This window comes from Leuconostoc fallax (genome assembly GCF_004354645.1).
Taxonomy (GTDB): Bacteria; Bacillota; Bacilli; order Lactobacillales; family Lactobacillaceae; genus Leuconostoc_B; species Leuconostoc_B fallax.
Genome location: NZ_PUFI01000007.1, coordinates 2,662 through 104,822 on the forward strand (window position 1 = coordinate 2,662; position 102,161 = coordinate 104,822).

General features: G+C 38.1%; 99 protein-coding genes, 11 tRNA genes, 1 rRNA gene, 1 other RNA gene and 1 other annotated feature. Of the genes, 20 read left to right on the top strand and 92 right to left on the bottom strand.

What is annotated here, in order from left to right:
• Positions 1-862, bottom strand: an 862-nt coding sequence (locus C5L23_RS02210) for a KxYKxGKxW signal peptide domain-containing protein (RefSeq protein ID WP_170168006.1), incomplete at its 3' end; no start/stop codon positions are given.
• A 279-nt stretch (positions 863-1,141) separates the two neighbouring features.
• On the opposite strand from C5L23_RS02210, the gene C5L23_RS02215 reads away from it, so the two are divergent.
• Positions 1,142-2,251, top strand: coding sequence for a helix-turn-helix domain-containing protein (locus tag C5L23_RS02215; protein WP_133264229.1), 1,110 nt, complete (start codon positions 1,142-1,144; stop codon positions 2,249-2,251).
• Between the two features lie 99 nt (positions 2,252-2,350).
• On the opposite strand, the gene gndA is transcribed toward C5L23_RS02215, so the two are convergent.
• A complete protein-coding gene (gene gndA, locus C5L23_RS02220; protein ID WP_010007319.1) occupies positions 2,351-3,784 on the bottom strand; it encodes an NADP-dependent phosphogluconate dehydrogenase in 1,434 nt (477 codons plus the stop codon).
• Positions 3,785-3,958: 174 nt separating this feature from the next.
• Here gndA and ahpC point away from each other — a divergent pair, with 174 nt between their 5' ends.
• The gene (ahpC, locus tag C5L23_RS02225) at positions 3,959-4,528 is read left to right on the top strand and encodes an alkyl hydroperoxide reductase subunit C (RefSeq protein WP_010007320.1); all 570 of its coding nucleotides are present in this window, start codon (positions 3,959-3,961) and stop codon (positions 4,526-4,528) included.
• Positions 4,529-4,542: 14 nt separating this feature from the next.
• Positions 4,543-6,240 carry an FAD-dependent oxidoreductase gene (locus C5L23_RS02230; protein WP_010007321.1) on the top strand — a complete coding sequence of 566 codons (1,698 nt, stop codon included), beginning with the start codon at positions 4,543-4,545 and terminating at the stop codon, positions 6,238-6,240.
• A gap of 56 nt (positions 6,241-6,296) precedes the next feature.
• On the opposite strand, the gene C5L23_RS02235 is transcribed toward C5L23_RS02230, so the two are convergent.
• The 8 genes from C5L23_RS02235 to ccpA form a co-directional block, all read right to left on the bottom strand.
• Positions 6,297-6,509, bottom strand: coding sequence for a P8 family protein (locus tag C5L23_RS02235; protein ID WP_010007325.1), 213 nt, complete (start codon positions 6,507-6,509; stop codon positions 6,297-6,299).
• A gap of 89 nt (positions 6,510-6,598) precedes the next feature.
• Complete coding sequence (locus tag C5L23_RS02240; protein WP_010007326.1) at positions 6,599-7,255, bottom strand: histidine phosphatase family protein; 657 nt, start codon at positions 7,253-7,255, stop codon at positions 6,599-6,601.
• A 60-nt stretch (positions 7,256-7,315) separates the two neighbouring features.
• Positions 7,316-8,668: a glucose-6-phosphate isomerase gene (locus tag C5L23_RS02245; protein WP_010007327.1), complete on the bottom strand. Its 1,353-nt coding sequence runs from the start codon at positions 8,666-8,668 to the stop codon at positions 7,316-7,318.
• A gap of 115 nt (positions 8,669-8,783) precedes the next feature.
• Entirely contained in the window at positions 8,784-9,740 is a 957-nt protein-coding gene (locus C5L23_RS02250) for a GRP family sugar transporter (RefSeq protein WP_010007328.1), read from the bottom strand.
• 188 nt (positions 9,741-9,928) lie between these two features.
• Positions 9,929-11,968, bottom strand: a complete 2,040-nt coding sequence (mutL, locus tag C5L23_RS02255) for a DNA mismatch repair endonuclease MutL (RefSeq protein ID WP_133264230.1) — start codon at positions 11,966-11,968, stop codon at positions 9,929-9,931.
• A 23-nt stretch (positions 11,969-11,991) separates the two neighbouring features.
• Entirely contained in the window at positions 11,992-14,586 is a 2,595-nt protein-coding gene (mutS, locus tag C5L23_RS02260) for a DNA mismatch repair protein MutS (protein WP_133264231.1), read from the bottom strand.
• A gap of 103 nt (positions 14,587-14,689) precedes the next feature.
• Complete coding sequence (locus C5L23_RS02265) at positions 14,690-16,576, bottom strand: acyltransferase family protein (protein ID WP_133264232.1); 1,887 nt, start codon at positions 16,574-16,576, stop codon at positions 14,690-14,692.
• 89 nt (positions 16,577-16,665) lie between these two features.
• Entirely contained in the window at positions 16,666-17,691 is a 1,026-nt protein-coding gene (gene ccpA, locus C5L23_RS02270; protein WP_010007333.1) for a catabolite control protein A, read from the bottom strand.
• A 206-nt stretch (positions 17,692-17,897) separates the two neighbouring features.
• Here ccpA and C5L23_RS02275 point away from each other — a divergent pair, with 206 nt between their 5' ends.
• Positions 17,898-18,998: a M24 family metallopeptidase gene (locus C5L23_RS02275; RefSeq protein ID WP_133264233.1), complete on the top strand. Its 1,101-nt coding sequence runs from the start codon at positions 17,898-17,900 to the stop codon at positions 18,996-18,998.
• Between the two features lie 30 nt (positions 18,999-19,028).
• Here C5L23_RS02275 and C5L23_RS02280 read toward each other — a convergent pair whose 3' ends face one another.
• On the bottom strand, positions 19,029-19,637 hold the full coding sequence (locus C5L23_RS02280; RefSeq protein WP_010007334.1) for an ECF transporter S component: 609 nt from the start codon (positions 19,635-19,637) through the stop codon (positions 19,029-19,031).
• A gap of 101 nt (positions 19,638-19,738) precedes the next feature.
• Between C5L23_RS02280 and C5L23_RS02285 the strand changes: the two genes are divergently transcribed.
• A tRNA-Arg gene (locus C5L23_RS02285) sits at positions 19,739-19,811 on the top strand.
• A 182-nt stretch (positions 19,812-19,993) separates the two neighbouring features.
• Complete coding sequence (locus C5L23_RS02290) at positions 19,994-20,533, top strand: YagU family protein (RefSeq protein ID WP_010007335.1); 540 nt, start codon at positions 19,994-19,996, stop codon at positions 20,531-20,533.
• A gap of 43 nt (positions 20,534-20,576) precedes the next feature.
• Here C5L23_RS02290 and C5L23_RS02295 read toward each other — a convergent pair whose 3' ends face one another.
• The 8 genes from C5L23_RS02295 to C5L23_RS02330 form a co-directional block, all read right to left on the bottom strand.
• On the bottom strand, positions 20,577-21,053 hold the full coding sequence (locus C5L23_RS02295; RefSeq protein WP_010007483.1) for a DedA family protein: 477 nt from the start codon (positions 21,051-21,053) through the stop codon (positions 20,577-20,579).
• Positions 21,035-21,775, bottom strand: coding sequence for an archaetidylserine decarboxylase (gene asd, locus C5L23_RS02300; protein ID WP_133264234.1), 741 nt, complete (start codon positions 21,773-21,775; stop codon positions 21,035-21,037). Before asd ends, C5L23_RS02295 begins: the two co-directional genes overlap by 19 nt.
• Before the next feature lie 37 nt (positions 21,776-21,812).
• Entirely contained in the window at positions 21,813-22,325 is a 513-nt protein-coding gene (locus C5L23_RS02305) for a CDP-alcohol phosphatidyltransferase family protein (protein ID WP_010007486.1), read from the bottom strand.
• 232 nt (positions 22,326-22,557) lie between these two features.
• On the bottom strand, positions 22,558-23,703 hold the full coding sequence (locus tag C5L23_RS02310; RefSeq protein WP_010007487.1) for a DUF3114 domain-containing protein: 1,146 nt from the start codon (positions 23,701-23,703) through the stop codon (positions 22,558-22,560).
• Positions 23,704-23,815: 112 nt separating this feature from the next.
• A tRNA-Leu gene (locus C5L23_RS02315) sits at positions 23,816-23,900 on the bottom strand.
• Between the two features lie 54 nt (positions 23,901-23,954).
• Complete coding sequence (locus tag C5L23_RS02320) at positions 23,955-24,389, bottom strand: SprT family protein (RefSeq protein ID WP_010007488.1); 435 nt, start codon at positions 24,387-24,389, stop codon at positions 23,955-23,957.
• Positions 24,390-24,432: 43 nt separating this feature from the next.
• Positions 24,433-24,876 carry a hypothetical protein gene (locus C5L23_RS02325; RefSeq protein ID WP_010007491.1) on the bottom strand — a complete coding sequence of 148 codons (444 nt, stop codon included), beginning with the start codon at positions 24,874-24,876 and terminating at the stop codon, positions 24,433-24,435.
• Between the two features lie 8 nt (positions 24,877-24,884).
• Positions 24,885-27,545, bottom strand: coding sequence for a cation-translocating P-type ATPase (locus C5L23_RS02330; protein WP_133264235.1), 2,661 nt, complete (start codon positions 27,543-27,545; stop codon positions 24,885-24,887).
• Positions 27,546-27,909: 364 nt separating this feature from the next.
• Between C5L23_RS02330 and C5L23_RS02335 the strand changes: the two genes are divergently transcribed.
• From C5L23_RS02335 to C5L23_RS02360, 6 genes are all read left to right on the top strand, one after another.
• On the top strand, positions 27,910-28,587 hold the full coding sequence (locus C5L23_RS02335) for a YoaK family protein (protein WP_010007496.1): 678 nt from the start codon (positions 27,910-27,912) through the stop codon (positions 28,585-28,587).
• Positions 28,588-29,008: 421 nt separating this feature from the next.
• Entirely contained in the window at positions 29,009-29,854 is an 846-nt protein-coding gene (locus C5L23_RS02340) for a MetQ/NlpA family ABC transporter substrate-binding protein (protein WP_010007497.1), read from the top strand.
• Positions 29,855-29,879: 25 nt separating this feature from the next.
• Positions 29,880-30,722, top strand: coding sequence for a MetQ/NlpA family ABC transporter substrate-binding protein (locus tag C5L23_RS02345; RefSeq protein ID WP_133264237.1), 843 nt, complete (start codon positions 29,880-29,882; stop codon positions 30,720-30,722).
• A gap of 57 nt (positions 30,723-30,779) precedes the next feature.
• On the top strand, positions 30,780-32,126 hold the full coding sequence (locus tag C5L23_RS02350; RefSeq protein WP_133264238.1) for a M20/M25/M40 family metallo-hydrolase: 1,347 nt from the start codon (positions 30,780-30,782) through the stop codon (positions 32,124-32,126).
• A 51-nt stretch (positions 32,127-32,177) separates the two neighbouring features.
• Positions 32,178-33,263, top strand: a complete 1,086-nt coding sequence (locus tag C5L23_RS02355) for a methionine ABC transporter ATP-binding protein (RefSeq protein WP_010007501.1) — start codon at positions 32,178-32,180, stop codon at positions 33,261-33,263.
• Positions 33,260-33,955, top strand: a complete 696-nt coding sequence (locus C5L23_RS02360; RefSeq protein WP_010007504.1) for a methionine ABC transporter permease — start codon at positions 33,260-33,262, stop codon at positions 33,953-33,955. Before C5L23_RS02355 ends, C5L23_RS02360 begins: the two co-directional genes overlap by 4 nt.
• Positions 33,956-33,997: 42 nt before the next feature.
• Here the strand turns inward: C5L23_RS02360 and C5L23_RS02365 are convergent, their stop codons facing one another.
• Positions 33,998-34,696, bottom strand: a complete 699-nt coding sequence (locus C5L23_RS02365) for a GntR family transcriptional regulator (RefSeq protein WP_010007505.1) — start codon at positions 34,694-34,696, stop codon at positions 33,998-34,000.
• Positions 34,696-35,835, bottom strand: coding sequence for an N-acetylglucosamine-6-phosphate deacetylase (gene nagA / locus C5L23_RS02370; protein ID WP_010007506.1), 1,140 nt, complete (start codon positions 35,833-35,835; stop codon positions 34,696-34,698). The genes C5L23_RS02365 and nagA overlap by 1 nt, the downstream gene beginning before the upstream one ends.
• Positions 35,836-36,013: 178 nt before the next feature.
• Here nagA and C5L23_RS02375 point away from each other — a divergent pair.
• Positions 36,014-36,085, top strand: a tRNA-Gln gene (locus C5L23_RS02375).
• Positions 36,086-36,118: 33 nt separating this feature from the next.
• On the opposite strand, the gene ruvA is transcribed toward C5L23_RS02375, so the two are convergent.
• On the bottom strand, positions 36,119-36,709 hold the full coding sequence (ruvA, locus tag C5L23_RS02380) for a Holliday junction branch migration protein RuvA (RefSeq protein WP_010007507.1): 591 nt from the start codon (positions 36,707-36,709) through the stop codon (positions 36,119-36,121).
• A 132-nt stretch (positions 36,710-36,841) separates the two neighbouring features.
• Here ruvA and C5L23_RS02385 point away from each other — a divergent pair, with 132 nt between their 5' ends.
• Positions 36,842-37,531, top strand: coding sequence for a triose-phosphate isomerase (locus C5L23_RS02385; protein WP_010007508.1), 690 nt, complete (start codon positions 36,842-36,844; stop codon positions 37,529-37,531).
• Positions 37,532-37,565: 34 nt separating this feature from the next.
• On the opposite strand, the gene C5L23_RS02390 is transcribed toward C5L23_RS02385, so the two are convergent.
• The 11 genes from C5L23_RS02390 to pth form a co-directional block, all read right to left on the bottom strand.
• Positions 37,566-37,638, bottom strand: a tRNA-Thr gene (locus tag C5L23_RS02390).
• A 45-nt stretch (positions 37,639-37,683) separates the two neighbouring features.
• A tRNA-Asn gene (locus C5L23_RS02395) sits at positions 37,684-37,756 on the bottom strand.
• Positions 37,757-37,835: 79 nt separating this feature from the next.
• Complete coding sequence (gene lysS, locus C5L23_RS02400; RefSeq protein ID WP_010007509.1) at positions 37,836-39,320, bottom strand: lysine--tRNA ligase; 1,485 nt, start codon at positions 39,318-39,320, stop codon at positions 37,836-37,838.
• A gap of 107 nt (positions 39,321-39,427) precedes the next feature.
• Positions 39,428-40,315, bottom strand: a complete 888-nt coding sequence (gene hslO / locus C5L23_RS02405) for an Hsp33 family molecular chaperone HslO (RefSeq protein WP_133264239.1) — start codon at positions 40,313-40,315, stop codon at positions 39,428-39,430.
• 84 nt (positions 40,316-40,399) lie between these two features.
• Positions 40,400-42,514 carry an ATP-dependent zinc metalloprotease FtsH gene (gene ftsH / locus C5L23_RS02410; protein ID WP_010007510.1) on the bottom strand — a complete coding sequence of 705 codons (2,115 nt, stop codon included), beginning with the start codon at positions 42,512-42,514 and terminating at the stop codon, positions 40,400-40,402.
• Between the two features lie 50 nt (positions 42,515-42,564).
• Positions 42,565-43,104 carry a hypoxanthine phosphoribosyltransferase gene (gene hpt / locus C5L23_RS02415; protein ID WP_010007512.1) on the bottom strand — a complete coding sequence of 180 codons (540 nt, stop codon included), beginning with the start codon at positions 43,102-43,104 and terminating at the stop codon, positions 42,565-42,567.
• 4 nt (positions 43,105-43,108) lie between these two features.
• Positions 43,109-44,437 carry a tRNA lysidine(34) synthetase TilS gene (gene tilS, locus C5L23_RS02420; protein WP_010007513.1) on the bottom strand — a complete coding sequence of 443 codons (1,329 nt, stop codon included), beginning with the start codon at positions 44,435-44,437 and terminating at the stop codon, positions 43,109-43,111.
• A gap of 47 nt (positions 44,438-44,484) precedes the next feature.
• Entirely contained in the window at positions 44,485-44,880 is a 396-nt protein-coding gene (locus tag C5L23_RS02425) for an FtsB family cell division protein (protein WP_133264240.1), read from the bottom strand.
• Between the two features lie 77 nt (positions 44,881-44,957).
• Positions 44,958-45,242 (bottom strand): RNA-binding S4 domain-containing protein, encoded by a 285-nt coding sequence (locus C5L23_RS02430; protein ID WP_010007518.1) that lies wholly within the window; start codon positions 45,240-45,242, stop codon positions 44,958-44,960.
• The gene (gene mfd / locus C5L23_RS02435; protein ID WP_133264241.1) at positions 45,229-48,768 is read right to left on the bottom strand and encodes a transcription-repair coupling factor; all 3,540 of its coding nucleotides are present in this window, start codon (positions 48,766-48,768) and stop codon (positions 45,229-45,231) included. The genes C5L23_RS02430 and mfd overlap by 14 nt, the downstream gene beginning before the upstream one ends.
• Positions 48,768-49,334, bottom strand: a complete 567-nt coding sequence (gene pth / locus C5L23_RS02440) for an aminoacyl-tRNA hydrolase (protein WP_010007519.1) — start codon at positions 49,332-49,334, stop codon at positions 48,768-48,770. The genes mfd and pth overlap by 1 nt, the downstream gene beginning before the upstream one ends.
• Positions 49,335-49,474: 140 nt before the next feature.
• Between pth and cbpA the strand changes: the two genes are divergently transcribed.
• Positions 49,475-50,122 carry a cyclic di-AMP binding protein CbpA gene (cbpA, locus tag C5L23_RS02445; RefSeq protein WP_010007520.1) on the top strand — a complete coding sequence of 216 codons (648 nt, stop codon included), beginning with the start codon at positions 49,475-49,477 and terminating at the stop codon, positions 50,120-50,122.
• A 28-nt stretch (positions 50,123-50,150) separates the two neighbouring features.
• Here the strand turns inward: cbpA and C5L23_RS02450 are convergent, their stop codons facing one another.
• The 8 genes from C5L23_RS02450 to C5L23_RS02485 all read right to left on the bottom strand — a co-directional run bounded on the left by C5L23_RS02450 (position 50,151) and on the right by C5L23_RS02485 (position 56,677).
• Positions 50,151-50,513: a type II toxin-antitoxin system PemK/MazF family toxin gene (locus tag C5L23_RS02450; RefSeq protein ID WP_133264242.1), complete on the bottom strand. Its 363-nt coding sequence runs from the start codon at positions 50,511-50,513 to the stop codon at positions 50,151-50,153.
• Positions 50,514-50,558: 45 nt separating this feature from the next.
• Positions 50,559-51,686, bottom strand: a complete 1,128-nt coding sequence (alr, locus tag C5L23_RS02455) for an alanine racemase (RefSeq protein WP_010007522.1) — start codon at positions 51,684-51,686, stop codon at positions 50,559-50,561.
• Positions 51,683-52,087: a holo-ACP synthase gene (gene acpS / locus C5L23_RS02460; RefSeq protein ID WP_133264243.1), complete on the bottom strand. Its 405-nt coding sequence runs from the start codon at positions 52,085-52,087 to the stop codon at positions 51,683-51,685. Before acpS ends, alr begins: the two co-directional genes overlap by 4 nt.
• 73 nt (positions 52,088-52,160) lie before the next feature.
• Positions 52,161-53,450: a D-alanyl-lipoteichoic acid biosynthesis protein DltD gene (gene dltD, locus C5L23_RS02465; RefSeq protein ID WP_133264244.1), complete on the bottom strand. Its 1,290-nt coding sequence runs from the start codon at positions 53,448-53,450 to the stop codon at positions 52,161-52,163.
• Positions 53,451-53,454: 4 nt separating this feature from the next.
• Complete coding sequence (gene dltC / locus C5L23_RS02470) at positions 53,455-53,691, bottom strand: D-alanine--poly(phosphoribitol) ligase subunit DltC (RefSeq protein ID WP_010007526.1); 237 nt, start codon at positions 53,689-53,691, stop codon at positions 53,455-53,457.
• A 100-nt stretch (positions 53,692-53,791) separates the two neighbouring features.
• Positions 53,792-54,997 carry a D-alanyl-lipoteichoic acid biosynthesis protein DltB gene (dltB, locus tag C5L23_RS02475; RefSeq protein ID WP_133264245.1) on the bottom strand — a complete coding sequence of 402 codons (1,206 nt, stop codon included), beginning with the start codon at positions 54,995-54,997 and terminating at the stop codon, positions 53,792-53,794.
• Positions 54,990-56,522 carry a D-alanine--poly(phosphoribitol) ligase subunit DltA gene (gene dltA, locus C5L23_RS02480; RefSeq protein WP_010007528.1) on the bottom strand — a complete coding sequence of 511 codons (1,533 nt, stop codon included), beginning with the start codon at positions 56,520-56,522 and terminating at the stop codon, positions 54,990-54,992. Before dltA ends, dltB begins: the two co-directional genes overlap by 8 nt.
• A gap of 14 nt (positions 56,523-56,536) precedes the next feature.
• Positions 56,537-56,677, bottom strand: coding sequence for a teichoic acid D-Ala incorporation-associated protein DltX (locus tag C5L23_RS02485; protein WP_133264246.1), 141 nt, complete (start codon positions 56,675-56,677; stop codon positions 56,537-56,539).
• Positions 56,678-56,823: 146 nt separating this feature from the next.
• Here C5L23_RS02485 and C5L23_RS02490 point away from each other — a divergent pair, with 146 nt between their 5' ends.
• Positions 56,824-58,029, top strand: a complete 1,206-nt coding sequence (locus tag C5L23_RS02490; RefSeq protein ID WP_010007531.1) for a PTS sugar transporter subunit IIC — start codon at positions 56,824-56,826, stop codon at positions 58,027-58,029.
• Between the two features lies 1 nt (position 58,030).
• On the top strand, positions 58,031-58,882 hold the full coding sequence (locus C5L23_RS02495; protein WP_033192912.1) for an alpha/beta hydrolase: 852 nt from the start codon (positions 58,031-58,033) through the stop codon (positions 58,880-58,882).
• A gap of 70 nt (positions 58,883-58,952) precedes the next feature.
• Here C5L23_RS02495 and galE read toward each other — a convergent pair whose 3' ends face one another.
• From galE to C5L23_RS02620, 25 genes are all read right to left on the bottom strand, one after another.
• A complete protein-coding gene (galE, locus tag C5L23_RS02500) occupies positions 58,953-59,942 on the bottom strand; it encodes a UDP-glucose 4-epimerase GalE (RefSeq protein ID WP_010007533.1) in 990 nt (329 codons plus the stop codon).
• Between the two features lie 54 nt (positions 59,943-59,996).
• Positions 59,997-60,731: an acyl-[acyl-carrier-protein] thioesterase gene (locus C5L23_RS02505; protein WP_010007534.1), complete on the bottom strand. Its 735-nt coding sequence runs from the start codon at positions 60,729-60,731 to the stop codon at positions 59,997-59,999.
• 1 nt (position 60,732) lies between these two features.
• Positions 60,733-61,623, bottom strand: a complete 891-nt coding sequence (gene rsmI / locus C5L23_RS02510; RefSeq protein WP_010007535.1) for a 16S rRNA (cytidine(1402)-2'-O)-methyltransferase — start codon at positions 61,621-61,623, stop codon at positions 60,733-60,735.
• Between the two features lies 1 nt (position 61,624).
• Positions 61,625-62,524, bottom strand: a complete 900-nt coding sequence (locus C5L23_RS02515; protein ID WP_010007537.1) for a DNA polymerase III subunit delta — start codon at positions 62,522-62,524, stop codon at positions 61,625-61,627.
• Positions 62,524-62,850: a cyclic-di-AMP receptor gene (locus tag C5L23_RS02520; RefSeq protein ID WP_010007539.1), complete on the bottom strand. Its 327-nt coding sequence runs from the start codon at positions 62,848-62,850 to the stop codon at positions 62,524-62,526. The genes C5L23_RS02515 and C5L23_RS02520 overlap by 1 nt, the downstream gene beginning before the upstream one ends.
• On the bottom strand, positions 62,847-63,500 hold the full coding sequence (tmk, locus tag C5L23_RS02525) for a dTMP kinase (RefSeq protein WP_010007541.1): 654 nt from the start codon (positions 63,498-63,500) through the stop codon (positions 62,847-62,849). The genes C5L23_RS02520 and tmk overlap by 4 nt, the downstream gene beginning before the upstream one ends.
• 9 nt (positions 63,501-63,509) lie before the next feature.
• Positions 63,510-63,767, bottom strand: a complete 258-nt coding sequence (locus C5L23_RS02530; protein WP_133264247.1) for a YaaL family protein — start codon at positions 63,765-63,767, stop codon at positions 63,510-63,512.
• Positions 63,764-64,369, bottom strand: coding sequence for a recombination mediator RecR (gene recR / locus C5L23_RS02535; protein WP_010007543.1), 606 nt, complete (start codon positions 64,367-64,369; stop codon positions 63,764-63,766). The genes C5L23_RS02530 and recR overlap by 4 nt, the downstream gene beginning before the upstream one ends.
• A 36-nt stretch (positions 64,370-64,405) precedes the next feature.
• Entirely contained in the window at positions 64,406-66,160 is a 1,755-nt protein-coding gene (gene dnaX, locus C5L23_RS02540) for a DNA polymerase III subunit gamma/tau (protein ID WP_133264248.1), read from the bottom strand.
• Positions 66,161-66,205: 45 nt separating this feature from the next.
• An RNA gene (gene ffs, locus C5L23_RS02545) (signal recognition particle sRNA small type) lies at positions 66,206-66,292 on the bottom strand.
• Between the two features lie 49 nt (positions 66,293-66,341).
• Complete coding sequence (locus tag C5L23_RS02550; RefSeq protein ID WP_010008119.1) at positions 66,342-66,869, bottom strand: HD domain-containing protein; 528 nt, start codon at positions 66,867-66,869, stop codon at positions 66,342-66,344.
• Positions 66,870-66,930: 61 nt separating this feature from the next.
• A complete protein-coding gene (gene tadA, locus C5L23_RS02555) occupies positions 66,931-67,440 on the bottom strand; it encodes a tRNA adenosine(34) deaminase TadA (protein ID WP_010008121.1) in 510 nt (169 codons plus the stop codon).
• Position 67,441: 1 nt separating this feature from the next.
• Entirely contained in the window at positions 67,442-68,062 is a 621-nt protein-coding gene (locus tag C5L23_RS02560) for a class I SAM-dependent methyltransferase (RefSeq protein WP_010008123.1), read from the bottom strand.
• A 183-nt stretch (positions 68,063-68,245) separates the two neighbouring features.
• Positions 68,246-68,611, bottom strand: coding sequence for a 50S ribosomal protein L7/L12 (gene rplL, locus C5L23_RS02565; RefSeq protein ID WP_010008114.1), 366 nt, complete (start codon positions 68,609-68,611; stop codon positions 68,246-68,248).
• A gap of 46 nt (positions 68,612-68,657) precedes the next feature.
• Positions 68,658-69,194 (bottom strand): 50S ribosomal protein L10, encoded by a 537-nt coding sequence (gene rplJ, locus C5L23_RS02570; RefSeq protein WP_010008112.1) that lies wholly within the window; start codon positions 69,192-69,194, stop codon positions 68,658-68,660.
• 25 nt (positions 69,195-69,219) lie between these two features.
• Positions 69,220-69,331: a sequence feature (ribosomal protein L10 leader region), on the bottom strand.
• A gap of 35 nt (positions 69,332-69,366) precedes the next feature.
• Positions 69,367-70,059: a 50S ribosomal protein L1 gene (gene rplA, locus C5L23_RS02575; protein ID WP_010008110.1), complete on the bottom strand. Its 693-nt coding sequence runs from the start codon at positions 70,057-70,059 to the stop codon at positions 69,367-69,369.
• A 104-nt stretch (positions 70,060-70,163) separates the two neighbouring features.
• Positions 70,164-70,628, bottom strand: coding sequence for a 50S ribosomal protein L11 (gene rplK / locus C5L23_RS02580; RefSeq protein ID WP_010008109.1), 465 nt, complete (start codon positions 70,626-70,628; stop codon positions 70,164-70,166).
• 117 nt (positions 70,629-70,745) lie between these two features.
• Positions 70,746-71,312 (bottom strand): transcription termination/antitermination protein NusG, encoded by a 567-nt coding sequence (gene nusG / locus C5L23_RS02585; protein WP_010008107.1) that lies wholly within the window; start codon positions 71,310-71,312, stop codon positions 70,746-70,748.
• Positions 71,313-71,391: 79 nt separating this feature from the next.
• Positions 71,392-71,568: a preprotein translocase subunit SecE gene (secE, locus tag C5L23_RS02590; RefSeq protein WP_010008105.1), complete on the bottom strand. Its 177-nt coding sequence runs from the start codon at positions 71,566-71,568 to the stop codon at positions 71,392-71,394.
• A gap of 8 nt (positions 71,569-71,576) precedes the next feature.
• The gene (rpmG, locus tag C5L23_RS02595; RefSeq protein WP_081458730.1) at positions 71,577-71,726 is read right to left on the bottom strand and encodes a 50S ribosomal protein L33; all 150 of its coding nucleotides are present in this window, start codon (positions 71,724-71,726) and stop codon (positions 71,577-71,579) included.
• A gap of 62 nt (positions 71,727-71,788) precedes the next feature.
• Positions 71,789-72,367: a sigma-70 RNA polymerase sigma factor region 4 domain-containing protein gene (locus C5L23_RS02600; protein ID WP_010008101.1), complete on the bottom strand. Its 579-nt coding sequence runs from the start codon at positions 72,365-72,367 to the stop codon at positions 71,789-71,791.
• A gap of 18 nt (positions 72,368-72,385) precedes the next feature.
• The gene (gene rlmB / locus C5L23_RS02605; protein ID WP_133264249.1) at positions 72,386-73,147 is read right to left on the bottom strand and encodes a 23S rRNA (guanosine(2251)-2'-O)-methyltransferase RlmB; all 762 of its coding nucleotides are present in this window, start codon (positions 73,145-73,147) and stop codon (positions 72,386-72,388) included.
• Positions 73,144-73,554, bottom strand: a complete 411-nt coding sequence (locus tag C5L23_RS02610) for a Mini-ribonuclease 3 (RefSeq protein WP_010008096.1) — start codon at positions 73,552-73,554, stop codon at positions 73,144-73,146. Before C5L23_RS02610 ends, rlmB begins: the two co-directional genes overlap by 4 nt.
• 156 nt (positions 73,555-73,710) lie before the next feature.
• Complete coding sequence (locus C5L23_RS02615) at positions 73,711-74,679, bottom strand: LacI family DNA-binding transcriptional regulator (protein WP_010008094.1); 969 nt, start codon at positions 74,677-74,679, stop codon at positions 73,711-73,713.
• Positions 74,680-74,695: 16 nt separating this feature from the next.
• The gene (locus tag C5L23_RS02620) at positions 74,696-75,583 is read right to left on the bottom strand and encodes a prenyltransferase (RefSeq protein ID WP_133264250.1); all 888 of its coding nucleotides are present in this window, start codon (positions 75,581-75,583) and stop codon (positions 74,696-74,698) included.
• 144 nt (positions 75,584-75,727) lie between these two features.
• Between C5L23_RS02620 and C5L23_RS02625 the strand changes: the two genes are divergently transcribed.
• Positions 75,728-77,065, top strand: coding sequence for a C1 family peptidase (locus C5L23_RS02625; protein ID WP_010008093.1), 1,338 nt, complete (start codon positions 75,728-75,730; stop codon positions 77,063-77,065).
• Positions 77,066-77,096: 31 nt separating this feature from the next.
• Here C5L23_RS02625 and C5L23_RS02630 read toward each other — a convergent pair whose 3' ends face one another.
• The gene (locus C5L23_RS02630; RefSeq protein ID WP_133264258.1) at positions 77,097-78,026 is read right to left on the bottom strand and encodes an alpha/beta hydrolase; all 930 of its coding nucleotides are present in this window, start codon (positions 78,024-78,026) and stop codon (positions 77,097-77,099) included.
• A gap of 142 nt (positions 78,027-78,168) precedes the next feature.
• On the opposite strand from C5L23_RS02630, the gene C5L23_RS02635 reads away from it, so the two are divergent.
• A complete protein-coding gene (locus tag C5L23_RS02635) occupies positions 78,169-80,013 on the top strand; it encodes a M3 family oligoendopeptidase (protein WP_010008091.1) in 1,845 nt (614 codons plus the stop codon).
• A gap of 39 nt (positions 80,014-80,052) precedes the next feature.
• Here C5L23_RS02635 and C5L23_RS02640 read toward each other — a convergent pair whose 3' ends face one another.
• The 8 genes from C5L23_RS02640 to C5L23_RS02675 all read right to left on the bottom strand — a co-directional run bounded on the left by C5L23_RS02640 (position 80,053) and on the right by C5L23_RS02675 (position 91,371).
• The gene (locus C5L23_RS02640) at positions 80,053-80,517 is read right to left on the bottom strand and encodes an 8-oxo-dGTP diphosphatase (protein WP_010008090.1); all 465 of its coding nucleotides are present in this window, start codon (positions 80,515-80,517) and stop codon (positions 80,053-80,055) included.
• Between the two features lie 41 nt (positions 80,518-80,558).
• Entirely contained in the window at positions 80,559-83,246 is a 2,688-nt protein-coding gene (locus C5L23_RS02645; protein ID WP_133264251.1) for a valine--tRNA ligase, read from the bottom strand.
• Positions 83,247-83,513: 267 nt separating this feature from the next.
• Positions 83,514-85,358: an APC family permease gene (locus C5L23_RS02650; protein WP_133264252.1), complete on the bottom strand. Its 1,845-nt coding sequence runs from the start codon at positions 85,356-85,358 to the stop codon at positions 83,514-83,516.
• 126 nt (positions 85,359-85,484) lie between these two features.
• Complete coding sequence (locus C5L23_RS02655) at positions 85,485-86,207, bottom strand: gamma-glutamyl-gamma-aminobutyrate hydrolase family protein (protein ID WP_133264253.1); 723 nt, start codon at positions 86,205-86,207, stop codon at positions 85,485-85,487.
• 31 nt (positions 86,208-86,238) lie between these two features.
• Complete coding sequence (locus C5L23_RS02660; protein WP_133264254.1) at positions 86,239-87,846, bottom strand: peptide ABC transporter substrate-binding protein; 1,608 nt, start codon at positions 87,844-87,846, stop codon at positions 86,239-86,241.
• Between the two features lie 45 nt (positions 87,847-87,891).
• Positions 87,892-88,818: a homocysteine S-methyltransferase gene (gene mmuM, locus C5L23_RS02665; RefSeq protein ID WP_010008084.1), complete on the bottom strand. Its 927-nt coding sequence runs from the start codon at positions 88,816-88,818 to the stop codon at positions 87,892-87,894.
• Positions 88,819-88,822: 4 nt separating this feature from the next.
• Positions 88,823-90,211 (bottom strand): amino acid permease, encoded by a 1,389-nt coding sequence (locus C5L23_RS02670; protein WP_133264255.1) that lies wholly within the window; start codon positions 90,209-90,211, stop codon positions 88,823-88,825.
• A gap of 20 nt (positions 90,212-90,231) precedes the next feature.
• Positions 90,232-91,371, bottom strand: a complete 1,140-nt coding sequence (locus C5L23_RS02675) for a vitamin B12 independent methionine synthase (RefSeq protein ID WP_133264256.1) — start codon at positions 91,369-91,371, stop codon at positions 90,232-90,234.
• A gap of 606 nt (positions 91,372-91,977) precedes the next feature.
• On the opposite strand from C5L23_RS02675, the gene C5L23_RS02680 reads away from it, so the two are divergent.
• A complete protein-coding gene (locus C5L23_RS02680) occupies positions 91,978-92,307 on the top strand; it encodes a thioredoxin family protein (RefSeq protein ID WP_010008080.1) in 330 nt (109 codons plus the stop codon).
• A 55-nt stretch (positions 92,308-92,362) separates the two neighbouring features.
• Here the strand turns inward: C5L23_RS02680 and C5L23_RS02685 are convergent, their stop codons facing one another.
• The 17 genes from C5L23_RS02685 to rrf form a co-directional block, all read right to left on the bottom strand.
• Positions 92,363-93,541, bottom strand: a complete 1,179-nt coding sequence (locus C5L23_RS02685; protein ID WP_010008078.1) for a 3-phosphoglycerate dehydrogenase family protein — start codon at positions 93,539-93,541, stop codon at positions 92,363-92,365.
• Positions 93,534-94,625 (bottom strand): 3-phosphoserine/phosphohydroxythreonine transaminase, encoded by a 1,092-nt coding sequence (gene serC, locus C5L23_RS02690; RefSeq protein ID WP_133264259.1) that lies wholly within the window; start codon positions 94,623-94,625, stop codon positions 93,534-93,536. The genes C5L23_RS02685 and serC overlap by 8 nt, the downstream gene beginning before the upstream one ends.
• Positions 94,626-94,776: 151 nt before the next feature.
• Positions 94,777-96,405: a chaperonin GroEL gene (gene groL, locus C5L23_RS02695; protein WP_029508683.1), complete on the bottom strand. Its 1,629-nt coding sequence runs from the start codon at positions 96,403-96,405 to the stop codon at positions 94,777-94,779.
• Positions 96,406-96,469: 64 nt separating this feature from the next.
• Positions 96,470-96,745: a co-chaperone GroES gene (locus C5L23_RS02700; RefSeq protein WP_010008074.1), complete on the bottom strand. Its 276-nt coding sequence runs from the start codon at positions 96,743-96,745 to the stop codon at positions 96,470-96,472.
• 127 nt (positions 96,746-96,872) lie between these two features.
• The gene (locus C5L23_RS02705; protein WP_029508682.1) at positions 96,873-97,910 is read right to left on the bottom strand and encodes a lipid II:glycine glycyltransferase FemX; all 1,038 of its coding nucleotides are present in this window, start codon (positions 97,908-97,910) and stop codon (positions 96,873-96,875) included.
• A gap of 1 nt (position 97,911) precedes the next feature.
• On the bottom strand, positions 97,912-98,559 hold the full coding sequence (locus tag C5L23_RS02710) for a redox-sensing transcriptional repressor Rex (RefSeq protein ID WP_010008072.1): 648 nt from the start codon (positions 98,557-98,559) through the stop codon (positions 97,912-97,914).
• Between the two features lie 125 nt (positions 98,560-98,684).
• Positions 98,685-99,701, bottom strand: a complete 1,017-nt coding sequence (gene tsaD / locus C5L23_RS02715; protein ID WP_010008071.1) for a tRNA (adenosine(37)-N6)-threonylcarbamoyltransferase complex transferase subunit TsaD — start codon at positions 99,699-99,701, stop codon at positions 98,685-98,687.
• Entirely contained in the window at positions 99,698-100,126 is a 429-nt protein-coding gene (gene rimI / locus C5L23_RS02720) for a ribosomal protein S18-alanine N-acetyltransferase (protein WP_010008070.1), read from the bottom strand. The genes tsaD and rimI (C5L23_RS02720) overlap by 4 nt, the downstream gene beginning before the upstream one ends.
• Positions 100,101-100,661 carry a ribosomal protein S18-alanine N-acetyltransferase gene (rimI, locus tag C5L23_RS02725; protein ID WP_133264257.1) on the bottom strand — a complete coding sequence of 187 codons (561 nt, stop codon included), beginning with the start codon at positions 100,659-100,661 and terminating at the stop codon, positions 100,101-100,103. Before rimI (C5L23_RS02725) ends, rimI (C5L23_RS02720) begins: the two co-directional genes overlap by 26 nt.
• Positions 100,642-101,358: a tRNA (adenosine(37)-N6)-threonylcarbamoyltransferase complex dimerization subunit type 1 TsaB gene (gene tsaB, locus C5L23_RS02730; RefSeq protein WP_029508680.1), complete on the bottom strand. Its 717-nt coding sequence runs from the start codon at positions 101,356-101,358 to the stop codon at positions 100,642-100,644. Before tsaB ends, rimI (C5L23_RS02725) begins: the two co-directional genes overlap by 20 nt.
• Before the next feature lie 92 nt (positions 101,359-101,450).
• Positions 101,451-101,534, bottom strand: a tRNA-Leu gene (locus tag C5L23_RS02735).
• 31 nt (positions 101,535-101,565) lie between these two features.
• A tRNA-His gene (locus tag C5L23_RS02740) sits at positions 101,566-101,638 on the bottom strand.
• A gap of 2 nt (positions 101,639-101,640) precedes the next feature.
• A tRNA-Trp gene (locus C5L23_RS02745) sits at positions 101,641-101,714 on the bottom strand.
• A 90-nt stretch (positions 101,715-101,804) separates the two neighbouring features.
• Positions 101,805-101,878, bottom strand: a tRNA-Asp gene (locus tag C5L23_RS02750).
• A 2-nt stretch (positions 101,879-101,880) separates the two neighbouring features.
• Positions 101,881-101,953: transfer RNA gene (locus C5L23_RS02755), tRNA-Val, on the bottom strand.
• Positions 101,954-101,960: 7 nt separating this feature from the next.
• Positions 101,961-102,051 (bottom strand) — tRNA-Ser (locus C5L23_RS02760).
• Positions 102,052-102,078: 27 nt separating this feature from the next.
• Positions 102,079-102,161 (bottom strand): 5S ribosomal RNA (gene rrf, locus C5L23_RS08680); the annotation flags it as partial.

Below are 102,161 nucleotides of genomic sequence, written 5' to 3' on the forward strand. Positions count from 1 at the left end.
CAGAATTTTTACTAGTATCGATTTCACTACTGCTCAATGACTCTGATACAGAAGTTGATGTAGACTCACTACCAACAGAACCCGATTCAGAATTTTTACTAGTATCGATTTCACTACTGCTCAATGACTCTGATACAGAAGTTGATGTAGACTCACTACCAACAGAACCCGATTCAGAATTTCTACTAGTATCGATTTCACTACTGCTCAGTGATTCTGATACAGAAGGTGATGTAGACTCACTACCAACAGAATTTGATTCAGAATTTTTACTAGTATCTTTTTCACTACTGCTCAATGATTCTGATACAGAAGGTGATGTAGACTCACTACCAACAGAATTTGATTCAGAATTTTTACTAGTATCTTTTTCACTACTGCTCAATGATTCTGATATAGAAGTTGATGTAGATCCACTATCAACAGAATTTGATTCAGAATTTTTACTAGTATCTCTTTCATTATCGTTCAAAGAATTTGTAGATACATCATTATCTTGGTCCGTTACATTGTGAACAGTAATCTTTGGTATAGTTACCTGATTTTTTTCAACAATAGTATCTTGTTCATCATTGCTTTTTTCTTTTGCAACATTCCCATCATCAGCAAAAATATCATTAGCAGCAATTATGGTTCCACCAAACAATGTACTGATTGCCACTATCCCTTTAGGAATATTGGTAATCAATCCATCAACTTTATTCGATCCTGACGATAAATCACTTTTTCGGTTGTTGAACGATGATAACCATAGCATCGTTTTGCATATTCCAGATGTAACCCACATCTTACCATTTTTATACATTTTAAAATGAGTCACTTGGTCTAATTCTACAAAATTATTACTCTTTTTTTTTCTCACTTTTAACCTCTAACCCGTTTATTACAGTAAGCATTTCCCACAATAAAAACTTGTTGTTAGAATAATTCTCGTTTAAAGAGGTTACTATTTCATGATAAAAAAAGAGAATTCATAATAAATAAAAAGACTTTGTACCTTTTACATCACTTGTTATTAAAATATTTTTATATCATTAGTGTTAACATGATTATTTTTATATAAAAAAAGAGAAAACATAGTAAAATAAAAGAATTTTATTAAAAACATTCAAGTTAATAATGATGTACTGGGGAATATGATATGAAAGATATTACAAAGTTAGCCACCATTTTAAATGCTGATGCCATTTTAATTGATTACAGAACAAAAAAAACAACCTATTTGAGTGAAATGACAGATACAGATAAATTAATTACTAATTTATTAATACAAAATATGGAATTATTATTAACTCATACTTATCAATCTCTAAGTTATCGATCTGGGCATATCTTAACTTGTCGTGTTGACACTCAAACTGTTATTTGCTTTTTATTTGACTATAGCGATATGTTCTCTAGTAATAATGAATTAATGATGATTAATTCATTATCTAATTTACAATCAATTTCTCAAGTAATTTATACTCTTTATACATACAAAAATGCGCCCGAAGAAGATGTAGTGATTCGCCATCTGGGAGAAAACTTTTCTGATGTGCAAAATACTCAACAAACTAAAAACCCACAGAAATTTTTTGACGCCGAAACAAATATTATTAAGGGAATAGTCCATTCCGATAAAGAAGCGCTTATTATTGCTTTAGATGATTTATCCCATGTCAAAATAATTGGTGAATATTTTGCATCAAATAACTTAATTCGTGGTGAAAAGGATACCTTAATATCGTACTTAGCCGTTATGAATCGTGCTATTATTCAGTGGGGATATCCCGTCCAACTCGCTTTTAAATTACATAACGAGCTTGTCCAAGAAATTGAACTATCCCACCGTTTCCCTGATTTCTTTCAGGTTATTCGAGAAATCACTTGGCAATACTTTAAAACTGTTCAGGAATATCGTATTCACAATTTTTTGCCATTACATCAACGTATCCATCGTTATATTGACGAACATATTGGTGAAAATATTACCCTTGACGATTTAGCAAGTGCTCTCAATACATCCAAAAAGAATCTCAATCCAGCTTTTAAAAAAGAATATAATGTTACGATTACACAATTTATCCGGCACGCTAAAATTGATGCAGCGAAAGAATTACTCATTGCTTCCGATTTGAATTTAGATGAAATTACTCATTTACTATCTTTCTCAACAAAAAGTTACTTTGTCAAAACATTTAAAGAAATTACCGGTGTAACGCCGGCGTATTTTCGCCAACATTTTTTTGATCAACACCTTCATTTATAAGAATGAAGGTGTTGATCAAATTTAGGATACAAAAAAGGATACGCTCAGACTAAGCGTATCCTTTTTTGTACAACTATTATAATGAATTAAAATATTAACTTATTGTTCTTCATACCAGCTATAGTGGAAATTACCTGAACGATCAACACGTTCATAGGTATGTGCACCGAAATAGTCACGTTGTGCTTGTAACAAGTTGGCAGGTAATACTGCTGCACGGTAAGAATCATAATAGGTTACTGCAGCACTCATTGAAGGTACTGGCACGCCTGATTGAACAGCCAAAGCCACAACATCACGTGCGGATTGTTGATACTTTGCAGCAATATCCTTAAAGTAATCATCTAACAAGAGATTGTTCAAATCTGGTTGCTTATTATAGGCTTCAGTAATATTTTGTAAGAACTGTGCACGAATAATGCATCCTGCACGCCATATTTGAGCTAACTCGCCAAACTTCAAATCCCAATCATACGTTTCAGATGCAATACGCAATTGTTCGAATCCCTGTGCATAACTCATGATTTTTGAGAAATATAATGCTTCGCGAACCTTTTCAACTAGATCTTCTTTGGCAGGAACCTTAACAGCACCATTGGGACCAGACAAAACCTTAGAAGCTGCAACACGTTCGTCCTTCATCATTGAAATGTAACGGGCATAAACAGCTTCTGTAATAACAGATTGTGGTACTTGAATATTCAATGCATCTTCTGAACTCCATTTACCAGTTCCCTTATTATTACCACGATCTAGAATCATATCAACGATTGGCTTTGACTTATCATCACCCAAATCATCTTCACGTGACAAAATATCAGCAGTAATCTCAATCAAATAGCTATCCAACTCACCCTTATTCCATTCTGAGAATATCTTAGACTGCTCATCAACTGAAATACCACCAACATAGCGCATGATGCTATAGCTTTCATCAATTAATTGTTCATCACCATATTCGATACCATTATGCACCATCTTAACGTAATGCCCAGCGCCATTTGGACCAATATAACTCACACAAGGCTTATCATCTTGCGGTGCACGAGCAGCAATTTGCTTCAAAATTGGTTCCACTAAATCGTATGCTGCTTTTTGACCACCTGGCATTAATGAAGGGCCTTGTAAGGCACCTAATTCACCACCAGAAACACCCATACCAATAAAGTTAATACCAGACTTATCTAACTTAGCATTTCTTGCCATTGTATCGTGGAAGTTCGTATTACCACCATCAATCAACACATCCCCCTTATCTAATAAAGGCAATAGTTCATCAATGACGGCATCCGTTGGCTTTCCAGCCTTCACCATCAATAAAATACGGCGAGGCTTTTCCAACGAAGCGACAAAGTCAGCAATTGTGTAACTTGGTACCAACTTCTTTTCGCTGTGGTCCTTCATCACCTGTTCAGTTTTTTCTGAACTCCGGTTATAAATACCAACAGTGAAGCCACGACTCTCAATGTTGAGTGCCAAATTTTTACCCATAACTGCCATACCAACAACGCCAATATTTGCTTGACTTACCATGCTAAAACTTCCTCCTTGTGTATCTAATCACATCATCATTGTAGCACTACCCCATCTTAAATGAAAGCGCTTAACTCATCTATTTTAAAAAAATTATTGCGATTACCCTTGATTTTTTATTTAGAGTAGTTCTATACTAGTAAGTAGTTTAGAACAATTCTAAAGGAGAATATGATGACACAGAATTTTATTAACCAAGAAGTTGCTGACTTTAATGTCAATGCTTACCAGAACGGTGACTTAAAACAAGTTACTAAGCAAGATATCTTAGGTAAGTGGTCTGTCTTCTTCTTTTACCCAGCTGATTTTACTTTTGTATGCCCTACAGAGTTAGGCGACCTAGCTGATCATTACGCTGAATTCCAAAATGCCAATACTGAAATCTATTCAGTTTCTGAAGATAGCGAATTTGTTCACAAGGCCTGGGCTGAAGCAACAGATACTATCGCTAAAATTCAATACCCTATGCTGGCTGATCCAGCCGGCAAGCTAGCACGTTTCTTTGACGTACTAGATGAAGAAGCTGGTCAAGCTTACCGTGCCGTATTCATTGTCGATCCTGAAGGTAAGATTCAATCATATACCATTAATAATATGGGTATTGGTCGTAACGCTGAAGAAATTTTACGTACTCTTGAAGCCGCACAGTTTGTTGCGGAACACGGTGACCAAGTATGTCCCGCCAATTGGCATCCAGGTGAAGAAACCATTACCCCTAGTCTTGACTTAGTCGGCAAATTATAATTCGAGGTTCTTTCATGACACAACCCCATATTTACGACACAATTATCATTGGTGGTGGACCAGCTGGCCTATCTGCCGGCATTTATTCAGGTCGCTCAACACTGGATACACTCATCATTGAAGGTGATCAAATTGGTGGGCAAGTCACAACAACATCTACTGTGGCAAACTATCCAGCAGTGGAAACGATTGACGGTACTGCACTTGTTAACAAAATGCAACAGCAAGCCAAAGATTTTGGCGTTCATTTTATCCATGATGAAATAAGTACCTATGATTTCAATGACACAATCAAAATGGTTCAGGGTAAACAATCCCGCTATTATGGTCGTAGTATTATTATTGCTACGGGTGCAAAACCTCGCCAAGTTGGTTTTGATGGTGAACAAGCATTTCGTGGTCGCGGTGTCGCATATTGTTCAACTTGTGATGGTGAATTATTCAGTGGCCTAGAAGTCTTCGTGATTGGTGGCGGCTATGCTGCCGCTGAGGAAGCGGATTACCTCACACGTTTTGCACGTCACGTCACAATCGTCATGCGTTCAAATGAATTTACCTGTGCCCCTCTCACCGCGGCTCGTGCTCTAGATAATCCTAATATTAGTATTTGGCGAAACACCGAAATCCAAAGCGTTAGTGGTGATAATTATTTGACATCAGCAACTTTTATCAATAACCAAACGCAAGAAACAACAACCTACCATGTACAAGATGGTGACAATACTTTTGGTATTTTTGTTTATGTCGGTACAGATCCACAGACGCAAATTTTTGATCATGATATCGCGCTTAATGATAATGGTTATATTATCGCTGATTGTCATCAGCAGACCAATATTCCTGGTGTTTATGCTGCTGGCGATGTCGTTGAGAAGCCATTACGTCAAATTGTAACTGCTGCTGCAGACGGTGCCAATGCTGCAACAAGTGCTGAACTTTATGTGACAGAGCAAAAGCGAAAACTTAATATGACTGTTAAACGTCAAGTACCTAAAAAATCAACGCAGCACTCTGAAGCAGCACCCAAAACAGCACTAAATCAGCAGCAACAAGTTGTTCCCAAGCATAGTGGCACTTGGTTTTCCGATGAAATTATACAACAATTACAGCCAATATTAGACCGACTCACCAAAAATGTTACATTATATCAATTTAAAAATACGTCAGACAAAAGCCATGAATTAAGCCAATTCCTCCAAGAATTTAGCCAATTAAATGAACATCTACACTATGATGACGTGACTTTAACTCAGCAAATTGCTGAAGAACATAAAATCGAACGTACACCTCATTTTGTAATATTAGATGAGCATGGTGAAGATACTGGTATTAAGTTTAGTGGTATTCCTACCGGACATGAATTGAATTCACTTATTTTGGCAGTCTACAATGTAGCCGGACCAGGTCAAACAATTGACAGTCAGCTTGCTGAACGTATTAAGCAGCTGCCAGTAACAAAACTAGCAATTGGTGTATCACTCACTTGTCATTTTTGCCCCGATGTTGTGGCCGCTTGTCAACACATTGCAGCACTAAATGACAATATTTCAGCGGAAATGATTGATTTACAGTTATTCCCAGAAATTCGTGAACAACGCCACATCATGAGTGTTCCGGCACTCATGATTGATCAAAATTCAGATATTGTATTTGGTAGTCAGACATTAGAGGATATCGTAACAGCAATTGAAACAGCTACTGTTCATGCTTAAATATAAAAAACAACTCGAATAATATTATTCGAGTTGTTTTTTAGTGTATTGATTGTTTAAACATGCAAAACCTTTTCAGCTTCGCTTTTGGCTTGACTATTATCCATCTTTTCAAATTGCTTCAAGTGATCTAATGTTGATAAGGTATTCTTATTACTTTCATCCATATAATGATTCCATAATGCATCTCGTAGTGGGGTATTGTCCTCGCTCCAATCAAATACCGTTGCCATTGGCTTATCTAGTAACTCAAACTTTTTATCTGCCATTTCCATGACCCCCTTATAATTACTTTTGCTTACAACTTAGTTATAGTTCTTTTGCACACAAAATGCAACCAAATACAAAATCGAAGTGATTAGAAAGTTGTTGTCAAATCATTAAAATGTTCAACACGTAATTCACCGTTATCATTAAGATCAAAAACAGCAACTGACCCATTTTGGGGGCGTTTTGCTTCTTTAAAATGACCAAAATATTGTGCTAAATTCCATATTAACTGTCCATGGCTCACTAATAGAATAGTTGCATCAGTTGTATTGTGATCTTGTAAGTGCCGTAATGACGCGCGCATCCGTTGCCAAAATATTTCAGCATTCTCGCCCATCCGTTGTGGATCAACTTGCTGACGAACATCCATAATTTCAGTCATATTGTGTGCTAAAGCAATATCATCTGACTTCACAGTATCCATATCAAAATAGCGCGCAACACTTCCCCACATCACAGCATTATCACCACCTTCAAAGCTGCCAAAATAGTATTCTCGCCAATCTGGTGTAAAATCCAAACGTGGTTGACGATATTGGTTTTCTTGTAAGATAAATTCAGCTGTGTGGATAGCTCTAGAAGTATCGGAAGCATAAGCAGCATCAAATTTAACATGCGCCAGCCTTTGGCCAGCTGATTGACCATCAGCAATGCCTTTTTCAGTTAATGGCGTATCTGCCCATCCTTGAACCTTATCTAATACATTAAATATTGTTTGACCATGACGAACCGCATAAATTTTCATTATTTTACCTCACTAGCTAAAAAACGAATCCTAAGGATTCGTTTTTCATCAAATTAATGACTACTTGTTCAAACGCGCACGCAATGTCTTTGTTTGTTCTTCATAGCCTGGTTTACCTAACAAAGCAAACATGTTTGTCTTATAAGCTTCAACACCTGGTTGGTTAAACGGATTAATACCAAATGTGTAACCTGAAGCACCAACAGCAATTTCAAAGAAGTAAATCAAATAACCCAATGAATAGGCATCTTGTTGCGGAATATGCACTGCTAAGTTAGGTACACCACCATCAACGTGAGCTAATGTAACACCTTGGAAGGCATTCGTATTAACTTCATCGACAGTCTTCCCTTCAAGATACTGCAAACCGTCCTTGTTACCCTCTTCTTCAGGTAAAGCAATGTTTGACACAGGATTGTCTAACTTGACAACTGTTTCAAATAAGTCTCGACGACCTTCTTGTATATATTGACCCAATGAGTGCAAATCAGTACTGAAGTTAGCTGAAGATGGATAAATACCCTTTTGGTTCTTACCTTCTGATTCACCCATCAACTGTTTCCACCATTCTGATAGATACTGCATGGTTGGTTCCCAGTTAATCAATAGCTCAGTTGTATAGCCTTTGTCATAAAGAATACGACGCAAAGCAGCATACCTATAAGCTTCGTTTTTACGCAAGTCACTATCAGAATATTCATCTTGTGCGTCTTTAGCGCCATCCATCAATTGTTGGATATCAACACCAGAAGCAGCAATTGGTAGTAAACCAACTGGTGTCAAAACAGAGAAACGACCGCCAACACCATCAGGAATCACAAAAGTTTCATAGCCTTCTGCGGCTGCTTCATCATGCAAAGCACCCTTGTTAGCATCTGTTGTTGCGTAAATACGCTTTTTGGCACCTGCTTCACCATATTTCTTTTCAAGCAACTTCTTAAAGACACGGAATGCAATTGATGGTTCAGTTGTTGTACCTGATTTAGAAATCACATTAACAGAGAAATCTTTATCACCTAATACACGAACTAAATCATTAATGTACGCAGATGAAGTTGAGTTACCAGCAAAATAAATCTTAGGTGCTTGACGCTCTTCATCACTTAATTCATTGTAGAAGCTTGGGTGCAAGAAATCGATTGCAGCCTTCGCACCAAGATATGAACCACCAATACCAATGACAACCAAAGCTTGTGAATCTGACTTTATTTGTTCGGCTGCTTTTTGAATACGGGCAAATTCTGCCTTATCGTAGTCAGTTGGCAATGTAATCCAATCAGAATATTCCGCACCAGCACCAGTACGATTGCGCAACTGTGAATCGGCCATCGTAATTAATGGTTGCATTTCATCTAATTCATGTTTTGCTACAAAATTCTCAACATTTGTTGTATCAAAAGAAATATGTGACATAATATCCTCGCTCCTTAAATAGTAACCGTTTACAATGTATATTGTATCACTATATCACTCAGTGGTATAGACCAAAACAAAAAAACAATTTCAAATTTGAAATTGTTTTTTATTTTTATGCAAACTTAGCAATATTACCTATCAAAATACCGCCGACAACGACTAATATTGTACCGACAACAATTAACTTCATCTGGTAAGATGTCTTCTTTTCACCCAAAAGGTAAATACCACCAAATGTACCAACAATAATACCCATCTGTGATAATGTCGTAGCAACCGCTTGTCCGACATTAGGATTGGCTGCTGAGATGAACATGAAAATATTTCCTGTTGCCCATACCAAACCTGTTACAATATTGCGCCATGTTGGTGCCTTGAACATTTTATCACCTTCGCGCAATACAAAGATGACAATCAAAAATGCACCAATCACTTGTCCAATAGACTGTGGACCTACGATAGCTGTCATATAATCAATACCATTATGACGTGTCTTAACAGCATCTGAAATATAACCTAGCTTATTCAATAAATTAGGCAAAACAAAGTACATCATAAAGCCTAATGTTGAAACAATAAGGTAGATCATCCCCTTCTTATTATCTGAAGGATTTTGCATACCTTGGCTACTACGTGACTTATCACGTGCTGAAATCAAAGTAGCACCAATAACAACAGTTACAATTGATAAAACACCAATTGCCCACATTTTGCCGTTCTTCCATTCACCCAAAACAGCAGCGGCCATCAATGCATTCATAACAATCTGTCCAGCTGTTGAGAGTGGAATCGCCAAGGACACGCCCATATCTTTAATAGCTAGGAACTGCCCTGCTGTTCCAATCGCCCATACTAAACCAGAAATAATCCCAACAACCCAAATACGACTATCAACGGTAATGCCATTTGGCATAACGAACAGAAACATTGTTGCCATACCAAATAGTAATGCACCAAATGTCATTCCCAATGTTTGTTGCGCAGCTGTACCACCCATTTTGGTGTTAACAAGTCCAACTGACCCCCATGCTAGGCCGGGAATTAAGGCCACTAAAATTGCAATATTCATAATATTTTAAAATGCTCTAGGTAGAGCACTTTCCTCCTTAGTTTTTCAACATTACATATTTTACATGATTGAAAACGTTTACACAAGCGCTTTACAAAATTTTCTGAAACCGTTTACAGTATCAATGGCCTTTTCCCATTTATATTAAAAAATCGTTAGTTTATTAGACCAACGACTTTAACATATTCTTAATACGGATGATTGTCATATGATGCCCACTTTTCATGGGAATCTTGAATACGTTTGAACATTTTTTCCATTTCATTGAGTGAAAAAGTCACTAGAACCGGCCGACCATGTGGACAATTATATGGATTTTCTGCCTGAGATAAATCATTAATAAGGGCTCTCGCTTGAGCATCATCAATATATAAATTAGCACGAATTGATCGCTTACAACTCATCATAATGGCTGTTTTTTCACGGAATTCAGCAACGGTTAAATGTCCATCTCTTAAAATCCAATCCACCATTTCTTTAATTGTTGCTTCTTCTTGACCCTTCATAAACCAAATGGGATGTTCTCTAACCACAACACTCGTTGGTCCAAAAGGTTCCAACTTGAGACCAACCTGTGCCAGACTATCTTCATGATCAGCAATACGTAACATATCACTAGCTGAATACTCAATAACAATGGGAACAAGTAATCGCTGTTTATCTTGTCCTACTTCACCAATTGCTTGGCGATAATATTCATATTTAACACGCTCTTGCGCCGCATGTTGATCAATTAAATATAAGCCATCTTGGCTCTGTGCGAACAAAAATGTGCCACTCATTTGCCCAATATAAGTAAGTTCTGGAAATCCTGTCTTTTCATTTTTCAAAATGTCTAAATCAACTTGTTCAGATTTTGAAACGGATGAATTGGGTATCAGTGTCGTTTGATAGTCAACCTTATTTTCAGTCACAACTTGATGTGATGATGGCTCAGTTTCTGGAAAAGCTGTCACAAATGGTTCAGTCGCATATTTCTGTTCAAAAGCTAATACTGTATCATGCTTTAAATCACCTTTATGATTAATCATAATCGTATTCGTTTCTTCTTGAACAGCTGAAGCTGTCGCTTCAAGACTTTCGGCATGCTCAGGCGTGCTGCTATTGACCGTCCACGGTGCTTTAGTTGTCGGCGCTATCGACGGTACTGACTGGCTTGTTGTGTGTGTATCGTGTTGATCATCTTTACGCTTAACTGATGTTGATCCGTACAAATTATCATAAGCATCAGGAATGAGATTTTCTTGACTGAGCCGCTGTTTAATCGTTGTTATGAGTAACTCAGATAATTCAGCTTCCTTCGTCAAACGAATCTCTGATTTTTGTGGGTGTACATTAACATCAATGAGTAGCGGATCTGTATCAATATTAATGACGCCCATTGGAAATCGCCCAATCATTAATTTAGAGCCATAACCTTTAATAATTGCATTAGAAACGGCAAAATTTTTAACAAATCGATGATTCACCAATACTGTCAAATATTCACGTGATCCCCTTGTTAATTCTGGTAGTGATACATAGCCACTCACATTGAAGTCATCATTTTCACCCTGAATGTCGATCATCTTTTGCGCAACATCACGCCCGTAAATTGCAGCAATAACCTGTTGTAAATGACCATTCCCCGTTGTTTTCAACAGACTTTTACCGTCACTTGTCAAAGAAAATGCAATTTTTGTGTATGACAAGGCCAATCGATTCAAGATATCCACAATTTTAGCTAATTCTGTTTTAGGTCGCTTTAAATACTTCAGCCGCGCTGGCGTATTGTAAAATAGGTCTCGAACTGTGATTACCGTGCCAATACGGCCGTTTGCCGGTGTCTGTGATACTTGTTTACCACCTTTAATGTGATACATCACACCTGTAGATGCAACTTGAGTGGTTGTATTTAAAGTGACATCTGATATCGCAGCAATTGAAGGTAATGCTTCGCCTCTAAAACCAAGTGACAAAATATTAAAGAGATCGTGCCGACTATTAATTTTACTCGTTGCATGTCGTGTAAAAGCTAATGGCACGTCTTCTGGTTCAATTCCACCGCCATTATCAACAACACGAATCAAAGACTGTCCTGCATCCTCAACAATAATATCAATCTGTGTCGCCTCAGCATCAATCGCATTTTCAACCAACTCTTTCACCACACTAGCTGGTCGTTCAATAACCTCACCAGCCGCAATCTGGTTAGCGAGTAAATTTGATAATTCGTGAATCTTATGCATATTAGAACCCCTTATGCCATCTATTACTTTTCCATTTGCTTCAACTCAGCTAACTGGTTCAATGCTTGAATAGGTGTCAAATTGTTAATGTCGATCTTTGCTAATTGATCTAAAATAGCTTGCGTTGATTGATCAATATCCTTTACGACAAACAAGGCAGTTTGATCCGACATTTCATTTGCATCTGGTTTAGACACATTATTCTGCATATCTAAATCAATTGGTTGTTGATGCTCTAGTCGAGATAAAATATGTTCTGCATTTTGAATAAGGCCGTCTGGTAAACCAGCCAATGCAGCGACATGAATACCATAAGATTTATCAGCAGGTCCCGCTTGGATTTGATGTAAGAAATGAAGCTCCCCATTCTCGTCTTCGGCAGCACCCACATGAACATTTTCAATATTAGGGTACTGATGTGCTAGGACAGTTAATTCATGGTAATGTGTTGAAAATAATGTTTTTGCGTGCACATGTTGGTCAAGATATTCAATAATCGCTTGTGCTAAAGCCATACCATCGTAAGTTGCTGTGCCTCGACCCAGTTCATCAAATAAAATCAAGGAATGATGGGTGGCTTCTTGCAATGCATAGTTAGCTTCTGCCATTTCAACCATAAAGGTTGACTGCCCTGTGGCTAAGTCATCACTGGCACCAATTCTTGTAAATATCTGATCAAATATTGGTAATTCAGCTTTGTCAGCCGGTACAAAGCTCCCCATTTGTGCCAAGATAACAATGAGTGCTAATTCCCGCATATAAGTTGATTTTCCTGCCATGTTGGGACCTGTAATTAACTGAATCGTCGTTTGCTTATCTAGATATACATCATTAGCGACAAAGTCCCCATTTGGCAACAGTGCTTCTACAACAGGATGCCGACCTTTTTCAATCCGGACCGTATCATCGTTCGTGACAAAAGTGGGGCGCACAAAGTGCTGGTTATCAGCAATATCTGCTAAACTAGCTAAAACATCGAGCCGGGCAATTTGGCCTGCCAATTTTTGAAGACGCGTAATATTCGTTTTTACCCGTTCCCGTATCGTCACAAAAAGCTCATACTCACGCTCTGTCCGCTTAGCCTGCGCTTCAATAATTAAACGCTCATGCTCTTTTAATTCAGGTGTGACAAAACGCTCAGCATTGGTTAATGTTTGTCGGCGTTCATATCGTCCCTCTTCTAATTTCGCAATATTAGACTTGGTCACTTCAATAAAGTAACCAAAATTCTTATTATAACCAATTTTCAAAGAATTAATGCCGGTTGCTATTCTTTCTTTAGATTCCAATTCTCCTAACCATTGCTGATTATCATGGAGTACTTGACGATAAGTGTCGATTTTTTCGTCAAAACCATCTCGGATGATATCGCCTTCTCGCACGCTAACTGGTGGATCATCAACAATCGCTTCTTCTATCAAGCCAGATAAATCCAACATGGTATCTAATTCATCTGCAATCTGATGCAAAACGTTCTCATGCGGTAGCTCAGAAAGTGTACTTTTAATCCCAGGAACAGCCGATAACGATCGTTTTAATTGGATTAATTCGCGCGCATTCATCGTACCCATTGCAGCTCGCGCAGCTAAGCGCTCTAAATCATATACAGATTTCAAATGATCTTGCAGCGCACCACGTGTAAAAAATTGTTCTTGAAATGCTGCAATTGTATCCAATCGTTGCGTAATATCATGATGATCACGCAGAGGTTTTAGTAACCACTGTTTCAATAAGCGACCACCCATTGCCGTCTTAGTCGCATCAATCAATCCTAATAGACTACCGGCCTTTTTCTTAGTACGTGAATTCTCAACTAAATCTAAATTAACACGTGTATTATGATCAAATTTTAGAAAAGATAATCGCGCGTAACTTGTAGCAGGTACAATATGATCCAAACTGCGACGCTGCGTATCAAAAATATAATTCAGCAATAATTCTGTTACGCTTTTCTGGTCCGTATCTAATAACGACTGTGTTAGAAAACTAATCGTTGCGCTTGGTGATTGCTGTACCGTATAAGAAACCACAATCCCACGTTTACCAATTTTGTCAATTAATTGTATTTGCGGTTCAATCCCATTATCTTTGAGTAAAACAACTTCCTTAACTTCTAAGCTATCTAATTCATCCAACACCTCTGGTAATCGTGCAATATTTGTCGTTTTCAATTCACCAGTAGATAAATCAATATAGGCTAAAGAAAAAGTTTTATCTGATGGTATAACCGCCGCTAAATAATTATTTTCACGTTCACCACCGATACCATCTGTCATTTTTGTGCCTGGTGTAATCAGTTGCACAACATCGCGTTTAACCATCCCCTTAGCTGTTGCAGGATCTTCCATTTGTTCAACGATGGCAACTTTGTAACCTTGATCAACGAGAATATCAATATAATTTCGCGCAGCATGATGCGGGATACCCGCCATTGGTACTGGATTATCTGAATTCTTATTCCGCGCTGTTAAGGTAAGTTCAAGAATCTTAGCACCTAATACGGCATCATCTTCGAACAACTCATAAAAATCCCCTAAGCGATAGAAAACAAAGGCATCTGGATATTGTTTTTTTATTTCATGGTATTGTACCATCATTGGCGTATCTGCTTTTGCCATTCAATTACCTCATTATTTATACTGCTATTATTTTAACATGCTTGATTTAATACAAAAAACCGCTGCCCACGCTATTCATAAGCTAGAGACATACGGTTAGACATTAATCATGATAAATAGCTGCTGTTGTCTCGACTAATAGCCGAACATATTGACGATTCCCCTCTGGCTCTGGATGAACGCCATCACTGGCAAACCACTCAGGATGTTGCTTTGCCTTACTATACCAATCAATTACATGTAAATTTTTGTACTGACGATTAGCTTTCTTTAATAACTGGTTATTTTCATCTTGCCATGGTCGATTAGGGACATAGCTATTGACCCAAAAAACTTGTCGCTTGCGACCGAAACTTTGCATCATCTGTTCAAGTTCTTGTTGCTTGATTGTGCCATTTGTACCAATACCCACTAAAATATTTGGTGCTAAATTGTCTGTATCCGACCAATTTCCCACAATAGATACAGCATCATGTGTTTGCCTACCCACTTTAGCATCGACAATAAAGTGGTTGTTAATCTCTTGCAAATATGGTGCCGTATCTAACATGACGGAATCGCCAACCGCTTTAAAGTTCAAAGCTTTAAAAATTTGATAATCAGCTTTTTTTAATTGATATTTTTTGATCATCTTTAGGTCGTTTTGAGTTAACGGTTGTTTTTTGATATGTTGGCGAGGCCCCGCACCTTTTAATTGGTTCTGTTGCTCAGCTACTTTGTTTTGCTGTGCTATGCGCTCTTGATTACGCGATAATTCTTTTTGTAAATGTGTTTTGGGCATAGATATACCTGCCCGATGACTCGTTAACCCTTGCGCAACAAAGAAAATCATAATAATTGATACAATGCCTGTACCAAAGAAACGATTACGTGATGCAGTTAACCAATACCAAACATTTTGAAAATCAGCGCCCCTTCTAAACGGCTGTTCAATATAACGATAACTAACTTCGCTTAATAATAAAACCAAAATTAATTCAATCACATTATGCCACATGTTGGGACGGAAGTGTGGTATCAATCGTTCATAAAAGACAAATACTGGTAATTGATACAAATAAATACTATACGAGCGTTTACCTAAATAATTCAAGAAACCATTATCTAACCACTGTGACCAGATGCTTGCTGGATGCACAACGATAGCAATGAGTACTGTGGCAATCAATGTAAACAAGAACATCATGCCATAATAAGTACTTGGATGTTGCCCATTAATATATAAAATACCAAATATCATGAGTACCAAAGCAATGGCGCCAATTATATTTAAACGTTGCTTAGATTGTTGGTCAATAAAATGCGATAGTCGATCAGATGGCCACATAAATGCCAATGCAGTGCCTAATAAAATAGCAAACAAACGCGTATCAGTACCATAATAGACACGATTAATCATGTCTGGCTGATATAATAATGCCATCAACAATGCACTCACAACTGCCATGAATGCTAAACCGATACTAATGACTCGCCGTTTCACACGATGCTTCAATAAAAAGTTAATGATAAATGGCCATACGAGGTAAAATTGTCCCTCGATTGATAAAGACCATAAATGGGTAAATGGTGAAGCACCGCCAAATTGCTGGAAATAAGATTCACCATGTGAAATTGACCAAAAATTATACACATAAAATAAATTGGTCAAGACTACATAACGAAGGTTATATTGTAAATCAGGTGTGAATAACAAAATCACAATGGTCGTCACAATAAGCATGACAACTAATGCCGGATACAACCGTCGTAATCGACGCAGATAAAATTGATAAGTACCGATATATTGATCTTTATCAAATTCTTGTACTAATAAATCAGTAATAAGATAACCTGAAATAACAAAGAATAGCGGTACCCCTAACCAACCACCAACCACTTTTGTTGGCATAAGATGAAAAAGTAAAACCCCAATTACAGCAAAAGCACGTAAACCATCTAAACCCGTGATGTAGCGTTTCCCCCATTGTCGCCCATTGAGCAAATTCATTATCCCACTCCTAATGTCGCTTTGATTAGTATAGTAAAAAACGTAAACTGCCCTACTAGTTTACGTTTTTTACTATTAAATGTCAATTGTTACATTTTTATTTCTAAATCATTTTTTGTCGTACCGCGACGTTCAATCGTATGCGGTAATGTAATTTGTGTATCTTCTAAAATTTCATTATTCATTAACTTAGTTAGCATTCGCATAGCAACCGCCCCAATATCATATTTCGGTTGTGAAATTGAGGTCACTGCTGGTCGCGTTACAATAGCGAACTTAGTGTTATTTGATGTAACGACTTCAAAGTCATCAGGTACTTTAACACCCTTATCAATCATGTAATTCATAATGCCTAAGGCAACTTCGTCATCATAAGTAATCGCAGCCGTTGCCTTAGCAGCAGTAACACGTTCAGCTACCTGCATTCCTGCTGCGTAATCTTGATGTGATGTAAAGACTAATGATTCATCGTAGTCAATCCCCATCTCTTCCAACGCATCCTGATAGCCCTTCAAACGATACTGCTTATTGATCGCATGCGTTAGCGGTCCAATAACCAATGCAACCCGTTGGTGACCATTTCTAATCAACGCTTTAGTCGATTCTCTAATAGCTGCTACATAGTCAATATTGACACTTGGCAAGCTACCATCACTTGTCAAAAAACCCGCTAAAACAACCGGCGCATCGACACTAGCAATGGTATTAAGTACTTCGCGATCCAGTTCGTTGCCCATAAAGATAATGCCATCAACTTGTTTCGTTGCCAAATTGTTAACAGCCATCGTTTCACGAACAGGATCTTCGTCGGTATTCGTTAACAAAACGTCATAATGGTACATATTTGCTACGTCATCAATACCACGCGCTAATTCCGAATAGTACATATCTGTTACGTCAGGCATCACAACACCGATAGTCGTCGTCTTTTTTGAAGCTAATCCTCGAGCCACTGCATTAGGATGATAACCCAATTCATCAATAGCAGCCAATACCTTACGTTTTGTTGATTCCCTAACATTGGTATTGCCATTAACAACACGTGATACAGTCGCTAATGAAACACCCACGCGACTGGCAACATCATAGATTGTTGCTGATTGTTTTTTCTTCATAAATTCACTCCCAAATATTGATAATTTAATCGTTAAAATGCTTTTTTATTTTATACAATCATTATTATAACAAATTTTTCAAAATATGCAAACGCTTACAATGTTAACTAATTATTGTTTTCATGTTTTTTTCACGTTATTTACAAAAAAATATCATACCATAATAAGCGTATAATGAAAGCACTTTATCATTTAGGAGTTATGTTATGAATCAAAGCAAGCTTAATGAATTGAATAACTGGCTACAACACAATAATCTAGACGGCGCGATTATCACGAACTATCATAGCGTTGCTTATTTAAGTGGTTTTGAATCTGATCCGATTGAACGCGTTTTGGCACTTGTCATACTCAGTGGTAAAAATCCATTTCTCTTCGGTCCAGCTTTAGAAGTCAACAGTATGCAAGAAAGTGGTTGGCCATATACTGCAATAGGCTATCAAGATCAAGAAAACCCATGGCGTAAACTGGCGCAACATATCCAAAACACTTCCAAAGGCAGTCAACGATTTGCAATTGAAGCCGATAATTTAACGGTGCATCGTTTAAATGCGCTTCAAAATGCACTCCCTACTGGTGATTTCAGTACAGATATTACTGAAAAAATTAACCAATTACGGCTGATTAAAACTTCCAGTGAAATCCAGCATATGTTAGCTGCTGGGCAAGATGCGGATCGCGCCTTTGAAATTGGCTTTCAAGCACTGCATGCTGGTGCTTCAGAATTAGAAGTCGCTGCGGAAATTGAATATCAATTGAAAAAAAGTGGTGTGCCTAGCATGAGCTTTGACACTTTGGTTCAATTTGGTGATCACGCCGCTGATCCCCATGGTACAACTAGTAACCGGGCCTTGAAAGCCAATGAATTAGTTCTTTTTGACCTAGGTACAATGACGCAAAATTATGCTTCCGACGCGTCACGAACTGTCGCTTTCGGTGCTGTTCCAAAAGATATTCACGATATTTACGATGTTGTTTTGCATGCTCAGCAGGCTGCTCAACAACAAGCAAAGATTGGTATGACTGCCGGTGAGTTAGATCACATTGCCCGCCAAGTTATTGAAGAAGCCGGCTACGGCCAATATTTCAACCATCGCTTGGGACATGGACTCGGTTCTAGTGTTCATGAGTATCCTTCAATCATGCCTGACAGTCATCTGATCCTTCAAGAAAACATGGTGTTCTCAATAGAACCCGGTATCTACATTCCTGGTACTGCTGGTATCCGTATTGAAGATAGCGGCTATCTGAGTGCAAACGGCTTTATTCCCTTTACACAAACCACTAAAAATTTCACAGTTCTATAAAATAAAAACAACCGTGCATAACGGTTGTTTTTATATATTGAGTCGTTTTGCAATCGGTATTAATGCACCAGCAATCAATGGTACCAGAATAGCACCAGTGATAACTTCAAAGATACCATTAAACCAAACAATGCCAATCAACCACCCTAAAATATTGTGCGTTGGAATACCCGTAAAATTAGTCTGCATGATGCTAAAGCCAATTGTTGTTAAAATAACAACACCCACAGTATTAATCAAAGCAGCCAAAACACCTAAACTAGCTAAACCAACAGTTTGTTTACCAACATGTTGATTTTTAAAATATCGTTGATAGATAAAGCCAATCAATAGGCCAACTGCTACTCTTGGTAATAGTGCGGTAAACGGATTTTGAAACATTAACGAGCCAATTGATCCTGGTGTTGTCCAAGCAATATATAATGTTGTTAATCCCCAAAAGCCACCCAAAACGGCACCATATTTTGGTCCAACTAAAATGGCACCAATTGCAACAGTAAATTGAACAATCGTTGGTGCAGCACCAACGACAAAAGCGCCTAATGGTAGATAACCTAACCAACTAATAATGGATTGTACAAGGACAATTGCCATAAAAAAAGTTGTTATCATCAAATATATCGTTTTTCTATTTTTCATAAACTCTTCTCCATAACGCTTCATCGATTATAACATGTTACATTAAAACCCCTCAAATCATTTGCATACCAACAGATTTACCCGTATAATCTTATTGTTAAGCGCTTATAGTTTAACGGGATAGAACGGGGACCTCCTAAGTCCTTGATCCCAGTTCGAGTCTGGGTAAGCGCATAAATTACTTTATTAAGCGACGGATGTCGCTTTTTTTGTGAAATCAACTACAATGATAAATAGTAACGAATACCATTATGATTGATGATATTTAATTTTTTAACAATCCTTGTTATATTTATCACATTAAGTGGTATAATACTATTTGTTGTTTAATTACATTTAGTTAGGAGAACGGGACTATGTTTAACATAGAAAAGCCCAAGGCACCCCTTGGCGCAATAATTTGGAAGAGTATTTGGTATGGATTCATCGCGGGAATGATTTCAGGTATGGTTAAGATTGGTTGGGAGGCCATTTTGCCACCTCGTACATTAGCACGCAATGCAACTAATCCACCACAACATTTACTCGAACAGTTGGGGATGTCACATGATACAACGCATGCGTTTGTTTATTATTCCACTGATCAAAAAGTATTTTATGTTGCATTAATTATTCACTTTGCCTTTTCATTGGTTTTTGCAATGCTATACCTCTTCTTAGCACAATTCTGGTCAAAGGTTACACTTTGGCAAGGTGCTTTATATGGTATCGCCATCTGGATTGCCTTCCATGTCATTATCATGCCTGCTATGGGAACTGTTCCACCAGCATGGCATCAGCCATTTGACGAACATTTCTCCGAATTCTTCGGTCATATTGTTTGGGCATGGTCAATTGCAGCAGTTGGTTTCTTCTTAGCTGCTAAAGACAAATCTAAGACATTGGTTAACTTATAATATAAAAAAAGCAGTCACAATACATTAATTGTGACTGCTTTTTTTATTCCATAATTCCTAAGAAATAGCCAATACCAATAAAGACATTTCCCCATAAGAACGCACCGATAACAACATTTATCATATAAAATTTAAATGGCATCCCCATAATACCAGTAATGTAACTCGTCATATGCCGCACGCCAGGGATATAGTAACCAAAAATCACTGCAAAATGACCATATCGATGAATACATTTTTGCGCCCAAGTATAGGCCTTGCGATGTTGGAATCGTTTTGTAAACAATTTTCCCGAGTATTTCCCAATCATATAACTAATCGCCATACCCAGAGATGATGAAAGTGTTGCCACAACGATCGTCAAGAAATAAGTGAGGTGACCATTTCTAACAAAATAACCGGATACCGTCAATAAAATTTCATCGGGAATCGGTAAGCCAATTAACCCCAATACCATCGATGCAAAAATAATAAAATAACCATATTCTGATACTAATTGTTCTATTTGACTGACTGCCAATGTGCCCGTCCCCCTATGATATCACCAACATTGATTAGCATACCTTCTGTTAATGTACTAGATAGCTTATATTCTGACTGATCTAGTAGTAGTAATACCGATGAACCAAAAGAAAAAAAGCCAATTTCTTCACCGATACACTGTTTTGTCGGTACTTGAGTGAGGTGTGTCGTAATTGAATTAATATTCATTGCTCCAATCGCAATAAAATATGATTGCTCATTCATACAGTACACATGTCGATAATTCTTAGCATACAATTTTTCCGTGTATTTGAGACCCATATCATTAACCGGATAGGAATATTTCCCCAAGGCTTTTTGATATTGAAAACTTGCAGTCACTGGTGCATGGAAGCGATGATAATTTGCTGGACTTAAATAAAACAAGACACAGGCATAGTTATTTGTTATGTCCACTTCTTGTCCGAGCAATTCACTTAGTGTATACGTTTGATTTTTGATTAAAAACTGTGTCTGCCCTTTAGTTTCACCAACGAAAGCAATTTTACCCTGCACAGGACTTATAATGTCATCTGTCGTCATATCAAGATTGCTTAACTCTTGTTGCTGGCTGAATGGTAAGCACCTCGTAAAGAAATCATGCAAACTAGCATACTGCTTACCATCATCTTTAATCTTAAAAAGCGCACGATATGGTGCTATAAAAAAACGACTTAAACGTCGTCGACTTACTCGATTAATGAACGTTGAAGTCATCATATTATTACTCAGTGTACAGACGAAGTCATAAGCGAATTTATTCACTATCTAGCATTCCTTTCAAACTTGGTACTTTAACTGGCATAATCATACTTATAGCTAAAATCAGAATCACAAGAATGAGAAAATATAAATTTAAATTCATGCTAATAACTAATACAAAAGCTGCAAACGGAATAGGTACGCCATGAAAACACGATTGATTAGCATATTTTGTATTATACAGTGATAAACGAAAAGCACCTGCTAGCAAGAAAAACATTAGCATAATAGCAATCGTACTATCATAATGACATTTAATGAAAATAAATAGTGATGGAATAATACCGAATGCAATATAATCAGCAAAAGAATCTAATTGTGTGCCTAATTCACTCGCAACATTTAATTTACGTGCTACTGCGCCATCTAATACATCAAGCACTAGCGCAACAACAAAGAACCATACCCATAAATTAGTTGTGCGTGACACTAACATAAAAATGCTGATAAGACTAAGGGCCATACGAAAAGAAGTTAAAATGTTAGGTAAAACTTTAAAATTAATCATATAACCATCCTAACAGCTGATATGTCCTTTTTAAGACATATTTAAACTTTCTTAATTTTTGATAACGTTTACGCTGTTATTTTACTCGTACTAGTTTTTTGGTTGCCAAATTTTCATTCTAAAATTCAACAATCACAGCACGCATTGTTCTTATCTCGTTATGAATGTTTAATCGTTACAATTAATGCTGCTTTGTTATTATACGTTCTCATACAGATATTATCTCTAACCATTATTTTAGCGTACCGTTATAATGCCGTTGCTTGTTATAATGATAAAATCCCGGATTACGCAAAGGTAACCGCTGAATACAATAATTTACAAAATCATCATACACTTCTGAGCGCTGATGAGCTGGTATTTTTTGCCAAGCCAAATTATCTCGTATCCCCTTTTTAACAATATCCGCATAGCGACCAGTTGGATAGTCCTTTTCATACTGCCAATATGTGGTCTGATAGCTATTCGTCGCTAATCGGCGAATATCAGGGTCGTCTGGATGTTGTACATCCAACCGCCGATGACTATGATGATCCAAGAAATCTAGCGTCACATTTTGTCCGATTGGTAAGCCATAATTGAATGATGCCGTATTAGCAATTGCAGCAATTGTCGTTAAATCATAGTGCATCGGATCGCTATCCACCATCTGATTAGAATGAATTTGATAAAGTGTCCATTCACTCACAAACTGACCGCTCACTAAATCCACAATAAATTCTGACATACGACTATGCTTTGTCACTTGTATTTTCATATTTTTAGGATAGTCCCATGTTTGATGACTCAAAAAGCGGTTATGATAATTAGCACCAGTACTATAATCAAATTTCAAATGAAACTTTTGACCATATTTTAAGAGCTTCTCCAAGTCGTTACTACCCGCAAAATGCTCTCGAATATAGATAATATTATGTCGATCGATGTAACTCCTAAATAAATGAATTTTTCGTGCCACATCAGCATGAGGCCCATCTGTCGCATATTGTTTTAAAGATTTTTTAGGAAATGCCCGTTGCACTTGTTTTCTTAAATAGCGCAAAAATTGGTCATGTGGCGCCATTGTTGGACTAAAACTGTAGCGCTGTCCTAATTGCAAAAAACCGTGCTGATCAATCACTGCTGTGCATTGCTGTAGTATTAATGCCAACTTATCTGCTGCTGATAGTCGACTAGCACGATACATAACTGTATATAGCGGTGAACCAATTTGATAACAATTTTGCTTAAGCTCTAGCGCAAGTTTGGGTTTCATTGGCGCAACAACACGACGAAATATACTGCTGACATATCTCCGGTAAGCCTGAATTGCAGCAAAATCCCACCCCTCATCTTTTAAAAATGCTGCTGCCTGTGTTGTACTTAATTCATTCGCCATACTGATTACTGCCTCATCTTTATCCATGACATCATGAGTTATTATAACGCGTATTGTTTCATCACATCAAAAAGACCACCTTATCAGCTTAATGATAAAGTGGTCATATGAGTGCAGATGGCGGGAGTCGAACCCGCACGCCCTAAGCGGGCACAGGATCCTTAATCCTGCGCGTCTGCCAATTCCGCCACATCTGCAATACCATACTATTATAATCATTTTTATTAGAATTATCAATAGTCTAATGTCATTTATGTTCGATTAATTAACTGTAATCGCCCACCACATTGTCGGCAGCGATAATGCGTAACTTGGAACCGTCTAATACGAAAAATATCATGTCGATTTTCACACTGATAATGCCAATAATGTTGTGATATTGCCAATTTAGGTGCATATCGTATACCACCAACATGAGCAAGTAATGTTTTAAAATCCTGGTCCGCATGACGATACCCTTTATGCATCAAATGTAAATGATAATGCACCAATTCATGCTTAATAATCGCTTCAAATTCAGGAACACTAATCATTTTAGGATTGAATTCCAGATTATGTGTTTTCAAAATATATCGTCCACCCGTTGTCCTTAAACGCACATTAAATATTGCTTGGTGCTTAAAAGATCTTTTGAAATCCTGCTGTGATATTTTTTGTACTAAGTTTTGTAATTCATCATTCGTCATCCATTTTATTGTACAAAAAAACAGCGACGTTTGTCGCTGCTTTTTATCTACTAGCCATCATAATTTTCTGAATATTCGTTTGAATTTTACCCATGTAATCTTCTTGGTCTTTTTCAGATTTTTTGAAAGCTTCATTGTCGACACTTTGGTCTGCAATATGCAATGCATCACTCATCATCTGTGTTGCGTCAGCATAGTTTTGATAGTTTTTAACTAAACTTTTATGTGTACCTAACAAACGAACAGGTGCTTGTGCATGTTGCAATGTTTGTGCATTATTTTGATAGGCACTTACTGTGTCTTCAAACTCTGCTTTAATTTCAGAAAACTCTGCCTGAGATAACTGCGTCAAATCTTGCGCATCCATTGCGGTTGCAAGTTTTGAAAAGAATGGTTCAACATTCGTTGCAATTTCTTCAGTTGAAACGAGTACTTTTTGTAATGTTTGCACATATTGTTGTGCTGCTTTTGGATTAAATTTAGCCACTTGAATTCTTACCTTTTGTTGAATATTCTACGTTGAATCAATTTTACCAGTTCAACGACAATAATGATACTCAAACCGGCAACTAAGACAATTCCCCACTGATAAGCATCTAAGTGTGTCACATGGAACACTGGATTAAGTGGTGGAATAACAACAACAGCGGCCATAACTAACAGCGAACCAACCAAGGCCCAATTAAACATTTTGTTCTTAAAGGCTTGTGGTCCAAACATTGAACCATAGACAGACTTAACGTTAATGGCGTTGAACATCTGCATTAAGCCAAGTGTCATAAATGCCATTGTCAAAGCATCGGCATGGGCCCAATCCGTTTCAATGTGGACAGGATGTGCCAAAGCAAAGCCGTAAACAGAAAGTACGATAATTGCTTGCAATGTTCCTTGCCACAAAATAGCTGGTCCAACCCCGCCGGATAGGAAACTTGCGGTTCGGCCACGCGGTGTGCGCTTCATAATACCTTTTTCAGCAGGCTCGATACCTAACGCAATAGCTGGTAACGTATCTGTCACCAAGTTAATCCACAAAATCATAATTGGCGCTAAAATGTTCCAACCTAACAATGTCATAACGAAAATTGAAATAACTTCTGCTAAGTTAGAAGCTAACAAATATTGCAACGCCTTTTGGATATTGGCAAAGACCTTACGCCCTTCTTCAATTGCATGCACAATAGTGGCAAAGTTATCATCAGCCAATACCATATCAGAGGCACCCTTAGACACTTCGGTACCTGTAATACCCATTGCAATACCAATGTCAGCAGCCTTCAATGCAGGTGCATCGTTAACACCATCACCAGTCATGGCAACAATCTTGCCCTTCTTTTGCCATGCGTTCACAATTTTAACCTTATGTTCTGGTGCGACACGCGCATAGACACTATAGTTAACAACGTTATCAGCAAATTCTTTTTCAGTCATTGCGTCTAAATCAGAACCAGATATAACCGCGGTATCTTTGTCCTTTTCGTCCAAAATACCGAGTCGCATCGCAATAGCCGCTGCAGTATCACGATGATCACCAGTAATCATCATTGGTCGAATACCTGCAGCCTTCGCTTCAGCAACCGCTTGAGCAACTTCAGGACGTTCAGGATCAATCATACCAACGAATCCAGTAAAGACTAAGTCATTTTCAACAACATCAGATGTTAATTCATTTGGTATTGTAGCTGATAAGCGATATGCAAATCCCAAAACACGTAATGCTTGTTGTGCTAATTCAGAGTTTATATCTAATAACTTTTGACGAATATCGTCACTTAACGCAATAACTTCGCCGTTCATTTCGATTTGTGTTGAGCGCTTTAACAACTCATCAGGTGCACCTTTAACCGTAATAATATGGCCATCTGGTGCTGGATGAATGGTTGTCATTAACTTTCGATCCGAATCGAAAGGCAATTCAGCGACACGTGGCATTTTATCAAATAAAGCATCAATATCACGATCATGCTTTTGATTAAAGGCAATCAATGCCGTTTCTGTAGGATCGCCTATCAAGCCATCATCTGTCCGTTTTGTATCATTGTTTAGAGCCAATAAATCAGCCAAACGCGCATAAGTACCATCTAAAGTTGCTGTATCAGCCTCTGAAATTTCAGCGTTAACAACTAACTTTTCAACAGTCATCTTATTTTGTGTCAAAGTTCCAGTTTTATCAGAACCAATGATTTCCGTTGAACCTAATGTTTCCACAGCTGGCAACTTACGGACCAATGCTTGACGCGCAGCCATTCGCGTTGTTCCCAATGCCAAAGTAATCGTCACGATGGCTGGCAATCCTTCTGGAATCGCAGCGACGGCCAAAGAAATCGATGTCAACAGCATATTAACAAATGTTTCTTGGTGACGAAGCATACCAACGATAAATGTTACAACCGCAATAAACAAAATTAAATAAGTTAACACACGACCAAGTTGCATTAAGTTTTCTTGCAATGGTGTCTTTGTTTCATTAGCTGTTTCCAGCATACCAGCAATACGACCAACTTCAGTATCCATACCAGTACCAGTCACGACACCAACACCACGACCATAAGTCACATTGGCGTTCATGAAAGCCAGGTTCGTACGATCACCCAAAGGTAAGTCTTTATCTGTCAGTGTTTCAGAAACTTTATTGACGGGTACAGATTCACCAGTTAAAGCAGCTTCTTCAATTTGAAGCGATGCTGACTGGATTAAGCGTAAGTCCGCTGGTACAATATCGCCAGCTTCCAAACGAACAATATCACCAATAACTAATTCTGTTGATTTAACGGATGATTCTTTGCCACCACGAATAACGTTAGCACTTGGTGTTGACATTTCTTGCAAGGCGTTAATGGCATCTTCAGCCTTTGCTTCTTGAAAGACACCGAAAACAGCGTTAATAATCACGATAGCCAAAATGAAAATGGCATCAACCAATTCACCAGTAAACGCCGCAATCAAAGCTGCTACTAACAATATTACAATCATAAAGTCTTTAAATTGATTAATAAACTTTTGTAATAAAGTCGTTGATTTGGCCTTATTTAACTGGTTTGGTCCGTTTTTTTCGAGACGCTGGGCAGCAGTCTTGATGCTTAACCCTTGTTGTGCATCTGTTCCCAAGTCAGCTAAGATTTTTTGGCTGTCCTGGTTATAAAGTGGTTTATCTCCCATTGGTTATTCCTCCTAATGCTATTAGCATAGCATTTTTCAACATAAAATCCTTAGAATATGCTAAAAGAAAAGACCCATACAAACACAAATAAGCGTTTGTATGAGTCTCACTGTTTAAGGCTGAACCGGTGCTTAAAAGCACGATATAAAACATAATTGTTTTGCTTTGACGATTCAGCCACGAACATTCCGTCAGTTACTCCCTCAGAAATTATCTATGTCTCAAGTATAACAAACCTTTAAATTAAATTCTATGACAGAATAGTATAATTTATGATGTGTACGATTGTTTCAAATAAGTCCCCCAACCATCATGAAACCTGATAAAATATTCTTTTATACTTTATTCTATGGAGTAGTGCTCATGTCAAAAATTCATCCCATTCACGAAAAATTCAGTATTGCTTTACTTGTTGCAATGAATTCTGGTTTCGTAGATGCCTATACTTTTCAATACCAAGACCAACGGTTTGCCAGCTTACAGTCAGGAAACGTCATTCAAGCTGCCGTTAATTTTTCGCAAGGCAATATGCATGATGCTGTCACTTTCGTTTGGCCCATCATTTGCTTTGCCCTCGGTGTTAGTTTCAACACAATTATTACCCATTTTTTTCCAGCCAAACGACTTTCGATTGCACAACACAGCGTCTTATGCCAGCTCATCGGCATTACACTAATTAGTCTACTTGGTAGCCATCTGAGTGAAACTTTCTTTATTACCATGACATCATTCATCATGGCCATTCAAGCTGATACTTTTACCAAGATGCGTGGTCTACCATATGGTAGTGTTATGGCAACTGGTAACATTCGTAATATTGGTAAGCACGCTGCGGATTACTTGCTCAACCATACCCAAGAAAGTTTTGATAAAGCCCGCTTATTTTTCTCAGTCGTCATGGCATTTTTAATCGGCGCGTTGTTGTCAGGCTTTTTGTCACAAATATTAGACAGTCTATCTCTATTAGGTTCGAGTCTTATTTTGTTAATCATCTATTTATCATTGTTTGATAATAAAAGTATTCACGCTTTTATGCCATAATTATTAAAAAAAATTTGACAAAACCTTATTAATCTGTCATTATATGTGTTACAGATTTTTAAAACGAAACAAGTTGAACAGAAAAGTAATAGCTTTGCAAAGCATAGAGAAGTCGTGGTTGGTGAAAACGGCTGTGCGTGGCGCTATGAAAATGACCTGTGATTGGTACTAGCGAATCGGTTTACCGTTAAGCTAGTAACGGTTTGGCCCTCGTTACTGGGCACATCATTCGGCTAGGATCATCTTCTGATGCCCGATGATCGCTGAGGGGTGTTTTAGTAATGATTCATCCACAATTCAGAATGGTAACGCGTTTTCGGTCGCTTCTGTATCTAAATATTAGATACAGAAGCGACCTTTTTTGTTTCCTTGAACGTTTTAAAAATAAATACACAATGTGATAGACACTGGAGAGAAGATTATGAGTAAATTATCAAAATATTTAATAAGCGGTGCGGTTGTCGTTTTAATCGGTGGTGCTGCCTATCTCAGCTTTGGACGTAATCAACAAAATTCGGATAAAACCGTCACGATTGGTATTATGTCTGGTTCTAAACAAGATGACGCCATTTGGAAAACTGTATCCAAAACGGCAAAAGATAAATATGGTATCACCATTAAATTAAAAGAATTTAGTGATTATTCCCAACCTAATAAAGCCCTAGCAGATGGTGACATTGATTTGAACGCCTTTCAACATTATGCTTTCCTAGATGCAACGAATAAATCTAGCAAAACAAACATCGTGGCAATTGGCGATACTGTTATTTCCCCGATTCGTCTATATTCCAGTAAATATCAAAAAGTTAATCAATTCAAAACGGGTGATACCATTGCCGTTCCCAACGATCCATCTAATGAAAGTCGTTCCCTTTATGTCTTAAAAAATGCAGGTCTTATTGGTCTAAAATCCGGTAAAGCATTAGCAACCGTTAAAGATATTACCGATAATCCCAAGCAACTGAAAATCAAAGAATTATCTGCTGACCAAACCGCTCGTTCACTATCTGATTTAGCCGGTGCAGTTGTCAATGGTACGTATGCTGACACAGCTGGCTTAGATTATCATGACGCAATCTATGTCGAACCACTTAATCGCGATTCTAAGCAATGGGTAAACATCATTGCAGCAAATAAAAAAGACAAAGATAAGCAACTTTATCAAGATGTTGTCAAAGCCTATCAAACAGATGCAACTAAGAAGACGATTAAATCAGTCTACAAAGGTGTTGAATTACCTGCTTGGGATACTGATTTTTCAAAATAATGGCCAATTAATGGAGGAATAAATAATGAATAAAAAAACAGGAACAATTACTGGTATTGTTATTGCATTGATTGCTGGTGCTGCTTACATTAGTTTTGCACCAAACGGCCAATCAGCTGATAGTAAGACTGTCACTGTTGGTGTTATGTCTGGTTCTAAAGAAGAAGACAAAATTTGGGATTCTGTCACTAAAACAGCAAAAGACAAATATGGTATTACAGTCAAAACCAAGAAATTCACCGACTACTCGCAGCCCAATAAAGCTTTATCAGAGGGCGATATTGATTTGAATGCATTCCAAAATTATCCTTTCCTTGAAAACTGGAATAAAACGCACAAAACTAACATCGTATCAATTGGTGATACTTGGACAACCCCGCTACGCATTTACTCCGACTCAGCTAAAAATATTAAGGCATTAAAGGCTGGTTCTCAGGTCACTGTTCCCAATGATGTAACTAATCAAGATCGTGCGATTCATGTTCTAGCCGAAGCGGGTGTTATTAAAGTAAAAGACACCAATACAGCAACGCCCAAGGATATTACTGATAATCCCAAGAATCTGAAGGTTACCCCAGTGGATGCTTCACAAACTGCCAAAAGTTTAGATGATCCAAAAGTCGGCGCCGCCGTTGTCAATACTAATTTTGCCAAATCAGCTGGTTTAAATATTAAAAGTGCGATCTTTGTTGAAGGTTTGAACAAGGATACTGAGCAGTATTTCAACTTTATTGCCGCTAACAAAAAAGACAAAGATAAGCAAATATACAAAGATGTTGTCAAATCTTTCCAAACGAAAGAGACCAAAGATCTTGTTGATAAATTCTATGATGGCGCACAAATTACTGTTTGGGACTATAAAAAATAACAAAACAAATTATTAACCAAGGCAAATTTTTGCCGTACATATTAATTGGAGGGACATATGACACAATCAGCTATTAGAACACATTATTTACAAGTATTAAAAGATTTAATTGCAATTCCGAGTGTATCTGCTAAACATGAAAACTTAGATGAAGCCGCAAATTTTATTACACATATCTTTGAATCGCTAGGTGCAGAGGTCATACACGATAACAGCTTTTATGCCCCTTTCATTATCGCTAAATTCAAAGCCAGTGTTCCCGATGCGAAAACGGTCATCATCTATAACCACTATGATGTTCAACCGGCTGAACCTTTAGATCAATGGCGCACGCAACCATGGGAACTAACAGAAGCTGATGGTCATCTATGGGGTCGCGGTGTTAACGATGATAAAGGTAATCTGATTGCTCGCATTACTGCTTTAGTTGAATATCTAACAGAGCATGACCAACAATTGCCTGTTAATATTGTATTTGTTGTAGAAGGTGCCGAAGAATTCGCTTCTAAAGATTTAACCCGTTATCTTGATAAGTACCAATCACAATTAAAGGCAGATTTAGTTATTTGGGAATCTGGTGATCGTAGTACTGATGAACGTGTCGAAGTTTCTGGTGGCACAAAAGGTATCGTTACTTTTGACGTGACGGTCCAGACTGCTGATATTGATCTCCATTCTTCTCTTTCTGCAGTTGTTGATTCTGCTGCTTGGCGTTTAACGCGTGCACTTGCAACATTATATGACGACAACAACCACGTTGCTGTCAAAGGTTTCTATGATGATGTATTACAACCAAATGCCCGAGAAAAAGCATTAGTAGCTCAGTTACCACTCACATCAAGTGCGTTAGTTGAACAATATCATCTCGCTGTACCACTTTTAACGCAGCAGACCGGCGAGGATCTACAGGAAACACTTTACTTTCAACCATCGCTTAACATAGAAGGTATTCAAACCGGTTATCAAGGCAACGGTGTTAAAACCGTTCTACCTGCGTTGGCTTCTGCTAAAATGGAAGCCCGTCTTGTACCAAACATGTCTCCAGAAAAGACTGTGCAACAAATTCAAACCCATTTCCATCAGCTTGGCTTTGATGATATTACTGTCACGCAGACATTGGGTGAATCCGGCTACCGCTCTGATATGAGTGATCCGGAAGTATTACGAGTTATCGATATTGTCCGTCGTATTTCTCAAAAAGAGCCGATGATTATGCCAACGTCAGCTGGAACAGGCCCAATGTTTGATGTATATCATGCAACACAAGCACCAATTGCCAGTTTAGGCATTGGTTATGCGCATTCATTTGATCATGCACCTAATGAAAATATTCGCTTACGTGATTATTTTGAACACATCGACGTTATAAAAGCACTCATCGCTGATTATACCAAAAAATACTAACATATAGTCAGCGCACTATTCATGCTACTATTAATAAAAACGGAGAATTTTATGTCAGAACCCATTATTGCTCTAGATAATATTACTGTTAGTTTTAAACAAAAGAAAAGGACCATTACAGCTGTTAATAATGTCAGTGTCCATATTGAACGTGGTGATGTCTATGGTATTGTTGGTTATTCCGGTGCTGGAAAATCAACCCTAGTTCGTGTTATTAACTTACTACAAGAACCTACCAGTGGCTCAGTTGTCGTCAATGGTACAACCTTTTTTAAGCACGATGCTAATACCAATGACAAAATCCGAATCAAAAATAATGATTTGAGATTACGTCGTCAAAAAATCGGCATGATTTTCCAACATTTCAATTTGTTAAATGAACGCACAGTGACCGAAAATGTTGCGTTTGCTTTGGAACACAGTAAGTTGTCGAGTAAAGAAAAAGCACAAAAAGTTGCTGATTTATTAGCTTTGGTTGATTTATCAGATCGCGCTGACAATTACCCGTCCCAATTATCAGGTGGTCAAAAACAACGTGTGGCTATTGCTCGTGCCTTAGCCAATGATCCTGAAATTCTCATTTCTGATGAAGCCACATCCGCCTTAGATCCTAAAACGACCAACCAAATTTTAGCACTGCTCAAAAGCCTCAATCAAAAATTAGGCTTAACTGTTGTCTTAATCACTCATGAAATGCAAGCTGTTAAAGAAATCGCCAATAAAGTTGCCGTGATGCAAGATGGTGAGATCATTGAACGTGGTTCTTTGCTTGAAATATTTGCCCAGCCAAAAGAACAATTGACAAGGGAATTTATTGAAACAGCCACCAATATTGATAAAGCCATCGAAACAGTTGGTCATCAACCTATCGTACACAATTTAGCTGAAAATGCTGTCTTTGTCCGTCTTTCCTATGTTGGCAAAACCACTGATCAGCCGCTTATTACGCGACTATTTCGTGATTTTAATGTGACGGCTAATATTTTATATGGCAATATCGAAGTGTTACAAGGCACACCAGTTGGTAGTTTACTCGTCATTCTGCAGGGCACACCCCAAGCAATTACGAACGCAATTGCTGCGTTAAATGATAACGAGGTGGATGTTGAAAAAATTAAAGGAGGCCAGTCATTATGAGTACATGGTTTGAACAAAATTTTCCCAATGTTGTTTATCAGGGTTGGAGTGGTGATACAGGTTGGTGGACGGCCATTACACAAACAATTTATATGACATTCTGGTCTGCTCTTTTTGGTGGTTTACTCGGACTTATTTTCGGTTTAGGTCTGGTTATTACATCCCCAAGTGGTATTGCACCCAATAAAACATTGTTTTGGATTTTTGATAAGGTTGTTTCCTTGTTTAGAGCAATCCCCTTTATTATCTTGTTAGCCTTTATCGCACCGTTTACTAAACTAATTGTGGGGACACAAATTGGTACAACCGCTTCATTGGTACCATTATCATTAGGTGTATTTCCCTTCTACGCTCGTCAAGTACAAGTGGCCCTGACTGAGGTCAACGCAGGTATTGTCGAGGCTGCTCAGAGTATCGGTGCTAGCTTCTGGGATATTGTATTCGGTGTTTATCTTCGCGAGGGACGATCAGAACTTATCCGTGTCTCCACAGTGACACTCATTAGCTTGATTGGATTGACTGCTATGGCCGGTGCTATCGGTGCCGGTGGTTTGGGTAATATGGCCATTGCTTATGGTTATAACCGCTATGCTACTGATACAACTGTCTTAGCTACACTGCTTGTTTTAATCTTAGTTCTTGCCGTTCAAATTATCGGAGATGTTCTAGCACGTCGTTTATCTCATAAATAAGCAATAAAAAAGATATCGCATATTGCGCGATATCTTTTTTATTTAGCGTACCAAAGAAAATTCAAATCGTTCACCAACGTAATAGGAACGAACGTATTCAAAAGGCGTATCATTTTGATCGTAAGATACCTGTCGAACAGTCAAAATAGGATCACCGCGTTTGATATCTAAAAGTTCAGATAAACGCTCATTAGCTAAGGCTGCACCAACTGTTTGATTAGCCCGCCCCGGCTTAATACCGATACTGGCAAGGGTTTTGTACAATGATTCTGTTAATGCGCTACGAGTACAATTTTCAACGAGTTTCATTGGTAATGTTGCTTGTTCTAATAAGATAGGCTCGTCATCGCCATATCGTAACCGTTCCAAAACAAGCACTTCATCTGTTGGCTTTAATGCCAAATGTTCAATTTCCGATGCAGAGGGTGTTGTCACCTTGTAACTAACTGTTTTGGTGGTCGCATGTCGACCTGTTTCAGCCATTAGTTCAGTAAAGCTCGTCACGCCCAATGCCCGTTCAGATACCTTTTGTTCTGCCACAAACGTGCCTGAACCGACACGGCGTTCTAATAGCCCTTCATCTACCAATGTCTGTACAGCTTGCCGCAGTGTCATGCGTGATACTTGAAACATCTCAGCTAACTCACGCTCAGATGGTAGTCTTTTTCTACTTTGCCATTCACCATTTTCAATACGATCACGAATTTGATTATGAATTTCAATGTAACGTGGTGTGCCCATCATACCTCCCTTGCAAATCGACGACCGTAAGAATACGTTGCTTGCAAATTTAATTGATTATCAAAAATATTAAAATCAGCATCTTTTCCTGCTGATAATTCACCTTTTTGTGTTAAGTTGAATTCTCTTGCTTGATTAACTGCGCTCATTTGAACGGCATCTTCAATATCAGCAGTGGTAAACTTCTGGATATTAACAAAAGCATCATCAAAGGCCAACACAGAGCCTGCTAAATGGCCATTTTCTAGGCGTGCCTGTTTATCTTTCACAATAACCTTTTGACCACCTAATTCACTTTGCCCATCGCCTAAACCTTCTGCTCGCATAGAATCAGTCACAAGTTCTAAATGTTTTGCACCTTTAATATTATAAGCGAGTTGTAACATATCTGGTACTACATGATAACCATCCGCAATGAGTTCACCCGTTATTTCGGATTCTAACATGGCATGCCCAGTCACGCCTGGTTCACGATGATGCATCGGACTTTGCGCGTTATATAAATGCGTCACATGATGTGCGCGCGATGCTAACAATTGTGCTCGTGTCGCATTTGAATGACCAATTGACGGCACAATATGATGATCCAACATGAACTGTTCAAACTCTGGAATACCCCCGTTCTCAGGCGCATAAGTCACAAGACGAATACGCTGCCCTGATAACGCGTACCAGCGTTCTAACAAATCAACATCTGGATCAATAATATAAGCTTCTGGTTGTGCGCCCATAAATACTTTATTAATAAAAGGACCTTCCAGATGAATACCTTGAATTACCGGATTGTAGGCTGCTACTTCATCAATCACACGTAAGGCTTGTTCGATATTTTCTTTGGTTTGCGTCATTGTCGTTGGAAATAACGTCGTAATTCCTTCTGTAACCATTCGATTAACCATCTGATTTAATTTTTCAGGATCACCGTCCATCGTATCGAAGCCATAACCGCCATGCTTGTGTACATCTATGAATCCAGGCACAATAATCTTATGGCTGGCTTCTGTAATAACTACATCGTCTGGTTTTGGTTGATAGTCTGCCATATAACCAACTTGTTGAATGGTTTTATCAAAACGCATAAAGGCATCTTCAATATGGCCATTACCCGTATATAAAGTAACATCTTTAATTATCTTCATCAGCTATCATGCATGCATTATCCATCATCAATTGATTAATAACACACATCAACCTCCTTTATCTTTACTCTTATTTTAATTGGTCTAGACCTTTTTTGCAAATTTTTTGCTGTCTAAAAAAATATAGCTTGCCAAACAATCATTATTTCGGTAAAATATATAAATGTGTTCAAGACATTGCCCCTTGGCCAAGCGGTAAGGCAACGGGTTCTGATCCCGTCATGCGCTGGTTCGAATCCAGCAGGGGCAATAAAAAACAGATCATCCAATTGGGTGGTCTGTTTTATTTTACTAATAATTTTAATGCCTGACGAATATAGCCATCTGTCGTATCCACTACCCCGTCGAGCTTCTTACCAATCATCTTCACGTCTCGACTCGTATACCCCAGTGCAATTAATGCATCTAACGCATCATCTAACGCCCGATGATCTTGTTTAGACACTATAGATTGTTCTGGCGCATCTGCCGCCGATACTAAGTCATCCAGTTTCCCTTTCAAATCTAGTATGATCTGTTGCGCTGTCTTCTTACCGACTCCTGGGAATTGCGTTAAATAGCTCACATCGTCGTTTTCAACAGCGCTAGCTAAACCTATAGCACTATCACTAGCCAAGATAGCTAACGCGCTCTTAGGCCCTATTCCTGAGACATCTAGCAACTTATTAAATAGCTTTTTTTCAGATGCATCCGCAAAACCGTATAAACTAATTTCCGTTTCTCGTACAATTTGTTCAATATAAAATATCCTACTCGTTTTTTCTGTAAAACGATATGGATTCGCAATATTCAAACGATAGCCTATCCCATTATTTTCAACTACCAAATATGCTGGCTCAACTAAAGTAATTAAACCATTGATATATTCGTACATGTTACTACCTCGATTGTTCTATTGATTGTCTCTTAGAATATACCAAAAAGACTTATTTAAAGCGAACCAAAATATGGCTTGTTATAATTAAGTTATAAATGCATTTTAAACAAATTGGGAGGAAACCCTGTCATGTTAACAGTCTTAAATTTCAAAAATTTAGTTGATTTCAAATTACAATTACAATTTCTACATGATCTCAATACAGCTACAATTCAAACCGAATTATTAGTAGCGCCTACCTTACCACTAGCCAATGATTTCAACAATTTTCAAATTATTTCTCAAAATTTAACCATTCAAGAACGCACAGTTGGTGAAATATCTCCCAGTGTTCTCTCACATCTCAACATTAAGACAAGCTTTATCGGTCATCTTGAACGACGGAAATCCTTGAATGAGGGATTACTCATTGTCCGTAATCGTTTGGCTAATGCCCTGCAACACCATATCTTACCGATTATATCGGTTGGTCAGTATAGTAATTTAGATCTTGTCACCGAAGAATTAGATATTTTACTACGCAACCAAAATATTCAAGCACCCATCATCATCGCTTATGAAAATTTGGCCTCAACTGAAATGGGGCGTGCACTTTATTCGATTGATGAAATTCGCGATGTCCATAATCGAATTCGCTCCTTTATGTCAGCACATTATCCTCATATCAAATATCGTTTAATCCTCGGTGGCCATATGGATGAAGTCGGCTCACCTATCGCCAATGCTTTAGGTTATGATGGTGTTTTGATTGGTGATCGTTATCAAAATTTTAAAGCATTCTCACCAGTCCTTAAGGTACTCAATAATTTAAGTCGTTAAAAAAAGCATCTTAATGTATAAGATGCTTTTTTAGTGCCGACAAGAGGATTTGAACCTCCGACCCCAGGTTTACGATACCCGTGCTCTACCAACTGAGCTATATCGGCAAAATAAATGGCCGGTCAATAATTTATTGACTGACCATTTCAAAACTCCGACTGTCGGGCTCGAACCGACGACAACCTGATTAACAGTCAGGTGCTCTACCAACTGAGCTAAGTCGGAATAACTAACTCATTGCTTAACACAACTATTATATTATGCCAGCTAGAGTTAGACTTGTCAACACTTTAAGCAAACTTTTTTATGGTCGCATCGTTGGGAATAATACAACGTCACGGATTGTATCTGAATTTGTTAGCAGCATAATTAAGCGATCAATACCGACACCTAATCCACCTGTTGGTGGCATACCATATTCTAACGCCTCAATGAAATCTTCATCAATTGATTCAGCTTCATCATTACCATTTTCACGTTCTGCTACTTGAGCTTCAAAACGAGCACGTTGATCAATTGGATCGTTCAATTCAGTAAAAGCATTCGCATACTCACTACCCACGATAAACAACTCAAAACGATCTGTAAATCTCGGATCATCACTATTTTTCTTAGCCAATGGTGATACTTCTACAGGGTGTCCATAAACAAAAGTTGGTTCAATTAATTTTTCTTCAACAAACGTTTCGAAGAATTCATTAATGATATGTCCAACTTGCCAATAAGCTTCATAGGTCACATGATGTTCATCAGCTAATTGGCGTGCTTGTTCAATTGACATTTCTTCCCAGAAATCAACACCAGTGTACGTCTTAATCAAATCAACCATATGCTGACGTGCAAAAGGCTTTGCTAAATTAATATCTGTTCCTTGATAATTGATTGTCAAATCATCACTCACTACTTTAGCTGCAGCTTTGAAAATACCTTCAGTTTCGTTCATGACATCAGTGAAATCCCAATAGGCAGCATAACTTTCCATTGTCGTAAATTCTGGATTATGCTTAGGATCCATTCCCTCATTACGGAAAATACGTCCCATTTCATAAACACGTTCCATACCGCCAACAACCAAGCGCTTTAAATAGAGCTCTGTTGCAATACGCATGTACATATCAATATTCAACGCGTTGTGATGCGTAATAAATGGTCGCGCTGCAGCGCCACCAGCCTCAGTTTGTAAAATAGGTGTTTCAACTTCTAAGAATTCGTTGCTATCCATGTAATCTCGAATTGCTGAAATAATACGAGATCTCTGTTGAAACTTTTTAAAACTATCTTCGTTAGCAATCAAGTCTAAATAACGTTTACGATAACGTGTTTCCACATCGGCAATACCATGGAACTTATCCGGCATTGGTCGTAAGGCCTTGGTTAAGTGGGTCAGTTCTGTAACAAAAACAGTTAGCTCTCCTGCCTCTGTCTTCATCACTTTACCTTTAATACCCAAAAAATCACCAAGATCTGAGCGTTTAATGATAGTATAATTTTCACCTAATTCATCACGCTTAGCATAAATTTGAATTTTACCAGATACATCACGAATATCTGCAAAAATAATCTTACCAGCGCCACGCTTAGCAATCATACGACCAGCAATAATCACTTCTTGTCCATTATTCTCTAATGTTTCAAGTGATGTATCATCATACTTATCGTGTAATTCTTGCGCTTTGGCAGTACGTTCAAATCGCTTACCAAATGGGTCCAAATGCAAATCGTCTTTCAACGCCTTTAATTTTTGTCGGCGGGAAATCATTTGATCATTTAAAGCCTTTTCTTCAACCACGTTGGTATCCTCCTCAACTTAGACTGTGGCGACAATTCTTTTATTGTTGCACAATCTCACTAATAATTAATCATACCAAAAAAAATGCTGCTTTAAAACCGGCATATTTATTTAGATTCGATTTCTTTCAAAATCACCTTTAATTCATCTTCATCAAAGAAATATTTTTTGCCAGAAAACTTACCAACAACCTCAGCACCATGATCTTCATCAATCATATTTTGTAATTCGTTCGCAGATAAATTACCTAGCATTTTAGCATATTCTGCCTTTGTCGGTTCTGATGCTAAACCAACGGGTTCATCGACTAACACATCAAGTGCATCCATGCCGAATATTTTTTCAAGAACTTGCAATGGTGTTAAACCAGCTTTTAGCATATCTGGTAAAGCTGGTAATTGTGCCAGTGATTCCTCTAATTGACGTAATGCAGATTCTGTCACACCGGGAAGCCCTTGAATTAAGAAGCCACCAGCTAGACTCACCGTATCATCTTCATTCATATAAACAGATACACCAACAACAGAAGGTATTTGTTCAGATTGAGCTAAATAATAAGTGAAATCATCACCAATTTCACCAGTAGCTAGTTGGATTTGCCCAATATAAGGATCTGAATATGGCGCAAATTTTGTGATTTGTAAAAAGCCATTTTGACCTACTGCTTGGCCCACACTTAAATGGCCGGCATCATCGGTTATATTTTCAATTTGCGGATTTGTAACATAGCCTCGGACACTGCCTTTAGCATTGGCTTCAACAACTAAATTACCAATAGGACCTCTACCATTGATTGTGATAGATAAACGTTCTTCACCTTTTAATACTGCATTTGCTGTTAGTAGTGTTGCTAATAATCCTCTACCTAAAACAACGCTACCTAAGCGTGATGTTTGATGTGTCTGTGCAGACTGACTCACTAAATGAGTCCCATTAATAGCATACGCACGGAAATAACCATCTTTAGTGATTGCTTTAATTAAATTATCTTGCATAATTACTCTCTTATATAAAATTTCAATAGTATTATTGTCTCAAACATTAGCCAAAATAAAAAGCCGGCCGAAGCCAACTTTTTATTATTTATCATCATGATGAGTTGATTGCTCATCAGACTTTGGACCCGATTCATCTTGTCCTTTTTCTCCAGAATTATCAGATGCATCATCAGATGCTTGCTGATCATCATCCTTTTGATCATGATACTGTTCCTCTGATTCTGAATCTTTAGCATCAGCTGCTGCCTTTGCTTCCTCAAATGAACTAGCACGTGCCACATCATTATCATCTTGAGATACTTTACGTGTAAACTGGCCGGTTTCGTAAATATCACGGATTTGCTTTTCATCCAATGTTTCAACTTCAAGCAAAGCTTCCGCAATTTCAGTCAATTTATCTTTGTGCATTTTGATAATTTCAATTGCATCATCAAAGGCTTCGCTAGACAAACGTCGCACTTCTTCATCAATCAAACGCGATGTTTCTTCTGAATAAGAACGATTACCAGCTGTTTCGGCATAGCCAACACTGGCATTACCTTCTAGTTGTACCATACCTAACTTGCCACTCATACCAAAAGCTGTCACCATTTGACGCGCAAGACCCGTCGCTTGTTGGAAATCGTTTGAAGCACCAGACGATGCTTCGTTAAACATGGCAATTTCTGCTGCACGACCACCCATTAATCCAGCCAACTGTTCTTTTGCTTCAGAATATTTCAAATTGTAACGGTCTGCTTTTGGCGTCATTAAGGCATAACCACCGATACGCCCTCGCGGTACAATAGTTACTTTACGTACAATATTAGCTTCTGATTTTACCAAACCAACCAACGCGTGACCAGCTTCATGGAATGCTGTTGTCCGACGTTCTGATTCACTCATACCGCGATTTGTTTTCGCTGGGCCTTGGAAAATACGATCTTCTGCTTCATCAATATCTGCAGCATCAATCGCTTTCTTGTTACGACGTGCAGCTAACAAAGCCGCTTCGTTCAACAAGTTTTCCAAATCAGCACCAACATATCCTGGTGTTTGTTGCGCAATCATCTTCAGGTTAACATCATCAGCCAATGGCTTGTTCTTAGCATGAACATTCAAAATGGCTTCACGGCCCTTAACATCAGGAGCACCAATCAAAATCTTACGATCGAAACGTCCCGAACGTAACAAGGCTGGGTCTAAGACATCTGAACGGTTGGTAGATGCCAAAATAATCACACCTTCAGAGCCTTCAAAGCCATCCATTTCAATCAAAATTTGGTTCAACGTTTGTTCACGTTCATCGTTTCCGCCACCCATTCCGGTTCCACGACGACGACCAACAGCATCGATTTCATCAATGAAGATAATGGCCGGTGCAGCCTTCTTAGCATTTTCAAATAAATCACGAACACGTGAAGCACCAACACCAACAAACATCTCCACGAAGTCTGAACCAGACATTGAGAAGAATGGCACGCGCGCTTCACCAGCAACAGCTTTAGCTAGTAAAGTTTTACCAGTTCCTGGAGGTCCTTCTAGCAAAACACCCTTGGGGATACGTGCACCTAAGTTAACAAACTTCTTTGGGGCTTTTAAGAATTCAACAACTTCAACTAATTCTTGCTTTTCTTCCTCAGCACCTGCAACGTCAGCAAAACGTACCTTGTTATCCTTTGGGTCAGATGGCTTAGCCTTGGACTTACCAAAGCTCATCATACCACCTTGGCCACCTTTACCACCAGCTTGGCTCATCATGAGGTAAAAGACACCTACTAATAGCAAAGTTGGTACTAATGTTACAAGGAGATTAACCCAAAATCCTGATGTCTCTGCTTGCTTCGTTGTCACATCTGTATTCGTATCTTTAGATATCTCAGTGACTTCTTTTAGTGACGAATCATTAGGTAACAATGTTGTCGTAAACTTTGTCACGCGCTGCTTTTGTTGCAACACGTTCCAACCACGATCTTGATTGACTGTCTGCGCTTTCTTATAAGTACCGGTAATGTTGTAAATACTATTACCTGGTTGAACTGTGATGTTCTTAATCTGTCCACGATCCAGCGCTTTAATAAATTCACTTGATGTAATGGTTTTTGACGAGGTCTTATCGTTTCCGAAAAGCCCATAAATCATGCCAACAACAGCAAGGAATACAATAATATAAAATAAGCTGCTTCGAATGAAGCCGCCTCGGCGATTGTTATTCATCCGTTTCTCCTGTTATATGATAATAGCACACAATTAAGTTGGCTTTTATCCTACTGTTCATATATTTGTGGTTTTAGTATGCCAACATAAGGTAAGTTACGATAAAGCTCCTTGTAATCTAACCCATAGCCCACAACAAATTCATTTCTAACATCAAAGCCAACATAATCAGCCTTAATATCTACTTTGCGGCCCTCTTTTTTATCAAGTAGCGTCGCTACTTTAATTGAATTTGCACCGCGTTCTTGCAATAATTCCTTCATGAATTGCAATGATTGACCGGTATCCACAATATCTTCAAGAATAATCACATCTCGATTTTTAACATTTGAGTGAATATCGGTTACTAGACTAATTTCGTTGGTACTTTCAACACCACCATGGTAGCTAGAAATCTTAATGAACTCTAATTCAACTTGCAATTCCACTTCACGCAGTAAATCAGCTGTCCAAAGGTAAGCCCCCTTCAGCACAGATAGTACAATCGGGCGACTATCCGTATACTCTTTTGTAATTTGTTGGCCTAACCGATGTGCCGCTTCATGAATACTAGCTTGATCAAATAAAATCTCTTCAATATCGTTATCCACTTAATTATTCCTCAATTCGCCATAGTAACCAATAATTTGGTTGACTATCTTGTTTGGCAATAAAATCGTCACTTATACGCCAATGGTCATCACGTAACCGTACTGCTAGTATCTGTCCATTCCCCTCAATAATCAATGATTGATGTCGTTCATCGTGGGCAACCTTATTATCGATAAAAAGGCGCTTCATCGTCTTATGCCCTGATTTGATAGCAATTTTATCCGAGGTTTTAGCACGACGCATCGTCACCTGATCAATATCATGATCGCTATGCACCGCGATAAAACGTCCAGATAGTGGTTTTTGATTTGTCCATTGAAACTGCATGTGTCCATTAATTTGCCATTGGTTCAATTTTAACATAAACTCAGGAAAATCAAGGGATGATTTGGAATTTTGTAATCGACTTTCAAGCGTAAGGTTTTGATACGATTTAACAACCTGATATTGGTGATTAATTTGTATCATACCATAAGTCTTATGCGTGTTTTGAATTAACTGCTTAACGTTATCGATTTGGACTTGTTTAATGTTGAAAATCTTTTGCTTCTGCAACCATATAGATAATACGGCACTCAACCATATTTCTGGGATATCTCCCCAGCTTTTTTGGGATTGCATGATGTCATCAAGATATTGTGTCGCTTGCATGGTAATCATCTGCTCTTGTTGCATGATTTGAGAAGCCGTCTGATTAATGTGCTCAATGGCCTTGTGGTTGATGGTCGTTAACCGAGGTAAGATTTCTAGTCGAATCAAGTTTCGCGGTGTATAAGCACTATCCGCATTTGTACTATCTTCGCACCACTCCAAACGATGTTGCTGTGCATATAATTTAATGCGTTGTTTAGAAAAAGGTAATAATGGTCGCACTATTTGAACTGTTTTTGATACCTGGCGTGTTGGTTGCATACCAGATAATTGACTTAATTTTCCACCACGCACTAATTTTAATAATATCGTTTCTGCTTGATCATTGGCATGATGTGCCACCAAAATGGTATTTGTTGCATATTCATTTGCCAGTTCTTCAAAAAAGCAATAGCGGAAATCTCTAGCAGCTTCTTCAACACTCCCTTGGTCAATACCTTGCCAATCAACTTTTCTTAATACCACATGATATTTTTTAGCTATTTCAGCTACAAAATGTGCATCATTATCACTCTGAGGACGCAAATGATAATTAACGTGTGCCACAATAAATTCAACTTGGGGTTGGGTTTTGATCAAAGCATCTAATAGTACAACAGAATCAACACCTCCCGAAACTGCGACAATCACTTTATCTGGTAATTGTAAAGCCTGTACTTGATCTAAAATATTCTGTGTCATTTATCCTATATTAAAAAGCACCCTATCGGGTACTTTTATCTCGTTAGTTAATTTTTATCCGGTAAATTATAAATAAGTTCACCTTTTTTGGTGTACCCATACTTATCACGCAAAATCATCTGCAAATAGGTTGGGTCATTCAACTGTGTTAAATCGGCTTTTAAATTCGCATTTTTACGCTTAACTGATTGTAACTCTTGCTGTGTATTCGTTACTGCTTGATTACTAGCATGTAATTTAACTTGACCGATCAATAACTGTATGCCAAAAAAAGCCATCAAAATGCCACCAATAATGTAAATTCGTTTCTCACGTTGCTTATGCTTTTTGCGATAATAAGCCGCGCGCTTTGCATTAACACTTTGCGCATCACGAATTTGTTCGGCAATTTTGGGGTTCAACGGGGTAATATTCGATTGCTGATTGTTTGAACTTCTTATCATTAGTCGTATCACCTAAACTTAATTTTGACACTTTCTTAAGTATAAAACAACATTCTTTAAGAATCCTTAAATAAATATTATTTTTCATCCCCGACTTGACGATAATCGCGCTCATATTGCTCACTAATGACTGTATACATTTCAGCAGAAGCTTCTTTTTTAGTTGTTTCAACAATTTTGGTAATTTCGATAGTTAACGTCTTATTACCAAAACGTATCTCTAGGTTATCGCCAGTCAAGACGTCACTGGACGATTTTGCTACTTTACCATTAATCGAAATACGGCCTTGATCAGCGATCTCTTTAGCAATTGTACGGCGCTTAATTAAGCGAGACACCTTTAAATATTTATCCAATCTCATCTGTTCCACTATTCTCCTGTTTAATAACTGTTAACAAAAATGTTCTTAAAATATTGAGCCAAATACTACTTTCTTGGTTTGTATCAATCGTCATGATCACCTGCAGTTGATCATTATCACTACGTACGGCCACTTTTAAGGCAACATCTTTTAAGGCAATAAAAATTGCTTCACCTGATAGGCGTTGTGTTGCTTCAGCATTGAACGTGATAATCACTTGATTTTTTTGACGTCGCATATTGATAATTTGAGCTTGATCGGCTAATTGTTTTAATTGCCCGACCAGAATCAAACGCGCTACTTCGTCTGGCATATCGCCGAACCGATCCAGAATATCTGATTCAATCTCTTCAAACTGTTCATCTGTTCGTGCTTGACGTATTCTAGTATATAATTCAATCTTCTGGGCGTTATCTACCACATAGTTTTCAGGTAAATAGGCCGAAACACCCAAAATCAACTCAGCATCAGTAGTAGCTGGTTCCTTGTTAGTCGCTGTTTGATTTTGCTTGCGTGCAACTGCATCTTTTAGCATTTGCGTATACAAATCATACCCAACTGAATCAATAAAGCCATGCTGTTGCTTACCTAACAAATCACCAGCTCCACGAATAGATAAATCTCGCATCGCAATTCTAAATCCTGATCCTAGTTCAGTAAAATCACGAATAGCGGACAGGCGTTTTTCAGCCTCTTCACTTGGTGTTCGATTAAAGGGATAAGTAAAGTAAGCATAAGCTAATCTGGCTGATCGGCCAACACGCCCTCTTAATTGATACAATTGCGCTAAGCCCATATGATCAGCATTTTCAACAACCAGCGTATTAGCATTTGGAATATCAACGCCAGTTTCAATAATCGTCGTTGTCACTAATACATCGTATTCATGATTTAGAAAGTCGTATAAGATACCTTCTAATTGTGTTTCACTCATTTGTCCATGTATAGCAGCAACGCGCGCATGAGGTACTAAATCCTCAATTTGACTAGCCACACGGTCAAGATCTGCCACACGATTATGCAGATAAAAAACTTGCCCATCACGTGCAATTTCTTTTTCAATAGCATCGCGCACAACCGTCCAATCTGCTTCCATTACATAAGTCTGAATTGGATAACGGTTTGCAGGCGGTGTCTCGATAACTGATAAATCACGCGCACCAACCATTGCCATATTCAAAGTTCTTGGAATTGGTGTTGCTGTTAACGTTAAGACATCCACACTGGCACGTAATTGCTTTAAGCGCTCTTTATGTTTAACGCCAAATCGTTGCTCCTCATCAATGATTAAAAGTCCTAAATCATCAAAAGAGACATCTTTGCTTAATAGACGATGTGTCCCGACAACAATATCTAATTCATGCGCTTTTAATTGTTGGATAACTTGTTTATTTTGTGTCGGTGTCTGGAAACGACTTAAAACACCAATTTTTATATCTGGAAAATCATTAAATCGTGCTAACATCGTTTCATAATGTTGCTGCACTAAAATCGTAGTCGGTGCCAAAAAAGCAACTTGTTTACCTTCATGAGCGGCCTTAAAAATGGCACGCAAAGCCACTTCTGTTTTACCAAATCCAACATCCCCGACCAATAATCGATCCATTGGTCGATCTTTTTGCATGTCCGATTTGATTTCTTCGATACTACGAACTTGATCAGGTGTTTCGGGGTATCCAAAAGCCATATCAAACTTCAATTGCGCTTCACCGTCTGGTGCAAAAGCGTATCCTTTTTGTGCCTCACGTTTGGCGTATAATTCAAGCAAATCATCCGCAATATCTTCAATTTTGACCGCAACTTGTCGTTTTGTTTTAGCCCATTCGCTACCACCTAATTTATTTAACTTAGGTTGCTTAGCAGCGTCAGATGCCCCAATATACTTCTGAATGAGATTGAGCTGGGTCACCGGAATAAAAATCTTAGCATTTTTTTGGTATGCAATTGTTAGATAGTCTTGCTTCCCACCATCCGCTTCAATTGTTTGTAACCCCTCATACCGACCAATACCATGATGAACATGGACAACATAATCGCCAACATTCAGCTCATTATACGATTTTAAACGTTCAGCATTAGCAATTTTATGCTGTCGTGGTGCTACTTTTCTTGTTTTTGTAAATAATTCACGTTCAGTGAGAATGGTTAAATGTAATTGTGGCCACTCAAACCCAGATGATAAATCACCAATCATCAGTTGAACTTGATTTTTTTGGACCGCTTGGGTCTGAGCAATTGATATCTCAAAATCGGTCAAACTTTCAGAAAAAGCTTGTGCCCGCTTATCATCACTCAACAATAAAACAACAGTGGTGCCCGATTCTTGCGCATAATTGAGGTCTTCTTTTAACGCTGGAATTTGACCATAATATTGTGTTGCTGGACGTGTTGTCACTTCTTCAATGTTTGTCCACTGCATGCGACCTAAGCCACGTTGAAAGTTAGCCAAATATAAGCTTGAGCGTGATTGGCTGGCAAGCTGCTCATCAATCGTCCGCCACCATATTTGATTAGGAAGCAATTGATAAGTTGAGACTTGCTGTACCATCCAATCAGTATCACGCTGTTGCTGTTTTTCTTTGATTTCCATTAATCGCGTATAATCATCAAAAATAATCAAAGCATCATCTGAAAAATAATCAAGTAATGTTGTATCGTCATCAAAGAAGTAATGTGAATAAGGTAGCAACGCGTTAGATCTTTCCTGCTGATACAATTGATGCAACAATGGTGCGAAGCCCTCAGTCGCATGTTTCTTTTCAACACCAACTAATCCTTGTCGATACGTATTAAAGATATCTTCAACCTGTTGTTTTGCTTGTTGATAATGCTGCGTCGTCACAACAAATTCTGTGGCTGGAATCACACCAATATGATCTAATGATTGTTGACTTTTTTGTGACGCAATATCAAACACCTTAATCTGATCTAATTCATCATCAAAGAAATCTAAACGTATTGGATTATCAGCATTAATTGGGAAAATATCAATAATCGCGCCACGATGCGCAAATTCACCCGGTCCTTGAACTAAATTATTTTGTTCGTAACCCATGGTTAATAATTTATCTTGAATTTCAGATAAATTATATTGATTTTGAACCTTCAGGTTTAATTGTGCTATCTGTAATATTTTTGGTGCGGGTAATAAACGCTCAGCACCAATAACATTTGCCACGACAATTACCGGTTGCTTTTTTTGAATGGCTAATAACGTTGTCACACGCATGAATCTCAACTCAGGTGAACTCACAGCCATTTCGGTTGCCAAAGATTCTTCAGCAATAAAATGATACACAACATCTACATTCAGTAACTGCACTAGGTCGCTATATAATTGTTCGGCGTGCGCCTGTGTATCAGTAATCACTAACATAGGTCGTGGCTGCGTGCTAAATAAGCTTGCAATAGTCGCAGCCCTAGCCGTACCATTAATACCTAATAATAGTTGTTGGCTGTTAGGTCGAATATTTTGATTTAAATTTTTAATTGTTGGTGTCGTTTTTAAATAATTTAAAATTGTCATTATCCATTAAATTGGTTACTAAGTGTTTCGATGTTGGCACCATGTAGCCAACTTTCCATAGCACTTGTGCTTCTATCAAACATCTCGTTAACTGTGATTTGCTCTTGTTGGCTAAACTGCCCTAAAACATAGTTAATCACTGCCTGTTTTTCATGATTAGGATGGCCTACACCAAATTTTAGACGTAAGAAATTGGATGAGCCGATATGTGACATTATGCTCTTTAAGCCATTATGTCCTCCTGCAGAACCTTTGTCTCGGAAACGTAACTTGCCAAACGGCATATCCATGTCATCTACAAGCACTAAAACATCCTCTATATTACCATTATAATAGTCTAAAATAGCGCGAACTGCTTGCCCGGACTCATTCATATACGTCGTTGGTTTGACGAGCATAACAGCAACCCCATCAATATTAATTTTGGCGGTATACGCAAATTGCTTACTTGGCAAGAATGTTGCATTATATTTTTCAGCTAATGCATCGATTGCCATAAAGCCAATATTATGACGTGTATTCTCATATTTTTTCCCAATATTTCCTAATCCAAAAATATATTTCATGTGAATTTACCTTTTAAAATTAAAATTTCAATACTAATCGTTAATTATACCATGGTAAAAAACTGATTTTTTACTGGCTTCTATGCTATTATAATATTTGACACAAAATATTATAAATTAATTAAGATGGATTGATAAGTATGTTTCAACAATCATTAGTTATCCCAAAGTCACAACTAACAACTGTGACTGAAAATACAACACTTGCCGAAGTCTACGAACTCTTTAATAAGAGTGAGCACGCACATACCCGTGCCATTCCTATTCTTGACCAGACTGGTGATTTATTTCGCGGCAATATTTATAAACAACACGTTTTTGAACATGTAGCAAAGAATGGTGATTTAGATTTACCGGTTACGACGATGATGCGTAACTCAACAAAATTTATTTTTACCACAAGTAACTTTTACGAAGCTTTCTTTGCAATTCGCGATCTTCCTTTTATCGCCGTGTTAGATGAACATCATTCTTTTTATGGTATCTTCACACATGACACGTTAATGAATTTATTAGCACAAAGTTGGTCAGTCCATGACGGTGGTGTTGCCATGGCTGTTATTTCTCACAACACACGTGGTGATTTAACTAAGATATCCAAAATCATTACGAAATATGCAGACATTGTTTCCGTTCAGTCGTTACGAAATGATGCGCAACAGCCATTGGTCATTCTCTTCACATTAGCATTGCCTTATGATAGTGAACAACTTGAAAAAATTGTTAAACAACTCAAGAGAAAAACATACGACGTCCACAGTATCGAAAATCTAGATCGCTTTAAATAAAAAGTACACGATAAATATCGTGTACTTTTTATTTTAAACCAACACTAATTTTTAAAGCATGTGCTACTTGCTTCATTTCTTGAGATTGGCTACTCAAATGGGCAATCTTATCTCGCAACCGTCGTTTATCAATTGTTCGCACCTGCTCTGTTAGAATAACCGAGTCTCGCTTGATACCACCTAGATGTGCCGGTAATAAAACATGCGTTGGCAATTTTGGCTTTGATATTTGAGACGTAATTGCCGCCACAATCGTTGTTGGTGAGTTCATATTCCCAATATCATTTTGAATGATAAGTACAGGGCGCACACCAGACTGCTCTGATCCCATGCCTTGTTTTAAATCGGCAAAAAAAATATCACCACGCGTAATTTCTTGATTTTCTGTCATAGCATACTCACTTCATATATGTACGAAGGCATGGCCTTCATTGCTTTAATAGATTCTTGGTAAACGGCTAGTTAATATCGTTAATACTTCATGTGGAATTGTCTTGGCATAATTCGCAATATCTTCAACAGATATCTGCTGTTCCCCATCATATCCCATCAACGTTACTATTGTACCAACTGGATATGGTTGCTTCAAAGTAATTAAAATTTGATCCATTGTAATACGGCCGACTACTTTTTCGAAATGACCATCAACTAACACTTTCATTCCCTGTAAGCGACGTAAATAACCATCTGCATATCCAATTGGTAGCGTTGCAACTAATTGCGGTTGTTGTGCTGTGTATGTCGCACCATAACTGATTGATTCGCCAACGGCCATTTGATGGGTTGCACCAATTTTTGTCTTCAAAGCCATTGCTGGTTGTAACTGCAATGGCATCTCCAAATGAGGTGTCCCAGGATTGAAACCATATAGTGCTGAACCAACTCTAATGGTATGCGTATTGATTTCATTATGGTGCCACAATGCCGATCCTGTATTGGCAAGATGACATAGTTCTTCTGGTATTTGAGCATGAGTTGTCCATAGTTGGAACTTTTGTACCTGTTGCTGATAATACGCATCATTGTGATCATCAGCAGTTGCAAAATGTGTAAACACACCACTAAGGGCAAAGTGAGAACTTTGATCAATAAAGTCCTTAACCATTTGGACATCGTGTTCATTACGTGCCCCCATTCTCCCCATACCAGTATCGACTGCCAAATGAACATTCAGCACATCATCCATTGCCATTAGTTGCGTTGCTTTCATCAGCCATTGTATATCACCAATAGCTGGTGTCAAATGATACTGCAATATAACAGGAACTTGTGCAACATCCTGAACACCCAAAAGTAAAATATTGATATCTTGCTGTGTGATATTTTGACGTAATTCAATGCCTTCATCAATTGTCGCCACAGCAAAATCACGAATGCCAATCGCATACAAACTGTTAGTAACAGCTACTGCGCCATGACCATACGCATTCGCCTTAACAACCGCAATCATTTTTTGTGCACCTGCGTGCTTCATAATAGCTTTTGCATTATTCTGAATGGCTGCTAAATCAACTTGCAACCATGTTGGCCGTGTTAATTGCTTACTGTTATTCACCTTCATCATACCTCACGCTTCTTAAACAAATAATGCATGATGCTATGCCATAATGATAATTTTTCAATGACGACCATTGTATTGACATAATCCCCACTGTGCGTAATAGCAACATGCGTTGTGTACGGAAAATCTTTCACCCGCATAATAGGACGTCCATTATCTTCATTTAAAATTTCAATATCATGCCAATGCACTTTATTTCCAATGCCATAACCTGTTGCTTTAGCAAAAGCTTCTTTAGCAGAAAAACGGCCCGCAATAAATTCTGTATAATGCTTGCCTTTTCTTTTTGAAGCAGCAGCTAATTCATTGGGCGTTAGAATAAAAGTTAAAAAATTATCTCTACGTTCAATTGCACCATGAATACGGCTAATTGACTCTGTATCATTTCCTATTCCAATAATCATGTTCTTATTATAACGATATTAAAAGGCTAAGTGCTAACAAATTTATGTGAGAACTTAGCCTTTTATAGTTCATTTATTGAAATGCCAATAAATTCTTTTCTGTTGGGTTGAGATTTTGCCACTTCTTTGTCAAATAATCATTATTTAAACGATAATTTGGCTTTTGATAACCCTTCGTTAAAAATGGGTTGATCTTTTGATCTGCAGCTAACCAACCACGCCAGCCAATATGAATAGTATCTTCCATAAAGTACGGCTTAGCTCCATCTTTTGATAGGTCTGCAATATTCGTAAATCCTTGAGAAACAAGTTGATGCTTTACTTTATCAACACTTTGCTGATACATCTTCGTGTCTAAACCTGTATAGTTTGACCACTTTTTATTAACCGGTTGTATCACAAACATGACGTCTGTTTGATTCTTAGCAAATTCCTGTAATACTGTTTGAAAATCAGCATATTCAATAGACTCGCGATAATCAAATTTTGTCTGTGACTGACGCAACTTATCAAGGTCTGGTGCGACACGATGTTGATAAAAGCCAGAACGAATGCCAAACCGGCTATTCTTCGTCGCCTTCTCACCTGCTTGAATTGCATATTGTTCTAAGACACTATGCTGCTCTTGTTCAGGTAATCGCTTTGTGCCTGTTAATACCTTTTTATGCCAATTATGCCCAACTGGTAAATTAGAGAACAACCCATCTTCGCTCAACAACATGCGCTTTTGAACATTTAATAGCGTCATATCAGTCTTAGTGAGTGGCTTATTTTCTTTAATCTTACGCACCATTGGTTCTAACGTATAGCTACTTTTAATCTGATCTTGCGATAATAAGCGTTGTGCAACGTATTGATCCGTTGCATTATCAGACTTTGCTTGTTGTAGCCACTGTACTGTCTGCAATGGTGAATAAAAGCTGTCAAATGCCCATTTTTGCATCCCTTGTTTAGTAAACCATTGTTGTGAAATAACAAAGACGGCTTGCTTTTTATGTAACGCTGGTTGTATCCCTTGCATACTCAAATAGTGCGTTAAGGATTGAGTTCCGGCCATCCCCAATAAGAAGGGTTGATAAGAACGATGATATTTGGCAGCTAAAATAGCGGGATGTAAGGCATCCATTCTTAGCAGTTCACTAGAACCAAAAAAAGGCACATAGTGTGTTGTCTTATTATTAAAAGCCGCCATTTTCACCGTCTGCCCCTTGAAGACGTCTTTAGAAAACGAAACTGACGCATCTTTTAATTTCTGATTTGATGAATAATGTAACGAGAATGGTGCCAGAAAAAGAAAAATAACCATGATAAAGGCTATAATCACTGGCCCAAATATCCACCAAAGCCCTCTCTTTTCTTTCATATTCTTATCCAATCAATGATTCAACTTTGGCGATGACTTTATTAGGTGTATCCCACTCGTTACGGTCAAATTCTGATACTGGTGCTTGAATTGAGAACTTATTTTCAAGTTCTAATAATAATTCTACTGTAGCCATTGAATCCAATAAACCACTATCATAAAAATTATCATCCATTTGATCAGAGATATCTTCACCGATAATTGTATTTAAAATCTCTACTACGTCTTCTTTTACGTTCATTGTTCATTCTCCTAAAATCGTATAACAGCCTTTAATTCACTGTTGAAGTTAACCACTACTCATCATAAAGCTTTTTTGTACTGTACGTCAAACTGCACTTTTAATGAAACCATAATCGATCTAAGAATCCTGAGAATAGCAAGAAACTAAACATGACAACATTAAACGTTATCACAATAGATAGCCATTCTGTCCAGCGATTATGCGGTACTTGATGTTTCTTCTTGTAACGTAACCAAGCGTCGTTGATGACCAATCCAAAACCATGAAATAAGCCATACGCAATGTAATACCATGTCAAACCATGCCAAAACCCCATGAGTAGCATATTTAAAATATAAGCGACATTGGACGTCGTAATACGGCTTTTGAAAGTTTTGTGCTTCATCATGGTAAAGACTAGTCGCATAAAGACATAATCTCTAAACCAAAATGACAATGTCATATGCCAGCGATTCCAAAATTCTTTTAAGTTCTTAGATAGAAATGGTTTATTAAAGTTCATGGGTAATTCAATTCCCATAATATAACTGATTGCCACTGCGAAGAGTGAGTAACCAGCAAAATCAAAGAACAAATTAAGTCCCCAGACATATGTGAATGGTATTAACCACCATGACAGACCGCCATGTCCTTGACCAGCAACCATTGCTAAGCTCTCTATCTTGGGCTGTAAAAGTGTACCAAAAATATGCGAGAGAATAAATTTATACAAGAAACCTAAGAAAAGGTAGTGCACTGCTTTTGACAACATCGTCAAATATTTATCTCTGTCTGGCACAGTAATGGCATCTTTAGCAAAACGGCGATACCGATCAATGGGACCAGATGATATGGTAGGCATAAATAACATGAATCGTGCGAAGAGAACAGCATCAAAATCCTTGATGGAGCCATCTCGCGTTTCCATAATCATACCTACCGAACGGAATGTCAAATATGAAATTCCTGTGAACCCTAATACCGTTGAGATGCTAGCCCAATGTCCAGCAGCAGCCATTTTAATCAACACAAGCGGTAGTATTGACATCACAATTGCACCGTAAAAAATAAATTTATTATTATACTTTTTACGATAAAGCGTGTATGCCCATACTAACAACCACTGCCAAATCATATAAATAATTAAGGCAATGCCCTCATGATATTTATGACCATTAAACATGAGGAAAATGAAAATAAGCGACACAACTGATTCATACCAAACAAAACGCTTACCAAAATACATACCAATTGCCAAAGGTACAAGCGCTAAAATGAGCACAATAAAGTATTTTGGATCAGCATATGGTTGCAAATTAAGCATTACCATTCACCTCAGCAATCAAGGTTTTCAAGTCTGTTTTACCGTTGGCAGTCATTGGTAAAGATTCACGGTAGATAAATCGCGATGGCATCATATAAGGCATCATAATGTCCTTCAATTCTGCTTTAATCGCATTAGTCAATAAAATTGGCTTGTCAAAATCATTTTTCTTTGCAACAACAATGGCTAATAACTGCTTGACTTTACCATCTTGATCATATCGTGGCACAGATACTGCTTGTTCTATCCACTGACTATGCTGCAATACCTGTGCAACTTCTTCAAGTTCAATGCGGTAACCATGCAATTTAATTTGAAAATCACTACGCCCTTGATAATGGAGTAACCCTTGTTCATCAAGCATACCCAGATCTCCGGTCCGATAAGCTGGTTGTCCTTCAACAGTTGTAAAAGCAACTGCCGTTTTCTCTGGGTTATTTAAGTAACCTTTAGATACAGATGGCCCAGAAATCACAATTTCTCCGGCCTGACCAGTGGGTTGCGTCGCATGACTATCAACATCTTGAATGGTTATCGTAGTATCAGCCTTAACAAAACCAATTGGTAATTTAGTATGATTTTTCAAAATTTCTTCAGTAATTTCAATGCCCGTTACTGCTACTGTTGCTTCAGTAGGACCATATGTATTGAAAATTTTGGCCTTTGGAAAACGTTCATGCAACTTTTGGGCAGTAGTAGAGGTTAATGCTTCACCACAAAATAAGAAACGTTGTAAGTGTGGATTATTAATTTCATTAAATTCTGGATCTAACAATGCAACATCAGCAAATGAAGGCGTTGATACCCAAATATTTAAATTTAACTGCGGTAGCGTAGCAAATAATTGTTTAAAATCATCCGCAATAGTCTTAGGCAATGCCTTTAAGATACCACCTGAAACCAATGTTGGTGCCCAATCCATGACAGATAAATCAAAAGAATATGGTGGCTGTGATAAGACACACTGTTGTTGCTTAAAGCCAAATTCATCCGATAGCATCCAATTCACAAAACTCAATAAATTTTGGTGATTGATTTGAACACCCTTGGGTTTCCCTGTTGTACCAGATGTGAAAATAATATAAAAATCTTGATCGTGATCAACAGTTGGTAGTGTTGGTAATGCAACTGCCGTGTTCATGACATTTGCCAATGCTTCATTAGTGATGACTGGAATTGCAGCAATTTTGATGGGTAAATCATCTACTGCAATAACCGCAGCTGGTTGCCCAATTTCTAAAATATCTAATAACCGTTCATCTGCAGAATTAACATCCACTGGAATATAAGCATGCCCCGCTTTAACACTACCCAAGAAACTCGCAATCATTTCAAATTGCTGTCCACCATAAATCATGATTGGTGCGTCAGCAGGTAAGTCTTGTTGTAATAAGTACGTTGCGATACGATCAGAAGCAATCTTTAAATCGTGATAAGTATGTACTACTCCTAGTTCATCATAAGCAACAAACTGACCATTTTCTTGTGCAATTTGGTCAATTGCCCCAATTATACTTTTAACCATTATTAACTCCTAATTTAAAACTCATTGTAAATGAAGTGGCCTTGCCCCACACCTGAATAACTATACAAGTAGATGAGTGCAATAATAATGGCAAAATAAAAAAATGTTCGCCCGATAAAATTAACGAGGCGATTTTGAAAAAACTTTTGCAACATATTTGCTCCCCCAGCGTTTTTATATAATCAGCTTATTATTTTAATGTATATATCATAATAAGTCAATATTGTATATAATATAACACATGAATGACAAAAGTATCTGAAATATATAATTTTACTTTATTAAAGATAAGGATGATTAGATGTCTATATTTTCCAAAGGACTTTCATTATTAACAAAGTGGGATAAAAGATGGCAACATCAGCCCCTCATTTCCGCCATATATACCACGTATCGTAAAATATTTACTATCTTAGTCATCGATGTTTATGCGCATATCATCGCATTATTATTCTTATTACCCAATGCACTTTTCCCGACTATTCTTGACTATCAACTTCCTTTTTATACCCCGATTGTACAAAATGTTGTTTTAATAATTGATATCATCACCATGACCTTTTTTAGTACCTTATTAGCTAAAGAGTATTATCAACGTCGTCGTCCTGATCATGATGCCACACTAATTATGATGACTATGTTTTATAGTACGATGACATCGTTCCAAAATCAAAATAATTTCAACGTTATTTTAATTAAAAACTATTTCATTTTAATATTGTTAGTCTATGCTGTTGTCAATAGTTACATCCTGTACCAAAAACTGTTAAAACAACCACAAAACCCATTGTCGTTTGCTAATATTGGCTGGGCAGCAATTATCATCACAATTGCAACAGTACTCAAGCCCTTCCTACATTCAGCCGCTCTCCAAGCAACCATTAATCAATACCTATCGTCTAGTATCTTTAATCACATTCCAGCTATTCTCATCTTTGCCTTAATCTTACCGTTGTTATCTTGGATTGGTATTTCAATTCCAAGTGACTTATTGGTCAGTCAGGCATCTGCTACTGCGATTTCAGAAAATTTAAACTTCTTTTTGACCAAGCATACGACGGCACATATTCCTTATCCGATTAACCTATATAATACATTTAGTATGTTTAGTATTGTCGGTGGTTTAGCTTTATGTTTGTTACTTTTATTCCGATCGCGAAATATTGGCGACCAACGTTTAGGGCAATGGTCCTTATTACCAAGTCTATTTAATAATCATCAATTACTTTTATTTGCTTATCCATTATTGTTACGACCATTATTTCTCATACCCATGTTAGTTAGCCCGGTTGTCACAACATCTCTAGGGTATTTAGCCGTTAAATTACATGTCATTACAATTCCTGTCTATCAAGTTCCCCTCAGTACGCCATATCTCATCAGAGCATACTTAGCTACTAACGGCAATCTAATAGCCTTAGCTGTCAGTATTCTCCTAATCATAGTATCAGTATTGATTTATTTACCATTCTTCAATATCGCCATGAAATCTCAGAAAGAATCATAATATGAGCAAACGTAAATATATCTTATGCATCTTGAGTATTATCCTGTTGGTTATCATTGGTATATTAGGTCGCTCATGGGTTGATGAAACACGTTTGAATCAGTCCAAAATCCAAAATTCACGATTATACCCTGTTATTTTTATACCTGGGTCCTCCGCCACGGTTAATCGATTCGACGATTTATTTAACAAGCTTAATGCTAATCCTAATCAAAAACACAGTGTACTAAAAATTAACATTAAAAAGGACGGTCAATATGATATATCTGGTACGATTCGTCAAACAGACTTTCGACCATTCATTGTGATTGGCTTTGAAAATAACGCCGATGGTTATAGCAATATCAAAAAGCAAGCAAGTTATATTGACGATGTCCTCACTTTGTTACAAAATCGCTATCATTTTCATCACTTTGACGCCATCGGTCACTCAAATGGCGGCTTAATTTGGACACGTTATCTAGAAAAATACTTTAACAATCAGCAATTTGTGATGAATCACTTAATGACTTTGGGAACACCATATAATTTTTCAGAAACATCGATTAGCCGTAAAACTGAAATGTTAAAGGATATGATTCAGGGGCGTACCCAACTACCCTCAAACCTTATAGTCTACTCGATTGCCGGAACAGAAGATTACACTGATGATGGGATTGTCCCTGTTCAAAGTGTGACGGCGGGTAAATATATTTTCCAGAATTATACACAAAAATATATGCAAATTACTTTATCAGGTAATGAAGCACAGCATTCAAATTTACCAGATAATAACGAAGTCGTTAGCATTATTAACCAGTATATTTTAACAGACAATAGCAATCCTAGAAATCCAACTAACGCACCAAAATAAACCACTCTATAATAAAAAAAGCACCAATATTGTAAATGTTTTCACTTACAATATTGGTGCTTTTTATGATTTATTTTGTGTAACCTTCTGGATGACTTTGATGCCATTGCCATGCTGTTTTAATAATATCTTCAACATTATCATATTTTGGTGCCCAGCCAAGCACCCGACGTGCTTTATCTGAATTGGCTACCAAAATATCAGGATCCCCTGGTCGACGTGGGCCAATTTTAGACGGAATATCAACACCAGTAGCTTTGCGTGCCGCTTCAACCATCTCCTTAACTGAAAAGCCAGTTGCAGAACCCAAGTTAAATTGATTACTGTCGCCACCTTCTTTTAGATAGTCTAATGCCAAAATATGCGCATCAGCTAAATCCAATACATGAACATAATCACGCACATTGAAACCATCAGGTGTATTATAGTCATCCCCAAACATTTCGATATAATCACGTTGTCCCAATCCCGCTTGTAAGATAATTGGCACTAGATGTGTTTCAGGTGCATGATCTTCACCAATTGTGCCATCTTCAGCAGCTCCTGCAACGTTGAAATAACGCAAAGCAACCCATTTGATCCCATCTGCTTGGTCTGCCCAAGCCATGATTTTTTCCATCATTAGTTTACTTTCGCCATAAGGGTTAATTGGCTGTTGCGGATCTGTTTCCTTAATCGGAATGTTGACTGGATTACCGTATGTTGCAGCAGTAGATGAAAATACAATCTGCTTCACATCATGTGCTTTCATCACTTCAAGTAAGGTGATCATACCACTCGTATTATTATCAAAATATTTAAGCGGATTGGCTACGGATTCTGGAACAATAGAAAAGGCAGCAAAATGTACAACAGCTTCAATATTTTCTTGATCAAATACTTGATTAAGTGCTGCTTTATCACGTACATCAACTTCGTAAAACTTAGCATCTGGATGCACTGCCTGACGATGTCCTGTCACCAAATTATCTACAACAACGACTTCACGTTCATCTTCAATTAAACGTTTTACCATGTGTGAGCCAATATAACCCGCACCACCTAATACTAATACTGCCATGTTTGCCTCCAATAGCTTTTGATATCAGTAACTTTAAGTTAGTTCTGTATCCAATTATACACTACGCCATGTGAAAATAGCTTCTGCAGATGTATGCGCTGCAACCATAATACGATGTTTAGTCACATTATCAGCTATCGCAACTTGGCTAATAACTTCTTGTCCCAAACGCACTTCATTTTCATATTTAATATTGATATTTGTGATTTCATGATGTTTCAGATAATCTAAATCCAAAACATCTTGCATCCATTCAAAATATTTAGAGTTATTGACGTGCTGATTTGTATCAATATCTAAATAACGAACGTGATAATTTTTTTCAATAATGTCGTCCGTTGTCGTGATTTTATCTGGTCGTGGAATATGATTAATCTGTTTCACACGTTCGGCTGAATATTTATCAATAATATCTTGTGGAATACGTGCCATACGTCGATTATCAATGTCTAACATTGCCCATATAGAATCAACACGAATGATTTCTTCATTCTGTTCGTCAAAAAAGACAAATGGTCGATGTACAAAGAACGGATTATACTGTGAGGCTTGTGTTTCAATGCGGATGACCTCATTCACAGTAGGACGCCTTTTGATGTGGACATCATACTGTAAAATAACCCATCCCAAACCACGTGAAAGATGTTCTTCTTGTCCAACACCCAAATGATCACTTTGTGTTTTGGATGATAATACGGCCAAATTCAAAATCATTGGTAGTGATAGTTTGCCCGACATATCACTCTCAAAATATTCAATTTTATGTACTATTTCAAAAGGAATCCCCATATTATTTACCCTCTAAACCATGATACTGATTGTAGACATCTTGTCGTGCTAACCCTCTTTGCTTAGCAACTTGCTTAATGGCGACATTAGGTTTTTCTCCTGCTTCAATCAACTGTTTCACAGCATCAACTGGTGATATAGCAACCATTTCTTCGTCATTTACCTGGTCAACAGCAGTAATATCTCCAGTATAACCCGATAACATCACCACAAATTCACCACGAATTTCATTACTACTTGCCCAAGATACTAATTCAGCTAATGTGCCTCGCAAGAATTCTTCATAACGTTTAGTCAATTCTCGAGCTAAGACAACACGCCGTTCATCACCCATTACTTTTTGCATATGCTGTAATGTGGTTTTGATACGATGTGGTGCTTCATAGAAAACAACCGTATCTCTAAATGTGGATAACTGATGCAATTCTTCAAGTTGTTCACTCTTCTTACGCGATAAAAAGCCATAAAAATAAAAAGGTTGTGGGACTAAACCACTGGCAATCAGCGCTGTAACACCAGCTGTAGGGCCAGGTATAGGTACCACCACAATATTGTTATCCACAGCAGCAGCAACTAATTCTTTTCCAGGATCAGATATCGATGGCATTCCTGCATCGCTCACTTGTGCTAGGTCATGACCTGCTAATAAATGATCAATGAGTTCTGTGCGCTTATTTTGCCAATTATGTTCATGAAAAGACGTTTGTTTAGTATGAATATCAAAATAATTTAATAATTTTTGTGTATGGCGTGTATCCTCCGCCGCAATCAATGGTACTTGCTGCAACGTTTCTACTGCTCGAGGTGTCATATCAGCTAAATTTCCAATTGGAGTAGGTACGAGGTATAAAGTACCTGTTTCGTGTTGCTCAAAACTTTTTTGTTGTTGCATCCTACTCTCCTAAAATAATGGATGTATCCAATACAATTTTTTCTAAACGACTTTGCAATGAAATATTAACCTTGCGTAACTTATCATCTGCCAAAATATTATCGCTCACACGTACTAATTTATCTATAGTATAGCTACGTCTGAGACTTTTATAGAAACCAACTAATTTTGGATATTTCAAATCTTCTGTAGAGATATAATCATAAATCATCATATCTCTGATCACCTCATGTAGCCATCTGAAAAATAACTGTTGTTGCGTTACTGTTTCAATTAACGGCAATAATTTAGCTTGCACATAAGCAAAGGCTTCAATTTGTCGTTGCATCATGAGCTCAACCCATTTAAACGTTATGCCTTGTGCCTGCTGGAGCCAATCATTCGTTATTTCTGGTAACCCTGAATGCTGTTCAGATTGTAAATGAACAATCTGAGCCCGTGATTGAATCGTCGGCAGTACATCATTTAAGTTGTTGGTCAACATCAAAATAAGTTGTGGACCAGCTGGTTCTTCAATAAACTTTAATAAAGAATTTGCTGCACTAGTCGTCATTGTTTCAACTGCATCCAAAACAAAAACCTTACGTGAACTTTCCGTTGCACGCGTCACAAATTCTGGCGTCAACGCTCTAATTTGGGCTACTTTTAAGGCAGTTCCTGGTGTCATCGGTGTAACAATATGTACATCAGGATGATCACCATCAACAATACGTTGCGCATTGCGATGATCATTTCCGACAATCTGCCAAGCTAAAAAACGTGCAAAGTCAAGTTTGAGATCTTGTGGAAATCCAACCAATAAATATAAATGGCTCAATTTTTCTTCAGTAATTAAATTGAGAAATTGTCCAACTTGTTTTGGATAGCTTTGACGTGCATTTTCAATAAACTCTACTGTCATTAGAATTGATGAAACGATTCAATATCTTGCGTAAATACTGTCGCACCACCAACTTGCACTTCGATTGGATAGGCAGCACCTTCAATACCAGCATCTAAATTCATTGGCGGTACCATGAATTGATTACGCGTTTGTGAAATACTTTTAATAATGTCCAAAACTTCTTGAACGCGGTCTTTTTCAATGGCAATCATGAACGTTGTATTGCCTGAACGTAAGAAACCACCAGAAGTAGACAAACGTGTTGCACGAACATTTGCCTTAACGAATGCATTACTTAATTTGTTAGTATCTTTATCTTGAACAATTGCCGTAATTAATTTCATGAGTGAACTCCATTTCTATTTTTTAATTGTTGCCAAATCAATGCACGTGTTGCTGTAATAACCATTTCTAACGGTTGCGTTGCATCAATGACCTGGATACGGTCAGGAAACTGATCACGTAAGGCAAGATAAGTATTGCGTACCTTAATATGAAAACTCAAATCTTCCTTATCAAGGCGATCAATTTTACCTTGACGATGCTGCATAACGCGCTTTAAGCCAATATCAGCTGGTACATCTAGGTAAATCGTTAAATCGGGTAATAGTCCTTCTGTTGCAAATTGATTGAGCGTCCAAATACGGTCTACGCCTAAATCGCGACCACCACCTTGATACGCTAAAGAACTATCAATATAACGATCACTAATCACAACTTTTCCTGCAGCTAACGCAGGTTGAATCGTTTCAACTAAATGTTGGCGTCTAGCAGCAGCATAAAGTAATGCCTCGGTACGCTTATCCATCCCATTATCTTCTTCAGGTTGTAGAATAGCACGAATCGCTTCAGCAATTGGATTACCCCCAGGCTCTCGTGTTGTTACTAGATCATCACCCAGCATGGGTCCTAATTCTCCAATTAAAGCTTGTAACACACTCGTTTTCCCAGCGCCCTCAGGACCTTCAAAAGAAATAAACTTTGCCTCTGACATCTTCAACTCCTATTTATCCGATTTGATAACATGCGTTTGCATATGACCAACTGTTTTGCGCCGTCGCGCTTCGCGATATAAATAAAAGAATTTTGCTTTAGCCAAAGCTGTTTGCGCTTGTATTAAGCGTACATTAACTTGCCCGTCCAGTAAAGCGTTTTCAGAGTTTTGAGCTGATTCCCAATCTATTTTGGCCTTGTCGATTTGAAATACTAATGCTTGATCATATTCTTTACGAATATCTTTTCTTTTTTTACCAAAAATCATAATTCTGTCCGCCCTTGCACAGCTTTTATTAATGTTAATTCATCTGCATAATCAATGTCTGATCCAACAGACAATCCATGTGCTAATCGCGTCACTTTAATGCCAGCAGGCTTTAACAATCTCGCCAGATACATGGCAGTTGCTTCACCCTCCGCGTTAGCATTGGTACCAACAATCACTTCTTTAATTTCTTCATGCTCGGATAAACGCCTAACCAAACTCGGCAAGTTAATATCTTCTGGGCCTGTCCCGGCACTTGGTGAAATCACACCATTCAAAACATGATATAAACCATGATAATCACGGGTATTTTCCATCGCCATCACATCTCTTGAATTTTCAACGACAAAAACTGTCCCTTGATTGCGACTTTTATCACGACAAATAATACATGGATTCATATCTTTTTCAGTAATCATGCCACAAGTATCACAAAAGGTTAAATCCTTTTTGGCTGAAATTAACGACTTGGAAAAACTTTCCACATCTTCATTGTCCATACCCAAAGTGTAAAAAGCTAATCGGGTGGCTGTTTTTGGCCCTATTCCGGGTAACTTTGTATAATTATCTATTAACTTAGCGATTGGTTCTGGATACTGCATCACTATTTCCCATTTTCAAATACTTTATCAGTCACATTAATCAACAATATTCACGAGATCATCACCAAATAGCTTTTTAGCTTCTGAAACGATTTGGGGCTCATCTGTTTTAATTGATTCATGTTCAGCATTTTGTTGCGCATTGTTTGATTGTGTTGCTTTTGCAACCTTGACATAAGGTAATGTAGCCAAGTCAATTTGAGGTGCGGCACCTGTTTTAAGTTTCTCAACATATTCTGTTCGATCAAGATGCCACTCATCTTGCGAAATCATGACCAATTCATTCGATAACGCATGCTTATTCAGTACTGCTTTTAATTGCGTTTGCAATACCGTATTTTGTAAAACTTGTTCCAGTAAGGCAGGATAATCAAAAGCCAGCACTACTGCAACTTGACTAGCAGCAACTGGCGTTGCTGTTGTCAATAAAGCTCGACCAGCTACATCAAATTGCGCCAAAATATCTGCCCATTTATTTTTAATGGTTACCAAACTATTACGTTGCGCTGTCCCTAGCACAGCGAACACAGCTTGCTGACCAGTTCTAACAGAATAATCTTGCCCATCACGAGATACTGGCTCTGGCTCTGGCTCTGGCTCTGGCTCTGGCTCTGGCTCTGGCTCTGGTTCTGGCTCTGGCTCTGGCTCTGGCTCTGGCTCTGGTTCTGGCTCTGGCTCTGGCTCTGGCTCTGGCTCTGGCTCTGGCTCTGCTGATTGTTGCACGGCCGTTGCCGGTTGCTCAACCAATTTATTATTTTTATTAATACCTAATTTTACAGTAAGTAACTCTAAATAAACATCACCTTGCATTGTCTGCATTAATTGTCGCTGTACATCATCCAGAATAATCATCATCTCCTGAATACGTTGCATACTAATGCGCCCCTGCAATTGTTGTAGTTGGAACAACGGAATTGTTGATTTTACCAATGTTTCAGCAACATTAGATAACATCACATCCCGTAATAAAGCCATTAAATCAGCAATAAAGCGCTGGGCATCTTTACCATCTTGTAAAACATCATGCAAAATTTGTAATGCTGATTGCACATCATAGTCAATAATGCTTTGTAAATAATCAAACAACTGCGTTGTTGTTGCAGAACCCGTTACTTGTAAAGCATTTTCAACGGTTACATGATCTTGTCCAAAAGCAATCACTTGATCTAATATGGACAACGCATCACGCATACCACCTTCAGCTGCATTGGCAATAATACGTAAAGCATCTTCATCATACGCAATATTTTGCTGGTCCAAAATATATGACATTCGTTGTTGCATTTGCTGCGTACTAATGCGCTTAAATTCAAATCTTTGTGTTCTAGATAAAATAGTAGCCGGAATTTTTTGCGGTTCCGTTGTGGCTAGTATAAATTTAACATTAGCAGGTGGTTCTTCTAGTGTTTTTAGTAGGGCATTAAAAGCGCCTGTTGATAACATATGTACTTCATCAATAATATAAATCTTGAATTGTGCTTCAATTGGCGCATAATTGGCACTATCACGAATATTACGAATTTCATCCACACCGTTATTTGATGCGGCATCAATTTCGATAATGTCAGGTATTTGTGCATCGTCTTGGTCAGCTGGAATACCATTTACTGCTTTTGCAAAAATCTTGGCTGCACTTGTTTTTCCAGTTCCTCTAGGACCACTAAACAAGTAAGCGTGCCCTGTTTGCCCTGTCTGAATTGCATTTTGTAACGTTTGGGTGATAATTTCTTGACCCACCATGTCGTCAAAAGTTCTTGGACGATACACGCGATATAAAGCTTGATATGCCAAAATTTTCCACCTCCACTTACAAAAAAAGACCGCTGAGCGGTCAAATATGTACACAGGCACAACATCAAACAACCTTAGGGCTGCTACATTCCTGTCCTGACCCAGTTCGGGAGAAGACGTTTGCCTGCAATAAATATTATACGTGATTTTTAAGATTCTGGCTAGTCTTTTTCGCTAATCCTTACTGAATTTTCAAGCGAAAATTGGTAAAGCGCGTTGCAACCTTCATTTGCCATTTAAAATAAGAAACATACATCTGTGGTAATAAGTACTCATTGACAGCTGCATAGTCATCAACTAATGACACAATCCAACTTTCAACATATTTTGGTGGTGCAATGGTTGCACCAAACATGTGTTTCACAATAATATCTGCTTCTTTAGGTGAAATATGTGTTATTTTACGTGCATTTTTTAAAGCAATACGAGGGTGCACATAAGCATGTGTGCCTTCATCAAACTTAGTTGTACGCCAGTCGTAATAAAATAGGTCATGCAATAATCCTGCTCGTGCTGTTGCAACTTCATCAGCGCCTACCTTTTTAGCAATAAGGTATGACTGATAAGAAACAGAAATAGAATGTTCTAATCGATTTGAAAAATGATGCTGTGGATAATTTTCTAATTTTTGAACTTCTTCACGTTGTAATAAATCACCGACAATTGCCACATAATCTTGGTCAACTTGCCATTCATTTAAATTTTGCATTCAATACCTCTTTTTTAGTCCACTAACAATATTATAGTACAAAATGCACCAAAAGAGAATACTATTTGTTTTTCAGCTGTTTTACAAGTTTATGTTTTAATCGTATTTCAGAGAAAAAATTTTGTAATAATTGACCACATTCGTCACTTTTAATACCTGGATGCACTTCAACACGGTGGTTTAATCGTTCATCTTCTAGTAATGTATATAATGATTTAACGGCACCACCTTTGGCATCTTGAGCCCCATAATAAATGACTGGTATCCGTGAATTAATAATAGCACCAGCACACATCATACATGGTTCTAACGTCACAAATAAGGCGGTATTCTCTAACCGCCACGATTGTGCAGCCTGATTAGCCGCCTCAATTGCAAGCAATTCTGCATGAGCCGTGGCCTGTTGCCCTTGTTCTCGATGATTATGTGCACGTGCAATAATTTGATTATCATGTACAATCACTGCACCAATTGGGACTTCGCCTTCCGATCCAGCTTGCCTTGCCTCATCCAGTGCTGCTTGCATAAAATCATTAATCTGTTCGTCTGAAAAAATGGGGATATTCGCCATACTATCGTGTACTTTCTAAAATGTAATAACCTTTATCTTTATGAATAACCTGCGCATTGCCAAATGCTTCTGCCATATTTTTTTGGGCTGATGGCGCTCCTTGCTTCTTCTGTAAAACCGCAATCAATTTACCACCTGGCTGTAAATGTAATTTAGCTTCTTGTAACATTGACGTTACAACTTTTTTCCCCGCTCTAATTGGTGGGTTTACCAAAATCAAGCCATATTGTTCAGAGATATTGTCATAAACATCTGATTGGAAAATGTGCGTCACGTCTGCTACATTATTCTTCTTTGCATTGACGCGTGCTAACTGTAAAGCACGTTCATTTACGTCAACCATATCAACCGTACGTTTGAATTTTTTAGCCACAGCTATGCCGACAACACCATATCCAGTACCTAAATCAAGTATCTTTCCTTCAGGAATAGTCGTTTTACTCAATGCTTCAAGCATCGTTCTTGTGCCAAAATCAATGGTCCTTTTCGAAAAAACACCGCTATCTGTTTGAAAATACAACTGGTGTCCTAAAAGCTCAAAATCAAAGTGATGATAGTTGTGCTCAGCTGTTGGTTCAGCTGTAAAGTATTGTTCATTAGCTTGTTTATCTATATTTTTCATAATTATATTATATCGGAAAATGACATCATCGCTGCCGTTTCCATAAAATCTTTTTAAACCTTCGACATTTTTACATTAAAATATATATTTCTACTATTTATTGATAATAAAAAAAGTTAGTTCACTATGAACTAACTTTTTTTATTATACGGATAAACTCCGATATTATATTATAGATGTCAATTACTTAACAGTAACTGAAGCACCAGTTTCTTCAAGCTTAGCCTTTAATTCGTTAGCTTCGTCTTCAGAAATGCCTTCCTTGATGTTTGAAGGTGCATTGTCAACTAAGTCCTTAGCTTCCTTCAAGCCCAAGCCAGTTACTTCACGAACTGCCTTGATAACCTTAACCTTAGCAGTACCTGCTGATGTCAATTCAACATCAAATTCTGTCTTTGCGGCAGCACCTGCACCGTCAGCACCTGCAGCGGCTACAGGAGCAGCAGCTGAAACACCAAATTCTTCTTCGATAGCTGAAACCAAGTCAGCCAAGTCTAAGATCGTTGCATCCTTCAATGATGCGATGATCGCGTCTTTATCAAAAGCCATGATCTATATCCTCCAAATAAATGTTTTATTAGTAATTTTGTTTAAATTATTCAGCATCTGCAGCTGCTTCTTCAGCAGGTGCATCGCTTTCTGATTCCAACTTCTCTTGCAATGCCTTAACAGCATATGCAAATGAACGGATTGGGAATTGGAATTCGGCCAACAATTGACCAAACAAACCTTCGCGTGATGGTAATGAAGCATACTTATTGATTTCATCAATATCAGATACATTACCGTCAACAACACCACCCTTGATTTCCAAAGCTTCATTTGCATCAGCAAACTTCTTCAAAATACGAGCGGGTGCAACAGCATCTTCTGATGAGAAGGCAACAGCTGATGGTCCAACGAAAATATCATTCATTTCACCATAGCCAGCCTTATCAGCAGCACGTGTCAAAACCTTGTTCTTGATAACCTCAAGAACAATACCTTCTTCACGCAATTGATGACGTAAATCAGTTGACTGTGCAACAGTCAAGCCACGTGTATCAACAACAACTGCAGAAGCAGAATTCTTGAATTGTTCAGCAACTGCCTCAACTTTTTCAGCTTTAATCGCAATAGCTTTTTCACTCATGTCTTTACTCCTTCCTTAAAAATTATTTTGCAAAAGAAATCCGTGCGCCAGAAGACAACACGGAAAAGTTTTAAACTTCCTCGGCAGGGTATTAAGGCAAATGCCACCTGAGTCTTAGGCAAAATAGATTCAATTACTTGTTAAGTATATCAGATACAACTAACGCTGTCAATTACAAACCAGCAACATCCAAAGTTACAGATGGACTGAATGTTGATGCAATTGAAACGTGTTGTACATAAGTACCCTTAACAGCAGCTGGACGTGACTTAATTACAGTAGATGCAATTGTCTTAATGTTTTCAGCTAACTTATCAGCATCAAATGATACACGACCAACAGGTACAGCAACGTTACCGTCACGGTCTGTACGGTATGTTACTTGTCCGCCCTTAGCATCTGAAACAGCTTTGGCAACGTCCATTGTCACAGTACCAGTCTTAGGGTTAGGCATCAATCCCTTAGGACCCAATGCACGACCTACACGACCTACTTGTGCCATCATATCAGGTGTAGCAATGGCAACGTCAAAGTCTAACCAGCCACCTTGGATACGTTGTACCAAATCAGCAGCACCAACAACATCAGCGCCAGCTGCTTCAGCTTCTTTAGCCTTATCGCCTTGTGCAAAGACAACAACCTTCTTGTCCTTACCAGTACCATTTGGCAACACAACAGCACCACGCAATTGTTGGTCTGCTTGACGTGTGTCAACGTTTAATTTGAATGAAACTTCAACTGAAGCATCAAAATTTGTATAATCGATTTCTTTTAATAAAGCTACTGCTTCATCAAGAGCATATGCCTTTTCAGCATCTACTTTCTCGAGGGCAGCAATGTACTTCTTACCATGCTTCTTTGCCATTATTTTTCTCCTTGCAAATGCGGTCAAGCAATCAGAAAACTGATAATTTAGTCTCTAATCTCCCGCTTGATCTTGTCAACTTTCGTTAACGATCCGACAAACGCTTATTCAGCATCTTCCTTGATTGCTGTACCTTCAACAGTCAAGTCAACACCATCAACAGTAATTCCCATTGAACGCGCTGTACCTTCAATCATACGCATAGCATTTGTAATGTCATTGGCGTTTAGATCTTGCATCTTATTTTCGGCGATTGCTTTGATCTGATCAAGAGTTACGTTACCAGCCTTCTTGATGTTAGGCTCACCAGAACCCTTACCAACCAACTTACGTAATTGGTCAGCTGCAGGTGGTGTCTTAGTAACGAATTCGAATGAACGATCGTCAAAGACAGAGATTTCAACAGGAATGATTGATCCTGCTTGATCTTGTGTGCGCGCATTAAATTCCTTAGTAAATTGCGCAATGTTAATGCCAGCTTGTCCTAAAGCAGGTCCCACCGGTGGAGCTGGTGTTGCTTTAGCAGCAGCAATTTGTAGTTTAACAACGTTTACGACGTTTTTTGCCACGATATTTTCCTCCTCGTGTTGTGGTAGACGCAGCTTGTCTGCTGCTCCCACGCATGCTCTACGCATACCAGTTAATGTTATCAAATATCACAACATATTACAACATCAAAATGCTTTTTATAGTGTATCAATATCAGTAAATGATAATTCAGTTGGTGTTTCGCGTCCAAACACTTCCACAGTGGCTTCTATTGCTTGCTTCTCTGGATCAATACTTGTCACAATACCTTCCATACCAGAAAATGGTCCTGCAATAATCTTAACGGCATCACCAATTTCAACATCCAAGTCAACTGTTTCTCGCGTAACCATGCCCATTCGACGTAACAATAATTCAACTTCTTCAGGTAGTAAACTATTAGGTTTTGATCCAGCACCGTGAGAGCCCAAAAATCCGGTTACGCCAGGCGTGTTACGAACCACATACCATGCTTCGTCTGTCATATTACCTTCTTGTGGTGTTGCCATTTCTACCAACACATATCCTGGGAAATCATTTTCAATCGTTTGTTTAGCTTCGCCGTCTTTGATTGTTGTGACTTCTTGTTCAGGTACTAAAATACGGAAAATTTGTTCTGACATTCCCATTGTTTGTGTACGTGATTCCAAGTTTGCCTTCACCTTATGTTCGTACCCAGAATAAGTATGAACAACAAACCAGCTTTTCTCGATTTCTTCAGACATGATATAACCTCTTTTTTCAAAATAAAAAGAACTCCGATATTGAAGTCCCCTGCTAACAATTATTGTAACGCATTTTAAATTAATGTGCTAGTAGCCAACCAAAGCCATTTTGTAGCAGCCAATCCGCGCCGCCCAAAAAGGCAGCAAATATAATAGATACTGCAATCACTGTAACTGTCTCACGAGAAGCTTGCTCCTGTGTTGGCCATGTTACTCTCTTCATTTCTTTGGCGACATTCTTAAAATACGTAATCATAATTTACCCTACTTAGTTTGTTGATGCAAAGTATGTTGTCCACAATGTGAACAATATTTTTTCACTGCTAAACGTACTGTACGATCTTTTGATAGCATTACTGTATAGTTACGCGATCCACAAATTGTACACGCTAAGGAAACTTTCTGGCTAGCCATTAGTAACCTCCTCAAATTTTCTTGTATAACTATATCATTTTGCTATATAAAATTCAAATACTTTAATCCTCAGCAACTTCATTAACCAGTTGTTTCAATTGCTTTTTTAATCGATATTGAAATTGTTCTACTTGCCGTTTTGCTTTTAAATTGTCATGTTCAACCCAATCTTGAACACCAAGTAATCGTTGAACTGTTTCACGAAATCGTTGGCTGTTACTGAATTGTAAACGATCTAAACTATCTCTTAGTAGCAATAATTTTTCTGGATTAAATGTATTTGTACTAATCTCCACCAAATGAACATCTTCTTGATTTTGAGTATCCGGCGCTAAAGCAGCGTTCAGAAATACTTGTTTTTTAGTATGCTGTTGTCGAATAATGTCAGTTGCCCGATTGTGTAACGATTGAATAAAATAAGTTGAAAAGCGTGCGGTTGGCGCTATGATATTATAACGTCGCACACAACGCATCAATAACTCTAACCCTTCTGAATACCAATCGTCTTCACGAATGTGGCTAAATACTTTACGTCGATGAATATCGTATATTGCCGGACGCAAGTGATTTATCAACACCGTATAAGCAACGTCATGCCCCCTTTTTGCAGCACGAACAGCCGGTAATAATCTATCCCCCAATAGACTCCCTCCAAGTCATTAATTTTTATGACGACTATTGAAACCTTGATAAATTAATAAACTAGCAGCTACACTGGCATTTAAACTTTGAACATGTCCAATCATCGGAATAGTTAACATACCGTCCATTTTTTTCTTAAGTAAAGGTGAGATGCCTTTTCCCTCATTACCAATCACAAGCGCCGTTGGCCCAGTAGCATCCAAATGACGATAATCTTCACCTGCCATATCTGTTCCAAATATCCAGAGCCCCCGCTCTTTCAAAGTTGTAACAGTATTAGCTAAATTCGTCACACGCACTACAGGTACATGCTCAATGGCTCCCGTTGAAATTTTTGCGACGGTTGCCGTTAGCTGAACCGCTCTTCTTTTAGGAATAATAACACCATGAACCCCAGCTGCATCAGCCGTTCTTAAAATAGAACCCAAATTATGTGGATCCTCAATACCATCTAGGATAATGAAAAATGGCGTCTCGCTCTTTTCTTGTGCACGATCAAACAAATCATCCAACGTTGCATATTGAAATGCCGCAACACTCAAGGCAACGCCTTGGTGCGTACCGCCTTCTGAAATTTCATCTAACTTTGATTTGGGTACAGATTGCACAACCAGCTGTTTCTTTTTAGCTAATTGTAATATTTCATTGATATGCTTACCTTTTAGGCCAGATTGGAGCAAAACTTTGTTGATTGTTTGACCTGCTTTAAGTGCTTCAACGCTGGCATGATGTCCATAAATGAAGTCAGTGTTGGCTGGTGCTTTACTTTGTTGGTTCATATGTGGTTAACCCTTTCTGATGATACTTGCTTAAAAATCCATGTCATTAATTCTGTTATACGATCTTGCTGTTTTGAAAGATATAAATAGCCAAAAAGCGCTTCTATTCCCGTTGATATACGATAAGTCACCACATCAGTATTTTTAGCCTTTGTATGTGACTTAGCATTTCGGCCCCTCTTAAAATAGTTCAGTTCATCATCAGTCAGTACATGATCCTCTGTCATACATTTAAAAATTTTGGCATGTGCTTTGGCCGAAACAAATTGTTTACTATGTCGTTGTAAATCATTGACCTTAGTCAAACCAGTCGATAACAAATATTGCCGCACTTGAATTTCATAAATTGCATCACCGATATAAGCTAACGCAAGTCCGTTGAGTTGTTCATAATTTAAATTTTGCATAGTTATATTATACGCATTTTCAAAATATGCGTTGAAGTTTCATACTCCCCTTGAATGTTCTGCAGAACACCTTCTCATCATACACATTCTCTATGGATAACTTGAATTATTCGGCATAAATGGTTGTTTTTTTAACATGATTAACTAAAATTACTATTAATTTGTTGATGCGCGCACTGTTAACTGCCCGTTAATAAGAATTCTTTTCTTTTGTGGCTCAGGCTGATGCCGCACTTCATCAAATAAATGATAGAGCGCTCTTCCTGTTTCAAAAAAATCATATTCAAAGCTTGTCAAATTGGGTGTGACAATGCGACTCATGTCTGATTGTCCAAAGCCAATAATTTTCGGTGATTGATGCAACGTCAAACTTGCTTGCAATGCTCCGACTGCCATTCGATCTGTTGCTGCAACGACAACATCATACTGCTGTTGCTGCATTGCCGTTAACGCATCGTCTTTGGCAACCTGCAAATTGAAATCACTCATCACTATATCATATACAATCTGCTGATCATGCAACGCTTGTTGAATAGGATTAAATCGATCATGCCCAATCGCCTGATCCTTCTTAGCGTCAATACCCAATAGCAAAACACGTTGTGGTGCCAAAGTTAATAGATACGCCGCAACATTGCGACCAGCTGCTACATCATTCATCACAACACGGTGAAAGCCACTGTCATCTTGACCTTGAATGACGATTGGAATATCAAACTGTTCCAGTAATTGCCTAATATTAGCGCTAATATTGGCTGTCAATAAAATTAACCCGCCAATATTTTGAGAAGATAACCTTTCAATCGCAGCTAATTCACGTGCTTCATCTTGATAACTATTAACAATTAAGAATATATCATCTTGATTCGCATTATCTAATCCACGCAACATTTCTGTTTGAGCCGATGAGTCTAATCGTGGCACGATAACCCCTACAGTGTGGTTAATTTGCTGCTTTAAACTTTGCGCAAAAGCATTGGGTTGATAATTATGTGCAACAACTACATCATCAATTTTCTCACGTGTTTTAGGACTAATAGACCCGCCATTCAAATAACGAGAAACCGTACTTTTTGAGACATTGGCGATACGTGCGATATCGTTAATCGTAATTTTCTTTTCCATATTTTTACCGCATCCATTACATCATAATGGCAACAACCAACGTTATTGTCATCCCCAACATTAATACCACTAGATTTTTAATAGATAATACAAACGTTTCTTCTTTTATTGGTCTTTTCGTAAAAGTACGCGCATTTTGAATAAGGATTGGTGCTAATAATAAAGTGACTAGCATTGGTAGTGGTGCATATTTAAGTATAATTGCCACTATTATTTCAATTAAAGCTAGTACAACTAGTCCTTGATACAACACTTTAGACCGAGAAAGGCCTAAATAGTGTACTAATGTATGTCGATGATTCTCTTCATCTTCCTGATGATCTGCAATATTGTTAGCAAACATAATATTGGCAATCAAAATAACCAATGGTAAGCTTACAATCAACCACTGCCACAATATTGCCAAACTCAACTGTATTTGCGTATTCACATATAGTTGCGCAACAAAAATAAAGTATCCCATTGTGATACCTGACACCAACTCTCCAAACGGTGTGTTAGTAATCGGCTTAGGTCCAGCTGAATACAGGTAGCCAATAAAAAAGCTAATGATACCAATAATCCAAGTGACATAATCTGTAAGCAGCGCCACTGATATACCTGCAATCGCCGCAATTACGGCTAAGCTAACTGCCACGTGCAATACCTGTTTATCTGTGATAGTTGCTTCTGATACTGTTTCACGTAAATAGCTGTTATTTTGCTGACGTTTATTATCTTCATAACGATTAAAAGTATTCACTGCTAAATGGACACATACCGTAGCAATTATGAGTAGTATGGCATTTAACCAATTAATTCTAGCATACTGCCACTGGCTGTATGCTAATCCTACCATTAACGGTGCGACACTTGGAATGACTACACGCACTTCAACTAAATCCAAAAACTGTTTCGGCGTCATTTTTTTAAACCTCGACTTCAAACATTCTCAATATATAAAGTAGTGTAACAGAAAAAAAGCGACTTTTGAGGTCTTGCACCTACATTTTAAAAGTGTAAGATGATTAACAAATACATTATCCACTAAAATAAGGAGCTTTTTTATATGCCATTCGCTATTTCATTACATCAAATTGAACAATTTAGAAAAAATACGCAAACAATTGAACATGCCGTTCGTCAACGTGCTATCACCAAAAACGGCATTGCAGCGACAAGTTTTAATCAAAAAACTATCAATCAGAATCCCGATGTTTTTTCAGTTGACCTTGATACTGGTAAAGTAGCCAATCAAAAGCAATCCGGTCGTTGCTGGATGTTTGCTGCGCTTAATACAATGCGACATGATATTAAAGACACTTTCCATTTATCTGAGGATTTCCAACTTTCCCAAAGTTATACGTATTTTTGGGATAAATTTGAAAAAGCAAACTACTTTTACGAGAATGTATTAGCCACAGCTACTGAAGCACTTAATTCAAGAAAAGTGAGTTTTTTGATGACGACGCCACAGCAAGATGGCGGTCAATGGGATATGATGGTGGCCATTATTCAAAAATATGGTGTTGTCCCTCAATCTGTTTATCCTGAAAGTTATGAATCATCATCTTCTCGCACCTTCAATACAACATTTAATACCAAGTTAAGACACGATGCCGTTATCCTACGTAATTTGATAGCTCAAGAAGCCAGTACAGATGAGATAACACAAATACGGCAAACCATGCTGTCCGAAGTTTATAACATGCTTAGTTTAACTTTTGGTGAGCCCCCTGTTGCCTTTGATTTTACTTATCGTGACCAAAATAAAAACTATCATGTTGAACATAATCTAACGCCAAAAGCCTACTATGAGCAATTTATCGGCTGGCAATTAGATGACTATATTTCAATTATCAATGCACCAACTGCAGACAAGCCGTTTAATGCAACTTATACTGTTGATATGCTGGGCAACGTTGTTGGTGGTCGCGAAGTCAAGCACTTAAACGTAGATATCGATTTGATGAAATCATTAGCCATTAAACAACTACAGGCTCATCAAAGCGTGTGGTTTGGCGTTGATATGGGGCCACAAGTGGATCGTGGAAGCGGTGTAATGGCCAATAATATGTTTGCAACAGACGATCTCTTACAAGTCAACACGATGATGACAAAAGCCCAACGTTTGGACTATGGTGAGAGCCTCATGACACATGCTATGGTTCTGACAGGCGTCGATTTAGATGATAGCGGTAAGCCATTGCGTTGGAAGGTCGAGAATTCTTGGGGTGAAAAGGTTGGCCAAAAGGGTTACTTTATTATGTCCGATGATTGGATGAGCGAGTATGCTTATCAGGTGGTTGTCAATAAGTCCTTCCTATCAGATAAGCTTAGAAATATTTATGATACAGCCGAACCAACACAACTTGCCCCATGGGATCCGATGGGTGCATTAGCTTAAATAAAAACGTCTACTGATTAGTAGACGTTTTTTATTTATCATATTGCTTTAAAAATTGACTAATTTTTTCACGATAGGTAACTGGATAATCATGAAAGCTTTGGACATGCTTGGCACCTTTGGTTACCCACAGTGATTTTGGTCCATTATCTGCTTGATATAGACGATAAACCATTTTGGTTGGGACAAAATCATCCTTGTCGCCATGAATGAATAAAACAGGTCGTGTATTCTTACGGACCTGATTGATTGGACTCGCCTCCGCATAGCTATATCGCGCGCTAACTTTTGATATGCCTGATACAACATTTACAAGTGGAAACCATGGTAAATGATACATATTATTGGCTTCGTATTTCACCTCATCCCACACACTCGTGTAGGACGAATCAGCAATGACTGCCTTAACTTGTGCTGGTAAATCACGCTCACCAGAAGTTGATAAAACAGTTGCTGCGCCCATACTCATGCCATACAATACGATATCGCTTTGTTGACCATTCTTTTGTAAAATCTGATTAATCCAACCAATATAATCACGCCGATCCAACCAACCATAACCGATTAACTTACCTTGGGAATCTCCATGTGCACGATTATCTGGAATTAATACATTATACCCTAATTCATGAAATAGTTGACCATAAATAGCCATTGTCGTTTTATTATTATGCCAACCGTGCGCCAAAATAGCGGTTTTGTTAGTTGCTTTATCCGCCGGAACATACCAAGCATCTAATTTCAAATGATCTTTTGTTGTTTGATGTAGCATTTGCTTTTTTTGCTTTAAGAAACTATTTTCGTAGTGATACAGTGCATCTTGCTTTGATCTTAGTACATCTGGTTGGTTCGAGCGTACATCGCGTACTTGTGCCACTTTAAAAAAATAACTACCAGCCGCAAATAATACAATACTGGTTATAATGAGACCAATGCCAATCCATCGGTATATTTTTTTGATTAATCTCTTTTTTTTCATAACTTTGGTATTGTACCTAAAAATAATATATCTGACAAATGATTTATGATTAGTGCTTATTTCATAAAAACGGTATAATGACGGTATAGTTAATCAGCACGCACAATTTGAAGAGAGGTATCACATGGTCTATTCACAAAATTGGGATTTAGATAGTATTTTCCCCGGCGGTATTCAATCACCACAACTTGCTGATAAGTACACCACTATTCAAGAGCAAATTAAAGATTTTGCTCAAAAAGTGACGACTTATAACCTATCCGAAGATCAACAATTCAATCAATTAGCCGACTTAGCTGATTTAGCGCAAAGTATTGGTGCTGGTTTGGGTACGGTAAATATTTTTGTCAATGGTCTATTATCGACTGATTATGGTAATAGTATTTATACACCCCATCTCACAAAGATTGGTCAACTTTGGGTAGATTTCACCAACCCACTGAATCAATTTCAAAAAGTCTTACGCCAATTCGATGATGATACTTTTGCTAAAATACAAAAACACGAGCGTTTAGCGCCAATTGCCTTTTATTTAAATGAACTGCGTGATGAAGCGCAACGTTTGTTGGATGATCAAACAGAATCTCTTATTAATAAGTTTGCTTTAGACGGTCAAAATGCATGGTCTCAGCACTATGATACAATTAGCGCTTCATTAAAAATGACATATACAGATGCCAATCAACAAAAGCATGAAATTTCATCTGGCCAGGCTTTGAACATGTTAGACGGCGAACCCAACAATAATGTTCGTGCTGATATCATGAAAAATTACGAAGCAATGTGGGGGCAGTCTGAAAATCTAACCGCAGATACCTTAAATCATTTGGCTGGATTTAGAATAACCAACCAACGCGCACACCATTATCAAGATCATTTAGAGCAACCACTTAAAATGAATCGCATGAAAAAAGAAACACTAGATGCGATGTGGTCTGTTGTTGACCGTAACAAGGACATGTTCAAGCCTTATTTTGATCGCAAAAAGTCATTATTAGGTTTGCAAGAATTTGGTTGGCAGGATCAAGTTGCACCCATTACCCATATTGGCGACTATCACCCTAAAAATATTTCATACGATGATGCTGCCAAATTTATCATTGAAAACTTTGCCAAGTTTTCACCTAAAATGGCTGATTTTGCCAAGATGGCTTTTGAAAACCCATGGATTGAAAGTGAGAATCGGCCAAATAAACAACCTGGCGGTTATATGGAGTCTGTTCCAGATCTACACGAATCACGTATTTTCTTAACCTATACTGGTTCAGTGAATGATGCAGCAACCATTGCTCACGAATTGGGTCATGCTTTCCATTCTTACCAACTCACAGATTTACCATTTTGGCGTGATGCTTATGCGATGAATGTAGCAGAAACAGCTTCTACATTTGCCGAATTAATCGTAGCCGATGCTAATGTTCAGGCAGCCAAAACCGATGCCGAGAAAATTGTATTATTAGATGCCAAAATGACAAATCCAATTGCCATGTTCTTAAATATTCGGGCACGCTTCTTATTTGAAGATGCATTCTATCAAGAGCGCCAAAAAGGTATTGTGCTACCAGAAAGATTAAATACATTAATGGACCAAGCACAAAAAGAAGCCTTCGCAGATACTTTAGATACTCGCCATCCACATTTTTGGAGTTCTAAGTTACATTTCTTTATTGATTCAGTACCATTCTATAATTTCCCATATACTTTTGGTTACCTATTCAGCGCTGGTATCTATGCCCAAGCAAAGGCACAGGGCAGTGATTTCGAAGAGCAATATATCGCCTTACTTCGTGATACAGCTAATATGACTTCTGAAGAATTAGCCATGAAACATCTTAATGTAGATTTGACACAGCCAGAATTTTGGCAATCAGGTGCCGACCTCGTTAAAAAAGATATCGATGAATTCCTAAAACTCTCCGAACCATTTGTAAAACAAACAAATGCTGGTATGAAAATTTGGGAATGGTAATAACAAAAAAGCAGTATCCCATCTGGGATACTGCTTTTTTTATTGCCATTCAAACCGCCATTGTTCAGCCTTCTTTTCCAACAAAGCTAACTCATTGACTTGTTCCTCATCAAAAACTTTTAGCATTTCAAGAAATGTATGAGGTGTTGGATACGTCACTAAATTTTGTCGCGTTGTCCAAAATATTTCGCCCTCACGGCCGGAACAAATTTCACCACTAAACTTCGTGGCTTTATACAAAAATACAATATAACGTTCACCTGTTACACCTAGTGGCCATTCCTTAATACCAACCAATTTGGGCTGAACAATCGTAAGGCCAGTTTCTTCCTTTGCCTCGCGAATCGCACTCTCGGTAACTGTTTCACCAATCTCAATATGTCCACCAGGAAAAGTGACACCAGGCCATTTTGGATTCAATCGATTTTCCACAAGAATTTCTTGCGTTGCTGGATTTTCAATCATAATCATATTGGTTAATTCAATTGATGTTAAACGTGCCATAAATTCCTCATATGTACGTCGCCCAAAGGCGACTCTAAAAATTATTGATTTGCTTTCAAAGTTGCAAGACGCTCATGCGTTGCTGCTAACTTAGTTTGCCAATCGGCTAATTTCGCTTGTTCAGCTTGGACAACAGCTTCTGGTGCACCTTGGACAAATTTTTCATTGCCTAACTTACCTTGTGCACGTTTCACCTCGCCCGCAAATTTCTTAGCTTCACCGGCCAAGCGATTGATCTCTTCATTAATATCAATCAGTTCAGCTAATGGTACATAAATTTCAGCACCACTAATCACTTGTGACATTGCTAATGCTGGTGCTTCAATATCAGCAGAAATCGTCAATGACTTAGGATGTGCAAAACGATTAATGTAGTCTGCATTAGACTCAAAGATTGCCTTAATTGCTGCATCGTCTGTTTTGATTAACAAATCAATTTCCGTTGACATCGGTGCATTTGCTTCCGAACGAATATTACGTACAGCGATAATCAAATCTTGCAATGTCTTGAATGCAGCTTCACTTTGAGCATCATTCAACTGATCATGACTTACTGGATAAGCTGCAACGACAATACTTTCATTTTTACCCTGTTGTGCTGGCATCTCTTGCCAAATGGCTTCTGTCACAAACGGCATAATGGGTTGAAGCAATTTCAAAGTTTGATCCAAAACATAAGCTAACGTCTGTTGTACAGGTTGCTTATCACCATCACCATTCAATGTTTCTTTAGTCATTTCGATGTACCAATCAGCGAAATCACTCCAAATGAAATTATATAGTTCGCGACCGGCTTCACCAAATTCAAACTTGTCAAAATTACGCGTAACATTTGCAATTGTTGTGTTCAAACGTGATAATATCCACTTATCTGCAAGGGTTAATTTATCAAAATCAGGCAACTTTGTCGGTGTGTCCTCTGCCAAATTCATAATAACATAACGACTAGCATTCCAGATTTTATTGATGAAGTTCCAAGATGCGTCCATCTTTTCATAAGTGAAACGTGTATCTTGGCCTGGCGTAGACCCTGTGGCCAAGAACCAGCGTAATGCGTCAGCACCATACTTTTCAATCACATCCATTGGATCAACACCATTACCCAATGACTTAGACATCTTACGACCTTCACCATCACGAATCAAACCATGAATTAATACGTTTTTAAATGGTCGTTCACCTGTGAACTCTTTTCCTTGGAACATCATGCGTGCGACCCAGAAGAAGATAATATCATAGCCTGTCACCAATGTGTTCGTTGGATAGTAACGTGCAAAATCACCATCTGTTTTTTCAGGCCAACCCATTGTAGAAAAAGGCCACAGTGCTGAACTAAACCAGGTATCTAGCACATCCTCATCACGTTCCCAGCCCTCGCCTTCAGGTGCTTCTTGACCAACATAAATTTCTTCTTGATCGGTATTCTTATTTTTATACCAAGCTGGAATTTGATGTCCCCACCATAATTGACGAGAAATAACCCAGTCTCGAATGTTTTCCATCCAATGTGTAAAGGTATCTTCAAAACGTTCAGGTACAAAATTAACCTTTTCATCAGGCTTTTGTTGCATAGCTAAAATTTGTTCAGCTAAAGGTGCCATTTTTACAAACCACTGCGTTGATAGGCGTGATTCAACTGGCACTCCTGTCCGTTCAGAATGTCCAACAGAATGGACAATCGGTTCAATGCGTAACATATAGTCGCCAGCTTCTAAGTCAGATACCATCGCTTTTCGCGCTTCAAAGCGATCCATACCATTATACTTACCAGCATACTCGTTAAGAGAACCATCATCATTCATCGTATTAATACGTTCTAAATTATGACGATTACCAACCATAAAGTCATTTGGATCATGTGCTGGTGTAATCTTAACCATTCCAGAACCAAATTCTTTATCAACATATTCATCCGCAATAATTTCGACTTCACGATTAACTAAAGGTACAATCACCTTTTTGCCAACTAGATCTTTATATCGTTCATCAGTTGGATTAACTGCCACCGCAATATCCCCCATCATTGTTTCGGGACGAGTTGTTGCAATTTCGATATAGTTTTGACCATTATACGTGTCATTTGGATTGACAAATGGATACTTCACATGATAAAAAGCACCCTCATCATCATGATAAATGACTTCGATATCTGACAAAGCAGTTCTTGCTTGTGGATCCCAGTTAATAATGTATTCACCACGATAGATTAGGCCCTTTTTATAAAGATCAACAAAGACTTTATTCACCGCTTTATTTAAACCATCATCCAAAGTAAAACGTTCTCTCTCAAAATCTAATGAAAGACCCATCTTACCCCATTGTTGCTTGATAACCGCAGCATATTCATCTTTCCACTGCCAAACTTGTTCAACAAACTTTTCACGACCTAAATCATAACGCGTTACACCATCTTGACGTAAGCGTTGTTCAACTTTAGCTTGAGTTGCAATACCGGCATGATCCATACCAGGTACCCACAGGGTATCAAAACCTTGCATCCGTTTTTGACGAATAATCATATCTTGTAACGTCGTATCCCAAGCATGACCTAAGTGGAGCTTTCCGGTCACGTTTGGTGGTGGAATCACAATCGAATATGGTTCTGGTTCACCATCGCGAATAGCCAAATTCGCCTCAGGCTTAAACAATTCCTTTTTTTGCCACTCGTCATACCGACCGGATTCAACTGCAGTGGGATTATATTTTGTCGACATATCAATGTCACGCATTAGCATTACTCCTTTAATCATAAAAAAAACGCCCTAATTAATTTATTAGGACGCTTGCACGTGGTACCACCTAAATTACAATCAGCTTTTACGACTAATTGTCACTTAACTTATTATTTTTAATTAAAATGCTTAGCAACCTTGGGCATTAACACGACTGATTTCCATCAACCATCAGCTTTCTATACGTGCGCTTGCTTAATCCTCTAAGATACGTTTAATAGTAGCTGAAAAATATTAACACGTCAAGTTTTTATCTCATGCATATTACTCAGTTAAATGATAATAATACGTTGCCACAGAAATATCTTCTCGAGCGGCAAATGCAGCACGTAATCTCAGTGAATTTTGGTTATGCAAAATATTTTGCCAAGGCTTTTTGGGTACAAATTGTGGTACCAAAACAGTCACAGAATGGTTACGCTTATTAGCTTGTTTAACGATCGCATCGACAAATCCCATCGATGGTTTAATAATTGAGCGATACGATGAGTGGATATCAATAAAACGGACTTCAGGAAAATCTTGTTTAAACTGAGTTGCCGTCTTAATTTCTTTTTTAGGATTAACATCGAAACTAACATGCATAGCAACAACATAATCACCAATTGATTGTGCATAATCAATTGCACCAGTTGTCACTTTGGTGATGTTGGATACCAAAACAATGACTGTAGCACCATCGTAATGATGCCGTACCGCTTTATCGCTATTAATATATTGAATCCGTAGTTGACGCGCAATACTTGTATAATGTCCCTTAATTTTTAAGAGCATCCCCAACAACAGCGGCATAATAATTAAATATGGCCAAACGTGATTAAGTCGCAAGCTAAACATGGTAATCACTAAGACCGCTGAAATAGCGGCACCAACAAAATTAATAATCGCTTTAAAAATCCAATTTTTAGGTTTTGTGCGATACCAATGCACAATCATTCCAGATTGACTAAGTGTAAAGGGAACAAAAACACCCACTGCATATAATGGAATTAAAGCATCAGTCGAACCATGGAAAATAACTAATAGTACGACTGCACCTAAAGCTAATGACACAATACCATTAGAATATCCCAAACGATCACCACGATCCATATAAAGATGTGGCATATATTTATCTTTAGCAAGATTTAAAGCAAGCATCGGAAACGCTGAAAATCCAGTATTAGCTGCAACAGCCAAAATCAAGGCTGTTGCCATTTGAATCACATAAAATCCAATATTGTAACCATGAAAAGTCATCGCAGCAATTTGGGAAAGCACTGTCGACTGCTTATTAGGCACAATGCCATACCAATAACTCAAAAAGGTAATACCAGCAAAGAAAATAGCCAAGATAAAGGCCATCATTGCTAGTGTACTTGCAGCATGGCGTTCTTTAGGCACTTTGAAGTTGGGTACCGCATTAGAGATGGCTTCTACCCCAGTTAATGATGATGATCCACTCGAAAAGGCGCGCATAAACAGTATTAATGACAAACCGCTAAAACTTGTTCCCACTTTAGCAACAGCATGATACGGAATTTGTCCAGTGATTGCTTGAAAAATACCGTAAACAATCATGGCTGTTAATACTACTACGAAAAAATACACTGGAAACATTAAGAAATTAGCACTTTCGCGTAATCCTCTTAAATTCATGCCAGTTAATACCACCACAATTAAAATCGACAACGCTACAGTAAACGGCAGTAATGCGGGTACTGCTGCAATGATTGCATCAGCCGCTGCAGAAGCAGATACGGCAACAGTCAGCATATAATCGACCAATAGTGAACCACCAGCAATTAAGCCGGCCTTAGGCCCCCAATTTTCACTGGCAACAGCGTAAGCGCCACCGCCAGAAGGATAGGCATGGATAATTTGACGATAGCTCAGCACAATAGCACCTAATAATACAAGGACTAATAGGGCAATCGGAATTTGTAGCCATAGCGCTACTGCACCAGCTGCTAATAATGCCATGGTAATCGATTCAGTACCATAAGCAACAGATGACAATGCGTCTGATGACAATAGTGCTAATGCCTTTGTTTTGGATAAAGACTGACCACCTTCATCAAGTGTCTTTAGAGGCTTACCAATTAAAAACCGCTTAAAATTACGAAACATATTTCTTCTCTAGAAATGTTTTATGATACTAAAACATGCTTTCTTTTAATTTATTACCTCACACATTCTACACCGTTTAATTTCACAAAAAAAGCCGTTAATGTAACGACTTCATAACAACTATTATCATTTAGCAACTTTTTGTGCAAATAAATCAAAGAACAATTGATACGGTGCGCCATTAGCAAGTAACATTTCTGGATGCCACTGGACCGCATAAATATGCCGAGCATCATCTGAATAGGCTTCAATGACACCATCGGTACTTATCGCATCCAGCGTTAGTCCAGGTGCTAATGTTTTAACAGCTTGATGATGAAAACTATTCACTAATGTATTGCGTTTCGCAAAATCATTTAACCAATTATCACGCTGCCATTCTAGGCGATGTGTCGGTATCTCCCACTTCGTTGGATATTGATTATGCTTGATTGCTAACGTTTTATATTGCGTCTCAAGATCTTGATATAAAGTACCACCCAATGCCACATTAATCAGCTGTTCACCACGGCAAATGCCCAGTATGGGTTTGTTTTGCGCTAAAGCAGCCTTAACCAACGCAATTTCAAACTGATCACGATATTGATCTGTTTCTCCGATACCTGGTACCGGCTCTTCGTTAAAAAATTTTGGCGAGATATCTTGGCCGCCGGCTAATAATAAGCCATCAACTTGTGCCATATACGCTACGGCTAATTCAGGGGCACCCATCGGTATCACCATTGGCAGTAATCCTGAATTAGTTATACCCTCAATATAGTTTTTTTGAATATAATCCACATAATTTGTACCAAATCGTGAATTAGCATGATTAAGGTGATTGCTTGCGACACCAATAATTTTAGTCATGTATTTCTCCATTACGTTTCAATCAACACGTTTACTTTTCTTCAGCATAACGATAATTTTGATAACCAATGAGTGGATAAACAAGATTATCAACTTTATTACTATTCTGCAAATGCACATTTGCAACCTGATACAAAGGCGTTACACCATTTAAGTCATTATTCAATTGAGCAGCAGACTTAGCAAGCGTATAACGTTGTGCATTAGGTTCATACTGCTGATTAACTTTTTCAAGTAAACGTTCATAGCGTTCATCACGCCAATTAGTAAAATTAATCGCCCCTTTACTATAAGCGATATCTAAAAAATCGATAGGATCATTAAAATCAGTCGTCCAGCTTAAAGTCCCTGACTGGAAATTCTGATTATCAAATGCCTGAATTTCAGCATTTAAAGGCATACGATTCAAAGTCACGCTCACATTAGGTAGGTTACGTTCTATTGATTGCTTCAAATAAACCCCAAGGGCCTTATAAGCATCAGTATCAGCTGTATTAATTTTTAATGTAATATGCTTTTGCCCTAATTCAGATTGTGCTTTTTTCAAATATTCTTGGGCTGCCTGTTTATCATACGGCAAAGATAGCCCATCATTGAAGTCCTTACCATCAATCTTCACTTCACCGCTAGGAACAATTGATTTGGCTGGTGTAGACCCATCAGCCAATACTTCTTGTGTGAGTTGTTCCCGATTAATTGCTAAACTCACAGCCTTCTTAAAGTTCGTATTGCCTGCCACTTTATCATCAGCATTCCACACGAGAAATGCCATACGACCTTTTTGTGAGGTCTTGATATCTTTTTGCGCTGACTTTTTAATATTTGCCACCAAAGCACCTGAAATTTCTGCTTCATCGACTTTTTTGGCCTCATATTGTTTAGCGGCAAGATAAGCATCTTTAACCACAGTCACTTTGATTGTATCGAAATCTACTGACTTCGCATCAGCAAAATGTTGATTCTTTACAAATTCCCATTGTGTTGCTGATTGGTTCCATTTTTTAACTTGATATGCACCATTAGCGACCGTTGTCTCTGCTGTTTGGCCATATTTATTGCCCCACTTAGCTAACTTATCAGTATTAACAGGATATAACTGATTGGCTAAGACAAAATCAAAATAAGGTACGGGATGTGCTAACTTAATCTGTACTGTATATTTATCGGGTGCACTAATGCCCAGATTTTTGGGTGCTACTTTACCAGATAATACGTCACTGTAGTTCTCTAAATCCTTAAAGTGATTAGCGCGTGTTGATTTTGTTTTAGGATTAACTTGCCTTTGCGCTGAAGCAACAAAGTCCTGTGCGGTTACAGCTGTGCCATCTGACCATTTTTGATTATGTTTTAACGGTATCGTATATAGCGTCCCGTTTTCTGTTGGCTTGACAATCTGTTTGGCAACGCCCGCTGTAATTTTTCCTTTGGCATCCGCAGTATACAATCCTTCTAATATTTGTGTTTCGCCCCATTCTGCGCCAACTTCGTCAATATGATTGGGATCTAATGTTGACATCGTATTTTGAACCGAAACGCGCAACGTTTTTTGCTGAGATGATGTTTGCTGTCTCAAAACAGTAAACAAAATAATCGCTACAATGAGCAAAGCGCTCGCTATTAACCATCTTTTTTTATTCATATCTCAACCTCATCTCTCACGTCATCATTTGATTTAATTATTATATCAAACTTTACGACACCAGCTATCAATCGCTTGTTTAATCGCTATAATATCTTTCGGTGTCGTACGACAACATCCGCCAATTATTGTGGCGCCCTGATTCAGCCATTGCGGTACTAACTCTTGCCAATCAATTGGGCCATAATCATCAACCCATTGTTTTGTTTGTGGATCATAAGTATCACCTGCATTCGGATAAATGATAATTTGCTTTGTTGTCTGTGGCTGTATGGCTTGTAATGCGGTCAAGATATTGTCCGGTGCTGTACAATTTACACCGATTGCCTTAATTTGGGCATACTTCTCAAAATAGCCTACTGCTGTTGCAAGCGATGTCCCATCACACAAAGTATTGCCATCTTTAATTGAAAATGATAGATATGCAGGCGTTTCTGAAAATTCAGTTTCCAACAACTCAGCAAGTGCTTGTGCTTCTGTAAAGTTAGGCATCGTTTCCAACCCGATTAAATCAACCTCGTCTTGTACCAATCGCTCAATACGTTGCCGATGAAAATCTTGATAGGCTTGTTTGGATAAATGATAATCCCCAGTATATTCCGCACCATTTGCTAGGTACGCCCCGTAAGGCCCTACACTACCAATGATTAACCCATCATCTTGTGTGGATAGCGCTAAACCTTCTTTAGCCAAATGAACAGCAGTATCAATGAGTTCGTAGGCTTTATGACTATCAAATCCCTGTGCTAAAAATGTCGCAACATGTGCCTGATAAGTATCGGTAATTGCCCCTTGAGCACCAGCATCAAAATAATGCTGATGGATTTTCGCAATAGTTCCCGGTGACTGAATTAAAGCCGATGCCGACCATAAATTGTTATCCACATTAATATTTTGCTGTTCTAATTCACTACCCATACCGCCATCTAAAGTAAGTGGCGCCATTTTTAGATATTGAGAAAACTTATCCATGATATTAAACCTCCGTTGACTTCTTTTTCAGTATTGGTAACCATTTAAATCGGACGAAATAATATGCATAGACCAGTCCAACAAAAGGCACAGACCACAATAAAGCAGGTCGCTGCTGTGGATCAAATATTGTTAAGATAACAGAAAGACTAGCACCGATAAACCCAGCCAAAGGCAATAATGGATAGGCCCATTTCGGATAGCGTAAATCTTTTTGACGACCCTGGTTTTTAAGTTGCTGGCTATATTTATAATGAGACCATGCAATTGCAATCCAAACAAAGACAACAGCTAACCCTGATACTGCTACCAAGTTCAAATAGAGCGCACCAGCCGCCACAAAGCTAGATAATAAGGCTAATAAGCCACCAGCTAAACTAGCTAATAAAGCCCATACCGGTATCCCCTGCTTATTCGTTTTTTCAAATATTGGATGGATCAATTTTTCGTGACTTAGTGACCACAACATGCGTGTTGAAGCATACAAGCCAGAATTGGCCATTGATAATATACCCGTTATAATAACAAAATTCATCACATCAGCGGCATATGGAATACCAATCATATTAAATACAGCAACAAATGGACTTTCTGTCACGCCCGCTTTTTGATAAGGTAAAATCGCTGCCAAGATTGTGATACTCCCAATAAAGAAAATGACTTGACGCCACCAGACTGCTTTAATTGCACTTGGTATTGCCTTTTCAGGATTTTTGGCTTCTCCTGCTGTGACACCCATTAGTTCTGTTCCACTAAAAGCAAAGTTCACGGCTAGCATTGTCGTAAACACTTGCCCAATGCCATTAGGGAATAACCCATGACTGAAAATATTATCAAAACCAGGATGGACATCCCCACTAACATGTAACCAACCTAGTAGCACCATACTGCCTAATAATAAGAAGGCAATAATAGCCACAACCTTGATACTAGCTAACCAATATTCGCTTTCACCGAATACTTTGACAGAAAAGAGATTACTCAAAAAGATGATAACAATAAAGATGGCTGAAAATACCCATGCTGGAACGGTTGGAAACCATCTTTGCATGACAATACCAATGGCTGTAAACTCTGATCCCAATGCCACCGTCCATGTTAACCAATAAGAAATGGCCACAAGGAACCCTGTTGCCGGGCCAATCAATTTTTGTGCATAATAATGAAAAGAGCCTGTTACTGGCATGGCAATAGATAATTCTGCTAAGCTCAGCATAATCAAATAAACTAAAATTGCACCAACTGTATAGGCTAAAATTGTACCAAACGCGCCAGCAGTATGAATTGTATAACCCGAGGATAAGAATAATCCCGTACCAATACCACTAGCTAACCCTATCATACGAACTTGTCGCTCCGACATTGCTCGTTTTAATTGCGTATTCTCTGCCATTTTTCTCGATTTCTAATAAATTAATTTGCAGTATTTTCATTTAGATACTGATCTGCAATACGTTTAATCAGCGCTAGCTTTTGCCATTGATCTGGAATAGTCAAAATATTACCTTCTTCAGTAGATGAAAAGCCACATTGTGTCGATAATGCTAAATTGCTTTTAGGTACGAACTGACTCGCTTCATCAATTCTCGCCACAATATCATCAACAGATTCTAAATCTGCTGATTTGCTGGTAACAAGTCCCAAAACAATTTCCACTTGATGCCTATTATGCCAAATTTCAGACAAAGGTTCAAAACCACCCGAACGCTCATTGTCATATTCTAAAAAGAAAGCATCATAATTTAATTGCCCTAGATAAGGTGCCACCGTATCATAACCACCAGAAAAGAGATAAGTTGATTTAAAGTTACCACGACAAATATGAGTTGATACTTTTAAATCATCTGGCAAGCCAACTAATATCTTGTTAATGACATAAACATCATCTAATGCAAGCTGTCGATATTTTGCTTGTGCTTGCACATCATCAGCTGTTTCATTAAATTTGGCAATTAGGTATCCCCATGTCGTGTCATCCAACTGAATATAACGCGCACCCAAATCATAAAAGTGTTGTAATGTATCGTGATAAGTTTGTGCCAAAGCATCTAAAAATGCTTGCCATGAATCGTAGTATTTTAGCGCATTATCCGAGCGATGATCACGATTAATAATCAAACTTGGGGATGGAATGGTAACTTTTGCTTCAACATCATCAGGTATGATCGATTTTAAATACTTAAAGTCCTCGTAAAATGGGTGGTTTGGATTTGCTGAAATTTTATCCACAATACGGACATTTGTTGTACGTGTTTTCTCACCGTGGAACTTATAAGAGTCCTGTTGCTCAAAAGCTTCAAATCCATTTAAGCCCCATAAGAAATCTAAATGCCACCAAGATCGATTAAACTCGCCATCTGTCACCGCTTTAAGCCCATCCTTAACCTGTTGCGACACAACTTCACTTATTTCCTCACGCTGTATTTTTAATAGTGCTTCACGCGAAATTTTACTTTTATCCCATTGCTCGCGGGCTCTTTTAAGGCGCTCTGGACGTAGATATGACCCAACATGATCAAACTTATAATTTAATTTCTGTTGTATTTGTTGCATAATTATTACCTCTTTCGTTAACAATAAATGTTAAATTCGTTGAAATAGATCCGCATGTGTTATTAGATAATGCCATCATTTCTATTTTTAAAATCATCACCTTCTTTACTCATCAATTAGACAATAAAAAAACCGCAGTCTAATCTAATAGACTGCGGGACGCGCATCGTGTAACCACCCGGTATTTATATAGCATTCACATGTTATACCTCATTAAGTACGCTTTAAGATCATTGATATCAATTCCTACCAGTATACTCTGCACGATAACGGGTACTACCGAATTCAACTCATGCGCACAATGACACCATTGCCGCCTACTCGTCTCCTTATATCAACTCCAAGACCATTTTCCCGAATATCAAACACCTGTTTTCACCATACACAGGCTCTCTATTGATTAACGCAACGGTACTTATCTCTTCAACGTTTTGTTATTAAATAAGATACTGTTTCTATCAATAAAAGTCAATGATTTTAATAGAATAACTTCATTTTTCTAATAAAGCTTTTATAATGTAAGTGATATCATCAGATATTTTATCAAAATATGTTAGAATACTAGTAATTGTATGTTATACAAAATAAACTAGTGAGGTATTGCATATGTACGAACCAACGAGTCATTCTGACCAATTTTTAGAAGAAATTATCAACCGTTCTGGACGTAATCTTATCTTTTTATCAACTGAATGGTGTGGCGATTGCCGTGCTATTAAACCTTTTGTGCAAGACATTAAAACAGAAGTTGTTAAAACAGCCAATTGGTTTGACGCCGATCGTGATGACAATATCGAAGTCGCTAAAAAATATAATTTAAAAGGATTGCCTTCATTCATTCTATTTGAGAATGGTCAAGAGATTGATCGAATTGGACACGGAGAGCGTTTGAATCCTAAACAAGTTCTCGATTGGTATCAAGCAACACTTGCATAATCAATAATATATAAAAAATAACGATTAGCCAGAAGCTAATCGTTATTTTTTGATTTTAATCTTGATTATTTTTTAAAACACGTGTTTGGAAAATATCATCCACTTGGTCAAAACGCTCATGAATCAATTGCCATTCTTCATCAGTTAATGCATTCAATGAAATTAATGTATAAGCAATATTGTTTTTAGCACGATTAGATAGTTGTTCAATGTTGATACCGTGATCACCAAAGAAATTAGCAATTTGACTCAACATTGTCGGTACATTACGATGAATAATCGAAACACGATACTTTGTTCTAAAAGGTTCATCGATTGATGGCAAATTCACAGAATTAACCACATTACCCGTTGTTAAGTAATGGTCAAGTTGCTTAGCCGCCATCAAAGCTGATGTATCTTCCGCCTCAATTGTTGAACCACCAATATGTGGTGTAATAATCGTTTTAGGATTATCAAATAATACAGCATCAGCAAAATCCGTAATATACATGCGTAGCTGATCAGCATCCAAGGCTGCCTTAGCTGCAGCATCATCCACAATACCGCCACGAGAGAAATTCAACAAGGCTGCTTCTGGCTTTAACTGTGCTATTTTTTCAGCATCAATAAAGTGCTTATTATCTGCATTCAGCGGAATATGAACTGTCACATAATCTGCTTTTTGCAAAACTTCTTCTACATTACGTGCATGCCCAATGTGGCGATCAACGCGCCATGCCGTTGTCGCATCCAGACCTGGGTCATACCCAATGACTTCCATGTCTAACGCCAACGCTGTGTTGGCCACCTTTGAGCCGACATTACCTAATCCAATCACACCCAATGTTTTACCTGATAATTCAGTACCACGGTAACCACCTTTGTTGGTTTCGGTGCGTAATGACACATCCCCACCACGCGTTTTGTTAGCAAAGTCAATAGCTGCTACAACGGGTCGTGCAGCCATAATCAAAGCCGCAATTGTGAGCTCCTTAACCGCATTCGCATTACCACCAGGTGTATTAAATACCGCAATACCCCTTTGCGTCAAATCATCTACTGGAATATTATTAAACCCAGCACCAGCACGAACCAAAGCACGAACAGTATCAGGAATTGTCTCTTGATGCATATCTTGCGATCTCAACAAAATACCTTTGGGTGCTTCATCACCATTAATCGTATACCCCTGCTCTGTAAGGTAATTGAGTCCCATTGGCGAAATTGCATTATATGTTTTTATATTAGTCATTTAAATATTCCATCTCCACATTTTTCAAATACGCAATTAAATCATCTACTGCTTGTTCAGGCTGAGCGTTATACAAGGAGGCTCTAAAGCCACCCACACTACGATGACCCGCCAAGTTATAAAAACCAGCTTGAGACGCCTTTTGTGCAATTTGTGCATCCCGCTTTGCATCACCAGATGTAAAGACAACATTCGTCAACGACCGTTCTTTACCCGTCACCATGGCATCAAAGAATGAGGAATGATCTAAATAGTCGTACAATTTGTGCGCTTTTCTTTGGTTTTTTTCGTAAAGCCCTGCAATACCACCGGATTGTTCAATCCACTTGAGAACTAAGTTTAAGACGTAAATTGCAAAAACCGGTGGCGTATTATACATTGAATCTTTATCAATAGCCGTTTGATACTTTTGCATGGGTGCCAAATGTGATAAGTCTTGTTCATCTAGCCAATCTTGATTAACAATAGCTAATGTAATGCCAGCAATCCCCAAATTTTTTTGTGCACCAGCAAAAATCAAATCAAACTTTTTGAAATCATAGGGTTCAGCCAAAATATTGGATGACATATCAGCCACTAAGTGCTGTACGTCAGGAATATCTTCTTGGTGATACGTTGTGCCTTCAATTGTATTGTTCGTCACTAAATGGACATAGTCATACTGTGTATCATCAAATTGAGCAGGCAAATGTGGTAATTCACGATACTTGATTGACCGTGTTGTACCTGGAACATCAACTGTAACATTTAGGGCTTCTGCGGCACCAATAGGCTTATGTGCAAAATTACCCGAATCTAAAATTGCAATCTTTTTTAGCCGTGTCGCTAAATTCATGGGTACCATTTCAAACTGTGTTGTACCGCCACCTGATAAGAACATTACCTTATAATTATCTGGCAAATCCAATAATGATTTGAGCGATGCTTTTGCTTCATCAAGTATATTTTCGAACTGAGGCGTTCTATGTGATATTTCTAATATTGACATATGTGTTGCTTGATTTTTTGTCAATTCTTGAGTTATTTGTGTCATAACTTCTGTTGGCAAACTACTAGGTCCAGCAGAAAAATTATATGTTGTCATAAAGTAATCTCGCCATTCTTTTTTACCCATTGTATCATATTTCAATACTATAATATTTGCTTTTTCTGACTAATTGGATATAAAAAAACGTTTATAATATGCTAAATCCATACTATAAACGTTTTAAACATCTTAAATCACCTTAAATAGCTTACATCATGCCGCCCATGGCTGCTGCTTGAGCTGCTGCATCGCCACCATTTGCCTTTTCATCAGGCTTATCAGCGACTACAGCTTCTGTTGTCAACAATAATGCTGAGACGGATGCTGCATTTTGCAAAGCAGAACGCGTTACCTTCGTTGGATCAACAATTCCAGCTGAAATCATGTCTACCCATTCATTCGTAGCTGCATTGTACCCAAATCCAGGCTTTTGCTCTTTTAACTTGTTGATAATAACAGATCCTTCAAAACCAGCGTTTTCAGCAATTTGACGTACTGGTGCTTCTAATGCCTTCTTCACTGTATTGATACCAGTTTGGACGTCGCCTGTTTCTGACAAAGCATCAACAGCTGCAATAGCATTTACCAATGCCGTTCCACCACCAGCAACGAATCCTTCTTCAACAGCTGCACGCGTTGCGTTCAAAGCATCTTCAATACGGTACTTGCGTTCCTTTAACTCTGTTTCTGTGGCTGCACCAACATTCACAACAGCAACACCACCAGCTAACTTAGCCAAACGCTCTTGTAACTTTTCACGATCAAAATCACTTGTTGTTTCAGCAATTTGTTGCTTGATTTGGTCAACACGAGAAGCCAATGTTGCCTTATCACCAGAACCTTCAACGATTGTTGTATTATCCTTAGTAATATTAACCTTCACTGCTTGACCTAATTGTTCAATTGTCACATCCTTGAGGTTCAAACCAAGATCATCTGTTACAACTGTTCCACCAGTCAATACAGCAATATCTTCAAGTTGTGCCTTACGACGGTCACCAAATCCTGGCGCCTTGACTGCTACAACATTGAAAGTACCACGCATCTTGTTCAAAACAAGTGTAGGCAAAGCTTCACCTGTAATGTCGTCAGCAATAATCAATAATGCACGACCTTGTTCAACAACACTTTGCAATACAGGTAAGATGTCTTGAATGTTACCAATCTTCTTATCAGTAATCAAGATGTAAGGATTATCCAAATTTGCTTCCATCTTGTCGTTATCTGTCACCATATATTGTGACATGTAACCACGATCAAATTGCATACCTTCAACAACATCCAATGTTGTCTCAATACCCTTTGATTCTTCAATGGTAATCACACCGTCATTACCAACTTTATCCATTGCTTCAGCAATCAATTGACCAACTTCTTCATTAGCAGCTGAGATTGATGCAACTTGTGCAATTTCTTCTTTAGTTGATACCTGGTGTGATAATTCATGCAACTTAGCAACAGCTGCTGCCGTTGCTTTTTCAATACCTGTACGGATACCTACAGGGTTAGCACCTGCCGTAACATTCTTCAAACCTTCGCCAACAATAGCTTGTGCAAGAACAGTTGCTGTGGTTGTACCATCACCAGCAATGTCATTTGTCTTTGAGGCCACTTCAGCAACTAACTTAGCGCCCATATCCTCAAAGTGATCTTCCAATTCAATTGCCTTGGCAATTGTTACACCATCATTAGTAATCGTTGGTGTGCCATAGGATTGTTCCAAAACAACGTTGCGGCCCTTCGGACCAATCGTTGTTTTAACTGTATCGGCAAGCTTGTCGACCCCTGCCTTCATCTTTGCGCGTGCATCTTCAGAAAACTTCAATTCTTTTGCCATCATTATTATGTATTAGTCACTGCTAAGTTAATTGTACTAATACTTTCCTCCCTGACTCATAAAATTAGATAACTGCAATAATATCTTTTTCATGGACAACTAAATAATCTTGTCCTTCAACATGAATTTCTTGACCAGCGTACTTATCAAATACAACAGTGTCGCCTTCTGATACGGCAGTTGGCTTTTGTAATTCCCCAACAGTTTGAGTACTAACAACGATTACCTTACCAGTCACTGGCTTTTCTTGTGCATTACTAGCAATGACAATATTACCAACTTTTTGCTCTGCTTCTTTTTCAACTTGCAATACAACGCGATCACCTAATGGTTTTAACACGATGTACACCTCCTTAAAATTCTGTTATGATTTTAGCACTCTTTAATCACAAGTGCTAACTACAATTTATAGTTTAACACTTGGTTGTAAAAAGTCAATAAAAAAAGATTGGTTTCAACCAATCTTTTTACTCTGAAAATCCTTTAAGATACTGATCATACGCTTCTTGATCGAGCACCCAATCTAACTCGCCAATATACTCTACTGGAGCGTCATGATAAGCAAAACCATGTTTAAATTTATATAAACCATCTTTTGGTACAAAGTCACCAACACCACCAAAATCATATCGTACTTTATTCAGTGACAAGCCCCACTTTAACATTTCCCATTGTACAGCATAGGGTGCATAGTGCTTGGTAAATGCACGATTTGAACCTGCATACATATACCAGATTTTATCACCATAAGCAAAACCAATACCACTAGCGATAACTTGATCTTCAAAATGCGCTAAGAAAACTTTGAACAAACCCGTACCCGCCCATAATTTTTGCATACGCAAGAAATAATCAATGGGTCTATGTGTAATATTTTGACTTTTTGCCATCATAACATAGGTGTCAAAGAAGGCAGTAACATCTTCTTGGCTATCTCCACTCGTCACCACGACGCCATCACGCGCAGAACGACGAATTTGGTTACGATAGTCACGTTTAAAATGCTTCATGAGACTGTCTTCATCAACAATTTTGTCTGCATCTCCACGACCATCATAGTAAAGGACCACATTCTTACGGGGCTGGATATTACCGTGCATATATGTAATCTGTCGGTTCCGGGTTGTAAAACCTTCTTGCTGGTAAGCCTCATTTAGATCATCAGAATAAGGTTCCTCAGGGTCCAAACGAATCAAGAACGTGTTTTCAGGTAACACTGCAACGGCTTCGTCAACCAAAGCCTTTACCAATTGTACGTTTTGAATATCGGCTATCGGTCCTTTAGGTGAATAAGCTAAAAGTTTTCCTGGTACAGCTTCAATTGTGAGTACCGCCATGGCAGCATCGATCACACCATTTGTCTCATGATAAATATAAATATGACCCCAGTTAGCTTTTAGATCTCCCCATAACGGATCTTGCGTCACTTGTCCGCGGGGATGTTCACGTACAAATGCTTGAAATGCTGCTACTTTATTTTTATCATTTAAATCTAATATGGCCATTTTAAATTCCTGTTGTAATTGACCCATAATTCTCAATAAAATATATGAGTGTTTGTAATTCATTCGTTAAATCAACGTTCTGAACACGTACGTTGTTTGGCACGGTCACACGCAGTGGTGTGAAGTTCAAAATACCACGTATACCAGATGCCACTAATTGATCTGTAATTTCTTGTGCAACCTCTTGTGGTACAGTCAAAATTGCAATGTTAATACGTTGATCTTTAATCTGCTGTTGCAAATCAGCCATCGGATATATTGGCACACCGCTTTGTATCTTACCAACACGTTCTTCATCTACATCAAATGCAGCTGATATACGCACATTGGATGATTGATGGAAGTTGAAATTTAGCAATGCTTGACCCAAGTTTCCTACGCCAATCAGCGCCACACTAATCAAACTATCTTGATCCAAAACATCAGCAAAAAAATCTAATAATGCTTTAACATCATATCCATAGCCGCGTTTACCTAACGCGCCAAAATACGAAAAGTCGCGACGAATAGTAGCAGCGTCAAATTTAATGGCATCGCTTAATTCAGCCGAAGAAATACGGTTTGTTCCTGCATCATGCAGAAAAGTTAAATAGCGGTAGTATATTGGCAAGCGTTTTGCCGTTGCCCGCGGTATTTTAGGTTGTGTCATCATTTACTCCAAAAGCGCTAAGCGCTGTTTTAATTGTCAACAATATTACTTTGTGAAATTCTGCATTACTATTATATCATATTCCATGCTATTCAAAATAAAGTTAGTGAACGAATCACAATGTATTAAAGGCTTAGCAAGTCAAAATCTAATCCTGGATCTGTATTTAAGTCTAAATCAGCAAAAATACCTGCCTGATAGTTCCAATATCCAGCAGCACCAATCATAGCGGCATTATCTCCTGTATATTGCATTGGCACGGGCAAAAACGTTGTCTCGGGGAATGTTTCTAACAAGGCTGTCAAGGTCTGACGTAATTGCTGATTTGCAGCGACACCACCTGCTAAAATAAAAGTTTTAACAGGATAGTTTTCTAGGGCACGTTTTGTTCGACCTAATAAAGCATCCACTACAGCGTTTTGAAAGCTCGCTGCCAACTCGCCTTTGTTAAGATTTTCTCCGCGTTGCTGTGCATTGTGAACATAATTAATCACAGCACTTTTCAAACCTGAAAAGCTGAAATCATAATTATCATCATGCGCCATGGCAGTTGGAAATTTTACTGTTGCTTGATTTTTACGCGCTAAATCATCAATTATTTTCCCTGCTGGATACGGGAATTCAAGTAAGCGACCGACCTTATCATAACTTTCTCCTGCTGCATCATCACGTGTTTCACCTATTACTTTAAAGTCATTTTCTTCGCGCATTAAAACCAGTTCAGTATGCCCCCCAGATACCATTAAAGCCATCGCTGGATACTCGACTTTGCCAGCAAATCTAGCAGCAGCAATATGTCCAGCCAAGTGATTAACGGGCACAATAGGTAAATGATGCGCCATTGCAAAAGTTTTAGCCCCCATCAGGCCGACTAGGAGCGAACCAACAAGCCCTGGACCATAAGTAACGGCTACTGCATCTAAATCTTTTGGCGTTAGCGCCGCTTGCTTCAAAGCATCATCTAAGACACGTGTAATCCATTCAATATGATGTCGACTTGCAACTTCTGGTACAATACCACCAAAACGACGGTGCGAGTTGATTTGTGTTGCAACACTATTGCTCAAAACGGTATGTCCATCTTCGACAATAGCAACACTGGTTTCATCTGCACTAGATTCAAATGCAATAATTCTCGTCACAATATTTTCCTCTCCATCAGTAGCGCATCATCGCCATTTTTATAATAATGACGGCGCCGATTGTAAACTGTAAAGCTATTTTTAATGTATAAACCTTGTGCCGCACCATTATGTTCCGATACTTCTAAAAGAATGCGTTTTAAATCAGGAACAGATAAAACTCGGGCTATTAGGGCTTGGGCAATGCCTTGCTTCTGATAATCTGGCAAGACCGCTAAACTCGTAATCTCTGCCTCATCTAAAATAGTTGTCATACCAATAAACCCAACGATTGTATGATTAATTTCAGCCACAAAATATTGATTACGAATGCATGATAGCTCATGTTGGAAGATTTTTATCGGCCAAGGTGATGAACCAAATGCACCCGTAGCAATATGATAGATTGCTTCAACATCTTCAATGCCTGCTCTTTGGATATTCAACTTTTTTCTCCATACTTATAGCATCTTCTCGGTTATCTAAATAATAACGTGACTTTATTCCTACTTTTTTAAATCCTAAACGCTCATACAAAGCCACTGCTAAGTTATTTGATTTACGAGCCTCCAGACTTAACGTTTGGACATGCATTCTTTTAGCTACTTTTATGATTTCATGTAGCAAAATTGTACCCAATCCCTTATTTTGCCAAATCGGTAAAATGGCAATATTCGTAATATGAATATCTTGCGTCGGCCTTTGATACGCAGCACCAACAAAACCAATAACTTGTTGATTTTTCTTAATAATTAGATATAGTCGTACATCATAACGAATAATCTCATTGTAGAAATCATCTGTTGTCCAAGGTGCTTGTCCCAAATAAACCGCTTCTTCGATTGCAATTAAATGTTTAATATCATCTAAATCAGCTACTCTTAATTCAAACTGATAATCTTGTAGCAAAAAAATTTTAGAGATAAACTCGGGGAATTTATCAGAATGCCGATGCGCCCATTTATTTAACTTCAAAAACATAATGATTTGGATCATCCTGTCCAGGATGGTTCTCCAGCCAATTAAGTTCTGCTTGAGTTTTTCGAAGATAGTTAGGATTAAATGTATCGATATCATCAACTGGTAATATGTTCTTTTGTAGTGCAATGATGCCCTTACCGTCAGGTAAACTTTCTTCTGCCGTCAAAACCGCCGCATGAGGAAATTCTGATTGAATACTATCATTAAAAGGTTCTGTATCGCCAACAAAAATCAAATCATCAAGCTGTTGATTTGATTTCAACCACTGGCATAAATTCGCAAAAGATTGGTGTTCATCAGGCTTAATATTTATACCGTTTTGATATACACCGGCAAACACGTTTTGATTACGCGCATTAAAAAGAGGTACTACTATTTTATGGCTTATTACTTGTTGAGCTAATATAGCTAAACTAGAAACGCCAATTAAATCTGTACCAATTGTATTAGCCAAAACTTTAGCAACAGTAACACCAATTCGTAAACCTGTAAACGATCCTGGTCCCTGTGCTACAACAATTCTATCTAATTCATCAAACTGCCAATTCTCATGTTGCATTGCTGCTTGAATGGACGAGAGTAATTGAATTGAATGATTACGGGCTACGTTGCTTGTGAATATATATTTAACCTGATCGTCCTCGGCTAAAGTAACGGTCAAAGGTTGATTACTTGTATCAAATGCTAGAACTTTCATAATCTTAATTTTAGCATAAAGAGTAGCACTATGTGAAAAATCATGCATTAAAATTTGTAACAAAAAAGGCTCCTAATAGGAGCCTCAATCTATGCCGTCGGTGGGAGTCGAACCCACACGGTGTTGCCACCACTGGATTTTGAGTCCAGCGCGTCTGCCAATTCCGCCACAACGGCATTAAGGTACGAAGACGTACCATTTTATAAGGGCGGTAGAAGGGGATCGAACCCTCGCATGCTGGATCCACAAACCAGTGTGTTAACCACTTCACCACTACCGCCATGGCAGGGATAGAGGGAATCGAACCCCCATCAACGGTTTTGGAGACCGCTATTCTACCGTTAAACTATATCCCTATATATCTTCAAAACAGACCACATAAGGTCTGAAAAAACATGTTAAGGAATTGCACCTCAATTAACTACTTATTAGCATGTTACAAGTAGCGGTCACAACGGGGCTCGAACCCGTGATCTCCTGCGTGACAGGCAGGCGTCCTAACCAACTAGACCATGCGACCAATGGAAGTTACAGGGATCGAACCTGTGACCCCCTGCTTGTAAGGCAGGTGCTCTCCCAGCTGAGCTAAACTTCCATATCTATGGAGAGGAAGGGATTCGAACCCTCGAAACAGTTCTCACTGCTTACACGGTTTCCAACCATGCTCCTTCAGCCTGACTCGGACACCTCTCCGCTTCTCTCTCCATGTTGCTATGTACGGCATCGCATCGTCCTATCCTCGCAGGAAGCGATCCTCCAACTACTTTTGGCGCTATAGAGCTTAACTTCTGTGTTCGGAATGG

Bases quoted from the DNA above. Each gene is read 5' to 3' on its own strand.
- C5L23_RS02215 (WP_133264229.1), top strand. From the start codon at position 1,142: ATGAAAGATATTACAAAGTTAGCCACCATTTTAAATGCTGATGCCATT.
- gndA (WP_010007319.1), bottom strand. From the start codon at position 3,784: ATGGTAAGTCAAGCAAATATTGGCGTTGTTGGTATGGCAGTTATGGGT.
- ahpC (WP_010007320.1), top strand. From the start codon at position 3,959: ATGACACAGAATTTTATTAACCAAGAAGTTGCTGACTTTAATGTCAAT.
- C5L23_RS02230 (WP_010007321.1), top strand. From the start codon at position 4,543: ATGACACAACCCCATATTTACGACACAATTATCATTGGTGGTGGACCA.
- C5L23_RS02235 (WP_010007325.1), bottom strand. From the start codon at position 6,509: ATGGCAGATAAAAAGTTTGAGTTACTAGATAAGCCAATGGCAACGGTA.
- C5L23_RS02240 (WP_010007326.1), bottom strand. From the start codon at position 7,255: ATGAAAATTTATGCGGTTCGTCATGGTCAAACAATATTTAATGTATTA.
- C5L23_RS02245 (WP_010007327.1), bottom strand. From the start codon at position 8,668: ATGTCACATATTTCTTTTGATACAACAAATGTTGAGAATTTTGTAGCA.
- C5L23_RS02250 (WP_010007328.1), bottom strand. From the start codon at position 9,740: ATGAATATTGCAATTTTAGTGGCCTTAATTCCCGGCCTAGCATGGGGG.
- mutL (WP_133264230.1), bottom strand. From the start codon at position 11,968: ATGCATAAGATTCACGAATTATCAAATTTACTCGCTAACCAGATTGCG.
- mutS (WP_133264231.1), bottom strand. From the start codon at position 14,586: ATGGCAAAAGCAGATACGCCAATGATGGTACAATACCATGAAATAAAA.
- C5L23_RS02265 (WP_133264232.1), bottom strand. From the start codon at position 16,576: ATGAATTTGCTCAATGGGCGACAATGGGGGAAACGCTACATCACGGGT.
- ccpA (WP_010007333.1), bottom strand. From the start codon at position 17,691: ATGAAGAAAAAACAATCAGCAACAATCTATGATGTTGCCAGTCGCGTG.
- C5L23_RS02275 (WP_133264233.1), top strand. From the start codon at position 17,898: ATGAATCAAAGCAAGCTTAATGAATTGAATAACTGGCTACAACACAAT.
- C5L23_RS02280 (WP_010007334.1), bottom strand. From the start codon at position 19,637: ATGAAAAATAGAAAAACGATATATTTGATGATAACAACTTTTTTTATG.
- C5L23_RS02290 (WP_010007335.1), top strand. From the start codon at position 19,994: ATGTTTAACATAGAAAAGCCCAAGGCACCCCTTGGCGCAATAATTTGG.
- asd (WP_133264234.1), bottom strand. From the start codon at position 21,775: ATGATGACTTCAACGTTCATTAATCGAGTAAGTCGACGACGTTTAAGT.
- C5L23_RS02305 (WP_010007486.1), bottom strand. From the start codon at position 22,325: ATGATTAATTTTAAAGTTTTACCTAACATTTTAACTTCTTTTCGTATG.
- C5L23_RS02310 (WP_010007487.1), bottom strand. From the start codon at position 23,703: ATGGCGAATGAATTAAGTACAACACAGGCAGCAGCATTTTTAAAAGAT.
- C5L23_RS02320 (WP_010007488.1), bottom strand. From the start codon at position 24,389: ATGACGAATGATGAATTACAAAACTTAGTACAAAAAATATCACAGCAG.
- C5L23_RS02330 (WP_133264235.1), bottom strand. From the start codon at position 27,545: ATGGGAGATAAACCACTTTATAACCAGGACAGCCAAAAAATCTTAGCT.
- C5L23_RS02335 (WP_010007496.1), top strand. From the start codon at position 27,910: ATGTCAAAAATTCATCCCATTCACGAAAAATTCAGTATTGCTTTACTT.
- C5L23_RS02340 (WP_010007497.1), top strand. From the start codon at position 29,009: ATGAGTAAATTATCAAAATATTTAATAAGCGGTGCGGTTGTCGTTTTA.
- C5L23_RS02345 (WP_133264237.1), top strand. From the start codon at position 29,880: ATGAATAAAAAAACAGGAACAATTACTGGTATTGTTATTGCATTGATT.
- C5L23_RS02350 (WP_133264238.1), top strand. From the start codon at position 30,780: ATGACACAATCAGCTATTAGAACACATTATTTACAAGTATTAAAAGAT.
- C5L23_RS02355 (WP_010007501.1), top strand. From the start codon at position 32,178: ATGTCAGAACCCATTATTGCTCTAGATAATATTACTGTTAGTTTTAAA.
- C5L23_RS02360 (WP_010007504.1), top strand. From the start codon at position 33,260: ATGAGTACATGGTTTGAACAAAATTTTCCCAATGTTGTTTATCAGGGT.
- C5L23_RS02365 (WP_010007505.1), bottom strand. From the start codon at position 34,696: ATGGGCACACCACGTTACATTGAAATTCATAATCAAATTCGTGATCGT.
- nagA (WP_010007506.1), bottom strand. From the start codon at position 35,835: ATGAAGATAATTAAAGATGTTACTTTATATACGGGTAATGGCCATATT.
- ruvA (WP_010007507.1), bottom strand. From the start codon at position 36,709: ATGTACGAATATATCAATGGTTTAATTACTTTAGTTGAGCCAGCATAT.
- C5L23_RS02385 (WP_010007508.1), top strand. From the start codon at position 36,842: ATGTTAACAGTCTTAAATTTCAAAAATTTAGTTGATTTCAAATTACAA.
- hslO (WP_133264239.1), bottom strand. From the start codon at position 40,315: ATGCAAGATAATTTAATTAAAGCAATCACTAAAGATGGTTATTTCCGT.
- ftsH (WP_010007510.1), bottom strand. From the start codon at position 42,514: ATGAATAACAATCGCCGAGGCGGCTTCATTCGAAGCAGCTTATTTTAT.
- tilS (WP_010007513.1), bottom strand. From the start codon at position 44,437: ATGACACAGAATATTTTAGATCAAGTACAGGCTTTACAATTACCAGAT.
- C5L23_RS02425 (WP_133264240.1), bottom strand. From the start codon at position 44,880: ATGATAAGAAGTTCAAACAATCAGCAATCGAATATTACCCCGTTGAAC.
- C5L23_RS02430 (WP_010007518.1), bottom strand. From the start codon at position 45,242: ATGAGATTGGATAAATATTTAAAGGTGTCTCGCTTAATTAAGCGCCGT.
- mfd (WP_133264241.1), bottom strand. From the start codon at position 48,768: ATGACAATTTTAAATTATTTAAAAACGACACCAACAATTAAAAATTTA.
- pth (WP_010007519.1), bottom strand. From the start codon at position 49,334: ATGAAATATATTTTTGGATTAGGAAATATTGGGAAAAAATATGAGAAT.
- cbpA (WP_010007520.1), top strand. From the start codon at position 49,475: ATGTTTCAACAATCATTAGTTATCCCAAAGTCACAACTAACAACTGTG.
- C5L23_RS02450 (WP_133264242.1), bottom strand. From the start codon at position 50,513: ATGACAGAAAATCAAGAAATTACGCGTGGTGATATTTTTTTTGCCGAT.
- alr (WP_010007522.1), bottom strand. From the start codon at position 51,686: ATGATGAAGGTGAATAACAGTAAGCAATTAACACGGCCAACATGGTTG.
- acpS (WP_133264243.1), bottom strand. From the start codon at position 52,087: ATGATTATTGGAATAGGAAATGATACAGAGTCAATTAGCCGTATTCAT.
- dltD (WP_133264244.1), bottom strand. From the start codon at position 53,450: ATGAAAGAAAAGAGAGGGCTTTGGTGGATATTTGGGCCAGTGATTATA.
- dltC (WP_010007526.1), bottom strand. From the start codon at position 53,691: ATGAACGTAAAAGAAGACGTAGTAGAGATTTTAAATACAATTATCGGT.
- dltB (WP_133264245.1), bottom strand. From the start codon at position 54,997: ATGCTTAATTTGCAACCATATGCTGATCCAAAATACTTTATTGTGCTC.
- dltA (WP_010007528.1), bottom strand. From the start codon at position 56,522: ATGGTTAAAAGTATAATTGGGGCAATTGACCAAATTGCACAAGAAAAT.
- C5L23_RS02485 (WP_133264246.1), bottom strand. From the start codon at position 56,677: ATGTTGCAAAAGTTTTTTCAAAATCGCCTCGTTAATTTTATCGGGCGA.
- C5L23_RS02490 (WP_010007531.1), top strand. From the start codon at position 56,824: ATGTCTATATTTTCCAAAGGACTTTCATTATTAACAAAGTGGGATAAA.
- C5L23_RS02495 (WP_033192912.1), top strand. From the start codon at position 58,031: ATGAGCAAACGTAAATATATCTTATGCATCTTGAGTATTATCCTGTTG.
- galE (WP_010007533.1), bottom strand. From the start codon at position 59,942: ATGGCAGTATTAGTATTAGGTGGTGCGGGTTATATTGGCTCACACATG.
- C5L23_RS02505 (WP_010007534.1), bottom strand. From the start codon at position 60,731: ATGGGGATTCCTTTTGAAATAGTACATAAAATTGAATATTTTGAGAGT.
- rsmI (WP_010007535.1), bottom strand. From the start codon at position 61,623: ATGCAACAACAAAAAAGTTTTGAGCAACACGAAACAGGTACTTTATAC.
- C5L23_RS02515 (WP_010007537.1), bottom strand. From the start codon at position 62,524: ATGACAGTAGAGTTTATTGAAAATGCACGTCAAAGCTATCCAAAACAA.
- C5L23_RS02520 (WP_010007539.1), bottom strand. From the start codon at position 62,850: ATGAAATTAATTACGGCAATTGTTCAAGATAAAGATACTAACAAATTA.
- tmk (WP_010007541.1), bottom strand. From the start codon at position 63,500: ATGTCAGAGGCAAAGTTTATTTCTTTTGAAGGTCCTGAGGGCGCTGGG.
- C5L23_RS02530 (WP_133264247.1), bottom strand. From the start codon at position 63,767: ATGATTTTTGGTAAAAAAAGAAAAGATATTCGTAAAGAATATGATCAA.
- recR (WP_010007543.1), bottom strand. From the start codon at position 64,369: ATGCAGTATCCAGAACCAATCGCTAAGTTAATAGATAATTATACAAAG.
- C5L23_RS02550 (WP_010008119.1), bottom strand. From the start codon at position 66,869: ATGCAAAATTTAAATGAATGGCAAGTTGACCAAGATTATGTGGCAATT.
- tadA (WP_010008121.1), bottom strand. From the start codon at position 67,440: ATGGCGAATATCCCCATTTTTTCAGACGAACAGATTAATGATTTTATG.
- C5L23_RS02560 (WP_010008123.1), bottom strand. From the start codon at position 68,062: ATGAAAAATATAGATAAACAAGCTAATGAACAATACTTTACAGCTGAA.
- rplL (WP_010008114.1), bottom strand. From the start codon at position 68,611: ATGGCTTTTGATAAAGACGCGATCATCGCATCATTGAAGGATGCAACG.
- rplJ (WP_010008112.1), bottom strand. From the start codon at position 69,194: ATGAGTGAAAAAGCTATTGCGATTAAAGCTGAAAAAGTTGAGGCAGTT.
- rplA (WP_010008110.1), bottom strand. From the start codon at position 70,059: ATGGCAAAGAAGCATGGTAAGAAGTACATTGCTGCCCTCGAGAAAGTA.
- nusG (WP_010008107.1), bottom strand. From the start codon at position 71,312: ATGTCTGAAGAAATCGAGAAAAGCTGGTTTGTTGTTCATACTTATTCT.
- secE (WP_010008105.1), bottom strand. From the start codon at position 71,568: ATGATTACGTATTTTAAGAATGTCGCCAAAGAAATGAAGAGAGTAACA.
- rpmG (WP_081458730.1), bottom strand. From the start codon at position 71,726: ATGGCTAGCCAGAAAGTTTCCTTAGCGTGTACAATTTGTGGATCGCGT.
- rlmB (WP_133264249.1), bottom strand. From the start codon at position 73,147: ATGAACCAACAAAGTAAAGCACCAGCCAACACTGACTTCATTTATGGA.
- C5L23_RS02610 (WP_010008096.1), bottom strand. From the start codon at position 73,554: ATGCAAAATTTAAATTATGAACAACTCAACGGACTTGCGTTAGCTTAT.
- C5L23_RS02615 (WP_010008094.1), bottom strand. From the start codon at position 74,679: ATGGAAAAGAAAATTACGATTAACGATATCGCACGTATCGCCAATGTC.
- C5L23_RS02620 (WP_133264250.1), bottom strand. From the start codon at position 75,583: ATGACGCCGAAACAGTTTTTGGATTTAGTTGAAGTGCGTGTAGTCATT.
- C5L23_RS02625 (WP_010008093.1), top strand. From the start codon at position 75,728: ATGCCATTCGCTATTTCATTACATCAAATTGAACAATTTAGAAAAAAT.
- C5L23_RS02635 (WP_010008091.1), top strand. From the start codon at position 78,169: ATGGTCTATTCACAAAATTGGGATTTAGATAGTATTTTCCCCGGCGGT.
- C5L23_RS02640 (WP_010008090.1), bottom strand. From the start codon at position 80,517: ATGGCACGTTTAACATCAATTGAATTAACCAATATGATTATGATTGAA.
- C5L23_RS02645 (WP_133264251.1), bottom strand. From the start codon at position 83,246: ATGCGTGACATTGATATGTCGACAAAATATAATCCCACTGCAGTTGAA.
- C5L23_RS02650 (WP_133264252.1), bottom strand. From the start codon at position 85,358: ATGTTTCGTAATTTTAAGCGGTTTTTAATTGGTAAGCCTCTAAAGACA.
- C5L23_RS02655 (WP_133264253.1), bottom strand. From the start codon at position 86,207: ATGACTAAAATTATTGGTGTCGCAAGCAATCACCTTAATCATGCTAAT.
- C5L23_RS02660 (WP_133264254.1), bottom strand. From the start codon at position 87,846: ATGAATAAAAAAAGATGGTTAATAGCGAGCGCTTTGCTCATTGTAGCG.
- mmuM (WP_010008084.1), bottom strand. From the start codon at position 88,818: ATGGATAAGTTTTCTCAATATCTAAAAATGGCGCCACTTACTTTAGAT.
- C5L23_RS02670 (WP_133264255.1), bottom strand. From the start codon at position 90,211: ATGGCAGAGAATACGCAATTAAAACGAGCAATGTCGGAGCGACAAGTT.
- C5L23_RS02675 (WP_133264256.1), bottom strand. From the start codon at position 91,371: ATGCAACAAATACAACAGAAATTAAATTATAAGTTTGATCATGTTGGG.
- C5L23_RS02680 (WP_010008080.1), top strand. From the start codon at position 91,978: ATGTACGAACCAACGAGTCATTCTGACCAATTTTTAGAAGAAATTATC.
- C5L23_RS02685 (WP_010008078.1), bottom strand. From the start codon at position 93,541: ATGACTAATATAAAAACATATAATGCAATTTCGCCAATGGGACTCAAT.
- serC (WP_133264259.1), bottom strand. From the start codon at position 94,625: ATGACAACATATAATTTTTCTGCTGGACCTAGTAGTTTGCCAACAGAA.
- groL (WP_029508683.1), bottom strand. From the start codon at position 96,405: ATGGCAAAAGAATTGAAGTTTTCTGAAGATGCACGCGCAAAGATGAAG.
- C5L23_RS02705 (WP_029508682.1), bottom strand. From the start codon at position 97,910: ATGGCCATATTAGATTTAAATGATAAAAATAAAGTAGCAGCATTTCAA.
- C5L23_RS02710 (WP_010008072.1), bottom strand. From the start codon at position 98,559: ATGACACAACCTAAAATACCGCGGGCAACGGCAAAACGCTTGCCAATA.
- rimI (WP_133264257.1), bottom strand. From the start codon at position 100,661: ATGTTTTTGAAGTTAAATAAATGGGCGCATCGGCATTCTGATAAATTC.
- tsaB (WP_029508680.1), bottom strand. From the start codon at position 101,358: ATGAAAGTTCTAGCATTTGATACAAGTAATCAACCTTTGACCGTTACT.